Here is a 111,764-nt window from a genome sequence, read left to right on the forward strand (position 1 = left end):
GAGTGAAAACAGAGTGTGCAGGCCTTTTCTCATGGCATCACCCAGGTAAACATTCGATGAAAATCCAAAAAATTGAAGGGATTATCAATGTCTAAATTCATCACGTCGCTGTCAGCATTCATTGCCGGAACTTCTTTGGTGAACACGGATGTGCAAGCCCTGGAGCAGGGGCTGAAGAACCCTTTCGGCAGCAGACTCGATCCGGTCAGCTTGCGTCCGCTTAACATGCCCGGCGATAACCTATACGCAGCCCATCGATCCCACTCGTCACATTCCTCGCATTCATCTCACAGTTCAGGAAGCGGTTCCTACTCTGCTCCAAGCCGGACTTACACGGCTCCAAGTAAGACTTATTCCCCCCCTAGTCCTGCCTATTCAGCACCAAAAACACCTTACTCGAGCAACTTTGGAACGAGCGGTTCGAACAGTCTTGGTGGTTCCACCGGTAGCCGCAATCCTGTAGACGCAGGAAGGCCTTCGACAGTCAGCCCCATCAGCTCAGATTTCGATCCTAATAATAAAAAACTCATGGAGCTAATTCGGCGCGTACAGATGGGTTTGATTATCAAAGGTTATGAACCTGGCACCATAGACGGCGTGATGGGCGAGCAAACTCGTTTGGCACTGAAATTATTCCAGTCTCATAACAGCTTGCCTGCAGATGGCATGATGGGTACGCAAACACTGAACGCCTTAGGCGTGATTGTTCCCAAATGAATCATAAGGTCTATAGATATATTCGATTTTGGGCTCCCGTGATATCCGTGATCGGACTGGGCTTCATTGTCTTCCATGATTATGTTCGACCGCTTATTGCCGAATATAGTCACGGTGATGAGTACAAGCGACTCGCTTTAGAGTGCGACCTGGCAATGCATGAGGAAGCTGCGCTACGGGGATTGATCGGAAATGATCCACAGTCCGAACGTCTCAGGTTAAGTGCAGACGTTGGGATGATGGTCTGTCACGACTACGACATACTTCGTAAACAGCTATTAATTCAGGGTCTATCAGAAGACCAACTGGCGATGTTAGGCCTGGAGGTACTTGAAGTAGAACAAATCACGGTACAGCAGATGGTCGATGCTCATCGCATGGATAGATTTTAATATGAGGAAGTCGATTCTTACGTATTTTATTTTCCTCTCCTGGATTAGCCATCTGCAGGCGTCGCAACTTAACCATGAAGATCAACTTCTGAGGAAAGTGCTCACTGCCTATCGTGTTGAGCCCATGACTACCAGGCCGTTGTTCATGGGGCCGAAGGAAAAGTTAGGGCAGATGCTGTTTTTTGATCCCGTCATGGGGGGGCCAAACAACACGACTTGCGCGACTTGTCACGTCCGTAGCAAAGGCAGTGTTGACGGGTTGCCTATGGCTGTGGGTATCGGCTCAAGCGGAGTGGGAGAGCAAAGGCTTCAATCTCCAGAAGCTTTTGTCATACCCAGAAATGTGCTCCCGTTTTTTAATCGTGGAGAAAGCGATTTTACCGCTCTATTTTGGGATGGACGAGTACAGATGGGTGAAAATGGGAATTTTGAATCGCCTATGGGTAATAAACTGCCAAAGGGATTCGAAAATCTACTTGCCGTCGCAGCAAGCTTTCCCCAAGTTGAACCTGATGAGATGCTGGGCCGATCTGTACGCCGCGGAGGTGAGAACCAAGCCACCTACCATGCGGATCTAGTCGATATGACAGTCGACCCTGACAACTTTCAAGAGCGGACATTGAATGTTTATAGTAATTTGGTTAAACGTTTGTTAGGCACTTCGGCCGCCTCGACCCCTATGCAATCAGAATATAGAAAACTCTTCCAATCAGCTTATCCGGCTACAAGCGAGTTTGATATTACTCATATTGGCAATGCCTTGGCAGCTTACATTTCCTTGGCGTTTCAGCTTAAGCCAGCAGCTTGGGATAGCTATGTAAGAGGAGAAATCTCCGCTTTATCCCAGCAGCAAAAAAAAGGAGCGATGATTTTCTTCGGGAAAGGGCGCTGTGCGGTTTGTCATACAGGTGAGGAGTTCTCGGATTTTAAATATCACGGACTTGCCGTGCCGCAACTCGACGTTGGCAAACACGGAGGTTATTTAGATTATGGAAGGGCAAAAGCGACGGGGTTGGCCATAGATCGCTTTCAATTTCGCACTCCACCGCTACGTAATGTTACGCGCACTGGGCCATGGGGGCACAACGGTGTATTCACATCCTTGGAAGAAGTCATTAGTCATCACTTCAACCCCATTCCATTAATGTTTGCCGCGCAGAAAGGCCGACCTCGCGAAGCGGAACTCGCGGGGCGGCTGCTGAGGTACCGCTCCCCCATCCTTGCCGAGATCTACCCGATGGCGCCAAACGACGTGGGGGCAGTCGTCGCGTTTCTAGAGGCACTGCAATCAGATCCTATTTTGTCAACTGATGAAGCTCTGCCTAAATCAGTCCCCTCAGGGATGAATCAGTTCATTGTTGAATGAATCGCACTGCGCAGAACCGAAAACGTCATCGTCCAGGGGACTTTCAGGAAGCGTTTGAGGCCGGTTTTCTGCTGCGTTTGCAGCAGACGCTGCTCAACCTTCGTGAAGCTGCTGTATCCCGATCAACAAGTTTCGATGCTTGAGACTTTGCTTTTCCCGCCAAACCCTCTGATCAAGCGATCTTTGATCGCGCCGATCGGAGGGTTCACTCGCTTTTTGTCGAAGGCACTTCGTTCCATCCTTCCATTTCAAATTTGATTAGCGTCACTCCTCTTTTACCCATCAGTAATTGCCCTCAATCTCTGTCAAGTGCAACGCAGTTTCAGCATTAGAACCGAGCTTGTCGTAGAACTATGTCTAGAGATGTGGCGACTCCGGCGACAGCGGCGACAACCCATGCAGCACGGGGCCTGGAGCGTGGCGACAAAAGTGGCGACAGTCGCCACTTTTTGCACGCTTTGGCCGTGACGCTTGACCGTCTTTTCGAGTGGGTATAAAAATTGGTGCACGGACCGCTGTTGTTGACAGCACCAGCCCAGGTAGCCAGAACCTTTAAGGCTACGCCACTTGCGTGGTGGTTCTCCCGAAGTGCGATTAGCGTCCGGCGGCTCGCACGGTCACTCCCCAAGAGTGATGGATGCCCACTCGACTGATCTGCCCTCTGCGGCAGACGATGAACCTTCCTCGCTGCGCTGCAGCAACCTCACCTTTCGGCACACTTCGTTGCGCCAGACTGCGCCCGTCTCTTTCTGCTGGAAAGAGACGGGCGCTCGTACCACTGCTGCAAACCACGCCGTACAAGGCATTGCCGCAACTCTCCTCGTGACAATCGGCCTGACAAATCTGATTCGTCGCCATCCGCATCGATACAGGCACCGGTGCCGCAGCCTTTGGAAGGGCTGCACCTGACTGACAGTCAGGCATGCCCCAGGTGTCCATGTCGTTGCCTTCTCCTGCTCAGGATCTCCAGGTGCCGAACTCGTCAGTCGGCACAGCCTCCACCCGCCCGCATCTTCGGATGCGACTAAGGAGGCCAGATTCATGGGTTCATGCCCTCGCTCCCGGTCGTAAGGAGCCGTGTGTTCCGCGTCAGTGAACACCCTCACAGGCCGCAGGGGCCTTGATCCCTGATAACACTCAACAGCCGTGGCGGGACTACGTGAGGACAACCAGCAATTACCGAGGAGAGGGCCCATGCAGCAGTTAGATCCGAAGCTTGAACTACCACGACCGCCTCGACCGCTGATTGAGTCAAACCCCGTGGCCGAGCCTTATCCGGTCCAGGCACTGGGTGGAATTCTTGGGCCTGCGGTTGAGCGCATGGCCGAGGTCATCGGCGTGCCCCAGGCACTGGCCGCACAATCGGTCTTGGCTGCCTCGGCGCTAGCCACTCAAGGTCATGCGGGCTTGCAACTCGATGGACGAAATTACCCCCTGTCGCTGTTCCTGATTACAGTGGCCGCGTCAGGTGATCGCAAGACCGCGGCAGATCGTTTTGCATTGCTGCCAGCACGGCAATGGGAGCGTGAGCAGTGGCAGCGCTACCGTGAACAACTCGCCCGGTACCGTGTCGCGCAGCGGCAGGCGCAGCGTATCAACCCTGGCTATCCCGACCCCACAAACGGCGTACCGCTTGAAGCGGAGCCCTCTGCACCTAGGCTGATCACCACGGATCCGACTATCGAGGCCCTGATCAAGGGACTCTGCCATGACTTGCCGAGAATGGGCCTGTTCTGTGACGAGGGGGGACAATTCCTCGGTAGCAGCACCATGAGTCGAGATAACCGTTTGAAAGCGGTTACGACCTTGTCGTCACTCTGGGACGGCAGTCCGATAGATCGCGCGCGGTCCATGGTGGGTGAAAGCTTGCGAGCTTACGATCGACGCTTAAGCCTGCACCTGATGCTGCAACCGTATCTAGCCATGCAGTTACTCAGTGACCCGTTGCTGCTGGGGCAAGGCATTCTCGGTCGCTGCCTCATGACCTGGCCCACCAGCCTGGCCGGACAACGCAGTTACCAGGCTGTCGACTTGTCCAAAGACCCCGCCCTAAAGCGATATCACCACCGTCTTTCGGCCCTGTTTCATCAGCCTTGGTCGCTTTCCGCTGACGGTGCCTTGCGGCTGTCACCGCTGAGCCTCAGTCCACTGGCTCGTCGTCGCTGGATTGATCTGCATGATGCCATCGAGGCCCAGTTGGGTGAGTTTGGCGAGTTGGCCAGCGTACGGCCTAGCGGATCGAAGGCCGCCGACAACCTGCTGCGCGTCGCCGGCAATCTGGCAGTCGTGGAGGAGAGCAGCGTCGTGGAGGTCGATCATATCCAACGGGCCTCGGCCTTAGTCGGCTATTACCTCTCCGAGATCCAGCGCCTGACCGAACAGGAACCGGTGTGCCGGGTAAAAGAGGAGGCAGACCGGCTGCTGCGCTGGCTGCAGGTCAAAGATTGGAAGCGCTTCAGTATTCGGGAGCTGAATCGCAATGGTCCCCGATTTGCCCGTAAGAGCAGTCGTCATGCCGCCAAGCTGTTGGTCGAGTTGATTGATCATCAGTGGCTGAGCACCGACGGTTGTACCTTCGAGGTGCGCCATGTTCAATCTTGATGAAGCGCTGCGCAACCACCTGGCTCAGCGCCAAAAGGAGCCGAAAGCGCGGTTTGTCGCCGCGACTGTCGCCACTTTGTCGCCACGCTCAAAGCCAGGCAGGACAAGGGTTGTCGCCGGTGTCGCCGGTGTCGCCACCACCCATAAAGCTATCACCTCGCCGACAGCCATCATCCAATGGTTGAAAGAGGAGGGCGCGCATCTCTACGTCTCCGATAACAGGCTGTGTTTTCGTCCGACGGATTGGGCCCAGCTCGCCATCGTGAGTGCGTACTGGCAAGCCCTTTTGCATGATCTCGCTGCAGTCGATCAGGAACAGAAAAATGGCTCGGGTCGGTAAGCGAGCGGGACGTAATTTTGGCTTCGGTCGCCAGCTCAGCTATGCCGGACCGCAAGCACTGAGAGATCTGTTTGGCGACGGCCATTTTGCTACCGTCAAAGCCCATAGCGATCGCTGGCAGGCATTCGTGCGTTGGTGTCGATCCGAGGAAGGGCCAAGGCTCAATGACGCGCGACAGATCGACCGCGAGATCCTTATGCGGTACGCCTTCCATTTGCGCGAGCAGGTTGATCAGGGCAACGTCGGCATCGCCACCGCACAGAACCGCCTGTCCAGCGTGAACCGAACGATGGCCGCGCTGCGCGGTGATCAGTACGTCAAAATCCCCAGTCCGAGCAAGGCGCTTGGCTTGCAGCGCTCAGGTGTGCGTAGTGAGGCCCCGCAAGGCCAAGACCGTGTCCAGGTCGAGTTGATCACACAGGCGTTGTCAGAGCGAGGCCAGCAATCGAGGGTGAGTGCCATTGTGCTCCTTGCTCGGGAGACCGGCATGCGCCTGCGTGAAGCGATCTTGGCGGACTTGCCCCGGCTGCAACGTGAGGCTCGGCAACTGGGCAAGATCAATATCCAGGACGGCACCAAAGGCGGTCGATCAGGCGCATCTGCACCGCGTTGGATTGCGGTCACGGATCAAGTTCGTGGCGCCCTCGACAGGGCCAGCGAGGCTTCACCCAAGGGCAGTCGGAATCTGTTAACACCTGATGAAAGCTACAAAGATTTCTTACAGACAATCGTGCGACCGGCACGGGACATCCTGCATGAGCATGGATTGAAAGGCTTTCATGAACTGCGGGCGGCTTACGCCTGTGAGCGCTATGAGCAACTGACCGGCTTCTCCGCGCCCATCAATGGCGGTCGTGGTCATCGAGACGATCGAGCACTCGATCAGCGTGCACGCCAGCAGATCAGCCACGAGTTGGGGCATAACCGCATCGACGTGGTGAGTGCCTACATCGGAGGTCGTTGATGAAGTCCGAGTTCGATATGGCGTTGTTTCTGAGTCCCGTGCTCAAAGGTGCGCATGCCACGCGGCAGCGGCATATCAGGCAGGCAGAAAGGATGCACAAGGCGATTCGTGAGCGCTGGAGTTGTGCGACCCCCTGGTCCTGGAAGGAAAAGCACACCAGATGGTTTTTAGAGCACTATCTGCGTTGCTCAGCACCAGCGACCGTCTATTACTATGAGTTAACAGCAGGGCTGATCCGCCGCAGAAAGGCGCAACTCGTGGTTGTCTGATAGACGCTTTTAAGCGTGAGCCCCTGAGTATGGGAATGCGGAGCCTTCCCATACTCAGGGGCTTGGCCGAAGAAGCGCAGGCATGCGGCAGATTTAGCGACAGTCGCCACTTCAGTCGCCCTGCTGCACGACACGGATTGTCGCCGGCTCAGCGTATCGGCACGACGTTACGGTCCCTGGTTTGATTGATGGCGGATGCCGACAGGCTGCCGGTGGCTGCCTTCTGGATATGTTCACTCCACCAGGCCATCATCGGACGCCGGCGTTCGATGTAATCCGCCCGGTTGTAGGCGCTTCGAACTTCGTCTTTATCGACATGCGCCAGCGCGACTTCGATCAGCTCCGGATCCCATCCATGTTCGTTCAGAATTGTGCTGGCCATGGAGCGCATTCCGTGGCTGACCAAGCGGTCCTGAAAACCCATTCGTTTCAACGCCATGTTGGCTGTTTGGCTATTCGCGTGGGTGCGCGGGTTTCTATCTGACGGGAACACATATTCCCTGTGGGCGCTATGGGGCTTAAGCGTCTCCAATAACGAGAGTGCATGTTCGGTCAGCGGGATTGTGTGCGGACGACGCTTTTTCATTCGCTCCGGAGGGATGGTCCAGAGGCGTTTGTCGAAGTCGATATCTGCCCATCGGGTGGTCGCCGCTTCGGAGGGGCGGGTCATGGTGTGCAGCTGCCATTCGATCAGGCAGCGGGTCGTCCGCTTGATGCTGGCGTTCGCGATTTCCATCATGAGCTCGGGAAGCTCATCAGCTGGTAGCGCGGCCATGTTCTCTTTTTTGGGTTTCTTGAAGACCGCTCGAATGCCGCTGAGAGGATTGGCAAAGATCATTCCGGAATTGACCCCGTAGGTCATGATCTCGTTAAGGCGCTGGCTTACCCGCTTCACGGTCTCGAGGCTACCTTTGGCCTCAATCGGCCGAAGGAGCTTGATGACCATCGGGGCATTCACTTCTGATAGCGGCGTTGATTTCATGCTCGGAAATACATGCAGCGTGAGTGAGCGCCAGATGTCTTCGGCATACGCCGGGGTGACGGAATCCTTCTTCAATTCGAACCACGCGGTGGCTACGTTCTCGAACGTATGTTCCGTTTCCGCTCGTTTGGCTTCCTGCAGTTCATTACGCTGAGCTTTGGGGTCGATGCCCTGTGCAAGCAGCTCTCTAGCCTCAACGGTTTTCTTCCTGGCTTGCGCAAGAGAAACCTCGGGATAAGAGCCGAGTGCCATGTTGATTCGATTCTTGGTGACGGGATGCCGGTAGTTGAAATTCCACTGCATCGAGCGATTGACTCTGACACGGAGCTGAAGCCCGTCGCCATCGGTGAGGACGTAATCCTTGTCTCTCGGTTTGATCGCCTTGAGCTGGCGGTCGGAGAGGCGGGTGGTTTGAGCGCACATGAGAAGTACTCCATGACACTTTTTGGTATTCCCAAGATTAGCCCTGGGTAGCCGGGAATACCATTGGGAATACCAAATCGCCTGGAACTCTAAAAACCTCGAAAGCCCCCAATAGCCATGAAACCCCCGTATTCACTGGATTTCAGGCACAAAAAAAGACGTCCGTGGACGTCTTTAGATGATGAAGTGGTGGAGCCGGGGGGATTTGAACCCCCGTCTAAGGCTTGCGCCACAAGGCTTTCAGCCTCTAGGCTGCCATTTTGCTGTCATTCCAGTTGTCGCACTTCTATTAGGTATGAATCCGACGTCAATTTAACTGGTTGTATGTACAGTTATTTGTTATATTTTCTTACAGGAACGAGCCATGCCGTAGGTGTCAAGTATAATTTGACATCCGCTCTTGACTTCGGCAGACTCGCGCCTCATTTTGATGTCTAGCTGGTTCACAAGGAGGGCAAAACGATGAGTAGAGATGCGCGTGCGGTTGCCCAGCGAATCCTTAACGAGTGCCGTGAGGCTGGGGATCCTGCTGTAACGCCTATGCAGCTTTTGAAGCTTGTATATATTGCGCACGGATACATGCTTGCAAGGCATGGCGTGCCCTTGATAAACGAGCCTGTTGAAGCTTGGCAGTATGGTCCGGTAGTCCGCAGCGTTTACCAGGCCGTGAGGGATTTTCGCTCCGCTCCGGTTACCAACGTTCCTGCACCACCGGTCATGTTCGATCAGAACGAACTGGCTGTAATGAAGGACGTTGCTCGGATTTATGGCCGAGCAGATGGCGTTACACTTTCAGCAGCCACGCATCAGCCCGGGACTCCTTGGAGCGTGACTTGGAATAACCAAGGCAAAAATGCTGTGATTTCAAACGACATGATTGAAGGTTTCTATCGTTGGTTGTTGTCTCAGCCAACTCATTCCATGCTTTGAGCCAAGTTGGAGGTGGCGAGTATTCGCCTGAAGGATAATTGAGCGAATTCTTGCCACCGTCTTCACAGTCTAATTCCCCTCTCTCTGACGCTACGGCTCTCGAAGAAGCAAACGCTTTTGCAAATAATGAAGAGCAATTAAGTAGCGAGTTTCTCCCGCCCCTATCATCTGCTGAATCTCCGCTTCTTGACCCGAAGTTAGTCGGGGAGATGCAGGCCTTCGCTAACAACGATGATCAAGCCCAGAAACGAAAACATGCCGACGAAATCCATGGCATGAGACTTTCCCATAGCAATCTACTTTTGCTACTTGCTATTTTATGGATATTTGTAATTTTTGTTGTGGTGCTTTTGCAAGGGTTTGGGCAATGGTTTACTCCTATCCCAAAGGAGTACTCCTATCTGCCGTTCAAGCTCACTGATACGTTGCTGATCACCTTCATAACCTCTACAACCGGCACTGTGCTCGGTTTGTATGGTATTGCGGCGTACTGGCTATATGGCAAGAAAGCTGAACAAAAAACATCTCCTAAAGATAAGAAGAAATAGCCTAGTCTGAAATGGGCTGACGAAATTGGGCAGAAAGGTTATTGGCAGGTCTACCGCTCCATAATCCTTCAGCTCTGCTGCCCGCACCCTCATCTGCTGATGGCATCCACCTTCCATATACTCGGGCTATCATGGTCCAGTCAGTGTGCCCCATCTGTTTGGCAACCCACATAGGGTGCTCACCCGCAGACAGCATCATCGATGCATACGTATGCCGAGTCTGGTACGGCCGACGGTAGCGAACGCCAGCCTTCTTCATCGCTGGTACCCACATGGTCTTCCGGATCGGGCCATCACCCGCCCAGCGCTCCAGCGTACGCGGGTTCTGAAACACTTCGGCATCAGCGAGGAATGTATGGGCTTTCTGCGCCTTCAATGCCTCCATCGCCGGACGAAGAAGTTTCACGCTGCGTCTACCTGCAGCGGTCTTCGTTGTCTCTACTTTCCCTTTGCCGGCCTGAGTCATTGCCCGGCTGACCAACACTTCCTCACGCAGCCAATCGATATCTCCCCAGTCCAGCGCCACAAGTTCACTGGTTCGCAGTCCTGTCCACAGAGCGAACTGCATCATGTTGCGCGCCTGGCCGGAGAGGGTACCCAACACTGCGTGTTGCTCTTCAGGGCTGAAGGGATCGACGTCATCCTCTTTCGTAGGTGCGGCCTTGCGGGAGTAGGTCCAACCAGCCAATGGGTTCAAGTCAATCAACTCTTCCTCGGTCGCGTCGTTGAGTGCGGATCGCAGGCAGCTCTGGATGTTGCTGAGCGTCTTGTTACCCACTTCAAGTGTATCCAGCCAGTCACGCACCGCTTTACGCTTCAAGTCCACCAGCATGGTGTCACCGAGGGCGGGGATAAGGCGCAGGGTAACCAGCTTCCGATAACCATCGAAAGTGCTGCTCGCAACGTGCTTCTGCTTCCCCTCGAGCCACCTGGTGAGGAATCCGTTCACGGTTTCCCGGGAAGCCTCAGGCGCGAATTTCGCGCCCCGCGCAGATCTCGGGAACGTCACTGAGTAGTCGAAAGTACCAATCGAAATTGCGTGCTCGATCGCCGCCTTGTGCTGCTCGGCCTTCTTCAGGTTAGTGGCGGTGGGCTTGAGCGTGATGCGCTCGCGGCACCGGACGCCCCGATACATGAACGTGATTTCGATACTCGTATCGGAGACCGCCCGAACTCCCCTCCCGCCTCTACCCATGACTCATATCCTTCTACGTCTAGAAGCGTCCGGCCATCCGGCGCTTTGATCCATATCTCACCGAGCCGCCAGATTCCGTCACGGATCTTTGAGCGGATCGCGTCCTCTGTGTAGCCAGACTCGCTGGCAAATTTCCTGACGGTCACATAGCGCATTGCTTCACCGCTCTACTTGTCGCGACACGTTTTCGTTATTCGCGTTTTGTGTCGCGTCACGACGGTGCGTCACGCGAGCGGGAAACGCCTCACCCTCCCATTTTCCAGCCATACCCCGGATGTGATGGCGGTCGACGTGGGGGCGCTGCTCTTTGCTGGCGAACAGGCTGGTGCAGGCGTTGAACTGGTCGAGCTCACTATTGGCATCGACTAACACCTGGTGTTCTGTTGAGTTGACCTTTATCCAGCCATCCTTGGTTTTTCCAAAGTTGCTGGTGCGGCTCAGGATGAACCGGCGCCCGCTGTTCTTGGCGCCAGTGGACGACTCGTTCAGGTAGTAGGCGATTCCGCCTTGGCGTACCCGTAAGATTGTTTTAGCCACGGGTAACTCCTTTGGCTGGAGGCAGTGCCGGCTTCGACTCAATGAAGGAGCTGGCGCTGTTCTCGCCGCCGATGTGACGGAAGTAATCGATCTCCACCTTGGCACTCTCGATCAGTACTCGGCTGATGTCGGAGACGGAAGAGGCGCGCTGGACCTCCTTGGCCAAGTCTTCATCAGTGGCTTCACGTACCGCTTCAAGCTGTGCAAAAAGATGATCCCGTAGGTCGCTCAATTTATTCTTCATGATTTCTTCTCCCGTATTGCTCTCTTAAGGTCCTGCTGGGCCAGGATCACGTTCTGCAACTCAGCGGGGTATTTGCGTACCTGGTTGCGCCTGCAATGCTCATCCTTGGTCACCAGCTTGAGGTTGGCCAAGTCAGTGTTACGTCTGTTTCCATCTAGAGGAGATACGTAGCAGCCATCAGGTATAGGGCCGTTTGCCTGCTCCCAAACCCATCGATGCTCTGCTACCCACTCACCACTGGGGAGCTTCAGCTGTATGCTTCTACCTGTATCCCGGCGAGCACCAACTTCGACCCAGTTGTGGTTATCGGGGCCTGTCTTCAGAGATTCGCGCCAGGTCTTCGCCGTAAACGATTTGTCGCGTCGCAGCCCGAGCCAATGGCATTTGGTCTTTATCTGTATTTTTGTTTTCCCAAGCAGCAGGATCAGCTCTGGCATAGGCGTCGACGGATAATGCTTAACCAGAAGGGCGGTTGCTCGCTCATCCCAAACGAGGTTTCTGCGAGGCTTGCGCATGAGCTACTCCGTCTCAGGGATCGAATCAGCCGCGACATGAAGGCTCAGATTGAATCGGCACTCCTGAGCTAGGCGCATCAGTTCGCCGATCTTGGTCTGGTCGTCCTGCAGCATCTGGCCCAGGCGGACCAGGCGCGAGCCGAGGCTGGCCAACTCGCCTGCTCGGCTACGACCGTGCACAACTCTTGCTCCGCTGCTCATAGCTGGAACCTCTCGTTCTGTGGGGGCAGGCCGGCGGGCAATTGCTCGTTTTGGCACATGGAAGTTGCCAGAGAAGCCCGTGCCGTCTGGCTTTCGTCGATGGCGGTGCTGGCGGGCATCTGCAGGAGCGAACTATCCGGCAGGCAACTGATACCTGTGTTATTCAAGATCCAGCAGGTGACGCCCCGCTGACTGTCATGCTGGACGCTGATGACTTGTTCAATCTCGCTGGCGCTTGCCTGGCCGGCGATCAACAGTAAGGCGAAAAGAGTTATGGCCTTCATGCCTGCACCTCGTTGGCAAACTCGTCGACCATCGGCCAGTTGAGCGCTGCAGCATCCGTCACCAGGTCCAGATCGGCGCCGCCAACTGGTTCGCCCATACCAATGCACACCATCGGCACGTTCGCCGAGCCGGTACTTAGGGCGCCGTCACGCAGCCAGCGATACCGATTTGCGTCGGCGACCATCTGGATATGCTCGTCAATGCAGAACTCGGGTACCTCAATGGCTGGCGTTACCAGGTCTCGATCGCTGGCGCCGGCGATCACCGCAAGGCCACGCCCAATGGAAACGTGAGCGCCGAGCTGGGCGAACTGCAGGATCTGCTCCAGCGTCTTCCCTTCAGGTGCGCGTAGCACCAGGGAAATACGTTTAGGCGACTGCATGAGCTTCTCCTTTCTCCTTGGTAGCTCCGGCCTGGATGCGCTGGTAGATCTCTTCGCGATGTACCTCGACGGAGTCTGGTGCAGTGATGCCAAGGCGAATTTGCTGGCCACTGATGCTGAGCACGGTGACGCTGATGTCATCGTTGATGCGGATGGTTTCGCCTGGGCGACGGGTGAGAATCAACATGGTCCTACTCCTTGGGGTGAGCTTTATTCAGGCCGAGCGAATCCCGGCCGCGTTGTTGGCTTTCGCAAAAATCAGTTGGGGTTAAGCGGTGAGGGCGACCTCGATGCGGCGAACGGCCACGCGCGTTTCAATGCGGCGCTCACCTGGGCGGCGGATGCGGTTCATGTGGTCGTCGGTGATGGCTGCGTGGCCGGCGAGGATCGCGCAGAACACAATCACCATATGGCGCGCAATGCCACGGCAGAACAGCTCTGTAGGGATTGCCGAGCGACTGGTGATGCCGAGCTTGTAGAAGACGCGCTCAATGGATTTTTTGACGGTGCCGGGAGCGCAGCCAACGGCGCGAGCGATTTCCTTGTTGGCCAAGCCAGCGCAAACAGCAAGGGCGGCACGCAGCTCTTGTTCGGCAAGTACGCCTGTTGTGCCTTGGAGCTTGCCGAAATTGACAACCGTGCTCATTTCTTTTATCCGTCACATTCGTTGCTGATGGAGAAAAATATAAGCAGATTTATATAAGTGTTCAAGCAGTATTTTTATTATTTTTACCAGGTTGCTGATTTTTCCTAACCTGTACGCGAAAAAAAACCCGGTGATCCGGGTTTTGGGCGTTTGTGCTTGAGCTAGTAAAAGGATGCGCCCCAGAAGACGCGACCCATGATGCGGATGTTGGCGTCATCCATCTCGCGCACCGAATACGTCTCGTCGGGATGCTCATAGGTATTGTAGCTTTTCATGCGGACTCCGCCGCCTGGCAGTCGGTAGAGCGCCTTTACCCTGATCTGCCCTCCGTGATCTATCACATACATTCGACCGTCAACGACTTGAGTCTCACGCAAGTGAGCAACAACGGTGCCGCCGTCCTGTAGAACGGGGGTCATTGAGTTGCCAGAGATCGCTACCGCCACAACGTGTTCGGGTAGCACTCCTTGTTTCGATAGTATTTCGGTGTTGAGGTCGAGATGAACCTTTACGCTAATCTCGACGACGGTCTTCGATGGGTCGCGAGGGTCGTCCAGCTCAATCAGATAGGGTATTTCCTCCGTCAGAAGAGAGTTGGAAGGCGCGTATCGGCTCGCACTCCTGAGCTCTTCAATCCTGTCTCGCAATGCAGAGTTGAGCGCGGCGTCATCCTCGTGTTCGCCGCGGAGGATCTCCTCAAGCTCACTACTGAAGTAGGTCGCAACATCTTCTGGCGAAAGCATTTCGCCTTCCCCGGATGCTAGCCAGGTGCTGTTCACGCCGCATGCTCTGGCTATCTGAACCAGATAGGAAGACCGCAGTGTCTTCCCAGATTCAAGTTGGCTGATGGCTGTCTGCGCGATACCAACGGATTCGGCAAGCTGAGACTGAGTAAGTCCAGCTTTCTTCCGGGCAAGCTTGATTCGTTCGGATAGATTCATCCTCTGATCCTATAAAGATACTTATGGGGTTGCAAAGAAGTTTGCTTCTGTGCAGTCTATAAAAAGACTTATCAGAGGCCTGTCTCATGGCTCAAAAAATTAGCGAACTAATAAATCATTTCGGCAGCCAGTCGAAGACCGGAGATGCCCTCGGCGTGTCTCAAGCAACAGTTTCTTATTGGCTGTCCGGGTCGCAAAAGGTTAGTCCTGAAAAGGCGCTGCTTGCTGAGTCCGTCACTGGTGGCGCCATTAAAGCATCTTCGATCTGCGACCTTATTGCCCAGGTCGAAGCTCGCCACAAGGTAGGTGAATCATCGCCTGAATTCCCGACTGTTGCACCTGAGCCAAATGGCTCTGTATGCGTATCCAGTATCCCGCAGGTCTCCCCGTGAACCCCCTATCACCAGGATTTTTGCTGAGCGGCTGACTTTTCGACCGCCCACAAAAAAGCCCAGCCTGAGCTGAGCTTCTTAGTCGCTACCTGTTACTAGCAGGTGGCTTTGGCATCACTTTGTCTATCGAAGGGCAAAAACAATGCAAAACGAAAATACCACCGGACTTAACCGGACGCAACAACCATTGCTCACTACAGCATCCGCATTTAGCGACTTCGACTGCCTTGATAAGTCCGCAAAGCTCATGGACGTCCGCCCTGGAATGCTTGTAAGCGAAGCCTTGAGCTCTTCGAGCAACATGCTGAACGCCGTTACCAGCATCCTTGATCAGTTCATTGTAAGTGGATTGAACGGCACCGAAATCTACGGCATCCGGTTCATGGTCGAGGCGGCTTGTGCACTGGTGGATGCATCTGCTCAAAGCGTTGAGTTTGGCAATGGCGCGACACAAAAAGCCAGACCCGAAATCGTGGCGCGGGATTTGGCGGTGCAGCCATGAATAAGCTGCCTGCCGTATTGGTAGTCCATGGCGAGTTACTGGATGACGCCGTTGTCACTGCCGAGCAAATGGCGCGGATGAACGACGCCCGCGCCACCTTCAACGAATTGCGCTCGATCCTTTTGGCTCGGATCGTCCCAACGCTCGACGGCGGCTGGAGCAACCCTCTTGCCACTGAGATCGAAAGCCGTCTGGAATCGATCACTTTCGCAACTGGCAACTTTTTCTGGAAGTCCCGTCACGCTGGCGCAGCGTATGACGCCGTTCATGTCGGGGGTTGCCAATGACTATCCCGAAATCCAAGCGTCCGCTACCCAAAAGTAAGCGAATCGGCCTTCGGTCGAAGCCAGAAGGCAAGTACGCCTGGGATCGCCTGCCATTTGTTGGCAAGGATAACGGCCCAGAGTCGTTCTGGGATGTGCCAATGACGGGCGGCTACTTCGGAGGCATCGAGGTTGGCCGGTCAGTTGCTTGCATGTATCTCAAATACGTCAGGGATCACCGTGACAACCAAATCCACAACGCATCAGGGGTTCTCCGTTCGATACTCGCGGCGATGGATGCGAAGCAGCCCGTGACTAAAGAGGAGGTCGAATCGTTACAGGGCCAGCGAACCGGGTTCATGAGTGAGATCTGCATCTGGGTCAGGGCTGCTGCTGAGCGCCTTGGTTCGAGTTTCGACGCCATTCCTGAGCGCTCGCTCGTCCAGCAGGCAAACGAATCCCTTGCCAGGACCGACGCGGCACTGATGGGCGCAATCAAGTCGAGGGACGTGCAATGACCATCGCCAAATTCCAAGGCGGCGATGCCGTCACCATGTCCTCCCGCGAGATTGCGGAACTGACCGAAAAGCGTCACGACCACGTCAAGCGCGACATTGAAAACATGCTCGCCGAGCTTAAAAAAGATATCCCCAGTTTTGGGGGCATCTATTTGGACAGCATGAATCGGGAGCAGGTTGAGTACCACCTGGACAAAGAGCTGACCGAGACCCTGATCACCGGCTACAGCATCCCGTTGCGGCACAAAGTGATTCGCCGACTTCACGATCTGGAAGAGCAAGCCGCCCGCCCGATGACCCAAGCTGAAATCACCGCCGCCAACGCGAACCACTTGGTGGCGGTCGAGCGTCAGCAGCGGGAGCAGCAGGTGGCGCTGGAGCGGATCGAACGTCGCGTCGAGGACTTGAGCCAGACCACTGTGTGGGATCACTGCCCCCAGAATTGCCAGTCACTGACCCGAGTGAAGGAAACCATGCTGGCGCGCCACGGCCTGTCCGGCGCCGTCGTCGACTACGTGCTGAAGGTCTGGCCAAACCAGCCTAACCCTGCCGGCATGGTCCGGAACGGCCATGAGGAAGCGCTGGGCTCCCAGTACCTGGTCTGGTCAAAGAGCCACGTCACTGCTGCCTTCAACCGCTTCGTATCCGAATCCACGATGGTCACTACAACCCAGGCGACCCACCCATATTTTGAGGGCCGGTTCCGCCTGGTCCAGAAGGCGCAGTCATGAGTAAGGTAATTGATTTTCCAAAGACACACATCATCGAAACCATCGACCAAGCTTTCTTCGAGAAGTTCGCTGACGCTGCGCTTCTCCTGAAGTGCTTCGAGTGCGTCAAGGGTGCGACAGAGTTCGTGGAGGAGGGGGGCGTAATTGAAGCCCGGGGTGACGTGTACGTAGGTCTGATCGAGGCGTACTGGGCGTTGAAGGTCCTGTTCGAGCGCAAGACGGGCGGCGACGCAAAGAAAGTTTCCGATGAGCACTGGGAGGTTGCGGGTCAATGCTTGCTGGCCGGTCAAGAACCACCTGATATGCCTATACCGATTGCCGAGGCGTTTGTCCGGCCTACACCGCCTGATCAGTACAACCAGCTCAGTGATTTGGCATTGGCCTGCGCGGCGTATAACGCCGGCGACAAGGTCAGGCTCGGCACCAATGCCACCCTGGCCGCAGATAACGCAAGGATCACAGCGACAGTGTCCGTGGAGGCGATCAATGCGACTACCGCGCTGGGCATCTTGGTGCGCCGTCTTTCCGGCGGAACGCTGACTGATATGGCTCAGATCGTGAGCAGGATCAGCGGAACCGGCTCGGAGACGCTGCAATGACGACTCCGTTGGAATCAACTACCGGGATTCCGGTAGTTTCGCCGGCCACCGCCGAAGTGATCGCCGGCCCCTGGCCCAACTATTCCGGCTGCCGTCATCTGCCCGAGCGCGAGCGCTGGGAGATCTATGGCCTGGCCAAGGCCGGTCGTCTGGCGCTGCAAGAGCAGGGAATCGTCTTGGATGAGCCCCACGACCAGTTCATTGCCCGGGTAACGCGGGAGTTGGATCTATGAGCATCCAATCCATGGTCTGGGCGCTGGAGCAACAAGAGATCAAAGACTCCACCTGCCGTCATGTCTTGCTGTGCCTGGCCAACTACGCCGGCAGTGATGGGCGCGGGGCTTTTCCTTCGGCGCTGACCCTTGCCACTGACACCGGCCTATCTGAGCGCACTGTGCGTTACAAGCTGGACGCCCTTGAGGCTGCCGGACTGATAAAACGAGGCAATCAGTCTATAGCGGCCGCTTACATCGACCGTCACGACCGCCGTCCGGTGGTGTACGACCTGATCGAAAAACGGGGTGCAGCAGATGCACCCCGCTGCGAACGGGGTGCAAATGGAGACGCTACGGGGTGCAGCTCAGCACAGAGCGGGGTGCAAATGAAGACAGAACGGGGTGCAGCAGCTGCACCCAATACGTCATCTATCCGTCATCTATCCGTTAATAAACCAATAGGCGATAAATCGCCTGACCAGAAAGTTCGCAAATCAAAGTTTGATCCGCTGACTGCCAAGCCTGCCAATGCATCCGATCAAGCCTGGGCTGACTTCTGTGAAATGCGGAAGGCCAAGCGTGCACCGTTGACACTGCGGGCTTGTGAATTGATCTCCAAGAAGCTGGCCAACCATCCGGAACCCGACGCAGTGCTGGATAAGTCCACCACCAGCAGTTGGTCGGACATCTACCCGGAATCGGTCCTACCTGGCGCTGGCGCCAAGAACGGTAAGCCATCGGCTTTCAACAACCTGCCCAACCACACCCCGGATATGTACCAAGGAGGCGACAATGGCCCCGCGTTCTAATTTCCGTCGCCAGCCTGATTCGCGAACTTTCACCGGCGAGTGCCCTGCCCACGGCGAGGTTGATCGTTCCGAGGTTGAGCAGTTCGATGGATCGATGGCTGTCCGCCCATGCAAGCAGTGCCAGTTCCACGGCCTGCGTGTATCGCCACAGGGGAGCGAAGAGCATTCGCAGGCGCTGGCCAACCTGCAAGCCGAAAGCGTCAACAGCGCGCTTGTAGGCTCTGGTATCACGCCCCGGTTTGCCGATAGCACCTTCGCGACCTACCGCGCCACCACACCGGATATGACTCAGGCGCTGGAAACTTGCCAGGGCTATGCCGATAACTTTGGCGAGCACTTCCAGGCCGGCCGAAACCTGCTGCTGTGCGGGAACGTCGGTAACGGCAAGACGCACCTAGCCAGCGGCATCGTCCAGCACGTCATTCGCCAGTATCGGGCCGTGGCAGTGATCACCACCGCCGCCGAGATTATCCGCGTGTTTAAGCGCTCGATGGATCGCAATGCCGGCTATTCCGAGAGCGACGTGATCAACGAACTGGCAAGTTTCGACCTGTTGGTGATCGATGAAATCGGCGCCCAGGCAGGTACTCACTACGAATTGTCGGCCCTGCATGAGGTCCTGGATCGCCGTTACAACCTGATCCGCCCGACGGTGGTTGTGTCCAATCTCAACGCGAAGAGCTTGGGCCCGTATATCGGCGAACGCGCCCTTGACCGGCTACGCGAGAACGGTGCGCTTCTAGCCGGCTTCACTTGGGCTTCGGCGCGGGGGCGGGCATGAACGAGTATCGCGAGCTGTACAGCGACGAGGCGGAACACGCCCTGCTCGGCGCATTGATGCTGGATGGTGAGCTGTTCGACTCGATCACAACCAGCGTTGCCACGGCCGACTTTCACGACCCGGAAAACGCGGCACTGTTCCAGGTGATGCTCGAGTTGCACGCCACCGGCTCACCAATTGACCCGGTGACTCTTCACGACTTCAAGCCATATCTGCCCAGCGGCGGAACTACCATCGCCTACGCCGGTGAGCTGGCCAAGAACACCCCCAGCACTGCGAACTGGAAGGCCTATGCGAGTACGGTGCGGGATCGTGCCGTTTTGCGGCGCTTGGTGGGGGCCGCGGACGCTGTGCGCGACTTGGCCAGCGAGAACCGGCCGGTGGCGGAAATCGTTGCCAGCGCCCAGCAGGCTATGGCCGACCTGCGGGATCTCGACACTGGCGAGCCGGACTACAAGCGAATGGATGAAGTGATTGCCCGAAACGTTGACCTCATCGACGCCAAGTTTAACGGTGTGGTGCAGTCAGGGTTATCCACAGGGCTTGTGGATCTGGACAAGCTGATCCGCGGATTGCGAAAAAAGACTGTGACCATCGTGGCCGGCCTGCCAGGCAGCGGCAAGACCACACTCGGCCTGCAGATAGCCCAACACATCGCCTGTTCCGGCGCCGGTGTTGGGATGGTGTTCTCCCTGGAGATGCCCGAGGAGGAACTTGGTAACCGTGCCCTGGCATCCCTTGGCAGCATTGACCTACGGGTGCTCGACGATGGGCAACTGCAGGACGATGACTGGCCGCGCCTGACAGCCGCGGTGCAAAAGATTTTGGATAAGCCGCTGTACGTCAGCGACAAGTCGGGATTAACGGTCCCACGCATCCGCAGTATTTGTCGACAGGTCAAGCGCAAGCACGGCCTCGACGTGGTGGTGATCGACTACATCGGCCTGATTGGCTCTGATGGAAAGGCGTTCAACCGAACCGCTGAGCTGGGCAAGATATCGACGGGCATCGTCAACATCGCTAAGGAGCTAGAGGTGCCAGTGATCCTGCTGGCCCAGCTCAATCGGGACTCAACCAAACGCCCAGGCAAGAAGCCGATCGCTTCCGACCTACGCGATTCAGGCCAGATCGAGGCGGACGCCCATTGCATCATCCTGGTCCACCGCGACATGGACAGCGAGGAAGGCCAGAACGGCGCCACCGAATTGATTATGCCCAAGTGCCGTCATGCGCCGGTGGGGTCGTGTGTTGTTCAGCAGCAGGGCAAGTTCGCCAGGTTCGTCAATTTCGCTGGCCGTGAGCCAAGCCAGGAGGAGGTTGAAGCCAGTCGCCCCTTCGCCAGCCAGTACAAGGGGAGGAAGGGCCAATGATCGCCGCCAAAACGTTAGACCGGATGGTGCCGAATGCCAACACAGTGCAGACAGGCGTTAGATTTGAATTTTCACATAATCGCCTACAGGCCACGGACTGCATGGGCTGCAAGTCAATTCAACAATTCATGACTGTGGAGGTTTGTAAAAGCCTCGGGAGTGCCGCAAATGAGTAACGTCACGGCGGCATTGCCGCGCAAAAGCTTGACCCCAGTTGAGTGCAAGTTCCTGAAGCAGGGCAATCGCCTGCTGCTAGAGAAGAACAACGGCCGGATCGGTTCTGCGGCCTTCATGGACATCATCGCCGACTGGCACGCCTCAAGGTCTGCCCTGGGGTTCGAGGCGTTCGCCCGTCTCTGGATCTCTGAGGGTAACGCCAAGAACAAGATTGCCGACAAGCTGCTGCGTGAACTGTTCGGCATGGACGAACCAACCCCGAGGAAAGTGGCATGAAGAAGCGAACGTATATCGACAAGCCACTGGGTGATACCGAGTACCTGCTGGAGCAGTGGGGCTCGTGGCGGATGGCGGGAATGGGGGTGCCCAGGTATGTCTCCCAACTGGCTGCGGTGATGAATCAGTTCAATCCTGAGCCCAGCACGCAGTCATACGTGATCACTGACGATGTTGCACTGATCGTGGATGCAGCGCTCGCACGACTGATCAAGCGGGAGCAACAGATGGGGGATTTTGTTTGGTTCTACTTCGGCGCGAAGTGGCCCGCTAACCGCATTGCCCGTGAGAGCGGCATTTCGGAGCGCAAAGCCTGGGAGTTGATCAAGGCCGGAGTGGCCTGGATTGATGGTGCGATTGATAGATCTGCTGATGCTGCGTAAAAAAGCCTTTCCGTACAGATAAACACCTGTTTTGATGGCAGGGTGTTCAGCTGTTTCAGCGCGACACCACAGCAAAAGCCCAGCCAGCGAGTTGGGCTTTTTGCTGTGAGGCATCCTTTATTTCTAATCTTCGCTTACTATCTAAACCCGCTGCTTTTTGCGAGCTGCTTAGATATTTATGCCGAGGACTGAGATGGAATTTTCGAATCAGCAAAAGCTTATTATTACCCTGCTAACTGACCTTCACTCGCACCTGAAAGTACAGAGCGACGTTGATCCTGATTTTATTCAGCGGATGGTCACCGGGGGGCAGGGATGGGCTTTGAAATGGAAGTATTCAGGATTATTTGACGACACGGGCGAAGACCCAGAGAGCGTAAAGTACGTCGCTGACGTGCTAGAAATGTGGTCTCTCTTGGAGAGCTCATTTGAGGAACTGGATGCGGAGGAGCGTAAAACTCTATCCGAAGCTGCTGATCCTTTTGGTAAGGATGTGAAGTTCCCCGGCTTTGATGGTAACAACGAGCATGAGTACCTTTCCATCGCTCGGATTCTTGTAGGGGATCTTGATCGCTGGTCCGAGTTCGCCGGTCGAATTGTTAATTCTCATATGCGTACCACCGATGGTTACCGTCGCATGCTCGCAGTGTTTGATGAAATTCGATCGAGCAAGATGAACGATCACGACTATGGATTGTTCTCTGTTGAGGAGCTCGCTGAGGTTCTTAATGGACGGCGTCATCCGTCACATAATTGATTTAGTTAATTGATTTTCAAAGCCTCGCCATCGTGCGGGGCTTTTTCGTTTTAAGGGGCGAGCTGTTACCCTCGACATGGCCAATTAGCACTGCATGCAGAGGAATACGAATGCTCCGGAACAAAGGTTGGGCTGTAGAACTGATCAATATCATCGCCGAGGAACCTACTGGCGCCGGCATGAATCGCGCCGAGATTCGTCTGATGTTTTGCGCTAGCGATTCCGGCTCAGGACTCGGTAGTGAGTATGCGTGGGATACGGTCGACTACCATCTCCACCTTCTTGAAACGGCCGGGTTCGTCAAGCTCACTAAGGACGAAGAGCGTGCTTACGATTACTTTGAGATGACGTGGGCAGGCCATGATTATCTGGAGGCTAACGCCCCTTGGGAAATCCCTGCCGATTTTGTTGCTGGATGAGCAACGGTTAATCACAAGCCCAGCCATTCCGCTGGGCTTTTTCGTTTTCGGCTCCGCCACACTCATCGCTCTGAGTTGGGAGTGCTGCTGGAGCCGGACCTAATCGCCCCCCAGATCGGGGAGGACAGCGGATGCCTAACATGCCCGATAAGCCAGACACATGGGTTCTTGTACTCGCCTGGCTGAGTCAGCACGCCCCGGCCTTTTACGCCGCAGGCTTTGCGATATCGATCTCCGCGCTGCGGATCATCTACGGCGGCGGGACACGCAAGGCTGCGTTCTTCGAAAGCCTACTGTGTGGCTGCATCACGCTGTCGATGCTGTCCGGCCTTGAGCTGATCGGCATCCCGCAGTCAGCAGCCAGCCTGATCGGCGGCATGGTCGGGTTGCTGGGTGTGGATAAGGTCCGCGCCTTTGCCGACCGAGTCACCGGCTTCAAGCTTCCTGGGCGGAATACAGACTGATGGCCAGTTCCTCGCCCTGGCACCACCTCTACAAGACGAAGCGCTGGTATCGGTTGCGATGGCATCAGCTACAGGCTGAGCCGACCTGCCGCTTGTGTCGTGCGCTGGGTACGGTCGAGGCTGCCAACACTGTCGACCACGTCAAGCCGCACAAGGGTGATGAGGCTCTGTTCTTCGATGCCTCGAACCTGCAGAGCTTGTGCAAGCCATGCCATGACGGAGCCAAGCAGAGGCAGGAGCGGACCGGCATCCTGCCTGGTCATGACGTCTCGGGCATCCCGGTCGACCCGAATCATCATTGGAACCGCGATTGACCGAAACTATCGACGCGCCCCGTGTGGCACGTCAGTGCCCCTAGGGGGAGGTCAAATGATAGGGATTCTCGTCAAGTAGGACCGCCCTCGACTGACATCTGCATCCGTAACCCGGAAAACGCCGCCACAACACATGGCGGCAGTATTGAGAAAACCTATGACAGCCAAGCGCAACCGCTCCGATAGCGCGACATCGGCGGTTGCGGCTATGCGCGCTGCCGGTGTCGGCCCCATCAAAGCTCCGAAGTTTGTAAACCTGCGACCCGGCGACAAGCCATTTTGGGATTCCATTGTGCGCGCGCGTACGCGTGATAGCTGGACTGACTCTGATTTGGTACTGGCCGGTAACTTGGCGCGCTGCCTTTCTGACATTGAACGCCTGCAAAAGGAGATCGATGTGGAGGGCGACGTGCTGAAAAACGACCGTGGCACTCAAGTTATCAACCCAAAACACAGCTTGTTGGAGACGCTGAGTCGCCGTGCGGTGGCTTTGAGCCGAACCTTGCAAGTGCATGCCCAGGCCACGCAGGGTGATTCCCGCGACCAGGGCAAGAAAGCGACCAAGCAGCGCGAAGCTGAAAAGGTTCTTGAGAGTCAGGACGATGACGATCTGATCCCAAGAGCGATGCACTGATGGCTGGCAAGAGCCGCACTCGCGGCCAGCGAGCCATTGCATTCATCGAAAAGTACTGCCGGGTTCCAGAGGGTAAGCACGTTGGTAAGCCCTTACGACTGGATGGCTTTCAGAAGGACTTCATCCTCGCCATCTATGACAACCCGGTTGGGACCAGCACTGCTTACCTGAGTATTGCCCGGAAGAACGGCAAGACTGGTCTGATCGCAGGCATCTTGCTGGTTCACCTGGTTGGGCCGGAAGCCGTGCTCAACTCGCAGATCGTTTCGGGCGCAATGAGCCGCGAGCAGGCCGGGATTGTATTTAATCTGGCCGTGAAGATGATCAACCTGAACCCTGATCTTCAAGCGTTGGTTCACGTCAACCCGAGCGGCAAGAAACTCATCGGTACTCCGTTAAACGTGGAGTACCGCGCACTAGCTGCCGAGGGCAAAACGACCCACGGCCTGTCACCTATCCTCGCGATCCTCGACGAGGTGGGTCAGATACGTGGCCCGCAAAGCGATTTTGTAGACGCGATCACCACTGCCCAAGGCGCGCACGACGCGCCTCTGTTGATCGCGATCAGTACGCAGGCAGCACAAGATAGCGACATGTTCAGTCTTTGGTTGGATGACGCTGAGCGTTCTAAAGACCCGCACATCGTCAGCCATGTTTACAGCGCGCCGAAAGATTGCAGCCTGATTGACCCTGTCGCATGGCGGGCTGCAAACCCGGCGCTCGGCACGTTCCGTTCGCTTCCCGACCTGGAGAAGCAAGCCGAAAAAGCCAACCGCATGCCTGCGTCGGAGAACACGTTCCGAAATCTGTGCCTCAACCAGCGCGTATCTACGGTGTCCGTCTTCGTTTCGAAGGGGGTATGGGAATCGTGCGGCGATGAACCGGACAGCCCAGACGGACTTGATCTGTACGGCGGGCTTGATCTTTCGTTTCGCATTGACCTTACAGCCTTCGTCGTCATCGGTAAGCGGGACGGTAACTGGGGTGCATGGGCGTTCTTCTGGACGCCGGAAGTTGGGTTGATGGAGCGGGCCAAGCGTGATCGCGAGCCGTATGACGTGTGGGTAAGGGAAGGCCTGCTGATCACCACGCCGGGGGCGACTGTTGACTACGCATTTGTGGCTGTGGATATCGCCCGGATTTTGAACGAGCTGGGCGGAGACATTCAGTCGATCGCGTTCGACAGGTACCGGATTGATCTGTTCAGGCGTGATGCGGAAGCCCAGGGCGTGAACTTACCCCTCGTCGAGTACGGGCAAGGATTCAAAGACATGGCCCCCGCCATCGATGCACTGGAATCGGAATTGTTGAACGGACGATTACGCCACGGCATGTCCCCGCTGCTAACCATGTGCGCGGCCAACGCAGTGATCCAAAAGGACCCGGCCGGCGGGCGCAAGTTTGCCAAGGACAAAGCTACCGGTCGTATCGACGGCATCGTCGCGCTTGCGATGGCCTTCGGTGCAACGCTCGGCATTGCACCTGAAAACAACAAGGGCGATATCGACGACTACCTCCAAAACGGATACTCCGGACTTCTATAGGCTCAATATGGCGTCTCGCTGGTACAACCCAATGAGCTGGAGTTTCTTTGGCTTCAACGATCCCAAGACGGGTGAATATGTTGAGGTTCAAACAGACATCGGCGGACAAACGCGCTCGGGCGCAGTCATCACTCCCAAGAAGGCAATGGCAATTCCGATCGTCTGGTCTTGCATCAAGATCCTGAGCGAGACGGTATCCGGGTTGCCCTTGAAGCTCTATGAGGATCAGCCCACCGGCCGGGTTGTTGTGAAGGACAACAAGCGTGCGCTGCGCATCTTGGCGAAGCCAAACCCATACATGACGATGCTGAACTTTATCAAAGCCGCTGTGGTGAACATGGCCTTGCGCGGCAATGGCTACGCGCTGATCGAGCGCGCAGACAACGGTGAGTTCATTGGGCTAGTGCCGGTGGGTGCGGATGCAGTTGAGATCGACACTGACAATGATGGGGGCCTGTTCTACTGGGTGACACTGAAAGGCAAGCGCTTCCCTGTCTCCCCGGAGAACATGTTGCACTTCAAGTTGTTCAGCGCAGACGGTATCGCCGGGCTTTCCCCTGTGGAGTTTCACAAGGAAGCGATGGGTCTCGCCAAGGCAGCGCAGGATTGGTCGGCGCGCTTCATGCGCAAGGGAGGCTTCACGGGTGGCTACGTCATCTACGAAAACTTCCTCACATCCGAACAGCGCGACCAGGTACTGAACAAGTTTCCGAAGATCCGCGACGGGGACGTAGAGGATATCGGCAAGATGGGCCTGCTTGAAGGCGGCCCGACCATCGTTCCCGCCGGCATGACCCAGAAGGACAGTCAGTTCATCGAGTCCCAGCAGTTCCAGGAAGAGGCGCTAGCAGGTATCTGGGGCGTCCCGTTGTACCTGGCCAACCGTGCTGGGAAGACCTCAATAATGGGCTCGAACCTGGAGCAGCAAACCAGCGGCTTCATCACGTTCGGCCTGAGCCCTTACATCAAAGCAATCGAGGACGAGATCAACGACAAGCTGTTCGCAGGAACGGCGCTGTTCGTCGAGTTCGTTGTCGAGGGACTGCTGCGCGCTGATAGCGCGGGGCGGGCTACTTACTACAAGGGCGCCCTGGGCGGTTCCGGCGGCTCTGGCTGGATGACCATCAACGAGGTCCGCCGCAAAGAAAACCTTCCTCCGCTGGCTGGCGAAGAGTACGACCGGGTCACCCGGTGGGAGATGCAGACCAATGTCAAAGCTTGAAGTCCCATTTGAACTGAAAGCGGTGGATGACGCCGGTAACTTCGAAGGCTATGCAGCTGTGTTCAACAATGTCGACCTCGGCGACGACGTCATCCTGCCCGGCGCCTTCACCCGGGTTAAGACTACTCGTGGCGGGAAGTTGAAACTCGCTCTCTATCACGACCTGACGCGGCTTGTCGGTGCCGCTGATTACACCCAGGACGACCACGGTCTGTTTCTAAAAGGCCGTGTGAATTTGGCGGTTAGCTACGCCCGAGATGCTTACGAGCTGATGAAAGCCGAGATTCTCGACAGCATGTCGATCGGCTTCAACACCATCAAGGCGGACTTCGAGGAGCGTGCCGGCCGCCGAGTCCGGATCATCAAGGAGGCTGAACTCTGGGAGGCGTCATTCGTGCCGTTCGGCATGAACCCAGAGGCTCAAGTCCTCACAGTTAAATCTGACATTCGACTTTTCGAGAACGCTCTGCGCGAACGCATGGGGCTTTCCCAGAAGGAGGCGGCAGCAGTCGCCTCGCTCGGCTATCCAGCGCTACGCCGTGACGGCGGAAGCGAGGCCACGGCGATCGTGGAAGAGCTGAAAACACTCTCCAGCACTTTTGACCAATTCTTTAAGGTGTCGCCATGACCGATCCAATCCAAGAAGTAAAGAGCACGCTCGAAGCCCAACTGAAAGAGGGCTTCGGTGGTTTGCAGAAAAAATACGACGCGGTTGCCGACGAGCTCCAGAAGGGCAACACCGTCACCGAGGCGATGAAGGCTCAGATCGAAAACCAGAAGGGCGAGATCGAGCGCGTCATCGAGCAGGTCCAGAAGCTGGAAGAGAAAGGCGTCAAGCTGCGCAACCCCAACCCCGAGAAGAAGAGCTTCATCGACTTCGTCAAAGGCAACGATAAGTATCAAGCTCTGACCCAGAAAAACCAGCCATCTGCCGAAATTGAAATCACCAAATCCGACATGGCCAGCATGTCCGAGACGAAGGTCACCAGTGCTGGACTGGTTGCCCCTCAGTACGACCCGGTGATTCAAGGTGCGCCGCGGCAGAACCTACTGATCCGAGATCTCATTCCGACCACGCCGGTCACCGGGCAGGCATTCACCTACTTCCGTGAACTGCTGCATACCCTGGGTGCAGGCATGGTTGCCGAGGGCGCAGCCAAGCCAACCAGCAACGTGACCTTCGAGCAGGTCACCGACACCATCAAGAAGATCGCCGTCTGGATGCCGGTGACCGATGAAGCGCTCGACGATGTGCCTCAGCTCTACAGCTACATTCAGGAACTGCTGCGCTTTGACCTCGAACTGAAGCGCGAAGGCCAGTTGCTGAAAGGTGACGGCACCGGCAACAACCTGAACGGCATCATGACTCAGGCGACTGTGTTTGACCCGGCACTGAGCAAGGCAACAGACACCGCCATCGACACCGTGCGCCGCGCAATCTACCAAGCGCGCAAGCAGTCCAAGCTGCCTGCCGACGCTGTGGTGATGTCCGACCTGGACTGGATGAACATCGAGCTGCAGAAGGACGGCGAGAACCGCTACCTGTTCGCCAACCTGCAAGGTCTGGTTACTCCCGTTCTGTGGGGGCGCCCAATCGTTGCCTCCGACAGCATGGATGAAGGTGACGGCTCCACCACTGGCGGTGAATTCCTCACCGGTTCGTTCCAGCAGGGAGCACGGATCTATGACCGCATGGGCTTCACCATCAAGGTCGGCATGATCAATGACGACTTCATCAAGAACCAGCGCGCCATCCTGGTGGAAGAACGTCTCGGTCTGGCAGTTCGCAAGAAGTATGCCTTCGTCAAAGGCCGCTTCAACTTCACCGCTTAACGCATATTCCGCTCACGGGGCTTTCGGGCCCCAACCATTACCAGGTGAACAAGATGGAAATCAAAGTGCTGTGGGGCTTCGAAGGCGACCCCGAAAAGCTCAACACTCCGAATGGCCGCGTCTTGGCTGGTGCAACTCTCGATATCGACGATGAGCTGGCCCATACGCTGATCGGCAAGGGTTTGGCCGAGAAGGCCAAACCGACCAACAACAAAGCCGCCAAGCCCAACGAGAACAAGTAAATGATTGACCTGGCCCGCGTGAAACTTCATCTCAAGCTGGACGGTGACGAGGAAGACTCGCTGGTGACTGGCTACTTTGAAGCCGCCAAGGCACACGTTGCCATGCACTGCGATCGCGAGCTGGTAGAAGCCGTGCCGGCAGGCCCAGAGCAAATGGGCTTTACCCCGGACGTCGAGCAGGCGGTATTGCTGCTCGTCGGCCACTGGTACGCCAACCGAGAGGCTGTGGTGACCGGAACAATCTCAACAGCCGTGCCCTTGGCCGTTGACCGACTTCTCTGGCCCAGGAAGCGATTCTGATGAGAGCAGGCCCAATGCGTCACCGCTGCACGATGCAGAAGCAAGAGCGGGTCAAAAACGGAACTGGCGGCTTTGACGTCACCTGGCCAGAAATCGGCAAGCTGTGGGCAGAGATCACATTGCCAACAGGTCGGATTTCTCCCGTCGCTGAGCAGCTCACAGCAGTCGTGACCGCCGAGATACGTATCCGCCCGCGGGCTGATGCGGTAGCTGGCAATCGGCTGGTGCACACGGCGAAAGGCATATCCACCACCTACCTGATCGAAGCAGCATTGCTCAACAACGAGCGCAACATGCTTCGGTTGTTGTGTTCAAACGTACCCAACCCGTAGAGGTGAGCGATGAAAGTAGTTGCCCTGGGCAACCTGTCCGGAGCCATTGGCGACCGAGTGAAAGGTGAAGAATTTGTTGTCGATGCCAAGGTCGGTGTCGACCTCGTTAACCGCGGCCTGGTGCAGGCTGTAAATGATCCAGCCCCTGCTGTTGAAAAGGCCATCAAGGCCAAGGAGTAGGCCATGGCCGCTCGCCGTTCGCGCATGTCTGGTGACTTCAAGTTGCGGCGAACCCTGCGCAACATTCACGCAACGATGGATAACGAGCTTGTTCCGGCAATGCAGGAGTCCGCGGATCAGATCTTGGCCACCATGCGGCAACTGGTACCGCGGGACACGGGGGCCGCCGCTTCCGCATTGAAAGCGTTCGTGTCGAAAAGCGGCTTGGATGCTCAGATCGGCATTCGCGGGAAGAAGGACATGCGCCGTTTCTTCTACCTAAGGTTCCTCGAGTACGGGACCAAGGGCTACAGCGGAACGCTGTATCACCGGGCCGACGCAAGCGCGGTGTCCGGACAGCACACCACCAATCGAGATCGCTCGAAGCTCAAGGGTAAGGATCGCCTCGGGCGTCGAGACACCAAGAACAAAAGCGACGGCACGACCTTCTACGGCAAGTATCCGGATATTCCGGCTCGGCCAGCTCATCCGTGGCTGCGTCCGGCGATGGATGTAAACCGCGAATTCGTCCTGGCCAACATCCGCGCCGCCGTCGCCAGGACTTTGAGCAAGGCCAGTAAAGGAGGCGCTGATGGCTGATCCATCTGTTGCACTGCAGGAGGCGCTGTTCGCCCGTCTGGAGGCCGAGGTGTCCTGTCCAGTTTACGACGGTGCGCCGCTCGATACGCCAATGCCTTACATCTCGTTCGACCGGGAGATCTCTGCGAACACCCGTCCGATCTCTGGTCGCAAGCGCGAACAGCGCCTGATCTATCTGTCGGTTTGGTCTGACGCTCACGGCCAGGCCGAGGTGAAGCGTATCAACGGCGAGATTGTCGCAGCGCTGGACGAGCGCCGGCTGCCACTGGCTGTCGGCCGCGCTGTCTCGGTCAGAGTCGAGCAGGCGGACGCCCAGCGTGATGCTGATGGCGTCACCTATCAGGGATCGATCACGGTCCGCGTTATCACCACTCACTGAATCCAACACCCGGCCGCCCCGCGGCTTTATCCAATGCGCCTTTGGAGGAACCCCCATGGCCGAAGACAACCTCAGTACAGCCGCCGGCTGCCGATTCTCGATCGGCAGCAAGAACGGCGCAGACACCGAAGCAGCCTACAAGGCCGACACCTACGTTGAAGTGGGTGAGATCGAAGACCTCGGCGAGTTCGGCGACACCTTCAGCTCTGTGACCTTCACGTCCCTGGCGGACGGCCGGGTCCGCAAATACAAAGGCACCGCCGATGCTGGCGACCTCACCCTGGCTATCGGTCTCGACAACGGCGACCTGGGCCAGGCAAAGCTGAAGGTCGCGCACAAGGACCGCAGCAAGGGTGATTACAACATCAAGGTCACCCTGAACGACGGCGATCCGACAGCAACCCCGGTGTTGCTCCCGACCACGTTCTACATGCGCGGCAAGGTGATGAACAACACCGTAGCCGCGGGATCTGCTGACAACGTGATCCGCCGCAACGTTACCGTTGGCATCAACTCCGACATCATCGAAGTCCTCCCGACTCCTGCGGCGCCTTAACCTGCGGGGCTCCGGCCCCGATCCATAAAGGATCTGAACCATGAGCAAGACTCTTCACGGTACCGTCGAGATTAAGCTCGATGGCGAGATGTACACGCTACTTCCTACGCTTGGCGCGGTTCGGGCGATTGAGGCTTACTTCGGCGGCCTGCGCGGCGCCTCCCAGGCCATCAATGCTCTGAGCATCGATGGTTGCGCGGTGATCATCGCAGGCGGTGCAGGCTTGACCGGTAAGGCGGCCGAGGCAATCCCCGAGCAAGTTTGGCAGGCCGGCGTGCTGGAAGTGTCCGTGCAGCTCAATGCTTACCTGGTGGCGCTGTACAACCCAAAGGGCCCGAACGCGGGAAAGGCTCAGCCGGCGAAGGCGTAAGCGCTGTCGAGGATGGCAGTTACGTTGACCGGCTCTATGCGGTGGCCACCGGCTGGCTTGGATGGCCGCCCGATCTGGCCTGGCGTACACCGCTCCCTGAGTTGTTCCTGGCCATGGACGCCCGGATCGAGTGGGTCCAGATGACCAGCCCCTTCGGCAGCGGCAAGGCTGGTGGTGGGAAGAACAAGCCCAAGCCTTCGACTGTGGCGGCAAAGCTGCGCCAGGCGCTAACGGGGCACAAAGGCTGATGATTGGGGGGGGCGCGAACTAATTTGATAGGCTATCGGTTTGAACGGAGGCAAAACCGATGCAGATCCTTATAGTCCTGCTTCTTCTTGTCATTGCCATTGCGCTTGCTCCAGGTTTTTTCCTGGGGATTGCTGCGCTGGTAATGTCGGTGGGGGACGTTGTCCTGTTTTCCATGATCTCGGTATTGACGATTCTTGCACTTGTTTATGTTTGGGATAAAAGGTCGTCCAGCGTAGTCCGGCAACTGGCCAGGGAAGAGCGGCGAATTAGAAAGATCACCGACGCCGCCAACAGGGCAAACTCCAAGAAGGAGTAAATGTTCAATCATTAAAAACCCGCTTCGGCGGGTTTTTTATTGCCTGGAGAAAACCATGGCAGATACAGATGTTCAGGGGATGCTGGTCAGGATCGAAGCGACCACGGCACAGTTGCGCCAAGAAATGGCGCGTGCAGATTCCAGCGTTGCCCAAGCGTCGGGGAAAATCGACAAAAGCCTTGGTCGAATTGATGAGGCTTTTGATCGCGCTGGAGAGCAGGCGAGACATGCGTCTGACTTGATCAAAAATGCTCTTGCAACTGCCGTTGGTGCTGTTTCTGTTGGAAAAATCATTGAGGCCGCCGACTCGTATGGACAGATGTCGGACCGAATCGGCATGGCAACCGGGAGCGTCGGTGAGTACAACCTGGTGCAAGAGCGCCTGCTGGAAACCGCTAAGCGCACCTATCGTCCGCTGAGTGAGGCTCAGGAACTTTACATCCGTACAGCGGACAGCTTGAAGTCCATGGGTTACAACACCAAGCAGGCGCTGGATGTGATGGACAGCTTCAGCTTCCTTTTGGTGACCAACTCCGCATCGGCAGATAAAGCCAGCTCAGCCATCGATGCGTACTCGAAAGCGTTACAGACCGGCAAGGTTGAGGCCGATGGGTGGCAAGCAATCCTAGGGGCCATGCCGAGTATTGTTGAAACGCTTCGCGCCTCTACCGGCCGAAGCGCCGAAGAAATCCGAAGCCTTGGCGCCCAGGGCAAGTTGAGTCTTGACTTGCTGACTGACGGCCTACAGAAGTCGGCCGTAGCCAATGGCATCTTGGCTGACAGCATGAGCGTGGCGGTGCGCGATGCGATACAGAATCTGTCGAACGCATTCACCGTTTACATAGGCAGACTCAACGAAACTGCAGACTTTACGGGGGCTTTCGCCAGCGGAATCAGCGGTCTTTCAGATAACTTCGGATCTCTCGCAGAGATTGCAGGTGTAGCTGCCGTTGCCGCCCTCGGGGTTTATGCTCGTGGACTTATCGCTTCAACCGCTGCATCTGTACTTGCTACAAAGGCAGCAGTTGAAGACTCTCTGGCGCGTCGCGCTCAGGCGGCCTCAGTGCTGCTTGCCGCTCAGGCCGATCAGAAAAAAGCACAGACGGCTGTTTTTCTTGCTGAGAAGGAAGCGATTGCCGCGAAGGGGACCGCTGTACAGACGCAGATGTCGCTTCAGCTGGCAGAAGCGAGGATGGTTGAAACTCGCGCAACCAATGCCGTAGCAGTTGCTCAGACAGCTGTAATTGGTCCCGCGAGGACTGTTCTGGGGATACTGGGAGGCCCCGCAGGCATCGCTATGCTGGCTGTCGGCGCCGCAACTGCGTTCCTCACGTTGCGCGACAACACCAGTGTTCTTGAGGAAAAACTGGGTGATTTGAGCGACCCACTGGACAAGTTGATTGAGCGATTCAACAAACTCAATCGTGCCACTCAATCTGTCACATTGAGGGAGCTGAAGGCATCAATCGAGGATGCTGAAAAGGATCTGTCTACTGCCGCTGGCTCTATTGCTTTCGAGTTCCAGAGCGGACTGACAAACGCTGGCTTAGCTGGAGCATCCGGCTTTATGGGGGGCATTGCCCCGTTGCCAGCTGAGTTCCAGGCTGCAATGGATGTGATTTCCAAAGCGTCGGCGGATCAGACCTCCGGCATCGTCGTTGATTGGAAGGCGGTGGCTGATCAGGTGCGAACCGTTCCTGGCGTTACTGCTGAGCTGGCTGATGCTCTTGAGGAAAGTGGGGGGGTGGCTGCCAATAAGGCTGAAATTCTTCTCAGGCTAAAAGATACCCTGACTGAGCTCACCGGAGAGACTGACGCCAATACGCGCGCTGAGCGCGAGAATGCTGCAGCACGCGCTGGCGCAATTCAGGACGGCCAGAAGTATCTGGACCAGTTGTTAAAGCAACTGGCCGCGTCTCAGGACAAGACGAACCTCGATGCGGCAAACCGGTACATCAAGGAGAACACCCTACTCACCGAGGGGCAGATCGTCGCGATCAAGTCGGCGGCTGCGGCCAAGGATGCTCAGAAGGCTGCCGACGATGCCGCGGCAAAAGCCTCAAGGAAAAATTCCACTGAAGGACAGTCAACCGCCAAGCAACAGCTCAAGTCGTTCGAGTCGACCGAGGAGGGCTACAAACGCCAGATAGAGTTGATCAACACTACGGGCGATAAGCAGAAAGACGCCACTGAGGTGATGAAGCTGTCCTTCGAGCTGCAGGAAGGGAAGCTCGGCAAGCTGAGTGAGGCGCAAAAGAAAAAGCTCATGGGCATGGCCGCCGAGCTTGATGCGTTGAATAAGCTGAAGAAGGCCAACGAGGATGACCTGAAGCTGACCGCTTTCAGGAATGCTCAGGGTGTTGGCACTCAAACCATTAAGGATGGGTTTGACCAGGAGTTGAAAGGCGTCGGCATGGGCGACAAGTCCCGGGACCGTATGCGTGCTGATCTGGCGCTTCAGCAGAAGTATGCCGCCGATGTCGCAAGCCTCGACGAGCAGTACCAGGCGAAGAACATCAGCAAGGAGCTGTACGGCAGCCAGACCACGGTGCTCAAGGAGGCCTTGGCCGAACGGATCATTGCCCAAGAGCTGTACTACCAGGCCATTGATGAGCAGCAATCCAACTGGATGAACGGCGTCAACGAGGCATGGGCCAACTATGCGGATGCAGCGCGGAACTATTCGGCGCAGGCAGCGGACCTCACCAGCACTGCCCTTGGAAGCTCGACCAGCGAACTGGGTACGTTTTTTTCGGACGTGGCCACAGGCGCTGAAGATGCGGGAGATGCGCTGGGCAACATGATTGGCAACTTTGCTAAGTCGATGGTTAACGCGCTGGCCGACATGGCAGCGCAGTGGTTGATTTATCAAGGCGTGCAGATGCTGGTTGGCAAGGCCACTCAGGTCAGTGCAGCCGGAGTCATGGGGGCAAATGCTCAGGCAACTTCATTACAGGCTGGCCTGGCTGCATTTGCATCGACAGCTGCGATTCCGATCATTGGCCCGGCAGCGGCGCCGGCGGCCATGGCTACGGCACTCACCATCACCGGGCCTCTTGCTGCAGCTGTGGGCATGACCGCGATGGCTGGGGCTGGGTTCATGACCGGCGGGTATACCGGGCATGGTCGCCGAGATGAGATTGCTGGTCCTGTGCACCGTGGTGAGTATGTGTTCGACGCTGAAGCTACTGCGCGCATCGGTGTTGGCACGCTCGAAGCCATGAGCAACGGCAAGGCAGCGATCATTGGCGGCCCTGCCAGTTCCTCCGGCCCTGCTGCCGCACCCGGGGCGGCCGCTGCGCAGGCAGCGTCGCCGCTCAGTGTTCAGATACTCAATTACGGCAACGGCAAAGTGAGCACCCGCATGGATGGCGATCAACTCAAGGTGATCATTGCGGCGGTCGATGATCACCTTTCGGCAGGGTTCAGGTCGGGGCAGGGCAAGGTTGCCAAAACTTATGAGTCGACCTACGCGAATAAGAGGGCAGGCCGATGACTGCGCTTGAAACGCTGTATGCGTCGGGCGGAAAGAGTGACGTGGCCATTATCCCTACGCTGGAGCTTTCATGCCCAGCGTGGGCGGAATCGATCTACATCTGTCAGGGATTTGACGACATCACCGCAAAGACCGAGGCGGGGCTGACACGGAAGTTTGTTGCCGCCGGGATCGATGTGGCATTGCCGAAGCGTGACAACAGCGGCAACCAGGCACTGACATTCGCGATCGACAACGTCACCGGTATCGCTCAGCAGTTGATCGACCAGGCGTTGGACGCTCGGGCAAAGATCGGGATGGTGTTTCGCGTCTATGTTTCGAATGACCTCAATGCCCTGGCCGAGGCGCCGTATCGAATGACTGTGCTGGGCGGAACCATGGAAGGTTCCACTGTTCATCTTCAGGCCGGTTATTTCGACCTGATCAACCTGGCCTGGCCGCGCCGCAAGTACACCTTGGACTTCGCTCCCTGCCTTCGGTACATCTAATCAACCCCCCGCATCAATGATGCAGGGATGTCGTAAGGAGAGCTTATGATCAATGTCGTCGTTGAAAACAATAGCGGTATTGCCTTGTCATTTCAGGCCGTCGAAAGGATGAAGGGAGACAGTTATCGCCTTGAGATAATGGTCCTCCCCGCGGATGAACTCCAGCGACATACCAGGGATCAGCTTTTGCTCGAAGATCCATCCCCCAGCAAATTCGAACGTAACGAAGCCGACAGTCGGCTTCCCTAAGAGCTCGACGCTGACAGTCTGACCAATTGGGGTTTTTGCAATCAGGGCAGTAATTGCCTGTGCAATTTCAACTTCCTCTTTCATTTGTGTCGCTCCTTTTTTCGACACGCTACTACGCAAACCCTGTCCAGCGTTACTGGCTATTCGCCCAGTTCCGAGGCCAACCATGCTTGAAAAATATCTAAACGCTTCCTACGAGGACGGCGGGCGAAGCCATGCGCGCCTGGATTGTTGGGGCTTGGCGCGGCTCGTTCGGCATGAGGTCTACGGCTTGCCGCTACTCCCCAGCTGGGGCCACGTCCGCAACACCATGCCGAAGGAATTCACCCGGGCGGTGAATGAGGGGGCGGGCGCCATGGAGCGTTGCGAACCGGAGGTGGGGGCGATCGCTTGTGTGTGGCGTGGGCTCATTTGCTTCCACGTCGCAGTGATTGTCGAGGTGAACGGCCGGCTTTACGGAATGGAGATGAAGCCAACCGGCGCCACGATCAAGCCCCTGCGCAGATTCCAAGACCAATACATAAAAGTGAGTTACCACCGTGATCGAACTCTACCCGAGCAAGCTGGAGGGCGAGCCTCTCGAGCATCACAAGACTGATCGCGTGATGACCATCGAAGCCTGGTTGGTTGCCAATGTGCCGAGCTACCAGGTGCTCGAATCACCGCCAATCAGCATCGAGGTCAATGGGCTGTTCATTGATCCTGCGAGCTGGCCCAAGGTGGAGTTCAGCCCAGTAGACACTGTCCGGATCTATCCAGAACCCAAAGGCACTGGTATCGGTGAGATGGCTGTATGGGCCTTGGTGGCGGCCGTGGTGGTAGCTGGCGTGATAATGGCCACCCAGAAACCACTGGCGACGCTGAACACTGCGAGCAACCCCACCGGGAAAGGGCTGGGCCTGGCGAAAACCACCGCCAACCAGGTGAAGCTAGGCGACGTGATCCGAGAGTGCTCGGGCAAGAACGAAATCTTCCCCGACTATCTGACGCCGACTCGGCGGTACTTTGGCAGTGACCCCAAGGTTCAATGGATTGAGATGCTGTTGTGCATCGGCGTGGGTGAGTTCGATATACCGCCTGGCCAGGTGCGTATCGGGGGCACACCGATCGCTTCGCTGGGCAGCACGGCAAGCTACACCATCTATGGCCCTGGCGAATCAGTAGCGGCTGAACCTGCACGGCTGTGGTGGCATAACTCGGACGAAGTCGGTTCGACCTCGACCGGCAGCGCCGGCCTGACCCTGACCACCACCACGGACATCGACCAGCAGTTGACCGCCGAAACAGTGCAGTTCAGCGAGTTCTCAGTCTCAGTGCCGCCGTCGGCCGGGTGGTTCCCGTACGGATGGGACGCCGGCCTGATCACCCGCATCGAAGTTATGTACCCATACCTCTTCATTGCACCGGCGGACGGCTCGGCGACAGTGATCACCGGTGACCATGTACCGATGCTCAACCCATTCCTGGGCATGAAGATCGAAATCACGGGCGCCAATGCGGGTGAGTACGTGGTGGCCACCTATGACCCGTACGTGCCGGGTGTGCCGGCGGTCGCTGGGAGCGCTTCCTGGGTGACAGGTAACGCTGCTCCGGCTCGTTATGACTTCGATGTCACGCCGCTGACTTTCATCGTGAGCCGTGGGGCCAGCACCTTTACCGTGGATCTCGACGCAGCCGCGACGGATCTAGCAGGGCTGGTGGTGGCCGTGAATGCTGAGCTGATTGGGTCAGGCTTGGTCGCCAGCGCCTCGGGCGGATTCTTGCGGATCGCTGAATCAGCCTCGCCGTACAGCGGTACTGCGCTCTCTCTGGGCGGCTCGACGCCGACAGTGTTCGGTTCATCGCCAGTATTCGTCACGGGTGTGCAGACGGTTGCTGCAGCGGATGCGGTACCGGCCAAGATCACGCTTGCATACGATGGCGGTGCGCCGGTTATCGGCCTGCAACCCGGCACCCTTTGGTCCTGTATCGGTTATCGCGATATGCGGTACCGGATCAGCTCTGTCTCGGACGACGCGGTTGATGATGACGAAGCCACAGAGGACGTTGACGAAAGCCACGGTCCTTCGGCAATCACCGTCATCCGACTGACCGATACCGGCGCCGAGGATGAGGATTGGCTGGGCTTCGACGACCTTGAGACCAATACCGCCTCGATCGCGCTCGACGGCTCGACCACCGAGGGCGACTGGGCTGGGCCGTTCTACGCCTGCCCGGAGGGGGAGACCATCCGGCGGTTTGAGGTCGACTTTTTCTTCCCGCAAGGCTTGGTTCGTTACACGGAAAAGAACGGCAACAAGCGCTCCCACTGGGCTCGCGCCGAGGTTCAGTATCGCGATGCAGCTACGGCCGGCGCCTGGACCAGTGTTCCCTACCGTTTTGAAGCGATGAGCTCGGATCAGCAGGGATATACCCGGGCCATCACGGCTCCGACGTACATCCGTCCCGAAGTCCGGCTTCGACGTATCGGCGAGGAGTCGCCAGAAAACTTCAAGTTCAACCGAGTCCAGTGGTATGGCCTGCGCGGCCGTATCGACAAGGCCCCGACCAAGTACGAAGGCTGCACAGTCATGGCTTTGTATGTGCGTGGTGGCGACAAACTGTCTGCGCAATCACAGAGCCAGGTCTCCGTGGTAGCAACCCGCAAGCTTCCGGTGCTGGTTGATGGTGCCTGGAGCGTGCCGACGCCGACGCGTGACATCGTGCCGTGGGTCAACTACGTGCTGAAGTCTGTCGGCGGTACCGATGACGACATGGATGTCGAAGAGTTGGCGCGCTACGGCGCTATCTGGAGTGGTCGAGGCGATCACTTCGACTATCCAGTCGAAGAGAGCAGCACGGTCAAGGAGTGCCTCAATGATGCGCTGCTTGCTGGCTTCGCTGAGTTCACACTCGAGCGCGGCAGGGTAACTCCGGTGCGGGATGAGCCGAGGACCGTTTTTGAGCAGATGTATACCCCTCAAAATATGACCGGCTCCCTGAAGCGGAATTTTACAACACCCGCTCCGGACGATTACGACGGCGTCGAGGTGAAGTACATCGATGAGGTGACTCACGCTGAAGAGATCGTCGACTGCAGCCTGCCTGGCGATGCCAAGCAAACAGTGCAAACAGTCACTTTGAAGGGTGTTACTAACCGCGATAGAGCGTGGCGGATTGGTCGCCGCAAGCGCCGAGCACAGGTCTACCAGAATAAAAGCTACAGCTGGGGAACCGAATACTCAGCGCTTAACAGCCGCTACCTTAGTTACTGCGCCGCTGCCGATGACATCCCAGGTTATGGGCAGAGCTCAGTTCTGATGGGGCTGACATTTGGCAACGGGTTGGTCCTGCTGGAAAGTTCTGAACCCTTGGTTTGGAAGGCTGGCGTATCCCATGTGGTCGGCCTGCGGCGTCCGGATGGATCCGTTAGTGGGCCGTGGCCGGCTACTCGGGTGGATGACTTCCGCCTGACGATCCCATCGCTGGACTTTAGTCCTGAGCTGTCCTGGGAGATTGAGCCGCCTCACCTGTTGTTTGGTGAGTCCACACGCTGGTGCTATCCCGTGTTGGTCACATCAATCGATCCTGGTGATTACTCGGCGGAGATGGAGGCTGTGAATTACGACGTGCGCGTCTATACAGACGACAACAACTTCGCCCCCAACTAAGGACCGCGGAACATGCTTTCATTCCCGGATGATCTTCCGCTACCTGTGGGGGAGGGGTACGGCTTCAAGCCTGTTAGCCCAATAGTTCGAACGCCGATGGCCAGCGGCAGAGCAATGCAGCGCCGACGGTTTCTCAGCGTTCCAACGATTCTGCCAGTCAGCTGGCTGTTGACGTCAGAAGAAGCAAAGCTCTTCGAGGGATGGTGCAAGTGGGGAATTGGCTGGGCGGACTGGTTCCTCTGCCCGATCAAATCCCCGCTCGGACTGAAGCCTACACGCGCAAGATTTACCGATATCTATGAGGGGCCAGAGTTCGTTGCAGATGACTTGTGGCGCTACACGGCCACACTTGAGCTGTTTGAACTCCCAATCCTCAATGAAGCCGATCTAACTGACCTACTGGCAGGCATGGACATCGCTGTCATGAGTGCCGAACTACGCAGCCTTCTTGAGCGCTGGTACACCAAGTCCTGGCCAGGGGCGACATAGCCGCTCGATTCACAGATCACTTTTCAATTCTATAGCCCGCCACTGAGTGGGCTTTTTTTCGCCTGGAGTAAACATGAGCGGACCATCGGATCTCGCGCGACTGACGGTGACGATCGATACAGCGAACGAGCTGTTTTTGTCGGAAGTGCCGGAGATGATCGACGTCGGTGACGGCGTGATGCGCCCTACAAATGCCAAGGTGCTGGCGGATCTCTCGACGCAGATGAGCGGTGCGCTGATCTACACGACCACGGCATTGGGCCTGGCAGGAACGGCTTCTGGAGGGTATTTCAGCGTCATTTCCAGTCTCGGTGATGAGTACATCATCCTGTACAGAAACAGCGCTGGTGCGGCGGTGGAAGTTGATCGCTACCCCAATGCGGCTGCTATCAGAAACATGCAGAACCTGGTCCGGAGAACCGACGAGGCTGTGGACTACCTCAACATCACAGATGAAGAGGGCGGCATCCGGTTGGCTGCCAGTGCGGATCGGCTGCGTACTGAGTTTTTTGAGCTGCGTACAGGTACCGGCTTTGGACTCATCGATGACGAGGGTGGACTTCCAATCTATGCCGATGCCGAGAAAGCCTACTTGGGGCCGATGGAAGTCCGCTTCATGGATTATCCCGCGGTAGTGTGGGGTAACGAGGAAGGCGAGATCATCGGCGGCCTGCCGGGTGAGAGCTCAGTGATTACCAACCCACTTAACTCTGAACTGCTGTTCGCACCGATTGTGGCGGTTGCGGAAGATGGAAGCTCCAACATCTACCCGCAAGCCATACTGAGCAATCGAGAAGCCGCCCATTTGATTTCTGCTGGTCTTTTTAGCTTGACGCAACCGAAGGCCAGTTACGGGAGTGTGCTTGAGGTGTCAGATGAGTATGGGCCTGATGCTGTTCTGACTCTTCGCCTGAATGGGTCAACCGACGCCCGCGCCACCGCGCAACTCACTATCAAGACGGCACCTACACAGCCAACCCCAAAGCCTCTCAAAGTTCTCCTGTTTGCTGACAGCATCGGGAACAACCAGGGTGCGATGTATCTCAAGCAGTTCCTGGAGGTATCCGGCTATGCACCGACTTTCATCGGTACAGTCAACGGCTCGGTGGACGCCACGCGCTTCAATGCTGACGGCCCTCTTGGCGAGGCTCGCTCAGGTTGGGAGTACGGTGACTACATGTTCAGCAACTCCAATCGGGCCTTGATCGTAGAGCCTGGTGCTGAAGCCACCTATCTGGCCATGAGCAAGGAGAGCAAGCTGAACAGAAATCCTTTTCTGCGGGTTGCCGCTGTCGGTGATGACCCGGCGATCATTCAGAACGGGTATGTCTTCGATGTTGCGTTCTACCAGACACGCTTTGGGCTTGAGGTTCCCGACGTGGTTATCAACGCCATGGGCACCAACGATGCTACCTATCAGCCCTCCAGCACTATCTACAACACCTGCCTAGTCAACGACACGATCTTCAACCGCCAGATCGCATCAGCTTGGCCCAGTGCCAAGGTGATCCGCACGATCCCCGCCACCGGTATTGATCCTGTGCGCAGTCCACTCTGGACGACTAAGTACACACAGATCATTCGGGCTATGAAGGCCGCTGCCGCAGGTCATCCAAATGTCTGGGTCGCTCCCCTGTGGGCAATGATCAACCCGGATTTGGGTTTCCACCGAAACACGGCGCAGCCTGGGTCTGACGGGTTTGTAAAGGGCAATTGGACCGACCCCGTTCACCCGATCGGCTCAGGCCGGCAGGAATACTACAAAGCCATGGCTCCATTCGTGGCAGTCGCCGCACTCAACCTTTAAGGAATAACTATGGGAATTTTACTCGTTGCTGCCGGGGCTGTGGCTCCATGGAATTCGAAAGTGGCTCTGCCTGTAATGCGTGGCCTGGAGGCATACTTCACGTTCGATACCGATGCCGCGCGTTTCGGGTTCAACCGGGCGCCGGGAAAAGCCGATGCCCTGGTAACAGGTGCACCTCTGGCGTTCGCCACTCACGGGCGATTTAACGGTCAGACCAACTTCTTGACCACCAAGATCTCGGAAACCCCCAACCAGACCATCATCGTTGTAGGGAAGTCCGTCGCAACAGTACCTGTGGGAAGCACCCAGATTGATCAGCCTTACTACGTGGGCAACGCCTACGGTTCGTCCGTGAACCCACCCTATGTTGGCAAAACATCGACGGGCGTCAATCTCTATCATCCGGACAACGCTCGCCTGTCGGCTTCCGGGGCGCGCGATAACGGTTCGGGTGACCCGTCTTCTGCCGCGGCAAGCCTGGGAGCCACGCCAGCTACCTCCTGGGCCATCCGCGCCGCGCGGGTGACGGATACCGGCCCCAACGTAGCTATGGACCTGACGTCAAACACCAGCGCAGTGGGCACCAACACCAACGCGCGCATCCTGAACGACAAGACATACCGTATCGGGGCTGTTGCGCTCAATGCGAGTGCACTCGTAGACATCTCGAGTGTTGCGATCTACTCGGTAGCTCTAACGGACGCAGAAATACAGCTCATTGCAGGTGTAATGCGCAAGCGGATGTTGCGATTGGGAATCGTCGTATAGCATATCGCTACCACGCTGCTACTCTGGCTGTTCAGCCCTATGAACAGTCAGGTTTAAAATGGCCAGAACGACTATACCTCCAGCTGTAAAGTATGATCTTAGGAAAGAGGTAGGATTCGGTTGCCCAGTTAGGAACTGCGGTAATCCCTATCTTGAATATCATCACTTTGATCCGCCCGTTAGCGTTAGGCCTCACAACGAACCAAGAGGGATGATTGCGTTATGCCCCCATCATCATTCAATGGCAGATGGTGGCGCATTTACCGTCGAGCAGTTACACGAAATGAAATCCAACAAAGTATCTGCCGAGAGGGTTAAAGGTAACTTGGAGTGGTTGAGGAACGAGTTGTTGGTTTTTTCTGGGGGGAATATCTACCACCAGACGCATAAGGTTCTGAATGTCGACGGGATTGATGTGGTTTCTTTCAATCGCGATGAGCAAGGAAATCTCGCGCTTTGTGTGAATATGTTGAGCCTTTCCACCGAGGAAAGGATGGTCATTCGTGACAATTCTTGGGAGGAGATTGGATCGCCGAAGGACTTGCGAAGCCCGCCGCAAGGAAAGGAACTTGAGGTCTCGTATCATAACGGGGACCGGATATACATTAGGTTTAGTGTAGTAAATAGCGAGCAAGAAGCTTTTGATAAGTATGGAGTGCAAGGTCTTTTAAAGAAGGGTCGCGTTAAATATCCTGTAACGGTTCTGGAGTTGGAAGTTGATATTGCTGGGACTGATTTGAAAATCCTTTCTAAGTCCGGGGAGATTCCTGGCGGAAGTATCTCGGGTGGATTTACAAGCCATTCATACTGCGCACTCCGCATAAATAACTCCGGTTATAGATGGGGGCGCTGATAAGTACTTTTTACGAGCCCGCCGAGTGCGGGCTTTTTTTCGCCTGGAGAAAAGCAATGGCAAGACTTTCAGAGAGCAGGGCGGGGAGCCGTAATGCGCTCGCCTTCCTCGATATGCTGGCTTGGGCAGAGGGCACCGGCACTTCCCCGGCCACGGCCATGGATGGCTACGACGTGATCGTCACTGGCATCGATAGAAAGCCAGAGGTGTTCAAGGACTTCAGCGATCACCCCTTCGCCAATGGCCGCAAGTCCAAGGTCATCAACAGCAAGGGGCTGACCTCGAACGCCTCCGGCCGCTACCAGCAGATGCTCAAGGACTGGCCGCATTACCGGGCGCTGCTCAAGCTGCCGGACTTCAGCCCGATCAGCCAGGACCTGTTAGCCCTGCAGCACGTCCGCGAATGCCGGGCACTGCCGGACGTGCACGCCGGCCGGATCGAAACCGCAATCAAGAAGTGCCGGAAGATCTGGGCCAGCCTGCCCGGGGCCGGCTATGGCCAGCGCGAGCACCGGCTCGAGGACTTGATTAAGCAGTTCCGCCTGGCGGGCGGGACGCTGTCCTAGGGAGGTGGCAATGGAGTCATTCACCGCCCCTCTGGACATTCGTTATGACGCGCAAGCCAGCAAGGCCCTGGGTTCCGATCACTGGCGGGTAATCACGCCGTTCCGCTACTACCTGGGCAGCAAGTACAGCGAGCAGTGGGTCACTGTGCCGGCGGGCTATCTCACGGACGGGGCCAGCGTGCCGCAGTTGCTATGGAACCTGATTCCACCGTGGGGCAGCTACGGCCAGGCTGCCGTTGTGCACGACCTGCTGTGCGAGTACCTGGCGATCGTGGTCGCCGGCGAGCTGGTGAGCATCTCGCGTGAGCGCTGCGATGAGATCTTCTGCGAGTCCATGGGCGTGCTTGGAGTGCCAGAGTGGAAGCGCTGGGCGATCTATCAGGGGGTGAGCATGTACCGAAAGCTGGCTCGCATCGAAAAGCCTTCCACCACAGCGTTGAAGCGAAAGCTCGAAGCGACCTGGCAGCCACTGCCGAGGTAACTGTGAATTGATCGCGTAGTCGGCGTGCAGAACGTATGCAGAGGGGGGGGCTCTTCGGGGGAGGGGGGTGGTGATAGAAACTAAAAACCCGGCATCGAGGCCGGGTTTGGAATTGTATTCATGCGTCACAGTGCAGCTTTTGTTGATCCCATCTTTTCGCGAGCAATTCAAATTCTTGGAACAGCGTGTCGATCTGATTTTGTCGCCGAAGCTCCATGATAAAGGCCTTCATGGCTCTCCAATCGCGCATCACCTGGCTATACACCGCTCGCTTGTAGATGCTCTCATCTAGAGCGCCTTCCCGTATGCCTAGGGCGATAAACTCGTAATTGTTGATTATCGACAAGATGTGGCTGCGGGTTTCGTCCTGGGCCTTGTCACGGGTTGCCAATGAGGTGAAATCACCGCCATTGTTATGAATCGCCCCCACAGATTTTTTGGATTCGATCAGGTTTTGATCGGTTCTCTGGGTCAACAATAGGTCAATGGTGGCCCTTTGTTGGGATAGCTTTTCATTGTGGCTAATAGATCGGCGAGACAAACGTCCGTTGATGATAATTGTGACAACGGCGGCTCCCGCTCCTAACAGGATAACCGCCGTCTGCACCCAAAACCCTATGGTTTCACCGAGGTATAAGAGTGGCTGCTCTACGGCAACTGGATCCATTCAGTAATCTTCCCATCCATCCCTTGCGAAGTTTTTCATTGCGTTTTCCTCTCAGGTTGGTGCAATCCATGGCGCAATAGTGTCTTGAAAATCTTGCACCAGTGAGACGCTCGATTCGTGTGTCACGACACGATTAGCGCCAAACTGACAACGTGCTACGACACATGGTAGATGAAAGATTGGGGAATTGATCTGAGATATCAACCATTGAGCGTGTAAGAGAATGCTTACACGACGAGCGGTAAAGACGTGATCTTTGGGGCTGCACAGCACTGGTTTCGATTGTCAATTTATTCTAGCCCATAAAATGCAAAGCCCCGAAGGTTCGCAGCTTCGGGGCTTCTATTTTCGCCTCCATCCCTTAATGTCTGGCGAACGTGGCGCGAGACTACCAGTGGGAGAGGGATTTTTCACGACGGATTTTAAAGGTGATTGTGTTCGGAAGGCAGGACACCGAGAGAGGGTGTTGCTCGTACCAATGACCGTGTAAAGCAGGTTAAAATCGGGTATCCCTGAGTAAGGAAGTGCCTGGTTTCATTGGCCCTGAGTACTTTGCCTTACCCGTTTAGAATCGCGGTGTTAGCTCATACCAAAAACGTTACAGGTTTCGCTTGGGTGGTCTTTCCGTTCCGCTGTCTTCTAAGGTCAGCGGCGTTCGGCTTCTTCAGCTCCGCGGTCACGGGAATGTATGCCGGCCACTGAGCATCCAGAAAAGCCTCATACCTCTTCAGGCTATACATTATCGAGCCATCAACTTTTGACCATACGCTTCGCGGTATCACTTCCCTTGAGCGCTTTGCTTGCAGCGATCGCGCAGTTGTACCTATGAGTTCGGCCATCATTGATTCTGAGACCTTGTCCCAGTTTTCCGTGATGTCGATGAGTCCGCAGACAGTCGGATCTGCTGGCTGGTCGTCGGGGAATGTATCGCGTTCCACTTTGTCTAGCAGTGCTTGCTTGGGGACCTTAGGTCGACCATCTCCACCTAGAACAAACGGTATAGCATTGGTTCTAAGCCAGCGGACCTGTATAGCCGGTCGATAATGACCTGTAAGGTCGGCCACTTCTTCCTTCGTCAAGAACATCGCATTCTCCTGGCAAGCGCTCTGCCTAGTTGCGGTTGACCTCGGTCACTCATGTCCTTGGATAGTCGGTTAGGAGGCTGCTTAGTCGATCACTCCGGCGCCATCAGCACCGCCAGCGTCAGCTTGATGAACTCCTCGTTGCGGTCGATCGTGTCTAGGGCGCCGCGGACGTTATCGGCGACGTCTGCCGAGCCGCGAGCCTCTACCCAATTCGAAAGCTCCAAGATGGCGGCCTCTAGGGCGAGCTGGTTCTCATTGATCTTGAGCAGCAGGGAAGGCAGCAGGTCAGAATTTGGCATCGCGAATCCTCCGTGGAGTTTTCAGCGTAGCACTGGAAATTCGGGGGATCTCGGGTAGGAAGGTTCAGAAAAAAAAGCTCCGAAGGTTCGCGGCTCCGGGGCTTCTATTTTTCGCCTGCATCCCTTAATGCCTGGCGAACGTGGCGGCGAGAATACCAGCGTTGAATCGGTGACTCACTACTGCGATAAGTGGATTGTGTTCGGTCAGAAATCCTAACTATTGATCCTAACTAATCAGCGGAAGCAAAAGCGTCACAGCGGCTGACGATGCGATTTGAGCGGTTGTTTGGTACCCGGATACCAAATCGTTGACCTTGCCCAGGACATCGAAAAATCCTTTGACGAATTCTTTCCCCGAACCCGATTCCGCTTTGATTGACTCGCCATGTCTAAGTATTGATCCGATGGCGTTATCCACCGCGGCTTCTAGCGCCTCCCCTCCGTCGACAAGAAAACCCAGGAGTGCTGCACGTATCGCTTCAAGATGTTTGATGAAAAGCTTCTTGAGCTCCGGTGTAATCTCTGAGCCTAGGCATTCCTCTAGAAGCGTGTCTAGCTTCCTAATGAAGTCGTTGATCTGGGGGGAGCTTTCCGACGAGCTCGCAGGGTGGAATTGCGACATCGCATAAATACCAAATCCCAAGCCGAGCATGGTTGCTTCATCAAGATAAGACTTGTAAGCATCCCATTGTGCGAGAAGGTTTTGGTTCGCCAGTAAGGCATCAACTCGATCTAAAGGTACGAGAAACCTGGTCTTGTCCCCAGGAACGAATTTTTCGACAACGGTTCTGCAAAGGCTGACATCGTCCATCAGGGATCTGAGAGCATAAATCAAGCCGGGCAAGTCAGTAGGAGGGATCTTAAAAACCTTGGCCCAGACGTCAAGCGAGGCCTCGTGAGCAGGTAGGTTTCGAGCTGAGTCCAGCTGCTCATAGAGTCGCTCGAATGGGTTCTGTGCATCTTCCATGTTCTTCCCCGAAAAATTCTCTTGTGCAGAAGGAATAGGCTGTCATTAAGCTGGCATAACCGAGCCAAAACCACCCATTCAGGCACAAAAAAGGCACTTGCGATAAACGCTAAGTGCCTAATTTATAACGCTAATTTGGTGGAGCCGGGGGGATTTGAACCCCCGTCCGCCAGTACTCCGCTGTCGGTACTACATGCGTAGCCGTGTCTATTAAGTTAACCCTCAGCGACCCGACGGGCAGGGTGCTTTGGGCGAGTTGTGTAAGTTTTAGCCGCTTCGTCCACAACGTACTGCACGGCGATTCTGTTCTATATGACAATCACTTTGGGTTTACAGACATCCCCTGATGATTGCTGGACCCGAAGGTACCAGGAGGGAAGGGCTAAGGCTGCTTACGCAGCGAGAGCGTATTCCCCGTAGGTTTCGTCATTGGCAACTATAGGAAGTTGCAACAGTGGATTTACGAGTTCTGTTACCAACTCGGCATGCACCTAAAGTTTCGCAACCGGCGTCGAATCCTAAACGGCCCCGAGCCCACTACTCTGTGGATCAATTTGAGCAGCAAGCCTGCGCAGTGTACGCCAACGCGGGCGATAAGGCCAACCCGAAGGTTGGCCTTGTACGCGCATCAGCCCTTGTCAGGGGTTCGGGTCTGGATTTTGGTCAGGGTGCCGGTGGTGATCTCGATGCAATCCTTGGTGTTGCCGGCAGCCTTGGCTTCCTGTGCTTTCTTCAGCGCGGCCTTGGCGTTGTCCATGGCGTTTTCTGAGGTGGCGGGGGCGGTGTTGATGGCATCCTGGAGTTTCTGGATATTGCCATCGCACAGGTCTTCATCCGCAGCAAACACCGGCGAGGCCAACAGTGCAGCGGTGATGAACAATCCAGCAATTGCAGAGTGCTTCATGGGTATCTCCTTGTGCATGAGGGCTCGGTGCTGCCGGTCGATGGGGCTGCTGGCCGAGTGGGTAAGCTCTTGTGCAGGGCTTAGCTAGATGACTATAGACGCACGCAGGAATTCGGTTTTTTTTTGTGTTTTTGCTGAACCTGCAGGCGCGGGCGACCGCTTGCGGCTTGCTCGCGATGAGCTCGGGGCCGGTGTGTTGAATCAGTAAGCACCGGTTTTTTGTTGAGTTCATCGCGAGCGGGCTCGCTCCCACATACAGCTCATGCCTACATACAACCACCCCAGGTGCGCCCTATGCCGGGCGGGCCTGGGTCACTCGGTCTACCAGGTAGACCAGGCCGTGGTAGTCGATCCCGCCGTGTTGGCTGAGGCCGATTTCACAGGTGCGGCTGGTGGAGATGCCTTCGCTGCAATGCTGCACGGCGTCCTTGAGGGTGCGCAGTGAGTGGGCGTTCAGTTCGGGGGTGGTGAAGCCCTTGTCGCCGGCAAACCCGCAGCAGTGGATGCCTTCGGGAATTACCACGTTGTTGCTGCAGCGCCGGACCAGGTCGATCAGTGCCTGGCTTTCGCCCAGGTGCTGGGTGCTGCAGGTCACGTGCACGGCAATCGGGGCGTCCTGGGGGGTGAAGTCGAGGCGCTCCAGCAGGTGGCTGCGGATGAAGCGCACCGGGTCGTAGAGGTCCAGGCGCGTGTCGCCCAGGTCCTGCATCAGGCGCAGGGTGCAGGGGCTGGTGTCGCAGTAGATCGGATCGAGCCCGCCGCGGCTGGCGTGGAGCAGGGCGCCGAGCAGTTCCTGGCGTTTGTGTTCGGCTTGTTCGGCGTAGCCTTTGGAGGCGAACGGCTGGCCGCAGCAGAGGTTGTCCAGGTTGTCTGGAAACACCACTTGATAGCCGGCTTTTTCCAGCAGGCCGCGGGTTTTGTCGTACAGCGAGGTTTGTTCCTTGTCGCTGGCCGCCGGGCCCATGGCGCGTGAGACGCAGGCCGCCAGGTAGACCACCCGCGGGCGTGCATCGCTGACCGTCGGGCTGAAGCGGATCGCCCGCTCCGGCTGGGGCATGGCGTTGCTCCACTGCGGAATCTGCCCTTTCGACAGCTGGCTCAGGCGAGCGGAGAGTTTGCTCAGGCGCGGGGCGCCCAGCAGCATCCGCGCGCCGTTGGCCACGTGCAGGGTGAAACGCGCGCCTTGCAGGGCGGTGGCGAAATGTCCTTCCAGCCAGTTGGCGGTTTTCACATGGGTGGCGCTGCGGCTGCGCAGTTTTTTCACCAGCTCGCCGGTGTTGATGCCCACCGGGCAGCGTTGTGCGCACAGGCCGGTCGCCGCGCAGGTGTCGAGGCCTTGGTATTGGTAGGCTTCTTCCAGTTCGCGGGTGTCGATGCCGGCGCGTTTTTTCGCCTGGATGTCGCGCCAGATCACGATGCGTTGGCGCGGGCTCAGGGTCAGGCCTTTGGAGGGGCAGACCGGCTCGCAGAAGCCGCACTCGATGCATTTGTCGACGATCTCGTCGGCGGCCGGCAGGGGCTTGAGGTGCTTGAGGTGGATCTGCGGGTCGTCGCTGAGGATCACGTCCGGGTTGAGGATGGCGTTGGGGTCGAGCAGGCGCTTGAGCTGCCACATCAACTGGTAGGCATCGCTGCCCCACTCCAGCTCGACGAAGGGTGCCATGTTGCGTCCGGTGCCATGCTCGGCCTTGAGCGAGCCGCCGAATTCCACGGCGACCAGTTGCGCCACGTCGTCCATGAACGCCTGGTAGCGGGCGACTTCTTCCGGGCTGTTGAAGCCCTGGGTGAAGACGAAGTGCAGGTTGCCCTCCAGGGCGTGGCCGAACAGGATCGCTTCGTCGTAGTGGTGTTTGTCGAACAGTTCGATCAGGCGGTTGACGCCGATTGCCAGTTGCTCCACCGGGAAGGTCACGTCTTCGATGATCACCGTGGTCCCGGTTTTGCGCACCGCGCCGACGGCGGGGAAGGTGTCCTTGCGGATCGCCCAGAGCTTGGCGTTTTCCGCCGGGTCCTGGGTGAAGTCGACCTGCTTTTCCACTGGGAAGGGCGCCAGTGAGGCCATGATCTGCGCCAGTTGCTCCTCCAGCAGCGCCGAGGTGGCGGCGCGGGACTCGATCAGCAAGGCGCAGGCCTGGTTCGACAGTTGTTGGACGAACGCCGACATCCCAGGTTTGTCCTGCACCGAGCGCAGGCTGCGGCGGTCCAGCAGTTCCACCGCCGAGACGGGCTGGCTTTTGAGCACGGTGACGGCAGTGCAGCAGGTTTCCACGTCGGGGAAGACGATCAGCGCCGAGGCTTTGTGCGGATGGTCGATCACGGTGTCGTAGGTCACCGCGCTGATGAAGCCCAGGGTGCCTTCGGAGCCCACCAGCAGGTGGCTCAAGATATCCACAGGCTCGTCGTAGTCCACCAGGGCATTGAGTGACAGGCCGGTGGTGTTTTTCAGACGGTATTTATGGCGAATTTTCGCCGCCAGGCTGGCATTGGCCCGGGTCTCGCGGCCCAGGGTTGCCAGGCGTTCCAGCAATTCTGCGTGACTGACACGAAAAGCCGCGACGCTGGCGGGGTCCTCGCTGTCCAGGCGACTGCCGTCGGCCAGCACCAGGCGAATCCCGGCCAGGGTGTGGTAGGTGTTCTGGGCGGTGCCGCAGCACATGCCGCTGGCGTTGTTGGCGACGATGCCGCCAATCTTGCAGGCGTTGATCGAGGCCGGGTCCGGGCCGATCTTGCGTCCGAAAGGGGCGAGCCAGGCGTTGGCCTGAGCGCCGATGACCCCCGGTTGCAGGCGGATCTGGGTGCCCTGGCCACGAATCTCGCGGCCGTTCCAGTTGTCCCCCAGTACGATCAGTACCGAGTTGCTGATGGCCTGGCCGGACAGGCTGGTGCCGGCCGCGCGGAAGGTCACGGGGACGCGGTCGCGCTGGGCCAGTTGCAGCAGGCGGACCACTTCGTCTTCGGACTCGACGCGGATCACCAGTTGCGGGATCAGCCGGTAGAAGCTGGCGTCGGTGCCAAAGGCCAGCGTCGACAGCGGGTCGTCGAAGCGTCGCTCGTGGGGAATCAGTTGCTGCACATCGCGCAGGAAAGCCGTCGGTAGGGTCATTGGTCCTCCAGGATCAGTACCACCAGGTCTTTCGGACCGTGGGCGCCGTACGCCAGGACTTGCTCGATATCGGCGGTCTTCGATGGGCCGGACACCAGCAGCGCGTTGGTCGGCATGCCTTGGGCCCAGTTGAACTCGCGTTGTACCTGATAGAAGTTGTCGCGGATTTCGCTGGCCTTGAGCAGGGCGAAATGCACCGGCGGCACCAGGCTCATCAAGCGCGGTTCTTCGCGGGTCGGCCAGAGGATCAGGCTACCGGTGGCGGCGATGGCGCCGAGGGTCGTGGTCAGGCTGGCCGGGGTGTCGTTGAACAACTCGGCTTTCCATTGCTCTACCGGCCGGTCGTAGGCTTTGAGCGTCGGCAACCCGGGATGTTGCGCCCAGTGCTGGGTGACGCGTTGCCCGTGGGCGGTGGTCGGGGCGATCAACAGGCTGGGCAATTGGCGCTCAGCCAGCAGTTGCGCGAGCAATGCCGGCCAGCCGTCCGCCGAGGTCAGGTGGATTTCGGTGTGCACCGCTTCCATCAGCTTGCGCAGTTGTGGGATGCGTTGCTCGGCGGTGTAGGTGTAGGGCTCGGTCACCAGCGCTTCATCGAAGTGGTCGGGCACGGGTGTGGTGCCCGTCAGGCTATGGCGCAGCTTGGCGAGAATGTTCTGTTTGGCACTCATCAGCGATCCCCCTGTTTGCCCAGATGCTCGCGGGCCATGTCGTGCAGTGAGCGGGCGGCCGGTTTTGGCGCGCTGTGGTTTTGCGTCCAGGGGCCAAGGTTGTTCGGCGTGAGGGCGCGCAGGCGGGTGGCGAAGAAGCCGAACAGCCGATACAGGGTCGGCGAGCTGTTGAGTCTGGCCCAGGCGTTCCAGATGAAACGCTCTTTACGCGAGTACTTGCTGCCCTGGCCGCGCATGACTTGATGCGGGCTGTCGGGCGCCTTGACGTTTTCTTCGCGCAGGCGGCGCAGCAGGGCCGGGATCGGGATTTTCACCGGGCACACTTCACCGCAGGCACCACACAGGGAGGACGCGCTCGGGTGGTCGGGGACTTTCGCCAGGCCGACCATGTGCGGGGTGATGATTTTGCCGATCGGCCCAGGGTAGACCTCGCCATAGGCGTGGCCACCGATGCGGGTGTAGACCGGGCAGTGGTTCATGCAGGCGCCGCAGCGGATGCAGTTGAGGGTCTGGCGCAGTTCGCTGTCGGCGAAGGCCTGGCTGCGGCCGTTGTCCAGCAGCACCAGGTGCACTTCTTGCGGGCCATCGAGCTCGTGGGCCTGGCGCGGGCCGGAGATCATGTTGACGTAGGTGGTGATCGGCTGGCCAAGGGCCGAGCGGGTCAGCAGCGACAGCAGCGGGACCACGTCGCGCAGGTTCTCGACGACTTTCTCGATCCCGGTGACGGCGATATGCACCGGTGGGACGGTGGTCGACATGCGGCCGTTGCCTTCGTTTTCCACCAGCAGCAGGGTACCGGTTTCCGCCACGGCGAAGTTGACGCCGGAGACGCCGATGTCGGCTTCGAAGAATTTCTGGCGCAAGACTTTGCGCCCGATCTGAATGAGTTGGTCAACGTCCTTGGTGTACTCCACGCCAAGTTTGTCGTGGAACAAGGACGCGACCTGACCGGCATTCTTGTGGATCGCCGGCATAATAATGTGTGAAGGCTTCTCGTGGTCGAGCTGGACGATGAACTCGCCCATGTCCGATTCCAGGCATTCAATGCCCTGTTCAGCGAGGACATGGTTCATCTCCATCTCTTCGCTGACCATCGATTTGCCCTTGATCACTTGCCGCGCCTCGTGAGCGTGGATGATCTTGAGGACGATGCCATTGGCCTCGTCCACCGTTTCCGCCCAGTGCACGGTCACACCGTTGCGGGTCAGGTTCTGTTCAAGTTGCTCGAGCAGGTCGGGCAACTTGGATAACGCACGGGCGCGGACCGCATTGCCCAGCGCGCGCAAATGTTCTCTTTCGTGGGCATCGCTGAAGGACGCTGCCCGTTTTGTCATCAGTGAATCCATCGCAGTGCGAAAGTTGTTTCGCAGTTGCTTGTCGTCCAGAGCCTGGTGGGCCCGGGCGCGAAAATCTTCTTCGACGCTGACCGTCGGAATAATCGTGGAAGTGCTCATCGGGTACCTCCGGTTCGCTGCCAGAGGAAGCTGGCCAGGTGTTGGCCGCGCAATGCTGCCTGCTGTTTCTCCAGCGAGCCGTTGATGTTCATCAAGCAACCGCAGTCGGCACTGAGTACCTGGTGCGCGCCGGATTCCTTCAACGAGCGGGTCTTGTCCGCCACCATCGCGCCGGAAATGTCTGGCATACGGACGCTGAACGTCCCGCCAAAGCCACAACATTCGCTTTCGTGATCGTGATTGACCCGTTCCACGTTGCTCAGTTGCGCCAACAACTCGCGCCCGTGCAGGTGGGTGTTCATCTCGCGGCGTGCCGAACACGACGTGTGCAGGGCCACCTTGACCGGTGCGCCGCTGTCCTTGAGTTGCACTTTGCAGACAAACAGCAGGAACTCGGCCATTTCATAGGTCCGGGCGGCGAGCGCCTGGACTTGCTTCAATGTCTCCGGCTCGTCCTTGAACAAGTCGGCGTAGTGTTCGCGCAGCATGCCGGCGCAGGAACCCGACGGCACCACCACCGGATAGTCCCCGGCAAACAACGCCAGTTGCGAGCGTGCCACGGTCCGTGCCTGCTCGGTGTAACCCGAGGTGTAGGCCGGTTGTCCACAGCAGCTTTGGCCTTGCGGGTACTCCACGCGAATGCCTTCGCGCTCCAGCAGGTGAATCGCGTCCATCCCGGCCTCGGGATAAAACAGGTCGACCACGCAGGTGCCGAACAGGTAGACCCGTGGCGGTTTTACGCTGGGGTACTGGCGCGGTTCTGGCAGTGGCGGGGCAACACGTGTCGCGTTCGGTACGGCGTTGTAGAAAAGCTCGCTCATCAGGCGTGTCTCTCGGCCGGTTATCCGTCCGCTGCGGTTGCTGACTGTAAAGCGACAAGCTTTCAGCAACCTTGCAGACCGGGTTGTGAGTTGCAGACGCCGCAGGCGGGCTACGGCGTCGGTTCTTTCGCTGTTTCTTAGTGCACCAGCATGCCAGTGAGCCAATAGGCCTGGGCCAGTGTGATCAGGCCGACAATGGTTGCAAAGAATAGGCTGTGCTTGAGGGTGAAGCGGAACAGGTCCGATTCCTTGCCCACCAGGCCGGTCGCAGCGCAGGCCACGGCGATCGATTGTGGCGAGATCATTTTGCCGGTTACGCCGCCGCTGGTGTTGGCGGCCACCAGCAGGGTGTCGCTGACACCGATCTGGTGCGCGGTGGTCGCTTGCAGCGAACTGAACAGGGCATTGGAGGAGGTGTCCGAACCGGTCAGGAACACGCCCAGCCAGCCGAGGAACGGTGAGAAGAACGGGAACGCTGCGCCGGTGCCGGCCAGGACCAAGGCCATGGTCGACGACATGCCCGAGTAGTTGGTGACGAAGGCGAAGGCCAGCACCATGCCGATCGAAAGGATCGGCCAGCGCAGTTCGTAGAAGGTCTCTTTCAAAGTGGTCAGACCAGTTTTGAAATTGATCTTCAATACCCACATGGAGATCAGTGCGGAGAAGAAAATCGCCGTGCCGGTGGCCGAAATCGGGTCCAGCTTGAACACCGCAGGAATGGCCGTCGGGTTGGTGACGATCGGGGCAACCTTGATCACCATCTGGTCCAGGTGCGGGATGGCGAAGTTGAACACCCAGCTGTACATCGAGCCGCCGGCGGCAAACATCGCCTTGAAGGGCTTGAGGGTCCAGATGGTCACCAGTACGGTGAGGATCAGGAACGGCGACCAGGCCTTGATGATTTCACCCAGGCTGTAGGGCGAGACCACGCTGGTGCGTTTCTGCCCGAAACCACCGACGCTGGCGGTGACCACGGCGTCCGAAGTGACACCGGCGATCTGCGCGCCGGCGGCACGTTTAGGCTGCCAGACCTTGAGGAACAGGGTCAGGGAAATCAGGCTGGCCAGGGCCGAGGTGATGTCCGGCAGTTCCGGGCCGATGAAGTTGGAGGTGAAGTACTGGGTGATGGCGAAGCTGAGGCCGGCCACCAGGGCAGCGGGCCAGGTTTCCCGCACGCCGCGCATGCCGTCCATCATGAACACCAGCCAGAACGGCACGAACAGCGACAGCAGCGGCAGTTGGCGGCCGGTCATGGCGCCGATCTTGAAGGCGTCGATGCCCGTGACCTGACCGGCGACGATGATCGGGATGCCCAGCGCGCCAAACGCCACGGGGGCGGTGTTGGCAATCAGGCACAGGCCGGCGGCGTACAGCGGGTTGAAACCGAGGCCCACCAGCAGGGCGGCGGTAATGGCCACCGGTGCACCGAAGCCTGCCGCGCCTTCGAGGAAGGCGCCGAAGCAGAAGCCGATCAGCAGCACTTGCAGGCGCTGGTCATCGGTAATCGACAGCACCGAGCTGCGGATCACTTCGAACTGGCCACTCTTGACCGTCAGTTTGTAGAGGAACACGGCGGCCACGATGATCCAGGCAATCGGCCACAGTCCGTAGGCAAAGCCATAACCGGCGGCGGCGAACGTCATGTCGACCGGCATCTGGAAGGCAAAGATTGCCACCAGGATCGACAACGCCAGGGTGATGCTGCCGGCGACATGTCCTTTGAGGCGGAACACGGCCAGGGCCAGGAAGAAAAATATGATGGGGATAACGGCCGCGAGCGCGGACAAGCCGAGACTGCCGAGCGGGCTGTAGAGCTGTTGCCAGGTTTGCATATGGGGTGGCCCCTAATTGTTGTTGGTCAGGCACTGATAAGCGTTCTTGGATAATTGGTAAGACCAATTTACAATCGCTGTGGGCTAGGTTAAAAGCCTTGTGGGTGGTGTGTCAATTTGCCGCCCTAAAACTTTTGTCGAATGAGCGGTGCAGGGGCCATCTGATCCGCTTGATCAAATGTGCTCTGGTAGGTGCTGGCGCGGCGTCAATAGGCCAGAATAGAGAGCCCGGCGAGCCGTCGGGATGGTGGAGAATGAGTTATGGGGTTTGATCAGGTTCGTCAGCGCCGTTTGTCTGACGATATTGTCGAGCAGCTCGAGGGGATGATTCTCGAGGGCACGCTGAAGTCCGGTGAGCGGCTGCCGGCAGAGCGCGCCTTGGCCGAGCAGTTTGGGGTGTCGCGGCCTTCGCTGCGCGAGGCGATCCAGAAATTGACGGCCAAGGGCTTGCTGGTCAGTCGCCAGGGCGGCGGTAATTATGTGGTCGAATCCCTGGGCTCGACCTTCAGCGATCCCCTGCTGCACCTGTTGGAGAGCAACCCCGAAGCCCAGCGTGACTTGCTGGAATTTCGCCATACCCTGGAAGCTTCATGCGCCTACTACGCGGCGTTGCGGGCGACCGAGGTCGATCGTCAGCGATTGACGGCGGCGTTCGATGAGCTGCAGGACTGCTACACCCGCCACGATGAAGTGAGCCGGGCGGAGGAGGGGGCGGCGGATGCCAGGTTTCACCTGGCGATTGCCGAGGCCAGCCACAATGCGGTGTTGCTGCACACCATTCGTGGGCTGTTCGATCTGCTCAAGCGCAACGTGGTGACCAACATCGGCGGCATGTACCAGCAACGCACGGAAACCCGCGACATGCTGATCACTCAGCACCGGGAGCTGTATCTGGCGATAATCGAGGGGCACGCCGAGCAGGCGCGGGAGGTTTCCAGCCGCCATATCCTGTATGTGCAGGAAGTGCTGGAAGAGGTACGTCAGCAGGTGCAGCGCGAGGCTCGGGCGGAGCGGCGCAAGGGGATGTAGTCATGATCGTTCCCACGCAGGGCGTGGGAACGATCATGTCAAGGCGAAGAGTTAGTCTTCCTTGCCCTTGTTGCGCACCGCACGTTGCAGTTCGCGGCCGGCATCACGTTCGCGCTCGGTATCGCGCTTGTCGTATTCCTTCTTGCCCTTGCCCAGAGCGATCTCGCACTTGACCATGTGCTTGCTCCAGTACCAGGACAGGCATACGCACGCATAGCCTTTTTGCTGCACGGCAGCCGCCAGCTTTTCCAGCTCGCGTCGGTTGAGCAGCAATTTGCGAGTGCGCACCGGGTCGGCAATGACGTGGGTGCTGGCGGTCATCAGGGGCGTGATGTGGCTGCCGAGCAGCCAGGCTTCGCCATCCTTGAGCAGCACATAACTGTCTACCAGTTGCAGCTTGCTCGCCCGCAGACTTTTTACTTCCCAGCCGGCCAGGACCAGACCAGCCTCGAACCGATGTTCGATGAAGTAATCGTGTCGCGCCTTTTTGTTCTGCGCGATGGTCCCTGTTGGGTGTTTCTTCTGTTTAGCCATAGGGGCGGCATTATAGGCAGTTGCGCGCGAGTCGGCTACGGGGATCCTGCGTGCTTGAGCGCATTGAGTGAATCCCGGACAATGCGCCCTCTTTTTTAGCGGTTGGGCGTAGAGTCGATGTCGTCAGACAAGGTTTCAGTCCACGGTAGTTGGGCGAGCCGTTGGGTATTCATACTCGCTGCAACCGGCTCGGCCGTGGGCCTGGGGAGCATCTGGAAATTCCCCTACATGGTCGGCGTCTATGGCGGCGGTGCGTTTGTCCTGGTGTTCCTGGCGTGTATCGCGTTGATCGGCCTGCCGGTGATGCTGGCGGAAACCCTGATCGGCCGCCGGGCCCGGCAAAGTCCGGCGAATGCCTTGAAGGTGCTGGCGCTGGAGGCGGGGCATTCGGCGAAATGGTCCTGGGGGGCATTTGCCGGGATGATCACGGCGTTGCTGATCCTGTCTTTCTACAGTGTGGTCGGTGGCTGGTCCCTGGATTACATCATCAGTATGGGCCGTGGGGATTTCCAGGGTGTGGCGGCCGATCAGGTCGGTGCCTACTTTGAGGGGGTGATTGCCAACCCGTGGCGCCTGACACTCTGGCATAGCCTGTTCATGTTGCTGTCGGCGGCCGTCATCGCCAAGGGCGTGGTGGCGGGGCTGGAGCGCAGCCTGCGAGTCATGATGCCGCTGCTGTTCGTGATGCTCCTGGTGTTGCTGGGCTACAGCATGACCACCGGGCATTTCATGGAAGGCGTGCATTTCATGTTCGACTTCGATTCGGCGAAAGTCCTTGGCGGCCTGTTGCCCGCCATGGGGCATGCGTTCTTTTCCCTGAGCGTGGGCGTTGGCTCGATCATGATCTACGGTGCTTATCTGCCCAAGGATTCGTCGATCTCCGGCACCGTGGTCGGGGTTGCCCTGCTGGACACCTTTGTTTCGCTGCTGGCCGGCCTGGCGTTGTTTCCGATTGTGTTTGCCGGCGGTTTGAATCCGAGTGAGGGCCCGGGGCTGATGTTTGTCAGCCTGCCGTTTGCCTTTGGTAATGTGGCGTTCGGCCAGGTGATGGGGGTGGTGTTTTTTGTCCTGGTGGCCATTGCTGCCTGGAGTTCGGCGATCTCGCTGCTCGAACCCATGGTCGCGTACTTGGTTGAGCGGACGAAAATCCGCCGTGGCTGGGTGACGTTCTGGCTGGCCTTCAGTTGCTGGTTTGTTGGCCTGGGGACGGTGTTTTCCTTCAATATCTGGAAGCAGGCCAAGTTTTTTGTGAACGACGGCGCCGGGTTCCACCTCTACCAATGGGGTGCGCACAGCGGCCTGGATTTCTTTGGTGTGATCGATTTCTTCACCTCGCGGATCATGTTGCCGCTCGGTGGATTGTGTTTTGTGGTGTTTGCGGGTTGGGTCATGAATCGGGGAGCGGTGCGCGACGAATTGTCGATCCGCAACCCGGCGCTGTTTGCCCTGACCTTGTTTTTGATGCGCTATGTGGCGCCCATCGGCATTCTTGTAGTGTTTGCCGCCCAGCTGTGGAAGTGACGCTGACATGACGACCCATATTCAACGTTCGGCCCTGTTGCCGTATCCGGCGCAAGCGCTTTATGACTTGGTCAATGACGTGGCGCGTTATCCGGAGTTCCTACCCTGGTGTTCCGAGTCCAAGGTGATGGAAAGCTCCGCCGAGCATATGCGCGCCAGCGTCGGGGTGGCCAAGGGTGGGCTGAGCCAGCACTTTGTCACGCGTAATACGCTGGTGCCGGGGCATTCGATCGAGATGAACCTTGAGGAAGGGCCTTTCACCCAGTTGCATGGCGTCTGGGTGTTCAAGCCCTTGGGCGAGAAGGCCTGCAAGATCAGCCTGGACCTGACGTTCGACTACGCCGGGCCGATTGTGCGGGCGACGCTGGGGCCGCTGTTCAATCAGGCCGCCAATACCTTGGTCGACGCGTTCTGTCAGCGGGCCAAGCAACTGCATGGCTGAGTCGGTGATGGACGTCGAGGTGGTGTATGCCGCCGTTGATCGCCAGGTCTTGCTGGCGATTCAGGTGCCTTCGGGGTGCAGCGTGCGTGCGGCGCTGGGGTTGTCGGGGATAGCTGGGGAGTTTCCGGAGCTGGATCTGGCGAGCTGCGCTGTGGGTATTTTTGGCAAGGTGGTGGTCGATCCTGAGCACTGCCTGGTTCGGGCCGGGGATCGTATTGAGATTTATCGGCCGTTGTTGGCTGATCCCAAGGAGGTTCGTCGGTTGCGGGCGGCCAAGGCGGCGCGGGCTAAGGCGTCTTGATGTTGTAGGTATGCGTTGCTGCGGTCACGGTGACCCAGCCCCTCCTGTAGCAACTGCCGAGGCTGCGTTCGAGGACGCAGTCCTCGCCGGGGAGATCAGGATCAACAGCGGCAAGCGGGCTAATGCTCGGCCTGTTGTGTGGTGGTGATGGCGGATTTTAGGCAATAAAAAAGCCCGGCATGCCGGGCTTTTTCTTGTGTCGCATAATGTTACTGCGTGGTGTCCAGCGGCTCTGGTGTTGGCACTGGGACGGTTTCTACGCCGTCGACGTCCTTCTGGATCTGGTCCAGTAGTGAGCCCGGCTTGACCGGTTTTTCGGGTTTTGGTTGTTCGACGTTTTCCACCGGGGTGGTCACGCTGGTGCCGCTGTCCTTGCCCATCAGGGCTTCGTCACGGCTCACGCCAGGCATGAAGTCGCCCGACAAGCTGACGAGTTGGTCGTCAGGATTGAAGATGACGCTGATGCGTTCCTGTTGGCGTTCACCGCCACCAGGCTGCAGGCTGTACAGGTAATCCCAGCGATTGGCATGGAACGTGTCGGTCAGCAGAGGGTTGCCCATGATAAACCGTACTTGCCGACGGGTCATTCCCGGGCGTAACTGGTCTATCATGTCCTGCGTGACGACATTGCCCTGCTGGATGTCGATTTTGTAAACCCCGGGGAATGAACAACCGGCGAGTGCGAGCAGTCCCACGAAGGTGAAACTGGTTAGCAAGAGCTTGGTGTTTTGCATCGGTGGGCGACTTCCACTATCTTGGCTGGGACAACGTAAACGCCGATCATACCCGCATTAAGAGAAGCTGCGAAGCAGCATCGCGAGAAAGCTGACCATGGTTGAAAATAGCGAACTACGCAAAGCCGGCCTTAAAGTGACCCTGCCACGGGTCAAAATTCTGCAAATGCTCGATTCCGCCGAGCAGCGTCACATGAGTGCCGAGGATGTCTACAAGGCACTGATGGAAGCTGGCGAGGATGTCGGTCTGGCCACGGTTTACCGTGTACTGACTCAATTCGAAGCGGCTGGTCTTGTGGTCCGTCACAACTTCGACGGCGGCCACGCGGTCTTCGAATTGGCTGACGGCGGTCACCACGACCATATGGTCAATGTGGATTCCGGTGAAGTGATCGAATTCTTCGACGAAGAAATCGAAAAGCTTCAGAAGGCGATCGTCGAGAAGCACGGTTTCGAGTTGGTGGATCACAACTTGGTGCTGTACGTACGTACTAAAAAGTAAGCATGTCGCGCGGACTCAGGTCCGCGAAACGAACGAAGGCGACCCAAGGGTCGCCTTCGTGCTATCTGGCCGATTCAACTCTTGGCCGTGACCACCATTTTTTTCGCGTGAGCCAGGGATTCCTTGGTCAGGTCGATGCCCCCCAGCATTCGTGCCACTTCTTCTATTCGCTCGTTCTTGCTCAGCTTGGATACCGCGGTGCGTGTGGCCTGGTCGCCGCGGACCTTGTGTACAAACAGGTGTTGATGCCCCTGGGAGGCCACCTGCGGCAAGTGCGTGACCGTCAGCACCTGACCGCGCTCGCCAAGGCGGCGCAGCAGTTGGCCGACAATTTCCGCAGTAGGGCCGCCAATGCCCACGTCCACTTCGTCGAACACCAGGGTCGGTATACGTGAGGTTTGCGCGGTGATCACCTGGATCGCCAGGCTGATACGCGACAGCTCGCCACCCGAGGCGACTTTTGCCAGTGCCTTGAGCGGTTGTCCGGGGTTGGCGCTGACCAGCAGCTCCACCTGTTCCAGGCCGTTAGGCAGCAGCTCGGCGCTGGTGTTGGCGCGCAATTCGATGCTGAAACGGCCGCCTGGCATGCCCAGGCGCTGGATTTCCTGCTCGACCGCGTGGGCCAGGTTGGAGGAGGCCTGGTGGCGCAAGTCACTCAGCTCCCGGGCTTTTTCTTGATAGTGGCGGGCAAATGCCCCCAATTCTTCGCTGAGGCGCTCGATGGATTCATCGTTGGCATTCAGGGTTTCGAGCTCGTCCAGCAGCCGTTGCTGGAGGTCGGCGACCTCAGTGGGCTGGATCCGGTGTTTGCGTGCCAGGGTATAGATGGTGTCCAGGCGCTCTTCGAGTTGTTGCAGGCGTGCCGGGTCGGCGTCGAAGTTGTCGAGGAAACGGTTCAGTTCGCCGACCGCTTCTTCGACCTGGATCTGGGCGCTGGTGAGCAGGTTGGTGGCTTCGCCCAGGGCGTTGACCGTGTTGTTGACGCTGGACAGGCGATTGAGGCTGGCGGTCAGGGCGTTCAGCACATTGCCGGAATCACTTTCGCTGCATTGCTCGACCACCTGTCGGCAAATACCCAGCAGGGTTTCCGCGTTGGTCAGGTTTTTATGCTCTTGCTCAAGCTGCTCCAGTTCGTTGTCGCCGAGCCCGAGGTTTTCCAGCTCTTCGAGCTGATAGCTGAGCAACTGGTGGCGAGCACGTTGTTCGTCGCCGGAGTTGGACAGGCGCTCAAGCTCCTGGCGGGTCTGGCGCCAGCGTTGGGCGGCCAGTTGGACCTGGCGGGCCAGGTCGGTGGCGCCGGCGTATTCGTCCAGCAGGCGGCGGTGGGTGTCGGTTTTGAGCAGTGACTGGTGTTCGTGCTGGCTGTGGATGTCGATCAGCAGTTCGCCGAGGGCCTTGAGGTCACCAAGGGGGCAGGGCGTGCCATTGATATAGCCGCGCGAGCGACCCTCGGCGGTGATGACCCGGCGCAGGATGCACGGGCCATCGTTGTCCAGGTCACGCTCGGCCAGCCAGGTGCGGGCTTCGGGGATGTCGACCAGGTCGAAGGTGGCGAGGATGTCGGCCTTTTCCGCGCCCGGGCGTACCACGCCGCTGTCGGCGCGATCGCCCAGGGTCAGGCCCAGGGCGTCGAGCATGATCGACTTGCCGGCGCCGGTTTCCCCTGTGATCACGCTCATCCCGCGATCAAGCTCGAGATCGAGATGTTCAACGATGGCGTAGTTGTGTACGGACAGGTGCACCAGCATAAAGGCCGCTCCCAGGCTTAAGGTCTGGTTATTTATACAGTAGTTTATTTGCCCCTGACAATGCCCTCGTTTAGCTCGATTTGCTTGGTGTCGCTGTTTTTTTAAAACCAGGCACCAGACCAATTCAGTGGTTTTTGTAGGGGTAATGCGCTTCTGTACGGAGCAGGCCCTTGAACCTGCAAATTGCGACCCCATATACCGGAGCAGAAGCGCGAGTCGAGTTCGCGCACGATTTTGAAAGGAGAAATCTATGGCTGACGAACAGACGCTGGATACGCAAAATCTAGACGCCAATCAGGCTCCCCAAGCATCGGGTGAAGACCTGGTGGCTCGTGTACAAGTGCTCGAAGAGCAACTGGCTGGCGCTCAGGATCAGGCTTTGCGTGTTGCGGCTGATCTGCAGAACGTCCGCCGTCGCGCCGAGCAGGATGTAGAGAAGGCTCACAAGTTCGCACTGGAAAAATTCGCTGGCGACCTGCTGCCGATCATCGACAGCCTGGAGCGCGGCCTGGAGTTGTCCAACCCGGACGACGAAAGCATCCGCCCGATGCGTGAAGGGATCGAGCTGACCCTGAAAATGTTCCAGGACACCCTGAAGCGTTATCAGTTGGAAGCGATCGATCCGGAAGGTGAGCCGTTCAACGCTGAGCACCATCAGGCGATGGCCATGCAGGAAAGCGCCGACATGGAACCCAACAGCGTATTGAAGGTGTTTCAGAAGGGCTACGTGCTTAACGGTCGCCTGCTGCGCCCGGCCATGGTTGTGGTCAGCAAGGCCCCGGCGCCGGTTTCGCCCTCGATTGACGAGCAGGCTTGAAATCCGCCGCAAGGCCCCCATTTATAAGTCAAGCGTTTAAGTGCTACCGCAGTTAGCCACCACTGCTGCGGCAACCAAATCCAAAGTTTCGGGAGAGTTAACATGGGCAAAATTATCGGTATCGACCTGGGGACTACCAACTCCTGCGTCTCCATCCTTGAAAACGGCAACGTAAAAGTTATCGAGAACGCCGAAGGCGCGCGTACCACGCCGTCGATCGTGGCCTACGCCAACGATGGCGAAATCCTGGTTGGCCAGTCGGCCAAGCGTCAGGCAGTGACCAATCCGCATAACACCCTGTACGCGGTGAAGCGTTTGATCGGTCGTCGCTTCGAAGAAGAAGTGGTTCAGAAAGACATCCAGATGGTCCCTTACAAGATCGTCAAGGCAGACAATGCCGACGCCTGGGTTGAAGTGAACGGCCAGAAAATGTCGCCGCCACAGATCTCGGCTGAAATCCTCAAGAAAATGAAGAAAACTGCCGAAGACTACCTCGGCGAAGCAGTGACTGAAGCGGTCATCACCGTTCCTGCTTACTTCAACGACAGTCAGCGTCAGGCGACCAAAGACGCCGGCCGTATTGCTGGTCTGGACGTAAAACGCATCATCAACGAACCCACCGCAGCTGCGCTGGCGTACGGTATGGACAAGGCCAAGGGCGATCACACGGTGATCGTTTATGACCTGGGTGGCGGTACTTTCGACGTTTCGGTGATCGAAATTGCCGAAGTCGATGGCGAGCACCAGTTCGAAGTACTGGCCACCAACGGTGATACGTTCCTGGGCGGTGAAGACTTTGACATTCGTCTGATCGACTACCTCGTTGACGAATTCAAGAAAGAAAGCGGCATGAACCTCAAGGGTGACCCGCTGGCCATGCAGCGCCTGAAAGAAGCCGCTGAGAAAGCCAAGATCGAGCTGTCTTCGAGCCTGCAGACCGACGTCAACCTGCCGTACATCACTGCAGACGCGACTGGTCCTAAGCACTTGAACGTGAAAATCTCCCGCGCCAAGCTGGAAGCGCTGGTAGAAGACCTGGTTCAACGCACCATCGAGCCTTGCCGCATTGCGCTGAAAGACTCGGGTATCGACGTTGGCGCGATCAACGACGTGATCCTGGTCGGCGGTCAGACCCGTATGCCTCTGGTGCAGAAGGCTGTTACCGATTTCTTCGGTAAAGAAGCCCGTAAAGACGTGAACCCGGACGAAGCGGTTGCCATGGGTGCTGCTATCCAGGGCGCGGTACTGGCCGGTGACGTGAAAGACGTTCTGCTGCTCGACGTCAGCCCGCTGACCCTGGGTATCGAAACCATGGGTGGCGTGATGACCGCGCTGATTGAGAAAAACACCACGATTCCTACCAAGAAATCGCAAGTGTTCTCGACTGCTGACGACAATCAGGGCGCCGTGACCATTCACGTGCTGCAAGGCGAGCGTAAGCAAGCTGCCCAGAACAAGTCCCTGGGCAAGTTCGACCTGGCCGAGATTCCGCCAGCACCACGTGGCGTGCCACAAATTGAAGTGACCTTCGACATCGACGCCAACGGCATCCTGCACGTAGGCGCCAAGGACAAGGCCACCGGCAAGACTCAGTCGATCGTGATCAAGGCCAACTCCGGTCTGTCCGAGGAAGAAATTCAGCAGATGATTCGTGATGCTGAAACCAACGCTGACGAAGACCGCAAGTTCGAAGAGCTGGCGTCCGCCCGTAACCAGGGTGACGCGCTGGTGCATTCGACTCGCAAGATGGTCGCAGACGCTGGCGACAAAGTGACTGCCGAAGAGAAGGCTGCCATCGAAGCTGCAGTGGTTGCCCTGGAAGCCGCCGTCAAAGGCGACGACAAGGCTGCCATCGAAGCCAAGGTTGAAGAGTTGTCGAAAGTCTCCGCGCCAGTGGCGCAGAAGATGTACGCCGAACAGGCTCAGCCTGCTGAAGGCGCAGCACCGCAAGGTGAATCGGCGCAAAAGGCTGACGACGTTGTCGATGCTGAGTTTGAAGAAGTCAAAGACCACAAGTAAGTTGTTGGTCGGCCGGTTGACTGCCTTTGTGCGGTGACTGGTAGGATGTCGCCGCGCGGGAGCTTGCTCCCGCGTTGGCGTGTCTGGAGTACACGAATTTTTACCCCATGCGACAACGTTCGCCTGTGGGTGGTATGGCCGGGAATGCTCCTGCTTTTCGAGCCGCAAGTACCGTATCGAATCAAAGACCAGGATCGTTGAATTGACGTGAGTTGGGTCCGGGCCTGTATTGGGGCTCAACGAGTTTGGCAAGGCTCAGGAGGGGTTTGCCGGACGTCCTTAAGAGTGCAAAGACTTATGGCAAAGCGTGACTATTACGAAGTGTTGGGTGTCGAGCGTGGCACGAGCGAAGCGGACCTGAAGAAGGCCTATCGTCGCTTGGCGATGAAGCACCACCCGGACCGTAATCCTGACGACAAAGCGTCGGAAGAAATGTTCAAAGAGGCCAACGAGGCCTACGAAGTGCTGTCCGATTCCAGCAAGCGCGCGGCGTACGACCAGTATGGTCATGCGGGTGTCGACCCAAGCATGGGCGGCGGCGGAGCTGGTTTTGGCGGGCAGAACTTCTCTGACATCTTTGGTGATGTGTTCAGTGATTTCTTTGGTGGTGGTCGTGGCGGTTCCCGTGGCGGCGCGCAGCGCGGCAGCGACCTGCGCTACACCCTGGAGCTGAATCTGGAAGAAGCGGTGCGCGGCACGACCGTGAATATCCGGGTTCCGACCCTGGTCAACTGCCAGCCGTGCGATGGCTCGGGCGCCAAGAAGGGCTCCTCGCCCGTGACCTGCCCAACCTGCGGCGGTATCGGCCAGGTGCGCATGCAGCAAGGTTTCTTCTCGGTGCAGCAAACCTGCCCGCGCTGCCACGGCCAGGGCAAGATCATTTCCGACCCGTGCAACTCCTGCAACGGCGAAGGGCGTGTCGAAGAGTACAAGACCCTGTCGGTGAAAGTGCCGGCGGGTGTGGACACCGGCGACCGCATCCGCCTGTCGGGTGAGGGTGAGGCAGGGACCCAGGGTGGGCCGACTGGTGACCTGTACGTGGTGATCAATGTGCGTGAGCACTCGATTTTCCAGCGCGACGGCAAGCACCTGTTCTGCGAAGTGCCGATCAGCTTTGTCGATGCTGCCCTGGGTGGCGAGCTGGAGATTCCGACCCTCGATGGTCGGGTCAAGCTGAAGATCCCTGAGGGTACGCAGACCGGTAAGCAGTTCCGGGTGCGTGGCAAAGGCGTGGCGCCTGTGCGTGGCGGTGGTGCCGGTGACCTGATGTGCCGTGTGGCGGTCGAGACGCCGGTCAACCTGAGTCGTCGTCAGCGTGAATTGCTGGAAGAGTTCCGCAGCTCCTTGGCGGATGACAACAGCCACTCGCCGAAAACCACTGGCTGGTTCGAAGGTGTGAAGCGTTTCTTCGGCGACCTGTAAGGAATCTGGTATGCGACGTATAGCTGTGATGGGCGCTGCTGGGCGCATGGGCAAGATTCTGGTGGAGGCGGTGCAGCAACGCGCACCGCTCACCGGCCTGACGGCGGCCATCGTGCGCCCTGGCAGCACGTTGATTGGCGTGGATGCCGGTGAGCTGGCGTCGCTGGGTCGAATCGGGGTGCCCCTGGTGGGCAACCTGGATGCCGTGGCTGAAGAGTTCGATGTGTTGATCGACTTCACGCTGCCGGAAGTCATGCTCAAGAACCTGGCGTTCTGCCGCAAGGCAGGCAAGGCCATGGTCATCGGAACAACCGGCCTGGACGCCGCGCAGAAGCAGGTGTTGGCCGAGGCGGGCAAGGACATTCCGATCGTCTTTGCAGCCAACTTCAGCGTTGGGGTCAACCTGTCGCTCAAGCTGCTGGACATGGCGGCGCGGGTGTTGGGTGACGATGCCGATATCGAGATCATCGAGGCCCATCACCGGCACAAGATCGATGCGCCATCCGGTACGGCCCTGCGTATGGGTGAGGTGATTGCCGATGCGCTGGGGCGCGACTTGCAGAAGGTCGCGGTGTACGGGCGTGAAGGCCATACCGGGGCCCGTGAGCGCGACACCATCGGCTTTGCCACTGTTCGCGGTGGTGATGTGGTGGGTGATCACACGGTGCTGTTCGCCTGCGAGGGCGAGCGCCTGGAAGTGACCCACAAGGCTTCCAGTCGCATGACCTTTGCCAAGGGGGCGGTGCGTGCTGCGCTATGGCTCGATGGTCGCGAGCCAGGTCTGTATGACATGCAAGACGTGCTCGATCTGCGGTAAGATGCGCCCGAAATCGGGTTCGAACCCTGCGTTCGAGCCCGTTTTTCCCCGCCAAGCGACGCCCTGTCGCATTCTCTAGTCTTTCAGGCTCATTGGCGGTAGACCAAAAAAGCCTTTTTCTGTAAGCTACAGCTTTAGTGTGTCCACTAAAAGCGCGCAGAATAATTCAGTGAAGAAGCGGGGTGACGTGTCCATACGTCACTCCGCTTTTTTACAACCTGCGATCGCCCCTTCAGGCTTTATTTACGGGAGGTCTTCTTGACTAAGCCAGCCATACTCGCCCTTGCTGATGGCAGCATTTTTCGCGGCGAAGCCATTGGAGCCGACGGTCAAACCGTTGGTGAGGTGGTGTTTAACACCGCCATGACCGGCTATCAGGAAATCCTTACCGATCCTTCCTACGCCCAACAGATCGTTACCCTGACTTACCCGCACATCGGCAACACTGGCACCACGCCAGAAGATGCTGAGTCCGACCGCGTTTGGTCTGCCGGGCTGGTCATTCGTGACCTGCCGCTGGTTGCGAGCAACTGGCGTAACACCATGTCCCTGTCCGATTACCTGAAAGCCAACAATGTAGTGGCTATCGCTGGTATCGACACTCGCCGCCTGACACGCATCCTGCGTGAGAAAGGCGCGCAGAACGGTTGCATCATGGCTGGTGACAACATCTCTGAAGAAGCTGCTCTGGCAGCGGCTCGCGGTTTCCCGGGCCTGAAGGGTATGGACCTGGCGAAAGTCGTCAGCACCAAAGAGCAATATGAATGGCGCTCGACTGTCTGGGACTTGAAAACCGACAGCCATGCGACCATCGAGGCCAGCGAACTGCCCCATCACGTGGTGGCCTACGACTACGGCGTCAAGCTGAACATCCTGCGCATGCTGGTCGAGCGCGGCTGCCGTGTGACGGTGGTGCCGGCGCAAACCCCGGCGGCCGACGTCCTGGCTCTCAAGCCAGACGGCGTGTTCCTGTCCAACGGCCCGGGTGACCCGGAGCCTTGCGACTACGCGATCCAGGCAATCAAGGAAGTCCTTGAAACCGAGATCCCGGTGTTCGGTATCTGCCTCGGTCACCAACTGCTGGCCCTGGCCTCCGGCGCCAAGACCCTGAAAATGGGCCACGGCCACCACGGTGCCAACCACCCGGTTCAGGACCTGGACAGCGGTGTGGTGATGATCACCAGTCAGAACCACGGTTTTGCCGTGGACGAAGCGACCCTGCCGGCCAACGTGCGTGCGATCCACAAATCGCTGTTCGACGGCACCCTGCAAGGTATCGAGCGTACCGACAAGAGCGCCTTCAGCTTCCAGGGTCACCCTGAAGCCAGCCCTGGCCCGAACGACGTAGCGCCACTGTTCGATCGCTTCATCAACGAGATGGCCAAGCGTCGCTGATCGCTGGCCTGGATGCAGCAAAGCCTGAGGGTGGTCACCGCTGCGGTGACCCCCTCAAGGCTTCACAGATTGAACAAGACGGCTTGCCGACTGACCTGCGGATTTGAGTGACAAACCCATGCCAAAACGTACAGACATTAAAAGCATCCTGATTCTCGGCGCTGGCCCGATCGTTATCGGCCAGGCCTGCGAATTCGACTACTCCGGCGCCCAGGCCTGCAAGGCCCTGCGCGAAGAGGGTTACCGCGTCATCCTGGTGAACTCCAACCCAGCCACCATCATGACCGACCCGGCCATGGCCGACGCCACCTACATCGAACCGATCAAGTGGCAGACCGTTGCCAAGATCATCGAGAAAGAGCGTCCCGACGCGCTGCTGCCGACCATGGGCGGCCAGACCGCGCTGAACTGCGCCCTGGACCTGGAGCGCGAAGGCGTTCTGGAAAAATTCGGTGTGGAAATGATCGGCGCCAACGCCGACACCATCGACAAGGCTGAAGACCGTTCGCGTTTCGACAAGGCGATGAAATCCATCGGCCTGGACTGCCCGCGTTCCGGTATCGCCCACAGCATGGAAGAGGCCAATGCGGTCCTCGAGAAGCTGGGCTTCCCGTGCATTATCCGTCCGTCCTTCACCATGGGCGGCACCGGTGGTGGTATCGCTTACAACCGTGAAGAGTTCGAAGAGATCTGCGCCCGTGGCCTGGACCTGTCGCCGACCAAGGAACTGCTGATCGACGAATCCCTGATCGGCTGGAAAGAGTACGAAATGGAGGTTGTCCGCGATAAGAAGGACAACTGCATCATCGTCTGCTCGATCGAAAACTTCGACCCGATGGGCGTGCACACCGGTGACTCGATCACTGTTGCGCCAGCACAGACCCTGACGGACAAGGAATACCAGATCCTGCGTAACGCCTCCCTGGCGGTACTTCGCGAGATCGGCGTGGAAACCGGTGGTTCCAACGTGCAGTTCGGCATCTGCCCGGACACAGGCCGCATGGTTGTCATCGAGATGAACCCGCGTGTGTCCCGTTCCTCGGCACTGGCTTCCAAGGCTACCGGCTTCCCGATCGCCAAGGTCGCGGCCAAGCTGGCGGTGGGCTACACCCTCGATGAGCTGTCGAACGACATCACCGGCGGCAAGACCCCGGCGTCCTTCGAACCGTCCATCGATTACGTCGTGACCAAGCTGCCACGCTTCGCCTTCGAGAAATTCGCCAAGGCTGACGCGCGCCTGACCACGCAGATGAAGTCGGTTGGTGAAGTCATGGCCATCGGCCGGACCTTCCAGGAATCCCTACAGAAAGCCCTGCGCGGCCTGGAAGTCGGCGTCTGCGGCCTGGATGAGAAAGTTGACCTGAGCAACCCGGAAAGCATGAGCGTACTCAAGCGCGAGCTGACCGTGCCGGGTGCCGAGCGTATCTGGTACGTGGCGGACGCAATGCGCGCCGGCATGAGTGTTGACGACATCTTCAGCATGACCATGATCGATCGTTGGTTCCTGGTGCAGATGGAAGATCTGATCAAGGACGAAGAGAAGGTCAAGACCCTGGGTCTGACCAGCATCGACCGCGACCTGATGTTCCGTCTCAAGCGCAAAGGCTTCTCCGATATGCGCCTGGCCAAGCTGCTGGGTGTGACCGAGAAGGCCCTGCGCCGTCACCGCCACAAGCTCGAGGTGTACCCGGTCTACAAGCGCGTCGACACCTGCGCGGCCGAGTTCGCCACCGACACCGCCTACCTGTACTCGACCTACGAGGAGGAGTGCGAGGCTGCGCCATCGGGTCGCGACAAGATCATGATTCTGGGCGGCGGTCCAAACCGTATCGGCCAGGGCATCGAGTTCGACTACTGCTGCGTTCACGCGGCACTGGCGCTGCGCGACGACGGGTACGAGACCATCATGGTCAACTGCAACCCGGAAACCGTTTCCACTGACTACGACACTTCCGATCGCCTGTACTTCGAGCCAGTGACCCTGGAAGATGTGCTGGAAATCGTCCGCGTCGAGAAGCCAAAAGGTGTGATCGTCCAGTACGGCGGCCAGACCCCGCTGAAACTGGCGCGCGCCCTTGAAGAGGCCGGCGTACCGATCATCGGCACCAGCCCTGACGCCATCGACCGCGCCGAAGACCGTGAGCGCTTCCAGCAGATGGTCGAGCGCCTGAATCTGCGTCAGCCGCCTAACGCCACCGTGCGCAGCGAAGACGAAGCCATTCGCGCCGCCGGCAAGATCGGTTACCCGCTGGTGGTGCGTCCGTCCTATGTGCTGGGCGGCCGTGCGATGGAAATCGTCTACGAAGAAGAAGAGCTCAAGCGCTACCTGCGTGACGCGGTGAAAGTGTCCAACGACAGCCCGGTACTGCTCGACCACTTCCTCAACTGCGCCATCGAAATGGACGTGGATGCGGTCTGCGACGGCACCGACGTGGTGATCGGCGCGATCATGCAGCACATCGAGCAGGCCGGCGTTCACTCCGGTGACTCTGCGTGCTCGCTGCCGCCGTACTCGCTGCCGGCACACATCCAGGACGAGATGCGCGAACAGGTCAAAAAAATGGCCCTGGAACTGGGCGTGGTTGGCTTGATGAACGTACAGTTGGCGCTGCAGGGCGACGACATCTACGTGATCGAAGTCAATCCGCGTGCTTCGCGTACCGTGCCGTTCGTGTCCAAGTGCATCGGTGTTTCCCTGGCCATGATCGCGGCTCGCGTGATGGCCGGTAAGACCCTGAAGGAAATCGGCTTCACCAAGGAAATCATTCCTAACTTCTACAGCGTGAAAGAGGCGGTGTTCCCATTCGCCAAATTCCCTGGCGTTGACCCAATCCTTGGCCCAGAGATGAAGTCCACGGGTGAAGTGATGGGTGTGGGTGACACCTTCGGTGAAGCGTTCGCCAAGGCCCAGATGGGCGCCAGCGAAGTACTGCCGACCGGCGGTACCGCGTTCATCAGCGTGCGTGACGACGACAAGCCGCTGGTTGCAGGCGTGGCGCGTGATCTGATCAACTTGGGCTTCGAAGTGGTTGCCACTGCCGGGACTGCCAAGCTGATCGAGGCCGCAGGCCTGAAAGTACGTCGTGTGAACAAGGTGACCGAAGGTCGTCCGCACGTGGTCGACATGATCAAAAATGACGAAGTCACGCTGATCATCAACACCACTGAAGGTCGTCAGTCGATCGCTGACTCCTATTCCATTCGTCGTAATGCCTTGCAGCACAAGATCTACTGCACCACCACCATTGCTGCTGGCGAAGCCATCTGCGAAGCGTTGAAGTTCGGTCCCGAGAAGACCGTGCGCCGCTTGCAGGATCTACACGCAGGATTGAAGGCATGATCAAATACCCAATGACCGTCCAGGGCGCGCGCGCCCTGGAAGAAGAGCACGCTCACCTGACCAAGGTCGTACGTCCAAAGCTTAGCCAGGACATCGGTACGGCCCGTGAGTTGGGTGACTTGAAGGAAAATGCTGAGTACCACGCTGCCCGCGAGCAGCAGGGTATGGTCGAGGCGCGGATTCGTGACATTGAAGGCCGGATTCAGAACCAGGTCATCATCGATGTCACGAGCATCCCGCACACCGGCAAAGTGATTTTCGGCACTACCGTGGAAATCGCCAACGTCGAGACGGATGAGCGCGTTACTTACCACATCGTGGGTGAGGACGAGGCTGACTTCAAACTCGGCAAGATTTCCGTCGGTTCGCCCTTGGCCCGCGCCTTGATTGCCAAGGAAGAGGGTGATGTGGTGGCGGTCAAGACGCCTGGTGGCGTGATCGAGTATGAGATTGTCGAAGTCCGCCATATCTGAAGGCTGGCGCCCGCTGCGTGCGGGCGCAATGCTTTGGCAGCTGACCCAGATGTTGTGGGTTGGCGGCCTGTGGCTGCTGCATATAGGTCTGCAGCCGGTGTTGGGCAAGATTGGCCTGGCGCCGCTGCTGATCGATGAAGTCGCCAGTGCATTTGAAGTGCTGGTGGTGGGTTTTTCCGCCGCATGCGTGATTTTTCAGGCTTTGGTGCTGGTACAGGCCAAGGGCCTTGCCAGTCTATGGCGGGATTTTCGCGGGCAGGTGCTGTTGATGGCGCTGTATGCGTGTGCGATGTTTGTCGCAGTGCGTGTTGGCTGGCCGGATGCGCAGCGCTGGCAGGTGTTCAGTTATCTGGTGCTAGGATTTTCCGGGCTGGTTCTGGTGGTGCAGCCGGTGCCGGGGTGGAGTGGCAGGGTGCGCGAAGCACACCCTTGACCCTTTTCATCACTTGAAGCGATGAACGTTCGACAGCTGCTTGTTGACGCTGAAGTTCTTGCGGTAAACCAGTGCCATCTTGCCGATGACCTGTACCAGATCCGCTTTGCCGACCTTGCACAGTTCTGCAATGTGCGCCAGGCGCGACTCGCGATCGAGGATGTTTAGCTTGATTTTGATCAGCTCGTGATCCGCCAAAGCGCGTTCCAGTTCGGCTAACACACCTTCAGTCAAACCGTTGTCAGCCACAGTCAAAACTGGTTTCAGATGGTGGCCAATGGATTTGTACTGTTTCTTCTGCTCTTGAGTGAGCGGCATAATCTGACCCTTTCGTCTGGATTCTGTAAAATGGCGGCCATTTTACCCGAGGGTTCGTGGATCCGCCCAATTAATCACGACCCTTATTATCGAGGTGCCCAATGGCGCGTTCCAAGACAAGCCTTGGTTGGCTGAAAAGACATGTCAATGATCCCTATGTGAAGCAGGCGCAGAAGGATGGCTACCGCTCCCGTGCGAGTTACAAGCTTCTGGAGGTCCAGGAGAAATACAAGCTGATCCGTCCCGGCATGACTGTTGTCGACCTGGGGGCAGCGCCCGGTGGCTGGTCGCAGGTCACTAGTCGGCTGATTGGTGGTCAGGGGCGTCTGATCGCCTCGGATATCCTGGAAATGGACAGCATTCCGGACGTGACTTTTATCCAGGGTGACTTCACCCAGGACGCAGTGCTCGCTCAGATTCTTGAAGCTGTGGGTAATTCGCCGGTGGACCTTGTGATTTCCGATATGGCCCCCAATATGAGTGGTACGCCTGAAGTTGACATGCCAAAAGCCATGTTTCTTTGCGAGCTGGCGCTTGATTTGGCGGCTCGGATACTCAAGCCCGGTGGCAATTTCGTGATCAAGGTTTTTCAGGGTGAAGGGTTTGATGCTTACGTGAAGGACGCTCGTCGGAAATTCGACAAGGTCCAGATGATCAAGCCGGACTCTTCCCGTGGCAGTTCCCGCGAGCAATACATGCTGGCTTGGGGCTACCGTGGCCGGAGTGAGTAAGGCGCGATTTTTTGCGGGGTGATAGGTTTTTAATATTTCGTCTCACAAGCATTAGCGAATATTGTGTAGAAAGTGTTTCACAAAGGGTTACAGACGGCGCCTGCCAGAGCTGTAGGTAATGTAGTAAGTTAGGCCGGTGAATATCATGCGAAGCGCGCGCCAGTTGCGGAGCTTGCTTCAGAGGGTAGTTAATTGAACGATATGGCAAAGAATCTTATCCTGTGGTTGATCATCGCGGCTGTCCTGGTGACGGTGATGAACAACTTCTCCAGCCCTAACGAGCCGCAGACCCTCAACTATTCCGACTTCATCCAGCAGGTCAAGGATGGCAAGGTCGAGCGCGTAGCTGTGGATGGCTATGTCATCACTGGCAAGCGCACTGATGGCGACAGCTTCAAGACCATTCGTCCGGCTATTCAGGACAACGGTCTGATCGGCGACCTCGTGGACAACCATGTGGCAGTTGAAGGCAAGCAGCCTGAACAGCAAAGCATCTGGACCCAGCTGCTGGTTGCCAGCTTCCCGATCCTGGTGATCATCGCCGTGTTCATGTTCTTCATGCGTCAGATGCAGGGCGGTGCAGGCGGCAAGGGCGGGCCGATGAGCTTCGGCAAGAGCAAGGCACGCCTGCTCTCCGAAGATCAGGTGAAAACCACCCTGGCCGACGTCGCAGGGTGCGATGAAGCCAAGGAAGAAGTTGGCGAACTGGTTGAGTTCCTGCGTGATCCGGGCAAGTTCCAGCGCCTGGGTGGCCGTATTCCCCGTGGCGTACTGATGGTTGGCCCGCCAGGTACCGGTAAGACCCTGCTGGCCAAGGCCATTGCCGGCGAAGCCAAGGTGCCGTTCTTCACTATCTCCGGTTCCGACTTCGTCGAAATGTTCGTCGGTGTGGGCGCCAGCCGTGTTCGCGATATGTTCGAGCAGGCGAAAAAACACGCACCTTGCATCATCTTCATCGATGAAATCGACGCTGTCGGTCGCCATCGTGGTGCCGGCATGGGTGGTGGTCACGACGAGCGTGAGCAGACCCTCAACCAGTTGCTGGTGGAGATGGACGGCTTCGAGATGAATGACGGCATCATCGTCATTGCCGCGACCAACCGTCCGGACGTACTCGACCCGGCGTTGCTGCGTCCGGGCCGTTTTGACCGCCAGGTAGTGGTCGGCCTGCCAGACATCCGTGGTCGCGAGCAGATCCTCAAGGTTCACATGCGTAAAGTGCCGATGGGTGACGACGTTGCTCCGGCGGTGATCGCTCGTGGTACCCCGGGCTTCTCCGGTGCCGACCTGGCCAACCTGGTGAATGAGGCATCGCTGTTCGCTGCCCGTACCGGCAAGCGCATCGTCGAGATGAAGGAATTCGAACTGGCCAAGGACAAGATCATGATGGGCGCCGAGCGCAAATCCATGGTCATGTCCGAGAAAGAAAAGCAGAACACCGCTTATCACGAAGCGGGTCACGCGATCGTCGGTCGTGTCGTGCCTGAGCACGATCCGGTCTACAAGGTCTCGATCATTCCTCGTGGTCGTGCGCTGGGTGTGACCATGTTCCTGCCGGAAGAAGATCGCTACAGCCTGTCCAAACGTGCGCTGATCAGCCAGATCTGTTCGCTGTATGGCGGCCGTATCGCCGAAGAGATGACTCTGGGCTTCGACGGCGTCACCACCGGTGCCTCGAACGATATTATGCGTGCCAGCCAGATTGCCCGGAATATGGTGACCAAGTGGGGCCTGTCGGAAAAGCTTGGTCCCCTGATGTACGCCGAAGAAGAGGGTGAAGTATTCCTCGGTCGTGGCGGCGGCGGTCAACACGCCAGTTTCTCGGGCGAGACGGCGAAGCTGATCGACTCCGAAGTGCGCAGCATCATTGACCAGTGCTACGGCACCGCGAAGCAGATCCTGACGGACAACCGCGACAAGCTCGACGCGATGGCTGATGCGCTGATGAAGTACGAAACCATCGATGCTGATCAGATCGACGACATCATGGCCGGTCGCACGCCGCGTGAGCCGCGTGACTGGTCCGGTGGTACCGGCACTTCCGGTACGCCTCCTGTGGTTCAGGATGAGCGTCCGCAAACCCCTATCGGCGGCCCGGCTGCTGACGTCTAAGGTTTGAAATGACTCTTGCACAGTCCTCGACCCGGTTGCCTTGCGGCAACCGGGTTCTTGATTTGGCCCATACGCATGTCATGGGCATTCTGAATGTCACTCCTGATTCTTTCTCCGACGGCGGTCGTTTCAGTCAGCTTGATGCTGCGCTGAGGCATGCTGAGGCAATGGTGTCCGCGGGCGCTACCTTGATTGATGTCGGTGGTGAGTCGACCCGGCCGGGTGCGCGGGCGGTCTCACCGCTGGAGGAGCTCGAGCGGGTAGCGCCGATTGTCGAGCGAATACACTGTGAACTAGATGTGATTATTTCGGTCGATACCTCCACGCCTGCGGTCATGCGTGAAACGGCGCGCCTGGGTGCGGGACTGATCAATGATGTTCGCTCGCTGCGGCGAGACGGTGCGCTGGATGCTGCTGCGGCTACCGGTCTGCCGGTGTGCCTGATGCATATGCTGGGTGAGCCGGGGGATATGCAGGACAATCCTCACTATGCTGATGTAACGCGGGAAGTCGCAGACTTTCTCGCCGAGCGCATGGCGCAGTGTGCTGCGGTCGGTATCCCTGCCGAGCGGATCATTCTGGATCCCGGATTTGGATTCGCGAAAAACCTGCAGCACAATTTGAGCCTGTTCAAGCATATGGAGGCCCTGCGTGCGTTGGGGTGCCCACTGCTGGTTGGGGTGTCGCGCAAAAGCATGATTGGGCAAGCGCTTAATCGCCCGGTGGGCGAACGACTGCATGGCGGCCTCGCGTTGGCGGCGCTGGCGATGGTCAAGGGCGCGCGAATCCTGCGCGTGCATGACGTCGCTGAAACTGTGGACGTAGTGCGAATGATCGCAGCGGTAGAATCAGCCGAATAAGAATGTTGGAGTACTTATGACTAAAAAATATTTTGGCACCGACGGTATTCGTGGTCGGGTCGGTACCTACCCGATTACTCCTGATTTCATGCTTAAGCTCGGCTGGGCTGCGGGTATGGCGTTCCGGAAAATGGGTGCCTGCAAAGTCCTGGTCGGCAAGGACACGCGTATCTCCGGATACATGTTCGAATCGGCTCTCGAGGCCGGGCTGACGTCCGCCGGGGCTGATGTAATGCTGCTGGGGCCGATGCCTACGCCCGCCATCGCCTACCTGACGCGTACCTTTCATGCCGAAGCCGGCATTGTGATCAGCGCCTCGCACAATCCCCATGACGATAACGGCATCAAGTTTTTCTCCGGGCAGGGTACCAAGCTGCCGGACGAAATCGAGCTGATGATCGAAGAGCTGCTCGATACCCCGATGACTGTGGTCGAGTCGAGCAAGATCGGCAAAGTGTCGCGTATCAATGATGCGTCCGGTCGCTACATTGAGTTCTGCAAAAGCAGTGTGCCCACCGGCACTAGCTTTTCCGGGCTGAAAGTTGTCATCGATTGCGCCCACGGCGCGGTGTACAAGGTTGCGCCGAGTGTCTTTCGCGAGCTCGGCGCCGAAGTGGTGGTGCTCTCTGCACAGCCCAATGGCCTGAACATCAATGACAACTGCGGCTCGACCCATATGGGACAGCTGCAGGCTGCGGTCCTGGCTGAGCATGCTGACCTGGGTATTGCCTTCGATGGCGATGGCGATCGGGTGCTGATGGTTGATCACACGGGGGCGATCGTCGACGGTGATGAGCTGTTGTTCATCATTGCCCGTGATCTGCACGAGCGTGACATCCTGCAGGGCGGGGTAGTGGGCACACTGATGAGTAACCTGGGGTTGGAACTGGCCCTGGAAGAGCTGAAAATCCCGTTTGTACGGGCCAATGTCGGTGACCGCTACGTGATTGCCGACCTGTTGGAGCGCGGCTGGAAGGTCGGGGGTGAAAACTCCGGGCATATCGTTTGCTTCAATCACACCACCACCGGTGATGCAATCATTGCTGCGTTGCAGGTGCTGATGGCCTTGAAGGATCGCGACGAAGGGCTCGCCCAGGCGCGCCAGGCGCTGCGTAAGTGCCCTCAGGTCTTGATCAATGTGCGTTTTGCAGGAGGGGTAAATCCTGTGGGGCACGCGGCTGTCAAGGAGGCCAGCGCTCGCGTAACCAAGGCAATGGTTGGGCGTGGCCGGGTCTTGCTGCGCAAGTCTGGTACCGAGCCGCTGGTGCGTGTCATGGTCGAAGGCGAGGATGAAACCCTGGTTCGTGGATACGCTGAAGAGCTGGCAAAACTGGTTGCTGAAGTTTCTGCCTGAATTCGGCTTGCCAGCAATGATGTGGTTGGGTAACATCTGCGCCCACTTTGACCGACGAGGTACAGCATGCGTCGCCCTATGGTAGCTGGTAACTGGAAGATGCACGGTACCCGCGCCAGCGTCGCTGAGCTGATCGAAGGCCTTGGTCATCTGGCCTTGCCAAGCGGTGTTGACGTCGCGGTATTCCCACCTTGCTTGTTTATCAGCCGAGTGGTTGATGGCTTGGAAGGAAAGTCGATTTTGGTCGGTGCGCAGAATTCTGCGGTGGAATCCATGCAAGGTGCGCTGACTGGTGAGGTTTCGCCGAGTCAGCTAGTGGATGCAGGGTGTTCCCTGGTGCTTGTAGGGCACTCCGAGCGCCGCCAGATAATGGGCGAGCAGGACGTGGTGCTGATTCGCAAGTTCGCAGCGGCACAGGCATGTGGCTTGACTCCGGTGTTGTGTGTAGGGGAAACCCTCGAGCAGCGTGAAGCCGGAAAAACTCTTGAGGTTGTCGGGCGTCAGCTGGACAGCATCATCGAGGAGCTGGGTGTTGGTGTCTTTGCCAAGGCAGTCATTGCTTACGAGCCGGTCTGGGCTATTGGCACCGGGCTGACTGCTTCGCCGCAACAGGCGCAGGATGTGCATGCAGCCATTCGCGCGCAGTTGGCGGCAAAAAATTCTGAAGTCGCACAAGGTGTGCGGCTTCTATACGGCGGCAGCGTGAAGGCGGCCAATGCGGTCGAACTGTTCGGCATGCCGGATATCGATGGGGGGCTCATTGGTGGGGCTTCCCTGAATGCAGATGAGTTCGGTGCGATTATTCGCGCCGCGGGAAACTGAAAAAATGCTGGAAACAGTCGTAGTCGTTTTTCATCTGCTGGGTGCGTTGGGCGTAGTTGCTCTGGTATTGCTGCAGCAGGGTAAAGGTGCGGACGCTGGCGCGTCTTTCGGAGCAGGTGCTTCAAATACTGTGTTCGGAAGCCAAGGTTCCTCTACCTTTCTTAGTAAGTTTACTGCTATACTTGCCGCAGGTTTCTTCATAACCAGCTTAGGGTTGGGTTACTTTGCTAAAGAGAAAGCTCAACAGCTGACTCAAGTAGGTTTGCCAAACCCGGCGGTTCTCGAAGTGCCAGTGCAAAAGCCGGCTTCTGATGATGTACCGGTGCTTGAAGAGCAAAAGTCGGCAACCAATGCGACTGACGTACCTCCAGCTCAAGAGCAAAAGTAAGAAGGGTTTCAAACGTAGTATTGCCGAGGTGGTGGAATTGGTAGACACGCAACCTTGAGGTGGTTGTGCCCATAGGGTGTAGGGGTTCGAGTCCCCTTCTCGGTACCAATTATCAGGAGAGCCCGCTGTTGCGGGCTTTCTTGTAGGTGGAAGGTTACATTGACCCTGTCAGGGATCGGTCGTATACTTCCGCCCCAGCTTTGTCGCGGGGTGGAGCAGTCTGGTAGCTCGTCGGGCTCATAACCCGAAGGTCGTCGGTTCAAATCCGGCCCCCGCAACCAGTTTCAGGAGCCCCTTTTAAGGGGCTTTTTGTTAGCTGGACACTTTCAGCGCCGCTATTCGACGGCGTTTCAGGGATGGGCGTTTCGCCCATTTTTTTATTTTGCAAAGCATGCACATACATGCACGAGGGGGTTCAGGTGTCGAGCAAGCTAGAACAGTTGCAGGCCTTGCTGGCCCCGGTGGTCGTGGCCCTAGGCTATGAATGCTGGGGTATTGAGTTTTCGGCTCAAGGTCGCCACTCAATGTTGCGCGTTTATATCGATAAAGAGGGCGGCGTGCTGGTGGACGATTGCGCCATCGTCAGCCGTCAGATCAGCGGTGTGCTGGATGTTGAAGATCCGATCGCCGTTGAGTACACCCTTGAAGTTTCCTCGCCTGGCATGGAACGCCCGCTGTTCACTATTGAGCAGTTTGCAAAATTTGCCGGTGAACAAGTGAAGATCAAGCTGCGCTCGCCTTTTGAAGGTCGACGCAACTTTCAGGGCCTTCTGCGCGGCGTAGAAGAGCAGGACGTCGTGGTGCAGGTTGAAGACCATGAGTTCCTGTTGCCGATCGATATGATCGACAAGGCCAACATTATTCCCAGTTTTGACTGAGACGTGCCAGAAACTGCGGATCCCGCGGATCCAATGGCTTGCGAAAGGCGAGGCGTACGATGAGCAAAGAAGTACTGCTGGTTGTTGAGTCGGTATCCAATGAAAAGGGCGTACCGGCTAACGTAATTTTTGAAGCGCTGGAGCTGGCTCTGGCCACTGCTACCAAGAAGCGGTTCGAGGACGAAGTCGATCTGCGTGTGGAAATCAATCGCCACACCGGTGCTTACGAGACTTTCCGTCGCTGGACGGTCGTCGAAGAAGCAGACCTGGACGACCCGGCCATCGAAACCTGGCCGAGCAAGGTTGCGCAAACGCATCCGGGCGCCCAGGTTGGCGATGTCGTCGAAGAGAAGATCGAGTCGATCGAGTTCGGCCGTATCGCGGCACAGACTGCCAAGCAAGTCATTGTGCAGAAAGTTCGCGAAGCAGAACGCGCACAAGTGGTTGATGCCTATCGCGAGCGTCTGGGGGAAATCATCTCCGGCACCGTGAAAAAAGTCACCCGCGACAACGTGATCGTCGACCTGGGCAACAACGCCGAGGCGTTGCTGGCCCGTGAAGACATCATTTCTCGCGAAACCTTCCGGGTGGGCGTGCGTCTGCGTGCGCTGCTCAAGGAAATCCGCACTGAAAACCGCGGCCCACAGCTGATCCTGTCGCGTACCGCGCCGGAAATGCTGATCGAGTTGTTCCGCATTGAAGTGCCGGAAATCGCTGAAGGTCTGATCGAAGTAATGGCGGCCTCCCGTGACCCGGGCTCGCGTGCCAAGATCGCGGTCCGCTCGAAAGACAAACGCATCGACCCGCAGGGCGCTTGCATTGGTATGCGCGGTTCGCGCGTCCAGGCAGTGTCCGGTGAGTTGGGCGGTGAGCGTGTGGATATCGTTCTGTGGGACGACAACCCGGCGCAGTTCGTGATCAACGCCATGTCCCCGGCTGAGGTTGCGGCAATTATCGTTGACGAAGATGCCCATGCCATGGACATCGCCGTTGGCGCAGACAATCTGGCTCAGGCCATCGGTCGCGGTGGTCAGAACGTGCGTCTGGCTAGCCAGTTGACTGGCTGGACCCTGAACGTGATGACCGAATCGGACATCCAGGCTAAGCAGCAAGCAGAAACCGGCGACATCCTGCGCAACTTCATCGACGAGCTGGAAGTCGACGAAGACCTGGCACAGGTGCTGGTAGATGAAGGCTTCACCAGCCTGGAAGAGATTGCCTACGTACCGTTGGAAGAAATGCTCAACATCGACGGCTTTGACGAAGACACCGTCAACGAGCTTCGCGCTCGGGCCAAGGATCGTTTGTTGACTAAAGCCATCGCTACTGAGGAAAAGCTGGCAGACGCCCATCCGGCCGAAGACCTGCTCTCGCTTGAGGGTATGGACAAGGATTTGGCGATGGAACTGGCGGTGCGCGGCGTAATTACCCGCGAAGACCTGGCCGAGCAGTCTATTGACGACCTGCTCGACATCGACGGCATTGACGATGATCGTGCCGGCAAGTTGATCATGGCCGCCCGAGCCCATTGGTTCGAGTAATAGGCGCGGCCTGAGGAGAGAAGTGCATGACGCAAGTCACGGTGAAACAACTGGCCGATGAGGTCAAAACACCGGTAGAGCGCCTGCTGCAGCAGATGCGTGAGGCAGGTCTGCCGCACACCGCCGCCGAGGAACATGTGACCGATAGTGAGAAGCAATCTTTGCTGACACACTTGAAAAGCAGCCACAAGGCGAAAGTGGAAGAACCGCGCAAGATCACGTTGCAGCGTAAAACCACCAGCACCCTGCGTGTTGCTGGCAGCAAAAGCATCAGCGTTGAAGTACGCAAGAAGAAAGTCTTCGTACAGCGCAGCCCGGAAGAAATCGAAGCCGAGCGCAAACGCGAACTGGAAGAACGTCGCGCAGTAGAAAATGCTGCACGTCAGAAGGCTGAAGAAGAAGCCAAGCGTCGCGCCGAAGAAGAAGCGCGTCGCCAGCCTGCTGCTGCGCAAACCGCTACTTCCGGCGCTGTTGCAGCGCCTGCTGCGGCTGCCGAGCCAGTGCGTGAGAGCGCACCGGTGGCTGCCGCTCCAGCACCGTCTGCTGACGTTCGCAACAAGCAGAACGAACAGCGCCGTCCGGACAAACCACGTGCAGACGATAACAATCGTCGTGGCAGTGGCGATGGTGAGCGCAAAAACGCTCCGCATCGTGCTTCGGTCAAGGAAAAAGCGCCTGCTCCACGTGTTGCGCCACGTACTACCGACGAAGAAAGCGACAGCTTCCGTCGTGGTGGTCGCGGCAAGACCAAGCTGAAAAAACGCAACGCCCACGGTTTCCAGAGCCCAACCGGCCCTGTCGTGCGTGAAGTGAAGATCGGCGAGACCATCACTGTGGGCGATCTCGCCCAGCAGATGTCGGTCAAGGCTGCTGAAATCATCAAGTTCATGTTCAAACTGGGTACTCCAGCGACCATCAACCAAGTGCTTGATCAGGAAACTGCTCAACTGGTAGCCGAAGAACTGGGCCACAAAGTGACCCTGGTCAGCGACACCGCCCTGGAAGACTCCCTGGCCGAGTCCCTGAAGTTTGAAGGTGAGACCTTCTCCCGTGCGCCAGTCGTGACCGTAATGGGCCACGTTGACCACGGTAAGACCTCGCTGCTCGACTACATCCGTCGTGCCAAGGTAGCTGCAGGCGAAGCCGGCGGTATCACCCAGCACATCGGTGCTTACCACGTTGAAACCGAACGCGGCATGGTCACCTTCCTTGACACCCCTGGTCACGCCGCGTTTACCGCCATGCGTGCCCGTGGTGCCAAGGCGACCGACATCGTGATCCTGGTAGTTGCAGCGGACGACGGCGTGATGCCGCAGACCATTGAAGCTGTCCAGCACGCCAAGGCCGCTGGTGTTCCTCTGGTCGTTGCAGTGAACAAAATCGACAAGCCGGGCGCCGATCTCGACCGCATCCGTAGCGAACTGTCGGTTCACGGCGTGACGTCGGAAGAGTGGGGCGGTGATACGCCATTCGTTTCGGTTTCGGCGAAAGTCGGTACCGGTGTAGACGAACTGCTCGAAGCCGTCCTGCTGCAAGCCGAAGTTCTCGAACTGAAAGCAACCCCATCGGCCCCAGGTCGTGGTGTTGTGGTTGAATCGCGTCTGGACAAAGGTCGTGGCCCGGTGGCAACCGTTCTGGTTCAAGACGGTACCCTGCGCCAAGGCGACATGGTTCTGGTTGGTTCGAACTATGGCCGTGTACGTGCCATGCTCGACGAGAACGGCAAGCCAATCAAGGAAGCCGGTCCTTCCATCCCTGTCGAGATCCTCGGCCTGGACGGTACCCCGGACGCTGGCGACGAGATGAGCGTGGTTGCCGACGAGAAGAAAGCCCGTGAAGTGGCTCTGTTCCGTCAAGGCAAGTTCCGTGAAGTCAAACTGGCTCGTGCTCACGCAGGCAAGCTGGAAAACATCTTCGAGAACATGGGCCAGGAAGAGAAGAAGACGCTTAACATCGTCCTCAAATCTGACGTTCGTGGTTCGTTGGAAGCGTTGAACGGTGCCTTGAACGGCCTGGGTAACGACGAAGTGCAAGTGCGTGTAGTCGGTGGTGGTGTCGGTGGTATCACCGAGTCCGACGCCAACCTGGCACTGGCCTCCAACGCTGTCCTGTTCGGCTTCAACGTGCGTGCCGATGCTGGCGCGCGCAAGATCGTCGAGCAGGAAGGTCTGGATATGCGTTACTACAACGTGATCTACGACATCATCGAAGACGTCAAGAAAGCCCTGACCGGTATGCTCGGCAGCGATGTTCGCGAGAACATCCTGGGTATCGCCGAAGTGCGTGACGTGTTCCGTTCGCCGAAGTTTGGCGCGATCGCCGGTTGCATGGTTATCGAAGGTGTTGTGCACCGTAACCGTCCGATCCGTGTACTGCGTGAAGACATCGTTATCTTCGAAGGCGAGCTGGAATCCCTGCGCCGCTTCAAGGATGACGCTTCCGAAGTACGTGCCGGCATGGAATGCGGTATCGGCGTGAAGAGCTACAACGACGTCAAGGTCGGTGACAAGATCGAAGTCTTCGAGAAGGTGCAGGTTGCTCGCAGCCTCTAATTCGCGCACTTCAGGAGCCGTGACGGGTCGTTGCATGCAAATGCGCAGCTCGTTACCAGGACTCTAAACGCAACGCCCGGTCTGGCTTTTGTCAGGCCGGGCGTTTGCCGCTTTCAGACCTCACGGGTTTCACCGTGGGGCAGTAACAGGTAACAAGACATGGCAAAAGAATATAGCCGTACCCAACGCATCGGCGATCAGATGCAGCGCGAGCTTGCACAACTGATCCGTCGTGAAGTCAAAGACCCGCGCGTCGGCCTGGTCACCATTACCGCAGTGGAAGTCAGCCGTGACGTCGGTCACGCCAAGATCTTCATCACCGTGATGGGGCAGGACAGCGCCGAAGAAATTGCACAAAGCATCAAGGTGCTCAACTCCGCCGCCGGTTTCCTGCGCATGCAGCTGGCTCGTGAGATGAAGCTGCGCAGCGTTCCCCAGCTGCACTTCCACTATGACGAAAGTGTCGTACGTGGTGCCCATCTGTCGGCATTGATCGAGCGCGCCGTGGCTGAAGACAATCAGCACCCGGTCGCGGCAGAAACCGAAGACACCAAGGAGTAATCGGTGGCTCAGGTCAAACGTATCCGTCGTAATGTCAGCGGCATCATCCTGCTCGACAAGCCGTTGGGGTTCACCTCCAACGCGGCCTTGCAGAAGGTGCGCTGGTTGCTCAATGCCGAAAAGGCTGGCCACACCGGCAGTCTCGACCCGTTGGCCACTGGCGTGTTGCCGCTGTGCTTCGGCGAGGCGACCAAGTTCTCGCAATACCTGCTTGATTCCGACAAGGGTTATGAAACCCTGGCGCAATTGGGCAAGACCACCACCACGGCGGATGCCGAGGGTGAAGTTTTGCAGGAACGCCCGGTGACCGTTGGTCGCACCGATATCGAAGCGGTATTGCCCGGTTTTCGCGGGAAAATCAGTCAGATACCGCCGATGTACTCGGCCCTCAAACGCGATGGCCAGCCGTTGTACAAGCTGGCACGAGCAGGCGAAGTGGTGGAGCGCGAACCGCGATCTGTTACTATTGCGCGCTTGGAATTGCTGGCCTTTGAAGGTGACACTGCCCGCTTTGCCGTAGATTGCAGCAAAGGCACCTATATCCGTACCCTGGTGGAGGATATTGGTGAACAGCTCGGCTGTGGCGCTTACGTGGCAGAACTGCGACGTACCCAGGCCGGTCCATTCAGCCTGGCCCAGACGGTCACGCTGGAAGAGTTGGAAGCGGTACATGCCGAAGGCGGCAACGAAGCGGTCGACCGTTTCCTGATGCCATCGGACAGTGGCTTGCTGGATTGGCCGCTGTTGCAGTTCTCGGAGCACAGCTCGTTCTACTGGCTCAACGGCCAGCCAGTACGCGCCCCGGATGCACCGAAGTTCGGTATGGTACGGGTACAGGATCACAATGGTCGCTTCATCGGTATCGGTGAAGTGAGCGAAGACGGGCGCATCGCGCCACGTCGACTGATTCGGTCAGAATGACCGAACGAGGGTGGCTGTTAACAGGCACGGTCACTACTCATTTTTAGATACAGGGATTTGTCCCTGGCCTGTTGAAACTGTTTTTCTGAAACAGTTTCCTGATAAAAGGATTGCCTCATGGCTCTCGACGTTCAAGAAAAAGCTCAAATCGTAGCTGACTACCAGCAAGCTGTTGGTGACACTGGTTCGCCAGAAGTGCAAGTTGCACTGCTGACCCACAACATCAACAAGCTGCAAGGTCACTTCAAGGCCAACGGTAAAGATCACCACTCCCGTCGTGGTCTGATCCGCATGGTAAACCAGCGTCGTAAGCTGCTGGACTACCTGAAAGGCAAGGATCTGGGTCGTTATCAGACTCTGATCGGTCGCCTGGGTCTGCGTCGCTAATAAGCGATTGCGCTAGAGGTTGGTTGTCTGTCGTGCGCCAGTGGGTTCCCCGCTGGCGCATGGCAGGCTCCCAGCCTCAAGTTTTATCTGGATACCTGCTTTACCTGAGTAGCACCTGGACAATTGAGTCGGGCCGATTCCCGACGTTGCCCAAGAATTTCGCAAGAAACCAGTTCCCCCAAGAGCCACAAAGAAGGTAGGACACCGTGAACCCGGTAATCAAAAAATTCCAGTTCGGTCAGTCGACCGTTACCCTCGAGACCGGCCGTATCGCCCGTCAGGCCTCCGGCGCAGTATTGGTCACCGTTGACGACGACGTCAGCGTATTGGTGACCGTGGTTGGCGCCAAGCAAGCCGATCCAGGCAAAGGCTTCTTCCCTCTGTCTGTTCACTACCAGGAAAAGACTTACGCTGCCGGTAAGATCCCTGGCGGTTTCTTCAAGCGTGAAGGCCGTCCTTCCGAGAAAGAAACCCTGACTTCCCGACTGATCGACCGTCCGATCCGTCCGCTGTTCCCAGAAGGCTTCATGAACGAAGTGCAGGTTGTCTGCACCGTCGTTTCCACCAGCAAGAAAACCGATCCGGACATCGCTGCGATGATCGGTACCTCGGCGGCCCTGGCCATCTCCGGCATTCCTTTCGATGGCCCGATCGGCGCTGCCCGCGTTGCGTTCCACGAAAGCACCGGCTACCTGCTGAACCCGACTTACGAACAACAGAAAGCGTCGAGCCTGGACATGGTCGTTGCCGGTACTTCGGAAGCGGTACTGATGGTTGAATCGGAAGCCAAAGAGCTGACCGAAGACCAGATGCTGGGCGCGGTACTGTTTGCCCACGACGAGTTCCAGGTGGTGATCAACGCCGTCAAGGAACTGGCCGCCGAAGCCGCCAAACCGACCTGGACCTGGGCTCCACAGCCTGAAGCCACCGCACTGCTGGGCGCTATCCGTGCCGAGTTCGGTGAAGCCATCTCCCAGGCCTACACCATCACCATCAAGGCCGACCGTTACGCTCGCCTGGGTGAACTGAAAGACCAGGTCGTCGCCAAGCTGTCCGGTGAAGAAGGCCAACCGACTTCCGCTGAAGTCAAAGCCGCCTTCGGCGAAATCGAATACCGCACCGTTCGCGAAAACATCGTCAACGGCAAGCCGCGTATCGACGGCCGCGACACCAAGACCGTACGTCCGCTGAACATCGAAGTCGGCGTTCTGCCAAAGACTCACGGTTCGGCACTGTTCACCCGTGGCGAAACCCAGGCCCTGGTCGTTGCAACGCTGGGCACCGCCCGTGACGCACAACTGCTGGACACCCTGGAAGGCGAGAAAAAAGACCCGTTCATGCTGCACTACAACTTCCCTCCGTTCTCGGTAGGTGAGTGTGGTCGCATGGGTGGCGCTGGTCGTCGCGAAATCGGTCACGGTCGCCTGGCCCGTCGTTCGATCGCCGCCATGCTGCCTGCTGCCGACGTGTTCCCGTACACCATCCGTGTTGTGTCGGAAATCACCGAATCCAACGGTTCGAGCTCCATGGCTTCCGTTTGCGGCGCTTCCCTGGCCCTGATGGACGCTGGTGTGCCAATGAAGGCACCGGTTGCCGGTATCGCCATGGGTCTGGTTAAAGAAGGCGAGAAGTTCGCCGTTCTGACCGACATCCTGGGTGACGAAGACCACCTGGGCGACATGGACTTCAAAGTAGCCGGTACCGCCAAAGGTGTTACTGCGCTGCAGATGGACATCAAGATCAAGGGCATCACCGAAGAAATCATGGAAATCGCTCTGGGCCAAGCCCTGGAAGCGCGCCTGAACATCCTCGGTCAGATGAACCAGATCATTGGTCAGTCCCGCACCGAACTGTCGGAAAATGCTCCGACCATGATCGCGATGAAAATCGACACCGACAAAATCCGTGATGTCATCGGTAAAGGCGGCGCGACCATTCGTGCGATCTGTGAAGAAACCAAGGCTTCGATCGACATCGAAGACGACGGTTCGATCAAGATCTTCGGCGAAACCAAGGAAGCGGCTGAAGCTGCTCGTCAGCGCGTCCTGGGCATCACCGCAGAAGCCGAGATCGGCAAGATCTACGTGGGCAAGGTTGAGCGCATCGTCGACTTCGGCGCATTCGTCAACATCCTGCCAGGCAAGGACGGTCTGGTTCACATCTCGATGCTGAGCGACGCTCGCGTAGAGAAAGTGACCGACATCCTCAAAGAAGGCCAGGAAGTGGAAGTACTGGTGCTGGACGTGGACAACCGCGGCCGTATCAAGCTGTCCATCAAAGACGTCGCAGCAGCCAAGGCTTCGGGCGTTTAATCACTCCCTGCGCCTGACCGCTTCAACGCTCTGAGAAATGCCCCGCAGTGAACGCTGCGGGGTATTTTTTTGCCTGCAAGAAATTGACACCGCTGGGGAAGTTGCCTGACCCCAAAGTCAGTGCTAGGTTTAGCCCACCGCCCGTGTAGCTCAGTCGGTAGAGCAGCGCACTCGTAACGCGAAGGTCGCAGGTTCGATTCCTGTCTCGGGCACCAGGCAGTACCTGTTTTCCAATGATCCCGAATGGTTCTGAAGGCCAGATACACCAGGCAACACGCGGTTTATTTGCGTCAGAGAGATCCTTGATGATCCAGACCCATCTTCCATTCCTCAGATCAAAGAGAACGCCATGACCGTTAACGCATTGACCCAAGAAGCCAGGCACGAGCAAGCGCTGCAGTCCTACCTGCTGGATTCGCCCCAGTTGGCTGAAGAGATCAAGGACTTGCCCGCTGACGATCAGAAAGACCAGATCCAGTGGGCTTTCGAAGACGAGGCAGAATCCCAGGGCTTGCAGCCGTGGGAACTGACGCTCAAGTACACCTCAACCCCTGAAGAGTTCGAGGCCGCGCGCCTGGTGCTGCACAAGGAAGCGGCTGAGGTGCTGGGTGTCGAGTGGCAGGAGTACTGCGAGATGAACAATCTGGTGGTTTAACCCCGCACCTGCGTAGGAGCACGGAATGCCGTGCTCCTACGGCTTCAGAGGCTCAGACGCATCGACAGGTCGATCGCCTTCACATCCTTGGTCATTGCACCGATCGAAATATAGTCAACGCCGGTCTCGGCGATTGGCAGCAGCGTGCTTTCGTTGATCCCACCGCTGGCCTCCAGTTTCGCTTGGCCGCCGTTCAGGCGTACCGCTTCGCGCATATCATCCAGGCTCAGCTCGTCGAGCATGATGATGTCGGCACCGGCCGCCAGCGCCTCCTTGAGCTCTGCCAGGCTTTCCACTTCCACCTCCACCGGTTTGCCCGGGGCGATCTTGTGTGCGGCGGCAATGGCCTGGGCGATGCCGCCACTGGCAGCAATATGGTTTTCCTTGATCAGGAAGGCGTCGTACAGGCCGATACGGTGGTTATGGCAGCCACCACAGGTCACCGCATACTTTTGCGCCAGGCGCAGCCCAGGCAGCGTCTTGCGGGTGTCCAGCAGCTTGACCTGGGTCTGGGCAACGAAGTCGGCCAGGTACTGGGCGCGGGTGGCAACCCCCGACAGCAGTTGCAGGAAGTTCAGTGCACTGCGCTCACCGGTCAGCAACGAGCGGGCCGGGCCTTCGAGGTGGAACAACGGTTGATTGGGGTTCACCCGCTCACCGTCACGTACCTGCCAGTGCACCGCGACGCGCGGATCCAGTTGCCGAAACACGGCATCGACCCAGGCGGTGCCGCTGATGACGGCCGCGTCACGGGTAATGATGGTGGCTTTGGCCAGGCGCTCGGCCGGAATCAGTTGTGCAGTGATGTCGCCGCTACCGATGTCTTCCAGCAGCGCACGGCGCACATTGGCTTCGATTTCGGCGGTCAGATCGGCGAGGCGTAGATTCGGCATAACGGGCTCCACAAACAAAGTGTCACGATTATAGGGCCATGCCGGGAGTGAACCCAAGATCACAAATGCCTGGCCGAGGCATTACGCCACAGGCAGCGACTCAATCGCGGCAAGTGATCGCACCTGTGGGGTGATCGCGGCATACTGACGCCTGTCAAAGCCGTAGCTGAAGGAACCTGTATGCAGCTGGACCCCGCGAGTGGTTGGTTTGACGGTGTGCGTCATTGCCCCTCACCCAACTTCAATGCGCGCCCCTCGGGCGAAATTTCCCTGCTGGTGATCCACAACATCAGCCTGCCGCCGGCGCAGTTCGCCACGGGCAAGGTGCAGGCGTTTTTCCAGAACCGCCTGGATGTCACCGAACATCCCTATTTTGAAGGGATCGCCCACCTGCGCGTGTCGGCGCATTTCCTGATCGAACGTGACGGCAGCGTCACCCAGTTTGTCTCTTGTCTTGAGCGGGCCTGGCATGCCGGTGTTTCGCTGTTCGAGGGGCGTGAAGGTTGTAATGATTTTTCCCTGGGCATCGAGCTGGAGGGCACCGATGATCTGCCGTTCACCGACGCCCAGTACCAGGCGCTGACAGCCTTGACTCTGCAGTTGCAGGGCGCGTTTGCGGCGATCACCACTGAGCGTATCCAGGGCCACAGCGACATCGCGCCTGGACGCAAGACTGACCCGGGGCCGGCGTTCGACTGGACGCGTTACCGCGCCGCCCTGGCACAAGGGGAAGGACAATGAGTTTTGTGGTGTTACTGCTGGCCGTATGGATCGAGAAGTTCTCGGCACTGCGCCACCGGGTGCAACGCGACAGCGGTTGGCTGCGCGAATTGACCAAGCTTGAAAGCCATCCGCGGTTGAGCCGCCAACCCTGGCTGGTGCTGGTCCTGCTGGTGCTGTTGCCGGTGGCCTTGCTCGGCTTGTTGCTGCTGGTCCTGGATCCGGTGGCCTACGGTCTGCTGGCCTTGCCCGTGCATTTGCTGGTGGTGATCTACAGCCTGGGCCGGGGCGACGTGCTCGGTGAACTGGGGCCGTTTCGTGATGCCTGGCGCCGCGAAGACCTGCAAGCGGCCGCCCATGTCGCCCAGCGTGACCTGGGTATTGGCGCTGACAGCGGCGAACAATTACTGCAACAGGTGCAAGCCCGTTTACTGTGGCAGGCCTATCAGAGCTTTTTTGCGGTGATTTTCTGGTACTTCCTGCTGGGTCCGGTCGCGGCCTTGAGTTATCGCTTGCTGGCCTTGGCGGCCGAGCACAGCCAGCAGCCGGCGGTGGCCGAGCGTGCGGCGCAGTTGCGCCATGCTTTCGACTGGTTGCCGGTACGCCTGCTGGCGGCGAGTTTTGCCCTGGTGGGCAACTTTGTCGCGGTCAGCCGGGTGATGCTCCATGAATTGTTGAACTGGAACATCAGCGCCGCGCAACTGATCGAAAAAACCGGCAAGGTTGCGGGTGAAATCCCGGCCCCCGTGGCGGGCCCCGAGGGCATCAACAGCCTGGATCAATTGTGGGAATTGCTGCTGCGTGCGGCCGTGGTCTGGTACGCCGGCTTTGCCCTCTGGACCGTTCTGATCTAATTCGACCCCGCAGGCTGTGTCCGACCGCGAAGCGGTCGCCAACCCAGTCTGCGGCTCGTTAACCTTAAGTTACAAAAACTCCTGCCGATTTAAGCTATACAGAAGCAGCGCGCCGTAGTGGCTATCTGCTTTCTCTGCGTGCCTGCCTATAAAAATAAGAAATGAAAGGGGGACTTCTTGTGAAGAGTTTGCTCTATCCCGCCGTGGCCCTGATGAATCGCCTGAGCTTCGGTATGAAGTTCAGCCTGATCAGTGTGCTGTTCCTGCTGCCAATGCTGGTGACCAACTTCTATCTGGTGCGCGATTCTTATCGCGAGTTCCAGGGTACCCGCATTGAATTGCAGAGTCTCGACCTGCTGGGCAGTGGCCTGGCGCTGCGGCGCGACCTGGAGACCCTGAACAACCTGGTGCAAATCAACTCGACCCTGGGTCAATCCGGCAAGGCGGGCGACATCGAGGCCACCATCAGCGCCCTGGAGCAAAAGGTGCTGACCCGATTGCAGGACCTGAGCGCCATGAGCGACGACCCGCAGCAGGTCAGTCTGTTCGACGCCAAGCGCGATGAAATGCTTGCCGCGCTCAAGGCCCAGCAGACGGAAAAGTCCCTGCAGAGCAAAAGCGCGATGATCGCCAAGTTGCTGGGCAACGCGCAGATCTTTGGCCAGATCATCAGCAGCCAGGCGGGCCTGAGCCGGGACAATCAAAGTGATATCCGCCAACTGAGCGAACTGCTGACCACCGTTACCCCGCGCATCACCCAGATCCTTGGCGACGGCCGGGCCATGGGGGCATTTTCCCTGGGGCAGGGGTTCCTCAATTCGGCATCCTCCACCCGCTTCGATGAACTGTTGGCCCAGATGGAAAAGCTCCAGGCCGAGTACGCCCTCAAGCTGCAGGATGCCCTGGGCGCCAGCCAGGCCGCGCGTCAGGTGCTGGAGCCGGCAGCCACTGCCAGCCAGGCCACGCTCAAGCAGGCCAGCGAGCTGTTCGAAGAGCAAGTGGTGATGGCCGATACTCTCGATGCGCCCTGGCAGGGCTTCTACGATCAGGTCAGCGCCCTGATGCAACAGACCTATCAACTCAACGACGCGACCCTGAGCTTTCTCGGTGTCCAGTTGCAGCAACGCCTGGAGCAGAACCGCACGCACATGATCCTGCAGGCCGTGGCCCTGTCGGCGGTGTTCGTGCTGATTTTCTACCTCTACGGCGGCTTCTACGTTTCCACGCGCACCACCCTCAAGCGCCTCGGTGCGGTGATGGACAAAGTCGCCGCAGGCGACATGACGGTCACCTTCACCGCCCACAGTCGTGACGAGCTGGGGGAGTTGGGCAAGGTGTTCAACGGCACCGTGGCGAAGATTCACGACCTGATCGAACTGGTGGGGCAAACGGTCAACGAAGTCGAGCGCCAGGCCGGCCAGGTGGAGACGGTGTCGGCCCGCAGCAATCAGGCCGTGGCCGGGCAGCGCTCGCAGATCGAGCAGGTGGCCACCGCGATGAACCAGATGTCGGCCACCGCCCAGGAAGTCGCGCGCAGTGCCGCGACGGCGGTGAACAGCGCCCAAAGCGTCAACGACGAAACCATCAGCGGCCGTGGTCTGGTGGAGTCCCAGCAGGGCAGCATTGCGCAACTGGCTCATGAAATCGACACGTCGGTGCTGGTGATCAACCAGTTGGCCAGCGACAGCCAGTCCATCAGCCGGGTGCTGGAAGTGATCAAGAGCATCGCCGAGCAGACCAACCTGCTGGCCCTCAACGCCGCCATCGAGGCCGCCCGTGCCGGTGAGCAGGGGCGCGGGTTCGCGGTGGTGGCCGATGAAGTGCGCACCCTGGCCAAGCGTACCCAGCAATCGACCGAAGAAATCGAGCAGATGATCGCCAGGCTACACAGTGGCGTGGGCGCAGCGGTCAAGGCCATGGGGATCAGTCACCAGATGGCCAGCGGCACCGTCGGGCAGTCGGACAAGGTGCAGAAGGCCTTGGCCAACATCCTCGGGGCGGTGGGCATGATTGTTGATCAGAACCAGCAGATTGCCGCGGCGGTCGAGCAGCAGACGGCGGTGGCCCACGATATCGACCGCAACATCGTCGAAATCAACCGCGCCGGCGAGCGCACTGCCGAAGGGGCGCACCAGACCGAAGATGCCAGCCGTGCATTGTCGGCCCAGGTGGTGCAGTTGAAGCACTTGATCAGTGCCTTTCGGGTGTAAGGCTCAGAACAAAGACCGACTTGGTGTCGGCCTGATTCCGAATGCTCCGTAGTACAAGTGCCTGTTGCCTGTGGCTTCAGTCAGAAATCACTGCGCGCCTGGGATTTAAGTCTTCAATGAGTGGGCGTTCGCGCGTTTACTAGCACCCGCGAATGTGCCACTGCCTCGAGGAACACGCTCATGACAGCTGCCCCCCTAGGAATTACCGGGCAATGCGCCCACTGTCAGTTCACCCTGGTGCTCAAGCCCTGGCAACTGAATGCCATGGCCATCAACGAGACGTTTACCTGTCATCACTGCCAGAAACGCCTGCAGCTCAGTTGTCCGACCCAGCTCAAGCGCCTCAAGGCCCTGGACTCACTGGCCATGCTGCGCGCGAGCTTGCGGCTGATGATCGCCAGCGCCTGGCTGGTGGCATTGATGATGGAGTGGCTGGGGCTGTTGACAGGAATCGAGCAGTTGAATGTGTCGTTACTGGCACTGCTCATCTACTTCGTGGCGATGCGCTATGCGCGGCAGCGACAACACCTGAATCTGGTACTGCAGGCCGCCAAGGCGCACGCCTGAGCGGTTACCAATTGAACAGTTGGCAGGCATTGGCGGTGCTGGCCGCAGCCAGTTGTTCGGGGCTGATGGCCATGATCCCGGCCAGCGCCGTGCAAATCGCCGGCAGGTGAGCCGGGCTATTGCGTTGGCCGGGGTACATGGCGGGCGCCATGTCCGGCGAATCGGTTTCCAGTACCACTGAGTCCAGCGGCAGGCCGGCGATCACCTTGTGCATGCGCAGGGCTTGTGGCCAGGTGGCGGCCCCGCCCAGGCCGAGCTTGAAGCCGAGCTTCAGGTATTCGCGGGCTTCTTCCTGGCTGCCGGCAAAAGCGTGGATGATCCCGCCGCGAGGCAGCTTGAAGCGCTTCAAGGTGGCGATGACGGCGGCATGGCTGCGGCGCACGTGCAGCAGCGCCGGAAGGGCAAAATCCCTGGCCAGTTGCAGCTGTGCTTCAAACAGCATTTGTTGGCGCGGGCGGTCCAGGCTTGGCAGAAAAAAATCCAGGCCAAACTCGCCCACCGCACACAACTGCCGATGACCGGCCAGGCGGGTCAGCCAGTCCGCCAGTTCGGTGAGGTCGGCAGGGCGATGCTGATCGAGATAGACCGGGTGCAAGCCGAACGCGGCGTGCAGGTCCGGATCACTTTGCACCAGGTCCCAGACCCGCTGCCAGTTGGCCTGATACACCCCCAGCACCACCATGCGCTTGACCCCCAGCGCGCGGCTTTGCGCCAGCAGCGCCTGGCGGTCGGCGTCGAAGTCGGCAAAGTCCAGATGGGTGTGGCTGTCGATCAGCTCCACGGCTCAGTCCTGGTGAATGCGCTGCTTGAAGGTCCGTGCGATGGCCTGGACGCCGGGCTGGTAGTGGGCCTCTTCGATGGCCGCGAGGGCCAGTTGCAGGGCCTTTTCGGCAATCAACTGATGCTGCTGCGCCATGGCATTGACCGGCAGGGGCAGGAAATCCAGCAACTGGGTGTCACCAAAGGTGCCCAGGCGCAGTGGGCGGTTTTTCAGCGGGAAGTCATGCAGGGCATCAAACACACCTTGCAGCAGGACGTAGGAAGTGGTCACCAGTGCATCCGGCAAATGCCCGAGGCGTTGCAGCAACTCCTCCATCAACTGCCGACCGCCGTCGCGGCTGAACGACTCGCTGTGCTCGATCAGCACCTGGCCCTGGAAGTCGACCAGAGCTTGCTTGAACCCGGCGGCACGCTCCTGGCTGATGCTCAGTTCGGGCCGTGCGCCGATCAGCACGATCTGCCGGGGCGCCGGTGTCAACAGGCTGCGAGTGAGCTGCAGGCTGGCTTCGCGATCATCACTGATCACTGAACAGAAATGCTCTGGCTCCATGATTCGGTCGATGGCAATGATCGGTAATCCCTTGGCCTGCAACTGGCGATAGCTGTCGTCGCTGGCCGGCAGGCAACTGGCGACAAACAGCGCATCACAGCGGCGCGCGCGAAACAGCTGGAGCAACTGGCGCTCGCTGTCCGGCGCATCGTCGGAGCTGGCAATCAACAACTGGTAGCCACGGGCACGCGCCCCTTGCTCCAGGAGCTTGGCAATACGGGCATAACTGGGGTTTTCCAGGTCCGGCAGAATGAAACCCAGGGTCCGGGTATGCCGACTGCGCAACCCGGCCGCCTGCGGATTGGGGGTGAAGCCATGCTGTTCGACCACCGCGCGTACGCGCTCGACGGTGGCACTGCTGATGCGCTGCTGTTCGGCCTTGCCATTGATGACGTAGCTGGCGGTGGTCACGGACACACCGGCGAGCTGGGCGATATCACTGAGTTTCAACTCGGGAGTTCCTTGTTTTTTCGAGCATGCCCCGACATTTTCGCCAATCCTACCTGAATAAGGCAGCCGACCAATGTCGCACGCAACTGACCGGTTGGACTTCAAGCCTGAGAGATTATCGAGTAACGTGCCATTTAATCTAGATTAAACGTTTCAGCAGGCGTATTTTCTGCACTATTGGCAATTTTTGTCCGGACTGCCGCGTAACCGCCAAACAATGCCCTGAAAAAGTGCACGGATAAAAGCCTAAGCTGATTCATTCAAAACAATACCTGGTGCCCCAAGGCACCAAAAAGGAGAACGCATGCTCGAGCTCACCATAGAGCAGATATCCATGGCCCAAAGCGCTGCGGATAAAGGCGCTGCTTTGCACCTGCTGGCCGACAAACTGGTCGCCGATGGCCTGGTGGCCGAGGGTTACCTCAGCGGGTTGCAGGCGCGGGAAGCCCAGGGCTCGACCTTTCTTGGTCAAGGTATTGCCATCCCCCACGGCACCCCGGATACCCGCGAACTGGTGCACACCACCGGCGTGCGCCTGTTGCAGTTCCCCGATGGCGTGGACTGGGGCGACGGGCAAATCGTGTACCTGGCGATCGGTATCGCGGCCAAATCCGACGAGCATCTGCGCCTGCTGCAATTGCTCACCCGCGCCCTCGGTGAAACCGATCTGGGCCAGGCCCTGCGCCGTGCCAGCACGGCCGAAGCCTTGCTCAAACTGCTGCAGGGGGCGCCGCAGGAGCTGGCGCTGGATGCGCAAATGATCGGCCTGGGCGTGTCCGCCGACGATTTTGAAGAACTGGTCTGGCGCGGCGCACGCTTGTTGCGCCAGGCCGACTGTGTGAGCAACGGCTTCTCGGCGGTCTTGCAACAGGTCGAGGCGTTGCCGCTGGGCGACGGGCTGTGGTGGTTGCACAGCGAGCAGACGGTCAAGCGTCCGGGCCTGGCATTCGTCACCCCGGACAAGCCGATTCGTTACCTTGGCCAGCCGCTGAGCGGACTGTTCTGCCTGGCCAGCCTCGGGGAGGCCCACCAGGCCTTGCTGGAACGCCTGTGTGCCTTGCTGATTGAAGGGCGCGGCCACGAACTGGGCCGCGCCACCAGCCGGCGCGCGGTGCTGGAAGTGCTGGGCGGCGAGCTGCCGGCCGATTGGCCGAGCGCCCGGATCGCCCTGGCCAACGCCCACGGCCTGCATGCCCGCCCGGCGAAGATCCTGGCGCAACTGGCGAAAAGTTTTGACGGCGAGATTCGCGTGCGCATCGTCGACGGCCAGGACAGTGCCGTCTCCGTGAAAAGCCTGAGCAAGTTGCTCAGCCTGGGCGCCCGCCGTGGCCAGGTGCTGGAGCTGATCGCCGAGCCGAGCATTGCCAGCGACGCACTGCCGGCCTTGCTGGCGGCGATCGAAGAGGGCCTGGGTGAAGAAGTCGAACCCTTGCCTGCCATCAGCGCACAGCCGCCCGTCATCGCCGACATCGCCACGGTGCTGGTCGCGCCGGCTTCCGGCAGCCTGATCCAGGCGATTGCCGCAGCCCCGGGGATTGCTATCGGGCCTGCCCACATCCAGGTCCAGCAAATCATCGATTACCCCTTGCGCGGTGAGTCCACGGCGATTGAACGCGAGCGTCTGCACGCCGCGCTGGCCGAAGTGCGCCGCGACATCGAAGGCTTGATCCAGCGCAGCAAGGCCAAGGCCATTCGCGAGATTTTCATCACCCACCAGGAAATGCTCGACGACCCGGAACTGTCGGACGAAGTCGATACGCGCCTGAAACAGGGCGAAAGCGCCGAAGCGGCCTGGATGGCCGTGATCGAGGCCGCAGCCCGCCAGCAGGAGTCGTTGCAGGATGCCTTGCTTGCCGAGCGGGCCGCGGACTTGCGTGACATCGGCCGCCGGGTACTGGCGCAACTGTGTGGCATCCCGACCCCCAGCGAGCCGGAGCAACCTTACATCCTGGTGATGGATGAAGTCGGCCCCTCGGATGTGGCACGCCTGGACCCGGCCCGCGTAGCCGGCATCCTCACCGCCCGCGGTGGCGCCACCGCCCACAGCGCCATCGTCGCCCGTGCGCTGGGGATCCCGGCGCTGGTCGGCGCCGGCGCGGCCGTGTTGCTGTTGGCCCCCGGCACACCGCTGCTGCTCGATGGCCAGCGCGGGCGCTTGCATGTCGACGCCGATGCCGCGACCTTGCAACGCGCCAGCCAGGAACGCGACACCCGTGAGCAACGCCTCAAGGCTGCCGCCGAACAACGCCACCAACCGGCCCTGACCCGCGATGGGCATGCCGTTGAAGTGTTTGCCAACATTGGCGAAAGCGCCGGGGTGGCGAGCGCAGTGGAGCAGGGCGCCGAAGGCATCGGCTTGCTGCGCACCGAACTGATTTTCATGGCCCATCCCCAAGCCCCGGATGAAGCCACCCAGGAAGCCGAATACCGGCGGGTGCTCGATGGCCTGGGCGGACGCCCGCTGGTGGTGCGCACCCTCGATGTGGGCGGTGACAAGCCGTTGCCTTACTGGCCGATCGCCAAGGAAGAAAACCCTTTCCTCGGTGTGCGCGGCATTCGCCTGACCCTGCAGCGTCCGCAGATCATGGAAGGGCAACTGCGCGCCTTGTTGCGCGCCGCCGACAACCGCCCGCTGCGGATCATGTTCCCCATGGTCGGCAGCGTCGACGAGTGGCGGCAGGCGCGGGACATGACCGAGCGCCTGCGCCTGGAAATCCCGGTGGCCGACCTGCAACTGGGAATCATGATCGAGGTCCCGTCGGCTGCCTTGCTGGCGCCGGTCCTGGCCCGGGAAGTCGACTTCTTCAGCGTCGGCACCAACGACCTCACCCAATACACCCTGGCCATCGACCGCGGTCACCCGACCTTGTCGGCCCAGGCCGATGGCCTGCACCCGGCGGTCCTGCAATTGATCGACATCACCGTGCGCGCGGCCCATGCCCATGGCAAATGGGTGGGCGTGTGCGGCGAGCTGGCGGCGGACCCGCTGGCGGTGCCGGTGCTGGTGGGGCTGGGAGTGGACGAGTTGAGCGTTGGCGCACGCAGCATCGCCGAGGTCAAGGCGCGGGTGCGTGAACTGAGCCTGGCGCAGGTACAACAATTGGCCCAACAGGCATTGGCCGTGGGCAGCGCACAGGATGTGCGCCAATTAGTGGAGGCGCTGTAATGGCACGTATTTTAACCCTGACCCTCAATCCGGCCCTGGACCTCACGGTGCAGTTGCCGCTGTTGGCGCCCGGTCAGGTCAATCGCAGCACCGCCATGCACACCCATGCTGCCGGTAAAGGGGTGAACGTGGCGCAGGTGCTGGCCGACCTGGGGCATCAAGTGACCGTCAGCGGATTCCTTGGCGAGGACAACCTACAGGCGTTCGAGGCGTTGTTCGCCCATCGGGGGTTTGTCGATGCCTTTGTCCGCGTCCCGGGGGAAACCCGCAGCAACATCAAACTGGCCGAAGACGACGGGCGCATCACCGACCTCAATGGGCCTGGCCCGCAGATCAGTGCGGCGGCGCAGCAGGCCCTGCTCGATCGCCTGGAGCAAATCGCCCCCGGGCATGCTGCGGTGGTCGTCGCCGGCAGCCTGCCCCGAGGCGTCAGCGCCCAGTGGTTGCAGGCGTTGTTGCGACGCTTGAAGGACAAGGGCCTGAAGGTCGCCCTGGACACCAGTGGTGAAGCCCTGCGCGCAGGGCTGGCGGCGAGTCCCTGGTTGATCAAGCCCAACACCGAAGAACTGGCCGAGGTGCTCGATTGCGACGTGCTGTCGCTGACGGCCCAGGCCGAGGCGGCGAGTCGCTTGCATGCACAAGGCATCGAGCACGTGGTGATTTCCCACGGCGCCGACGGGGTCAACTGGTTCAGTGTCGGCTCGGCGATGCATGCCACGCCGCCCAGGGTCAGCGTGGCCAGCACGGTGGGGGCCGGCGATTCTTTGCTCGCGGGCATGCTGCACGGCCTGCTCAGTGCCGACACCCCGGAGCAGACGCTGCGTACCGCCACCGCGATTGCCGCGCAGGCGGTGACCCAGATCGGTTTTGGCATCCACGACACGGCGCAGTTGGCGCAGCTCGAACAGGCGGTGCGTGTTCGCCTCCTGACAGAACAATAAGAGGGTTGGTCATGAAGTTAGCCATTGTTACTGCCTGCCCCAATGGCATGGTCACCAGTGTGCTGTGCGCCCGGCTGCTGGACGCTGCAGCGCAGCGCCAGGGCTGGAGCACCAGTGTCGAAGTGCACGATGAGGCGCATCCGGAGCGTCAGCTGTCGGCGGCGGTCATCGATGATGCCGAATGGGTGTTGCTGGTCAGCACCGGTGCGGTGGACCTGACGCGGTTCGTCGGTAAACGCCTGTTCCAGAGCACGCCCTCCCAGGCCCTGCAGGATGTCGATGCGGTGCTGCGCCGGGGCGCCGAAGAGGCGCAGGTCTACAGCGCGCCGCTGGCCATTGCCGGGCCGGTCAGCGCCAGTCCGTCCGCGCCGCGCCTGGTGGCGGTCACTGCCTGCCCGACGGGTGTGGCCCACACCTTCATGGCGGCCGAGGCCCTGCAACAGGCGGCCAAACGCCTGGGCTACGAGCTGCAAGTGGAAACCCAGGGCTCGGTGGGCGCGCGCAATCCGTTGAGCGCCCAGGCGATCAGTGAGGCCGACGTGGTGCTCCTGGCGGCGGATATTGAAGTGCCGACCGAGCGTTTTGCCGGCAAGAAAATCTACCGCTGTGGTACCGGCATCGCCCTCAAGCAAGCCGAAGCGACCCTGAACAAAGCGCTGGCCGAAGGTAAGCTCGAAAGTGCCGCGGCTGCGGGTGGGCCGGTCAAGTCTGAGAAGAGCGGCGTCTACAAACACCTGTTGACCGGTGTGTCCTTCATGCTGCCGATGGTGGTGGCAGGCGGCCTGATGATCGCCTTGTCTTTCGTGTTCGGCATCGAGGCGTTCAAGGAGCAGGGCAGCCTGGCGGCGGCCTTGATGCAGATCGGCGGCGAAACCGCCTTCAAGTTGATGGTGCCGCTGTTGGCGGGTTACATCGCCTACTCGATTGCCGACCGCCCGGGCCTGGCGCCGGGGATGATTGGCGGCTTGCTGGCGAGCACCCTGGGTGCCGGTTTCATCGGCGGGATCATTGCCGGTTTCATCGCAGGCTATGCCGCGCAGGCAATCAATCGATATGCACGCTTGCCGCAAAGCCTGGAAGCGTTGAAACCGATCCTGATCATTCCGCTGCTGGCGAGCCTGTTCACCGGGCTGGTGATGATCTACGTGGTGGGCAAACCCGTGGCCGGGATGCTCACCGGCCTCACCCACTTCCTCGATAGCATGGGCACTACCAACGCGATCCTACTGGGGGTGCTGCTGGGCGGGATGATGTGCGTTGACCTCGGCGGGCCGATCAACAAGGCGGCTTATGCGTTCTCGGTGGGGCTGCTGGCCTCGCAGAGTTATGCACCGATGGCCGCCACCATGGCCGCCGGCATGGTGCCGCCGATCGGCCTGGGTATTGCCACCTTCATCGCCCGGCGCAAGTTCGCGCAACCCGAGCGCGAGGCGGGTAAAGCGGCGCTGGTGCTGGGGCTGTGCTTCATCTCCGAAGGGGCGATCCCGTTCGCCGCCAAGGACCCGCTGCGGGTGATCCCGGCCAGCATCGCCGGGGGCGCCTTGACCGGTGCGCTGTCGATGTACTTCGGCTGCAAACTGATGGCGCCCCACGGCGGGCTGTTCGTGATGCTGATCCCCAACGCGATCAATCATGCGCTGTTGTACTTGCTGGCGATTGTTGCTGGCAGCCTATTGACCGCGGTGGTCTATGCGCTGCTCAAGCGTCCGGAAACCACCGAACTGGCGCTGGAGCCGGCCAAAGCCTGATGCTCCAGATCCGTAGCAGCTGCCGAGCCCGCGAGGCTGCGTTCGAGGACGCAGTCCTCGCCGGGTCGGCGGGCGGGCTTGGCGTCTGCTTCGCAGCCGAACGCAGCCTCGCGGGCTCGGCAGCTGCTACGAGCTCGCGATAGACGTCAACAACGCACGCTGCCTGGATCAACGCAGTGTGCTTGAAGCCCTCGCGAGCAGGCTCGCGGCTACAACAGGAACTGGCGATGTCCTCAATAGACGTCGCGGCGATAACGCCCTTGCTCGATCAACCGCTGCACCACCTCGGCGCCCAGCTCCTCGTTGAGCACCTGGTCCACCCCCAACGCCATCCCTTGCAGGCTGCCGCAGATGTAGATCACGGCGCCGTCGGCCAGCCATTGCTTGAGCACGCTGGCGTGTTCGCGCAGGCGATCCTGGACGTAGATTTTCTCGGCCTGGTCCCGTGAGAAGGCCAGGTCCAGGCGTTCCAGATCACCCTCGATCAACGCGCTTTCCAGCTCGTCGCGGCACAGGTAGTCATGGGCGCGATTGCGCTCGCCAAAGAGCAGCCAGTTGCGGGTCTGGCCGTCGGCGATGCGTGCCTTGAGCAAGCTGCGCAGGCCGGCCAGGCCGGTGCCGTTGCCCAGCAGGATCATCGGTACCGGGGAGGCCGGCAGATGGAAGCCGCTGTTGCGCCGCACCCGCAGGCTGATCGCCGAGCCGACGGGCGCGTGTTCGGTCAGCCAGCCCGAGCCGATGCCCAGGCTGCCGTCGGCGTGACGTTCCTGGCGCACGATCAATTCCAGTACGCCGTCGGCGGCAATCGAGGCAATGGAATACTCACGCATCGCCAGGGGCACCAAGGCGTCCACCAGGGCCTGGGCATGCAAGCCCACCAGGTGGGCGCGATTGTCCGGCAACTGACGGCTGGCCAAGGCCTGTTCGAGGGGCTCCAGCAGGCCATCGAGTTGCACCGCCGTTTCGCCCGGGATACCCAGCCCTTCAAGGAAGTGTTCGACCGCCCACGGGCAGTTGCGGGGCAGCACTTCCACCAGGTCGCCGGCCAGCCAACTGCTGGTGTCGGGTGCGGTCAGGCCGAGCAAATACACTTCGCCACCGCTGCTGTCAGGGTTCAACAGCTCACGTTTGCTCAAGGTCCAATGGTTATAGCTGGGGGCTTGCCAGGTGGTGACCGGGGCCTGTCCGGTCAGTTGGCCTAGCTGTTGCTGCCAATGACTCAAGGCGTAGGGGTCGGCGCTATCGACCTCGACCGGGGCAAACAGGGTGGTGCCGCCGTGCTCGGCCAGCCAGCCATGCAAGCGCCGGGCGAAGCCACAGAAGTGCTGGTATTGCCGGTCGCCCAGGCCCAGCACCGCGTAGTGGAGGCTGGACAGGCTCGCTGCCCGCCCCAGTACCTTGCGCTCGAAACCGCGGGCACTGTCCGGCGCTTCACCGTCGCCAAAGGTACTGACCACGAACAGCGCATGGCGCGAGTCGCGCAAGTCCTGTTCGCTGACGGCGGCCAACGGCTGGACCTTGACCGGCAAGCCGGCCGCCTGCAGTTGGCTGGCGGTCTGCCAGGCCAGTTGCTCGGCAAAGCCGCTCTGGCTGGCAAACCCGATCAGCCAGGCCGGGGCATCGCCGGTGGCTGGCGCGAGGTCATTGCGCGCCTGCTGGACCTGGCGTTTCTTGCGCCGCCGATCGAGGTACAGCAGCCAGCCGGTGATGAAGAACAGCGGCATCAGCAGGGACGTGACCATCAGCACGATGCGCCCGGCGAGCCCGAAGTAACTGCCGACGTGCAGCGCGTAGATGCTGGTCAGCAATTGTGCCTTGAGGCTCTTGTCGCTGTAGCGGTCATGGTGCTTGATGACCCCGGTGGCCGGGTCGAGGCTGATCTGGTTCAGCGCGCGGTCATGGGGCGAGGTCTTGAGCAGGTAGAACACCGTGGCTTGTTGGCCGGCCACCGGTGGCAGGCGCACGTTGTAGGCGCTCAGGTCCGGGCCGGCCACGCTGTAGATGCTGCTCCAGACCGCGTTGTAGTCGACCACCAGCGCCGGGCCGGCCGGTGGCGGCGCACCGCGCTTGGGGCGTACACGTTCCTGTTGCGGCCCGTCGGAGAGCAGTTGGGTCACGCCCTTGTTGTACCACTCATAGGACCAGGTCAGCCCGGTCAGCGCGGCCAGCAGGTACGCCAGCAGGCACCAGGTGCCGGCCACCGAGTGCAGGTCCCAGTTGAAGGCACGGCCTTTTTTGCGCCAGTCCAGGGTCAGCCAGGCGCGCCAGCTGCGCCACTGGCGTGGCCAGCGCAGGTACAGGCCGGACAGGCAGAAGAACACCAGGATCAGGGTGCAGGCACCGGTGATTTGTCGGCCGACGTCGCCCATGGCCAGAAAGCGGTGCAGTTGCAGCATCAGGCCAAAAAAGTCCTGGCCCACCACATCGCCCATGAACTCGCCGGTGTAGGGATTGACGTAGCGCATCTGCCCGCGTCGTTCGCCCGGCGGTGGCGTGAAGGACAGGCGGGCGGCATAAGCGCTGTCGATGTCGACCCAAAGCATCGAGACCTTTTTGCCCTCGGTGGCTTCGGCCCTGGCCACCAGGTCCGCGGGCGGCAACACCCCGGCGGGAAGTTTTTCCACCTGCAGCACCTGGGGGTTGAGCGCGCGCAGGATCTCGTCCTGAAACGACACCGTCGCCCCGGTAAAGCCCATTACAGCCAGGACCAGCCCCGCGCTGATGCCGAAGAACCAGTGCAGCTGGAACAGGGTTTTCTTCAACACGTCGACCGCCTTGTTCGTTTAAAGATGTATTTTCACGGCGCGCATTATGCCGTGTGTGATCGGTAAGCCAGGTGCTTTACGCACAAAAGCCCCGCTCATCGGGATGAACGGGGCCTTGGGCTGCACGCTTTGTTTAGAAGTGGACGTTGGCGTTCAGCAGGGCGGTCCGACCCGCCGCCACATGGGCGTAGTGCGTCTGGAAGACCTGGTCGAAATAGCGCTTGTCAGTCAGGTTCTGAACATTGAGTTGCAGGTCGATGTTCTTGGTCAGGCGATAGCTGGCCATTGCGTCATAGCGCCAGTAGGACGGGATCTCCACCGAATTAGCGACGTTGCCGAACTGCGAATCAACAAAGGTGGCGCCAGCACCAACGGTCAACTTGTCAGGCACCAGATCATAAGTCGACCACAGGGTGAAGTTGTTCCGTGGAGTGCTCGGCATGTGGTTACCTTCATCGGCGGCGAGGGTGGTTTTGACCACTTCGCTTTCCATGTAGGTGTATCCGCCGAATACTTTCCAATTACGAGTCAGGTTGCCGCTGTAGCCCAACTCCACACCATTGACTCGTTGCTCACCGTCCAGCACTTGAGTGGTGGCGCCATCCGGATCGTCAATGCGCGCATTGGTTTTCTCAGTACGGAACAGTGCGGCAGTCAACGACAGGTCGTCACCAAAGAAGTCCCATTTGGTGCCGATTTCATAGTTGCGGTTCTTTTCCGGATCCAGGTCGCTGTTGGCTGCAGTGAGTTCCAGGCCGCCATTGCCGCTGGTTTCGCCAGCCGGGTTGCTGGACGTGGAGTAGGCGGCGTAGATGCTTCCATTTGGCAGCGGGTTGTAGACCACGCCGATCTGGTAGTTCAACAGGTCGCTGGTGTTCTCGCGAGAGAAGGCGCCGGCAGGTGTGCTACGGCCAGCGTTGGCGTAGCCACTGGATTCTGTCTGGTAGTTGTCGTAACGCAAGCCCAGGTTCAGGGACCATTGCTCGTTGAATTTCAACGTATCGAACACATAGGCCGCTGCGGTTTTGGTGTCCGTATCGGTAAAGGCGGCGCTGTCGGTGATCGTGCCGATCCAGGTATCCCCAGGCGTTGGCTTGTACAGGCTGGTGCAGTCGCCAGAGTTGAACAGGGCAGGGTTACATTTAGTGCCGCTGGCGCTCGAGGTCAGAGCGTAAGGGCGGTTGTGGGTGTCTTGATAGGAAAACTCAAGGCCGGTAACCAGGCTGTGCTCAATGCTGCCGGTATTGAATTTGGCGCTCAGGTCGGTTTGGTTGATCCAGCCACTGGACGTCGAGTTACGGCTCTTGGTGCCACGGTACACGCTGCCGTTGACCACGTTGCCCTTGCTGTCGTCAGGGTTGGTAACGATGTAGTCCAGGGTCGAGCGCGACATGCGGAAACTGTTCGACACGGTCAGGTCGTCATTCAGATCGTGCTCGATCTTGATGGTGCCGCTGTCGTTGCTGGTCTGGCGGTAGTCACGACCGGTGAGGCCGTAGAAGTTATCGCGATCGACATGCACAGGTTTATCGACGTTGTACTTGCTGCGGTTGGGGCTCGAGACCAACGGAATGCCGTAGTCGGGCATATCGTCGGTTTCGACGTGGTAGTAGCCGACGGTCAACCGTGTATCAGTGCCCAGGCCAAAGGCGAAGGATGGCGCTACACCCCAGCGGCTCACGTCCACCGCACCACGGCCGGCGACGTTCGCTTCATGCTTCATCAGGTTCAGGCGGAACGCCGAACTGTCCGTCATTTGCTGGTTCAGATCGAGGGTGGTGCGCTTGGTCTGGTCCGAACCCCACGTGAAACCACCATTGTAGGAATTGCCCAGTTTGGCGGTCTTGCTCACCAGGTTCAGGCTGCCACCGGTAGAGCCGGCACCAGTGAAGGCTGACCCCGGCCCCTTGCTGACCTCGATCGATTCAACGTTGAAAATTTCGCGGCTCTGGGAAGCCGGGTCGCGCATGCCGTCGACGAACACGTCGCTCTCGGCGTTGAAGCCACGAATGATCGGGCGGTCACCGGCGGGGTTACCGCCTTCGCCTGCGCCAAAAGTGATACCGGGCGTGGTGCGCAGTGCATCCACAAGGCTGGTGGCAGCGGTATCGCGAATCACTTGTTGTGGAATCACTGTGACGCTTTTTGGCGTCTCGCGCAGGGGCGCTGTGTATTTCTTGGAGGCCGAAGTGTCGGTCTTGTAAGAGGTGTCATCTTGTTCACCGGTCACGCTGGTAGCGTCCAGTGCAATCGCATTGCCGGAGGTTTTCGCGTCAGTCTTTTCTGCGGCGAAAACCATGTGGCCGGCGGAGCTGGCGGTGATCGCCACGCCAATTGCAGACGCGAGCAAACGTGGTGAGCTGACCGGTGATTGTTGTGGCTGGCGTGACATGGTGAATTCCCCTCCCCAAGGATTTGAGGTCGCGAAATATAGGGTAAACACGTATTTGTATCAATTGCGAAATATTGCCATTTGCACTGAATTTACATTCTTTACAATTTACCCTTACGGTTTTTACGTTCTCGTTCGTCACGCCGGTTTTACATAGTCAATAAGAATCAATACCATTGCGATCCTTTGACTTTCAGGTGTCGCCCCCATGCTGCTGCATATTCCCGGCTTGTTCTCCCGTGAAGAGGTGCAGCGCATCCGCGAGGCGCTGCAGCAGGCCGATTGGGCCGATGGCAAGATCACCGCCGGGTTCCAGTCGGCCAAGGCCAAGCACAACCTGCAATTGCCCGAAGGTCATCCACTGGCCCAGGAAATTGGTGCAGCCCTGCTCGAGCGGCTGTGGAAGCACCCGCGCTTTATGTCTGCCGCGCTGCCGCACAAGGTTTTCCCGCCCTTGCTCAACTGCTACACCGCCGGTGGCAGTTTCGACTTTCATATCGACAACGCCGTGCGCCAGCCCAAGGGCAGTGTCGAGCGCGTGCGCACCGACCTGTCGTCGACCCTGTTCTTCAGCGACCCGGACGAATACGACGGTGGCGAACTGGAAATCCAGGACACCTTCGGCACCCAGCGCGTGAAGTTACCGGCGGGCGACCTGGTGTTGTACCCGGGCACCAGCCTGCACAAAGTCAACGCGGTCACTCGCGGCACGCGCTACGCGTCGTTCTTCTGGACCCAGAGCCTGGTGCGCGAGGACAGCCAGCGTGCCTTGCTGTTCGAGATGGACGAGGCGATCCAGCAGTTGACCCTGGACATGCCCGATCACCCGTCCTTGATCCGCCTGACCGGCACCTACCACAACCTGCTGCGTCGCTGGGTCGAGGTCTGAGCCGTGGACTTTCGTTTGCGCCGTGAAGAAGTCCTGAGCGGCGAGCAACTGCGCGCCATGCTCGGCGAAAGCCCGGCCCGTGCGGCCCAGGCAATTGTGCTGGCGGCCAAGGCCGGGATCACCGACGGCCAGGCGCTGCTGGGGCAGATCCTGCTGGAAGGGCAGGGCATCGCCAAGGACCCGGCACTGGCCGTGCGCTGGTTCGAGATCGCCGCCCGGGGTGGACACCTGATGGCGCGCAACATGCTCGGCCGTTGCCATGAGCACGGTTGGGGTACCAGCGCCAACGCCACGGCCGCCGCCCGGCATTATCGCCAGGCCGCGGAGGCCGGGCTGGATTGGGGGTTGTACAACTACGCCAACCTGCTTGCCACCGGACGTGGGGTGGTGGCGGACCCGGTGCAGGCCTTGGCCTGTTATCGCCGCGCTGCCGAGATGGGCCACGCAAAATCGATGAACCTGCTGGGACGTTATCTGGAAGACGGGCGCTATTGCCCGGCGGACCCGGCGGGTGCGCTGGAGTGGTATCGGCGTTCAGCCGAGGGCGGGGATTTTCGCGGGCAGTTCAGTTATGCCGCGGTGCTGGCGGACCAGGGGCAGGTCGAGGAGGCGCTGGGTTGGCTGCACAAGGCACTGGCGGGGGGCAACCTGAAGTTCCTCGGCGTGGCGAGCCAGGCCCTGGCGGGTGCGGCTGATCCACGGATCAAGGCGTTGGCCAGCGATTTCCAGCGCAGAGCCGCCGAACTGACCCCGATCCTGTAGGCGCAAGGCTTGCCCGCAAGGGCATTCCTGAGAACGCCATCGCGGGCAAGCCATGCGCCTACGGATTACTGCCGGCCGTTAAACGTAGAACGACTTCAACGGTGGGAAGCCATTGAACTCGACGGCGCTGTAGCTGGTGGTGTAGGCGCCGGTAGACAGCCAGTACAGGCGGTCACCGATGGCCAGGTTCAGCGGCAGGCCGTACTTGTAGTTTTCGTACATGATGTCGGCGCTGTCGCAGGTTGGGCCGGCGATCACCACTTCTTCCATCTCGCCTTTCTTCTCGGTCCAGATCGGGAACTTGATGGCTTCGTCCATGGTTTCGATCAGGCCGGAGAACTTGCCCACGTCCGTGTACACCCAACGCTCAACAGCGGTACGGGACTTACGCGCCACCAGTACGACTTCGCTGACCAGGATGCCGGCGTTGGCGATCAACGAACGGCCTGGCTCGAGGATGATTTCCGGCAGGTCATCGCCGAAGTCTTCCTTGAGGAAGCGGATGATTTCTTCGGCGTAGGTTTCCAGGCTGTTGGTGCGGGTGATGTAGTTGGCCGGGAAGCCACCGCCCATGTTGATCAGCTTGAGCTCGATACCGTCTTCTTCCTTCAGGCGCTCGAAGATCACTTTGACCTTGGCGATCGCTGCGTCCCAGACGCTGATGTCGCGTTGCTGCGAACCGACGTGGAACGAAATACCGTACGGCACCAGGCCCAGGTCACGAGCCAGGATCAGCAGGTCCATGGCCATGTCGGTCTGGCAGCCGAATTTGCGCGACAGCGGCCAGTCAGCGGTGGTCGAGCCTTCGGTGAGGATACGCACATAGACTTTAGAACCCGGTGCGGCCTTGGCGATGTTGCGCAGGTCGGCTTCGGAGTCCGTGGAGAACAGGCGCACACCCTTCTCGTAGAAGTAGCGGATGTCCTTGGATTTCTTGATGGTGTTGCCGTAGCTGATGCGGTCGGCGCTGACGCCACGGTCCATCACCTTGTCCAGCTCGTAGATCGACGCGATGTCAAAGCTCGAACCTTTGGACTTGAGCAGGTCGATGATCTCGACGGCCGGGTTGGCCTTGACCGCGTAATAGACTTTGGCGAATTCGAAACCGGCGCGCAGGTCATCGTAGGCCTGGCTGATCATCGCGGTGTCGATCACCACGAACGGGGTTTCTTGTTTGTCGGCGAACGCCTTCATTTTGTCAAAAGTGGCGCGCGCGAAATAGTCTTCGACGTTGATCGACATGCTGGGAACTCCTACTGGCAAACTGAAATTAACAATGGGTGCAAATGAACGTCCTCCGTATCCCCACTTTGGTTCGCCTACTTCC

At 58.8% G+C, this 111,764-nt stretch carries 118 protein-coding genes, 3 tRNA genes and 1 other RNA gene (1 of these 122 only partly in view); 89 read left to right on the plus strand and 33 right to left on the minus strand.

All coding sequences use genetic code 11. The annotated features are described in order from the left end of the window. From hxsC to AACY45_RS15580, 8 genes are all read left to right on the plus strand, one after another. On the plus strand, positions 1-95 hold the end of the coding sequence (hxsC, locus tag AACY45_RS15545; protein ID WP_095145086.1) for a His-Xaa-Ser system radical SAM maturase HxsC. It extends 1,087 nt beyond the left edge of the window; only the last 95 of its 1,182 coding nucleotides appear in the window; the start codon falls outside the window, past its left edge; its stop codon occupies positions 93-95. Further along, positions 88-717 (plus strand): His-Xaa-Ser repeat protein HxsA, encoded by a 630-nt coding sequence (gene hxsA, locus AACY45_RS15550; RefSeq protein ID WP_095145085.1) that lies wholly within the window; start codon positions 88-90, stop codon positions 715-717. Before hxsC ends, hxsA begins: the two co-directional genes overlap by 8 nt. After that, entirely contained in the window at positions 714-1,109 is a 396-nt protein-coding gene (locus AACY45_RS15555) for a TIGR03982 family His-Xaa-Ser system protein (RefSeq protein WP_095145084.1), read from the plus strand. Before hxsA ends, AACY45_RS15555 begins: the two co-directional genes overlap by 4 nt. Continuing rightward, a complete protein-coding gene (locus AACY45_RS15560; RefSeq protein ID WP_237885442.1) occupies positions 1,084-2,475 on the plus strand; it encodes a His-Xaa-Ser system-associated MauG-like protein in 1,392 nt (463 codons plus the stop codon). The genes AACY45_RS15555 and AACY45_RS15560 overlap by 26 nt, the downstream gene beginning before the upstream one ends. Before the next feature lie 1,194 nt (positions 2,476-3,669). Further along, entirely contained in the window at positions 3,670-5,076 is a 1,407-nt protein-coding gene (locus tag AACY45_RS15565) for a YfjI family protein (RefSeq protein WP_339546281.1), read from the plus strand. Next, positions 5,063-5,416 carry a hypothetical protein gene (locus tag AACY45_RS15570; RefSeq protein ID WP_095145082.1) on the plus strand — a complete coding sequence of 118 codons (354 nt, stop codon included), beginning with the start codon at positions 5,063-5,065 and terminating at the stop codon, positions 5,414-5,416. The genes AACY45_RS15565 and AACY45_RS15570 overlap by 14 nt, the downstream gene beginning before the upstream one ends. Next, the gene (locus AACY45_RS15575; RefSeq protein ID WP_095145081.1) at positions 5,400-6,380 is read left to right on the plus strand and encodes an integrase domain-containing protein; all 981 of its coding nucleotides are present in this window, start codon (positions 5,400-5,402) and stop codon (positions 6,378-6,380) included. Before AACY45_RS15570 ends, AACY45_RS15575 begins: the two co-directional genes overlap by 17 nt. Continuing rightward, the gene (locus AACY45_RS15580; protein WP_073452175.1) at positions 6,380-6,649 is read left to right on the plus strand and encodes a hypothetical protein; all 270 of its coding nucleotides are present in this window, start codon (positions 6,380-6,382) and stop codon (positions 6,647-6,649) included. The genes AACY45_RS15575 and AACY45_RS15580 overlap by 1 nt, the downstream gene beginning before the upstream one ends. 148 nt (positions 6,650-6,797) lie before the next feature. On the opposite strand, the gene AACY45_RS15585 is transcribed toward AACY45_RS15580, so the two are convergent. After that, positions 6,798-8,054, minus strand: a complete 1,257-nt coding sequence (locus AACY45_RS15585) for an integrase domain-containing protein (RefSeq protein ID WP_073452177.1) — start codon at positions 8,052-8,054, stop codon at positions 6,798-6,800. Between the two features lie 462 nt (positions 8,055-8,516). On the opposite strand from AACY45_RS15585, the gene AACY45_RS15590 reads away from it, so the two are divergent. After that, positions 8,517-8,984 (plus strand): Panacea domain-containing protein, encoded by a 468-nt coding sequence (locus tag AACY45_RS15590; RefSeq protein ID WP_339546282.1) that lies wholly within the window; start codon positions 8,517-8,519, stop codon positions 8,982-8,984. A gap of 38 nt (positions 8,985-9,022) precedes the next feature. Beyond that, positions 9,023-9,532: a hypothetical protein gene (locus tag AACY45_RS15595; RefSeq protein ID WP_339546283.1), complete on the plus strand. Its 510-nt coding sequence runs from the start codon at positions 9,023-9,025 to the stop codon at positions 9,530-9,532. A gap of 1 nt (position 9,533) precedes the next feature. Here AACY45_RS15595 and AACY45_RS15600 read toward each other — a convergent pair whose 3' ends face one another. The 10 genes from AACY45_RS15600 to AACY45_RS15645 form a co-directional block, all read right to left on the minus strand. Further along, positions 9,534-10,727 (minus strand): Arm DNA-binding domain-containing protein, encoded by a 1,194-nt coding sequence (locus AACY45_RS15600; protein ID WP_339546284.1) that lies wholly within the window; start codon positions 10,725-10,727, stop codon positions 9,534-9,536. A 159-nt stretch (positions 10,728-10,886) separates the two neighbouring features. Beyond that, on the minus strand, positions 10,887-11,264 hold the full coding sequence (locus tag AACY45_RS15605) for a hypothetical protein (RefSeq protein ID WP_339546285.1): 378 nt from the start codon (positions 11,262-11,264) through the stop codon (positions 10,887-10,889). Continuing rightward, positions 11,257-11,508 (minus strand): hypothetical protein, encoded by a 252-nt coding sequence (locus tag AACY45_RS15610; RefSeq protein WP_339546286.1) that lies wholly within the window; start codon positions 11,506-11,508, stop codon positions 11,257-11,259. Before AACY45_RS15610 ends, AACY45_RS15605 begins: the two co-directional genes overlap by 8 nt. Further along, positions 11,505-12,023: an HNH endonuclease signature motif containing protein gene (locus AACY45_RS15615; protein ID WP_339546287.1), complete on the minus strand. Its 519-nt coding sequence runs from the start codon at positions 12,021-12,023 to the stop codon at positions 11,505-11,507. Before AACY45_RS15615 ends, AACY45_RS15610 begins: the two co-directional genes overlap by 4 nt. A 3-nt stretch (positions 12,024-12,026) precedes the next feature. Beyond that, a complete protein-coding gene (locus AACY45_RS15620) occupies positions 12,027-12,203 on the minus strand; it encodes a hypothetical protein (protein ID WP_339546288.1) in 177 nt (58 codons plus the stop codon). A 17-nt stretch (positions 12,204-12,220) separates the two neighbouring features. After that, entirely contained in the window at positions 12,221-12,499 is a 279-nt protein-coding gene (locus AACY45_RS15625) for a hypothetical protein (RefSeq protein ID WP_445261190.1), read from the minus strand. A 5-nt stretch (positions 12,500-12,504) separates the two neighbouring features. Beyond that, positions 12,505-12,891: a hypothetical protein gene (locus tag AACY45_RS15630; protein WP_339546290.1), complete on the minus strand. Its 387-nt coding sequence runs from the start codon at positions 12,889-12,891 to the stop codon at positions 12,505-12,507. Further along, positions 12,878-13,078: a carbon storage regulator CsrA gene (csrA, locus tag AACY45_RS15635; RefSeq protein ID WP_339546291.1), complete on the minus strand. Its 201-nt coding sequence runs from the start codon at positions 13,076-13,078 to the stop codon at positions 12,878-12,880. The genes AACY45_RS15630 and csrA overlap by 14 nt, the downstream gene beginning before the upstream one ends. 81 nt (positions 13,079-13,159) lie before the next feature. Further along, positions 13,160-13,537, minus strand: a complete 378-nt coding sequence (locus tag AACY45_RS15640) for a LuxR C-terminal-related transcriptional regulator (RefSeq protein ID WP_339546292.1) — start codon at positions 13,535-13,537, stop codon at positions 13,160-13,162. Between the two features lie 161 nt (positions 13,538-13,698). Beyond that, positions 13,699-14,478 (minus strand): XRE family transcriptional regulator, encoded by a 780-nt coding sequence (locus AACY45_RS15645; protein WP_339546293.1) that lies wholly within the window; start codon positions 14,476-14,478, stop codon positions 13,699-13,701. An 86-nt stretch (positions 14,479-14,564) separates the two neighbouring features. On the opposite strand from AACY45_RS15645, the gene AACY45_RS15650 reads away from it, so the two are divergent. The 33 genes from AACY45_RS15650 to AACY45_RS15810 all read left to right on the plus strand — a co-directional run bounded on the left by AACY45_RS15650 (position 14,565) and on the right by AACY45_RS15810 (position 36,168). Next, positions 14,565-14,870, plus strand: coding sequence for a transcriptional regulator (locus AACY45_RS15650; RefSeq protein WP_339546294.1), 306 nt, complete (start codon positions 14,565-14,567; stop codon positions 14,868-14,870). A gap of 142 nt (positions 14,871-15,012) precedes the next feature. Then, on the plus strand, positions 15,013-15,372 hold the full coding sequence (locus tag AACY45_RS15655; protein ID WP_339546295.1) for a hypothetical protein: 360 nt from the start codon (positions 15,013-15,015) through the stop codon (positions 15,370-15,372). Then, on the plus strand, positions 15,369-15,659 hold the full coding sequence (locus AACY45_RS15660; RefSeq protein WP_339546296.1) for a hypothetical protein: 291 nt from the start codon (positions 15,369-15,371) through the stop codon (positions 15,657-15,659). Before AACY45_RS15655 ends, AACY45_RS15660 begins: the two co-directional genes overlap by 4 nt. Next, a complete protein-coding gene (locus tag AACY45_RS15665) occupies positions 15,656-16,153 on the plus strand; it encodes a hypothetical protein (RefSeq protein ID WP_339546297.1) in 498 nt (165 codons plus the stop codon). The genes AACY45_RS15660 and AACY45_RS15665 overlap by 4 nt, the downstream gene beginning before the upstream one ends. Continuing rightward, entirely contained in the window at positions 16,150-16,884 is a 735-nt protein-coding gene (locus tag AACY45_RS15670; RefSeq protein WP_339546298.1) for a Rha family transcriptional regulator, read from the plus strand. Before AACY45_RS15665 ends, AACY45_RS15670 begins: the two co-directional genes overlap by 4 nt. Then, positions 16,881-17,483, plus strand: coding sequence for a hypothetical protein (locus tag AACY45_RS15675; RefSeq protein WP_339546299.1), 603 nt, complete (start codon positions 16,881-16,883; stop codon positions 17,481-17,483). Before AACY45_RS15670 ends, AACY45_RS15675 begins: the two co-directional genes overlap by 4 nt. Continuing rightward, positions 17,480-17,716 (plus strand): hypothetical protein, encoded by a 237-nt coding sequence (locus tag AACY45_RS15680; protein ID WP_339546300.1) that lies wholly within the window; start codon positions 17,480-17,482, stop codon positions 17,714-17,716. Before AACY45_RS15675 ends, AACY45_RS15680 begins: the two co-directional genes overlap by 4 nt. Next, positions 17,713-18,507, plus strand: a complete 795-nt coding sequence (locus AACY45_RS15685) for a helix-turn-helix domain-containing protein (protein WP_339546301.1) — start codon at positions 17,713-17,715, stop codon at positions 18,505-18,507. Before AACY45_RS15680 ends, AACY45_RS15685 begins: the two co-directional genes overlap by 4 nt. Beyond that, a complete protein-coding gene (locus AACY45_RS15690) occupies positions 18,491-19,288 on the plus strand; it encodes an ATP-binding protein (protein ID WP_339546302.1) in 798 nt (265 codons plus the stop codon). The genes AACY45_RS15685 and AACY45_RS15690 overlap by 17 nt, the downstream gene beginning before the upstream one ends. Then, complete coding sequence (locus AACY45_RS15695) at positions 19,285-20,658, plus strand: replicative DNA helicase (protein WP_339546303.1); 1,374 nt, start codon at positions 19,285-19,287, stop codon at positions 20,656-20,658. The genes AACY45_RS15690 and AACY45_RS15695 overlap by 4 nt, the downstream gene beginning before the upstream one ends. Positions 20,659-20,826: 168 nt before the next feature. After that, on the plus strand, positions 20,827-21,111 hold the full coding sequence (locus AACY45_RS15700; protein ID WP_339546304.1) for a hypothetical protein: 285 nt from the start codon (positions 20,827-20,829) through the stop codon (positions 21,109-21,111). Next, on the plus strand, positions 21,108-21,494 hold the full coding sequence (locus tag AACY45_RS15705) for an antiterminator Q family protein (RefSeq protein WP_339546305.1): 387 nt from the start codon (positions 21,108-21,110) through the stop codon (positions 21,492-21,494). The genes AACY45_RS15700 and AACY45_RS15705 overlap by 4 nt, the downstream gene beginning before the upstream one ends. Before the next feature lie 193 nt (positions 21,495-21,687). After that, positions 21,688-22,251 (plus strand): YfbU family protein, encoded by a 564-nt coding sequence (locus AACY45_RS15710; protein WP_339546306.1) that lies wholly within the window; start codon positions 21,688-21,690, stop codon positions 22,249-22,251. Between the two features lie 110 nt (positions 22,252-22,361). Continuing rightward, a complete protein-coding gene (locus tag AACY45_RS15715; protein WP_339546308.1) occupies positions 22,362-22,670 on the plus strand; it encodes a DUF2513 domain-containing protein in 309 nt (102 codons plus the stop codon). Between the two features lie 131 nt (positions 22,671-22,801). Beyond that, positions 22,802-23,134, plus strand: a complete 333-nt coding sequence (locus AACY45_RS15720; RefSeq protein WP_339546309.1) for a phage holin, lambda family — start codon at positions 22,802-22,804, stop codon at positions 23,132-23,134. Beyond that, positions 23,134-23,448 carry an HNH endonuclease gene (locus AACY45_RS15725; protein ID WP_339546310.1) on the plus strand — a complete coding sequence of 105 codons (315 nt, stop codon included), beginning with the start codon at positions 23,134-23,136 and terminating at the stop codon, positions 23,446-23,448. The genes AACY45_RS15720 and AACY45_RS15725 overlap by 1 nt, the downstream gene beginning before the upstream one ends. Before the next feature lie 157 nt (positions 23,449-23,605). Then, on the plus strand, positions 23,606-24,082 hold the full coding sequence (locus tag AACY45_RS15730) for a TerS protein (protein ID WP_339546311.1): 477 nt from the start codon (positions 23,606-23,608) through the stop codon (positions 24,080-24,082). Further along, positions 24,082-25,626 (plus strand): terminase large subunit, encoded by a 1,545-nt coding sequence (locus AACY45_RS15735; RefSeq protein WP_339546312.1) that lies wholly within the window; start codon positions 24,082-24,084, stop codon positions 25,624-25,626. Before AACY45_RS15730 ends, AACY45_RS15735 begins: the two co-directional genes overlap by 1 nt. Positions 25,627-25,633: 7 nt before the next feature. Beyond that, on the plus strand, positions 25,634-26,848 hold the full coding sequence (locus AACY45_RS15740; protein ID WP_339546313.1) for a phage portal protein: 1,215 nt from the start codon (positions 25,634-25,636) through the stop codon (positions 26,846-26,848). Beyond that, complete coding sequence (locus tag AACY45_RS15745; protein WP_339546314.1) at positions 26,835-27,476, plus strand: HK97 family phage prohead protease; 642 nt, start codon at positions 26,835-26,837, stop codon at positions 27,474-27,476. Before AACY45_RS15740 ends, AACY45_RS15745 begins: the two co-directional genes overlap by 14 nt. Then, the gene (locus AACY45_RS15750) at positions 27,473-28,681 is read left to right on the plus strand and encodes a phage major capsid protein (protein ID WP_339546316.1); all 1,209 of its coding nucleotides are present in this window, start codon (positions 27,473-27,475) and stop codon (positions 28,679-28,681) included. Before AACY45_RS15745 ends, AACY45_RS15750 begins: the two co-directional genes overlap by 4 nt. Before the next feature lie 53 nt (positions 28,682-28,734). Then, positions 28,735-28,923, plus strand: a complete 189-nt coding sequence (locus AACY45_RS15755) for a hypothetical protein (RefSeq protein ID WP_339546317.1) — start codon at positions 28,735-28,737, stop codon at positions 28,921-28,923. Next, positions 28,924-29,223 carry a head-tail connector protein gene (locus tag AACY45_RS15760; protein ID WP_339546318.1) on the plus strand — a complete coding sequence of 100 codons (300 nt, stop codon included), beginning with the start codon at positions 28,924-28,926 and terminating at the stop codon, positions 29,221-29,223. Next, positions 29,223-29,555, plus strand: coding sequence for a head-tail adaptor protein (locus AACY45_RS15765; RefSeq protein WP_445261189.1), 333 nt, complete (start codon positions 29,223-29,225; stop codon positions 29,553-29,555). The genes AACY45_RS15760 and AACY45_RS15765 overlap by 1 nt, the downstream gene beginning before the upstream one ends. 9 nt (positions 29,556-29,564) lie before the next feature. Continuing rightward, a complete protein-coding gene (locus tag AACY45_RS15770; RefSeq protein ID WP_339546320.1) occupies positions 29,565-29,735 on the plus strand; it encodes a hypothetical protein in 171 nt (56 codons plus the stop codon). A gap of 3 nt (positions 29,736-29,738) precedes the next feature. After that, complete coding sequence (locus tag AACY45_RS15775) at positions 29,739-30,314, plus strand: HK97-gp10 family putative phage morphogenesis protein (RefSeq protein WP_339546321.1); 576 nt, start codon at positions 29,739-29,741, stop codon at positions 30,312-30,314. After that, positions 30,307-30,693, plus strand: a complete 387-nt coding sequence (locus tag AACY45_RS15780) for a DUF3168 domain-containing protein (protein WP_339546322.1) — start codon at positions 30,307-30,309, stop codon at positions 30,691-30,693. The genes AACY45_RS15775 and AACY45_RS15780 overlap by 8 nt, the downstream gene beginning before the upstream one ends. A 55-nt stretch (positions 30,694-30,748) precedes the next feature. Further along, the gene (locus AACY45_RS15785) at positions 30,749-31,249 is read left to right on the plus strand and encodes a hypothetical protein (RefSeq protein ID WP_339546323.1); all 501 of its coding nucleotides are present in this window, start codon (positions 30,749-30,751) and stop codon (positions 31,247-31,249) included. Positions 31,250-31,289: 40 nt separating this feature from the next. Beyond that, positions 31,290-31,619, plus strand: coding sequence for a hypothetical protein (locus tag AACY45_RS15790; RefSeq protein WP_339546324.1), 330 nt, complete (start codon positions 31,290-31,292; stop codon positions 31,617-31,619). 41 nt (positions 31,620-31,660) lie between these two features. Continuing rightward, positions 31,661-31,867, plus strand: a complete 207-nt coding sequence (locus tag AACY45_RS15795) for a hypothetical protein (protein WP_339546325.1) — start codon at positions 31,661-31,663, stop codon at positions 31,865-31,867. A gap of 59 nt (positions 31,868-31,926) precedes the next feature. Beyond that, positions 31,927-32,184, plus strand: a complete 258-nt coding sequence (locus tag AACY45_RS15800; protein ID WP_339546326.1) for a hypothetical protein — start codon at positions 31,927-31,929, stop codon at positions 32,182-32,184. Between the two features lie 55 nt (positions 32,185-32,239). Next, complete coding sequence (locus tag AACY45_RS15805; protein WP_339546327.1) at positions 32,240-35,680, plus strand: tape measure protein; 3,441 nt, start codon at positions 32,240-32,242, stop codon at positions 35,678-35,680. Further along, complete coding sequence (locus AACY45_RS15810; RefSeq protein ID WP_339546328.1) at positions 35,677-36,168, plus strand: DUF1833 family protein; 492 nt, start codon at positions 35,677-35,679, stop codon at positions 36,166-36,168. Before AACY45_RS15805 ends, AACY45_RS15810 begins: the two co-directional genes overlap by 4 nt. A gap of 87 nt (positions 36,169-36,255) precedes the next feature. Here the strand turns inward: AACY45_RS15810 and AACY45_RS15815 are convergent, their stop codons facing one another. Beyond that, positions 36,256-36,501, minus strand: coding sequence for a hypothetical protein (locus AACY45_RS15815; protein WP_339546329.1), 246 nt, complete (start codon positions 36,499-36,501; stop codon positions 36,256-36,258). A gap of 455 nt (positions 36,502-36,956) precedes the next feature. Between AACY45_RS15815 and AACY45_RS15820 the strand changes: the two genes are divergently transcribed. From AACY45_RS15820 to AACY45_RS15850, 7 genes are all read left to right on the plus strand, one after another. Further along, positions 36,957-40,067 (plus strand): host specificity factor TipJ family phage tail protein, encoded by a 3,111-nt coding sequence (locus AACY45_RS15820; protein ID WP_339546330.1) that lies wholly within the window; start codon positions 36,957-36,959, stop codon positions 40,065-40,067. A 12-nt stretch (positions 40,068-40,079) separates the two neighbouring features. Next, complete coding sequence (locus AACY45_RS15825; protein WP_339546331.1) at positions 40,080-40,556, plus strand: hypothetical protein; 477 nt, start codon at positions 40,080-40,082, stop codon at positions 40,554-40,556. Positions 40,557-40,629: 73 nt separating this feature from the next. Then, positions 40,630-42,363, plus strand: a complete 1,734-nt coding sequence (locus AACY45_RS15830; protein ID WP_339546332.1) for a hypothetical protein — start codon at positions 40,630-40,632, stop codon at positions 42,361-42,363. A gap of 9 nt (positions 42,364-42,372) precedes the next feature. Beyond that, complete coding sequence (locus AACY45_RS15835) at positions 42,373-43,131, plus strand: hypothetical protein (RefSeq protein WP_339546333.1); 759 nt, start codon at positions 42,373-42,375, stop codon at positions 43,129-43,131. A gap of 58 nt (positions 43,132-43,189) precedes the next feature. Then, entirely contained in the window at positions 43,190-43,984 is a 795-nt protein-coding gene (locus AACY45_RS15840) for an HNH endonuclease (RefSeq protein ID WP_339546334.1), read from the plus strand. Between the two features lie 56 nt (positions 43,985-44,040). Next, positions 44,041-44,550 carry a glycoside hydrolase family 24 protein gene (locus tag AACY45_RS15845; protein WP_339546335.1) on the plus strand — a complete coding sequence of 170 codons (510 nt, stop codon included), beginning with the start codon at positions 44,041-44,043 and terminating at the stop codon, positions 44,548-44,550. Between the two features lie 10 nt (positions 44,551-44,560). Continuing rightward, positions 44,561-45,031, plus strand: a complete 471-nt coding sequence (locus tag AACY45_RS15850) for a DUF1353 domain-containing protein (protein ID WP_339546336.1) — start codon at positions 44,561-44,563, stop codon at positions 45,029-45,031. Between the two features lie 118 nt (positions 45,032-45,149). Here the strand turns inward: AACY45_RS15850 and AACY45_RS15855 are convergent, their stop codons facing one another. The 11 genes from AACY45_RS15855 to AACY45_RS15905 all read right to left on the minus strand — a co-directional run bounded on the left by AACY45_RS15855 (position 45,150) and on the right by AACY45_RS15905 (position 56,831). Further along, positions 45,150-45,698: a DUF4760 domain-containing protein gene (locus AACY45_RS15855; protein WP_339546338.1), complete on the minus strand. Its 549-nt coding sequence runs from the start codon at positions 45,696-45,698 to the stop codon at positions 45,150-45,152. A gap of 584 nt (positions 45,699-46,282) precedes the next feature. After that, entirely contained in the window at positions 46,283-46,783 is a 501-nt protein-coding gene (locus AACY45_RS15860) for a DUF4224 domain-containing protein (protein WP_339546340.1), read from the minus strand. A gap of 89 nt (positions 46,784-46,872) precedes the next feature. Then, positions 46,873-47,082, minus strand: a complete 210-nt coding sequence (locus AACY45_RS15865) for a hypothetical protein (protein ID WP_339546341.1) — start codon at positions 47,080-47,082, stop codon at positions 46,873-46,875. Positions 47,083-47,308: 226 nt separating this feature from the next. Then, the gene (locus AACY45_RS15870) at positions 47,309-48,049 is read right to left on the minus strand and encodes a hypothetical protein (protein ID WP_339546342.1); all 741 of its coding nucleotides are present in this window, start codon (positions 48,047-48,049) and stop codon (positions 47,309-47,311) included. Positions 48,050-48,185: 136 nt separating this feature from the next. After that, positions 48,186-48,579, minus strand: a transfer-messenger RNA (tmRNA) gene (gene ssrA / locus AACY45_RS15875). A gap of 98 nt (positions 48,580-48,677) precedes the next feature. Further along, positions 48,678-48,953, minus strand: coding sequence for a hypothetical protein (locus AACY45_RS15880; RefSeq protein ID WP_339546343.1), 276 nt, complete (start codon positions 48,951-48,953; stop codon positions 48,678-48,680). Positions 48,954-49,245: 292 nt separating this feature from the next. After that, a complete protein-coding gene (locus tag AACY45_RS15885; RefSeq protein ID WP_339546344.1) occupies positions 49,246-52,056 on the minus strand; it encodes an FAD-binding and (Fe-S)-binding domain-containing protein in 2,811 nt (936 codons plus the stop codon). Next, positions 52,053-52,724, minus strand: coding sequence for a LutC/YkgG family protein (locus AACY45_RS15890; protein ID WP_339546345.1), 672 nt, complete (start codon positions 52,722-52,724; stop codon positions 52,053-52,055). The genes AACY45_RS15885 and AACY45_RS15890 overlap by 4 nt, the downstream gene beginning before the upstream one ends. Next, positions 52,724-54,178 carry a LutB/LldF family L-lactate oxidation iron-sulfur protein gene (locus AACY45_RS15895; RefSeq protein WP_339546346.1) on the minus strand — a complete coding sequence of 485 codons (1,455 nt, stop codon included), beginning with the start codon at positions 54,176-54,178 and terminating at the stop codon, positions 52,724-52,726. Before AACY45_RS15895 ends, AACY45_RS15890 begins: the two co-directional genes overlap by 1 nt. Then, on the minus strand, positions 54,175-54,999 hold the full coding sequence (locus tag AACY45_RS15900) for a (Fe-S)-binding protein (RefSeq protein ID WP_339546347.1): 825 nt from the start codon (positions 54,997-54,999) through the stop codon (positions 54,175-54,177). The genes AACY45_RS15895 and AACY45_RS15900 overlap by 4 nt, the downstream gene beginning before the upstream one ends. A gap of 137 nt (positions 55,000-55,136) precedes the next feature. After that, a complete protein-coding gene (locus AACY45_RS15905; protein ID WP_339546348.1) occupies positions 55,137-56,831 on the minus strand; it encodes a lactate permease LctP family transporter in 1,695 nt (564 codons plus the stop codon). 261 nt (positions 56,832-57,092) lie between these two features. On the opposite strand from AACY45_RS15905, the gene AACY45_RS15910 reads away from it, so the two are divergent. Further along, a complete protein-coding gene (locus AACY45_RS15910) occupies positions 57,093-57,860 on the plus strand; it encodes a GntR family transcriptional regulator (protein ID WP_339546349.1) in 768 nt (255 codons plus the stop codon). Positions 57,861-57,911: 51 nt separating this feature from the next. Here AACY45_RS15910 and smpB read toward each other — a convergent pair whose 3' ends face one another. Further along, on the minus strand, positions 57,912-58,394 hold the full coding sequence (smpB, locus tag AACY45_RS15915) for an SsrA-binding protein SmpB (protein ID WP_095169483.1): 483 nt from the start codon (positions 58,392-58,394) through the stop codon (positions 57,912-57,914). 117 nt (positions 58,395-58,511) lie between these two features. On the opposite strand from smpB, the gene AACY45_RS15920 reads away from it, so the two are divergent. Genes AACY45_RS15920 through AACY45_RS15930 form a run of 3 tightly spaced genes read left to right on the plus strand, consistent with a single transcriptional unit; the run spans position 58,512 to position 60,658 of the window. Beyond that, a complete protein-coding gene (locus AACY45_RS15920; protein WP_339546350.1) occupies positions 58,512-59,915 on the plus strand; it encodes a sodium-dependent transporter in 1,404 nt (467 codons plus the stop codon). A gap of 7 nt (positions 59,916-59,922) precedes the next feature. Next, positions 59,923-60,357, plus strand: a complete 435-nt coding sequence (locus AACY45_RS15925) for a type II toxin-antitoxin system RatA family toxin (RefSeq protein ID WP_339546352.1) — start codon at positions 59,923-59,925, stop codon at positions 60,355-60,357. Beyond that, complete coding sequence (locus AACY45_RS15930; RefSeq protein WP_339546353.1) at positions 60,350-60,658, plus strand: RnfH family protein; 309 nt, start codon at positions 60,350-60,352, stop codon at positions 60,656-60,658. Before AACY45_RS15925 ends, AACY45_RS15930 begins: the two co-directional genes overlap by 8 nt. Before the next feature lie 209 nt (positions 60,659-60,867). Here AACY45_RS15930 and AACY45_RS15935 read toward each other — a convergent pair whose 3' ends face one another. Next, a complete protein-coding gene (locus AACY45_RS15935) occupies positions 60,868-61,392 on the minus strand; it encodes an outer membrane protein assembly factor BamE (RefSeq protein WP_339546354.1) in 525 nt (174 codons plus the stop codon). A 97-nt stretch (positions 61,393-61,489) separates the two neighbouring features. Here AACY45_RS15935 and fur point away from each other — a divergent pair, with 97 nt between their 5' ends. Beyond that, on the plus strand, positions 61,490-61,894 hold the full coding sequence (gene fur / locus AACY45_RS15940; protein WP_007920840.1) for a ferric iron uptake transcriptional regulator: 405 nt from the start codon (positions 61,490-61,492) through the stop codon (positions 61,892-61,894). Between the two features lie 74 nt (positions 61,895-61,968). Here the strand turns inward: fur and recN are convergent, their stop codons facing one another. After that, entirely contained in the window at positions 61,969-63,642 is a 1,674-nt protein-coding gene (gene recN / locus AACY45_RS15945; RefSeq protein ID WP_339546355.1) for a DNA repair protein RecN, read from the minus strand. A gap of 250 nt (positions 63,643-63,892) precedes the next feature. Between recN and grpE the strand changes: the two genes are divergently transcribed. From grpE to AACY45_RS15985, 8 genes are all read left to right on the plus strand, one after another. Next, positions 63,893-64,459: a nucleotide exchange factor GrpE gene (grpE, locus tag AACY45_RS15950; RefSeq protein ID WP_095169477.1), complete on the plus strand. Its 567-nt coding sequence runs from the start codon at positions 63,893-63,895 to the stop codon at positions 64,457-64,459. A gap of 102 nt (positions 64,460-64,561) precedes the next feature. After that, positions 64,562-66,478 (plus strand): molecular chaperone DnaK, encoded by a 1,917-nt coding sequence (dnaK, locus tag AACY45_RS15955; protein ID WP_339546356.1) that lies wholly within the window; start codon positions 64,562-64,564, stop codon positions 66,476-66,478. Positions 66,479-66,775: 297 nt separating this feature from the next. Further along, on the plus strand, positions 66,776-67,900 hold the full coding sequence (dnaJ, locus tag AACY45_RS15960; RefSeq protein WP_095169475.1) for a molecular chaperone DnaJ: 1,125 nt from the start codon (positions 66,776-66,778) through the stop codon (positions 67,898-67,900). A gap of 10 nt (positions 67,901-67,910) precedes the next feature. Then, positions 67,911-68,717, plus strand: a complete 807-nt coding sequence (dapB, locus tag AACY45_RS15965) for a 4-hydroxy-tetrahydrodipicolinate reductase (protein WP_339546357.1) — start codon at positions 67,911-67,913, stop codon at positions 68,715-68,717. Positions 68,718-68,975: 258 nt separating this feature from the next. Continuing rightward, complete coding sequence (carA, locus tag AACY45_RS15970; protein ID WP_095169473.1) at positions 68,976-70,112, plus strand: glutamine-hydrolyzing carbamoyl-phosphate synthase small subunit; 1,137 nt, start codon at positions 68,976-68,978, stop codon at positions 70,110-70,112. A gap of 118 nt (positions 70,113-70,230) precedes the next feature. After that, positions 70,231-73,452, plus strand: coding sequence for a carbamoyl-phosphate synthase large subunit (gene carB / locus AACY45_RS15975; protein WP_339546358.1), 3,222 nt, complete (start codon positions 70,231-70,233; stop codon positions 73,450-73,452). Further along, positions 73,449-73,925, plus strand: a complete 477-nt coding sequence (greA, locus tag AACY45_RS15980) for a transcription elongation factor GreA (RefSeq protein WP_166591409.1) — start codon at positions 73,449-73,451, stop codon at positions 73,923-73,925. Before carB ends, greA begins: the two co-directional genes overlap by 4 nt. 28 nt (positions 73,926-73,953) lie before the next feature. After that, positions 73,954-74,358 (plus strand): MFS transporter, encoded by a 405-nt coding sequence (locus AACY45_RS15985; RefSeq protein ID WP_339546359.1) that lies wholly within the window; start codon positions 73,954-73,956, stop codon positions 74,356-74,358. Positions 74,359-74,367: 9 nt separating this feature from the next. Here the strand turns inward: AACY45_RS15985 and AACY45_RS15990 are convergent, their stop codons facing one another. Further along, positions 74,368-74,676, minus strand: coding sequence for a YhbY family RNA-binding protein (locus AACY45_RS15990; protein WP_201228024.1), 309 nt, complete (start codon positions 74,674-74,676; stop codon positions 74,368-74,370). A 101-nt stretch (positions 74,677-74,777) separates the two neighbouring features. On the opposite strand from AACY45_RS15990, the gene rlmE reads away from it, so the two are divergent. From rlmE to AACY45_RS16075, 17 genes are all read left to right on the plus strand, one after another. Further along, complete coding sequence (rlmE, locus tag AACY45_RS15995) at positions 74,778-75,407, plus strand: 23S rRNA (uridine(2552)-2'-O)-methyltransferase RlmE (protein WP_339546361.1); 630 nt, start codon at positions 74,778-74,780, stop codon at positions 75,405-75,407. 201 nt (positions 75,408-75,608) lie between these two features. After that, entirely contained in the window at positions 75,609-77,519 is a 1,911-nt protein-coding gene (gene ftsH, locus AACY45_RS16000) for an ATP-dependent zinc metalloprotease FtsH (RefSeq protein WP_339546362.1), read from the plus strand. 8 nt (positions 77,520-77,527) lie between these two features. After that, positions 77,528-78,379, plus strand: coding sequence for a dihydropteroate synthase (folP, locus tag AACY45_RS16005; RefSeq protein ID WP_339546363.1), 852 nt, complete (start codon positions 77,528-77,530; stop codon positions 78,377-78,379). A 16-nt stretch (positions 78,380-78,395) separates the two neighbouring features. Then, positions 78,396-79,733 (plus strand): phosphoglucosamine mutase, encoded by a 1,338-nt coding sequence (gene glmM, locus AACY45_RS16010; RefSeq protein ID WP_339546364.1) that lies wholly within the window; start codon positions 78,396-78,398, stop codon positions 79,731-79,733. A gap of 66 nt (positions 79,734-79,799) precedes the next feature. After that, positions 79,800-80,555, plus strand: coding sequence for a triose-phosphate isomerase (gene tpiA / locus AACY45_RS16015; protein ID WP_339546365.1), 756 nt, complete (start codon positions 79,800-79,802; stop codon positions 80,553-80,555). A gap of 4 nt (positions 80,556-80,559) precedes the next feature. Continuing rightward, positions 80,560-80,943: a preprotein translocase subunit SecG gene (gene secG, locus AACY45_RS16020; RefSeq protein ID WP_095081642.1), complete on the plus strand. Its 384-nt coding sequence runs from the start codon at positions 80,560-80,562 to the stop codon at positions 80,941-80,943. Between the two features lie 22 nt (positions 80,944-80,965). Further along, a tRNA-Leu gene (locus AACY45_RS16025) sits at positions 80,966-81,051 on the plus strand. A 96-nt stretch (positions 81,052-81,147) separates the two neighbouring features. Beyond that, positions 81,148-81,224: transfer RNA gene (locus tag AACY45_RS16030), tRNA-Met, on the plus strand. 138 nt (positions 81,225-81,362) lie between these two features. Beyond that, the gene (rimP, locus tag AACY45_RS16035) at positions 81,363-81,821 is read left to right on the plus strand and encodes a ribosome maturation factor RimP (protein WP_159987310.1); all 459 of its coding nucleotides are present in this window, start codon (positions 81,363-81,365) and stop codon (positions 81,819-81,821) included. Between the two features lie 59 nt (positions 81,822-81,880). Continuing rightward, the gene (gene nusA, locus AACY45_RS16040) at positions 81,881-83,362 is read left to right on the plus strand and encodes a transcription termination factor NusA (RefSeq protein WP_071485563.1); all 1,482 of its coding nucleotides are present in this window, start codon (positions 81,881-81,883) and stop codon (positions 83,360-83,362) included. A 26-nt stretch (positions 83,363-83,388) separates the two neighbouring features. Next, positions 83,389-85,914: a translation initiation factor IF-2 gene (gene infB, locus AACY45_RS16045; RefSeq protein ID WP_339546369.1), complete on the plus strand. Its 2,526-nt coding sequence runs from the start codon at positions 83,389-83,391 to the stop codon at positions 85,912-85,914. A 159-nt stretch (positions 85,915-86,073) separates the two neighbouring features. Then, positions 86,074-86,475 carry a 30S ribosome-binding factor RbfA gene (rbfA, locus tag AACY45_RS16050; RefSeq protein WP_339546371.1) on the plus strand — a complete coding sequence of 134 codons (402 nt, stop codon included), beginning with the start codon at positions 86,074-86,076 and terminating at the stop codon, positions 86,473-86,475. A 3-nt stretch (positions 86,476-86,478) separates the two neighbouring features. Then, entirely contained in the window at positions 86,479-87,396 is a 918-nt protein-coding gene (gene truB / locus AACY45_RS16055; protein WP_339546372.1) for a tRNA pseudouridine(55) synthase TruB, read from the plus strand. A 117-nt stretch (positions 87,397-87,513) separates the two neighbouring features. Continuing rightward, complete coding sequence (rpsO, locus tag AACY45_RS16060; RefSeq protein WP_003177875.1) at positions 87,514-87,783, plus strand: 30S ribosomal protein S15; 270 nt, start codon at positions 87,514-87,516, stop codon at positions 87,781-87,783. Positions 87,784-87,989: 206 nt separating this feature from the next. Continuing rightward, the gene (gene pnp, locus AACY45_RS16065) at positions 87,990-90,095 is read left to right on the plus strand and encodes a polyribonucleotide nucleotidyltransferase (RefSeq protein WP_166591400.1); all 2,106 of its coding nucleotides are present in this window, start codon (positions 87,990-87,992) and stop codon (positions 90,093-90,095) included. Between the two features lie 139 nt (positions 90,096-90,234). Continuing rightward, positions 90,235-90,310 (plus strand) — tRNA-Thr (locus AACY45_RS16070). Between the two features lie 134 nt (positions 90,311-90,444). After that, a complete protein-coding gene (locus AACY45_RS16075) occupies positions 90,445-90,750 on the plus strand; it encodes a DUF6388 family protein (RefSeq protein ID WP_339546375.1) in 306 nt (101 codons plus the stop codon). A gap of 44 nt (positions 90,751-90,794) precedes the next feature. Here AACY45_RS16075 and nadC read toward each other — a convergent pair whose 3' ends face one another. Beyond that, entirely contained in the window at positions 90,795-91,643 is an 849-nt protein-coding gene (gene nadC / locus AACY45_RS16080; RefSeq protein WP_339546377.1) for a carboxylating nicotinate-nucleotide diphosphorylase, read from the minus strand. A gap of 180 nt (positions 91,644-91,823) precedes the next feature. Between nadC and ampD the strand changes: the two genes are divergently transcribed. The 4 genes from ampD to AACY45_RS16100 all read left to right on the plus strand — a co-directional run bounded on the left by ampD (position 91,824) and on the right by AACY45_RS16100 (position 95,994). Then, positions 91,824-92,384 (plus strand): 1,6-anhydro-N-acetylmuramyl-L-alanine amidase AmpD, encoded by a 561-nt coding sequence (gene ampD, locus AACY45_RS16085; protein ID WP_339546378.1) that lies wholly within the window; start codon positions 91,824-91,826, stop codon positions 92,382-92,384. Continuing rightward, positions 92,381-93,217, plus strand: a complete 837-nt coding sequence (gene ampE / locus AACY45_RS16090) for a regulatory signaling modulator protein AmpE (protein WP_339546379.1) — start codon at positions 92,381-92,383, stop codon at positions 93,215-93,217. The genes ampD and ampE overlap by 4 nt, the downstream gene beginning before the upstream one ends. A gap of 179 nt (positions 93,218-93,396) precedes the next feature. Further along, the gene (locus tag AACY45_RS16095) at positions 93,397-95,427 is read left to right on the plus strand and encodes a methyl-accepting chemotaxis protein (RefSeq protein WP_339546380.1); all 2,031 of its coding nucleotides are present in this window, start codon (positions 93,397-93,399) and stop codon (positions 95,425-95,427) included. Between the two features lie 180 nt (positions 95,428-95,607). Then, a complete protein-coding gene (locus AACY45_RS16100) occupies positions 95,608-95,994 on the plus strand; it encodes a hypothetical protein (RefSeq protein WP_339546381.1) in 387 nt (128 codons plus the stop codon). 4 nt (positions 95,995-95,998) lie between these two features. Here AACY45_RS16100 and AACY45_RS16105 read toward each other — a convergent pair whose 3' ends face one another. Both AACY45_RS16105 and cra read right to left on the minus strand, forming a co-directional pair. After that, positions 95,999-96,775, minus strand: a complete 777-nt coding sequence (locus AACY45_RS16105) for a TatD family hydrolase (protein ID WP_339546382.1) — start codon at positions 96,773-96,775, stop codon at positions 95,999-96,001. A 3-nt stretch (positions 96,776-96,778) separates the two neighbouring features. Then, a complete protein-coding gene (cra, locus tag AACY45_RS16110; protein ID WP_339546384.1) occupies positions 96,779-97,774 on the minus strand; it encodes a catabolite repressor/activator in 996 nt (331 codons plus the stop codon). Between the two features lie 304 nt (positions 97,775-98,078). On the opposite strand from cra, the gene ptsP reads away from it, so the two are divergent. The 3 genes from ptsP to AACY45_RS16125 are packed head-to-tail and all read left to right on the plus strand — an operon-like array spanning position 98,079 to position 103,629. Then, positions 98,079-100,940: a phosphoenolpyruvate--protein phosphotransferase gene (gene ptsP / locus AACY45_RS16115; protein ID WP_339546385.1), complete on the plus strand. Its 2,862-nt coding sequence runs from the start codon at positions 98,079-98,081 to the stop codon at positions 100,938-100,940. Further along, positions 100,940-101,881, plus strand: coding sequence for a 1-phosphofructokinase (gene pfkB, locus AACY45_RS16120; RefSeq protein ID WP_339546386.1), 942 nt, complete (start codon positions 100,940-100,942; stop codon positions 101,879-101,881). Before ptsP ends, pfkB begins: the two co-directional genes overlap by 1 nt. 11 nt (positions 101,882-101,892) lie before the next feature. Next, positions 101,893-103,629, plus strand: a complete 1,737-nt coding sequence (locus AACY45_RS16125) for a PTS fructose-like transporter subunit IIB (RefSeq protein WP_339546387.1) — start codon at positions 101,893-101,895, stop codon at positions 103,627-103,629. Positions 103,630-103,862: 233 nt separating this feature from the next. Here the strand turns inward: AACY45_RS16125 and AACY45_RS16130 are convergent, their stop codons facing one another. Next, positions 103,863-106,394 carry a sulfite reductase flavoprotein subunit alpha gene (locus tag AACY45_RS16130; RefSeq protein WP_339546388.1) on the minus strand — a complete coding sequence of 844 codons (2,532 nt, stop codon included), beginning with the start codon at positions 106,392-106,394 and terminating at the stop codon, positions 103,863-103,865. A gap of 133 nt (positions 106,395-106,527) precedes the next feature. After that, positions 106,528-108,786: a TonB-dependent receptor gene (locus AACY45_RS16135; RefSeq protein WP_339546389.1), complete on the minus strand. Its 2,259-nt coding sequence runs from the start codon at positions 108,784-108,786 to the stop codon at positions 106,528-106,530. 208 nt (positions 108,787-108,994) lie between these two features. Here AACY45_RS16135 and AACY45_RS16140 point away from each other — a divergent pair, with 208 nt between their 5' ends. Both AACY45_RS16140 and AACY45_RS16145 read left to right on the plus strand, forming a co-directional pair. Next, on the plus strand, positions 108,995-109,675 hold the full coding sequence (locus AACY45_RS16140; RefSeq protein ID WP_339546390.1) for a Fe2+-dependent dioxygenase: 681 nt from the start codon (positions 108,995-108,997) through the stop codon (positions 109,673-109,675). A gap of 3 nt (positions 109,676-109,678) precedes the next feature. Beyond that, complete coding sequence (locus AACY45_RS16145) at positions 109,679-110,437, plus strand: tetratricopeptide repeat protein (protein ID WP_339546391.1); 759 nt, start codon at positions 109,679-109,681, stop codon at positions 110,435-110,437. 78 nt (positions 110,438-110,515) lie between these two features. Here the strand turns inward: AACY45_RS16145 and AACY45_RS16150 are convergent, their stop codons facing one another. Further along, on the minus strand, positions 110,516-111,679 hold the full coding sequence (locus AACY45_RS16150; RefSeq protein WP_095169439.1) for a type III PLP-dependent enzyme: 1,164 nt from the start codon (positions 111,677-111,679) through the stop codon (positions 110,516-110,518). Positions 111,680-111,764: the final 85 nt, after the last annotated feature.

The sequence above is a fragment of the Pseudomonas sp. RA_35y_Pfl2_P32 genome (assembly GCF_963970735.1).
Lineage (GTDB): Bacteria > Pseudomonadota > Gammaproteobacteria > Pseudomonadales > Pseudomonadaceae > Aquipseudomonas.

Excerpts from the sequence above, each read along its gene's own strand:
- hxsA (WP_095145085.1), top strand. The coding sequence starts at position 88 with ATGTCTAAATTCATCACGTCGCTGTCAGCATTCATTGCCGGAACTTCT.
- AACY45_RS15555 (WP_095145084.1), top strand. The coding sequence starts at position 714 with ATGAATCATAAGGTCTATAGATATATTCGATTTTGGGCTCCCGTGATA.
- AACY45_RS15560 (WP_237885442.1), top strand. The coding sequence starts at position 1,084 with ATGCTCATCGCATGGATAGATTTTAATATGAGGAAGTCGATTCTTACG.
- AACY45_RS15565 (WP_339546281.1), top strand. The coding sequence starts at position 3,670 with ATGCAGCAGTTAGATCCGAAGCTTGAACTACCACGACCGCCTCGACCG.
- AACY45_RS15570 (WP_095145082.1), top strand. The coding sequence starts at position 5,063 with ATGTTCAATCTTGATGAAGCGCTGCGCAACCACCTGGCTCAGCGCCAA.
- AACY45_RS15575 (WP_095145081.1), top strand. The coding sequence starts at position 5,400 with ATGGCTCGGGTCGGTAAGCGAGCGGGACGTAATTTTGGCTTCGGTCGC.
- AACY45_RS15580 (WP_073452175.1), top strand. The coding sequence starts at position 6,380 with ATGAAGTCCGAGTTCGATATGGCGTTGTTTCTGAGTCCCGTGCTCAAA.
- AACY45_RS15585 (WP_073452177.1), bottom strand. The coding sequence starts at position 8,054 with ATGTGCGCTCAAACCACCCGCCTCTCCGACCGCCAGCTCAAGGCGATC.
- AACY45_RS15590 (WP_339546282.1), top strand. The coding sequence starts at position 8,517 with ATGAGTAGAGATGCGCGTGCGGTTGCCCAGCGAATCCTTAACGAGTGC.
- AACY45_RS15600 (WP_339546284.1), bottom strand. The coding sequence starts at position 10,727 with ATGGGTAGAGGCGGGAGGGGAGTTCGGGCGGTCTCCGATACGAGTATC.
- AACY45_RS15610 (WP_339546286.1), bottom strand. The coding sequence starts at position 11,508 with ATGAAGAATAAATTGAGCGACCTACGGGATCATCTTTTTGCACAGCTT.
- AACY45_RS15615 (WP_339546287.1), bottom strand. The coding sequence starts at position 12,023 with ATGCGCAAGCCTCGCAGAAACCTCGTTTGGGATGAGCGAGCAACCGCC.
- AACY45_RS15630 (WP_339546290.1), bottom strand. The coding sequence starts at position 12,891 with ATGCAGTCGCCTAAACGTATTTCCCTGGTGCTACGCGCACCTGAAGGG.
- csrA (WP_339546291.1), bottom strand. The coding sequence starts at position 13,078 with ATGTTGATTCTCACCCGTCGCCCAGGCGAAACCATCCGCATCAACGAT.
- AACY45_RS15640 (WP_339546292.1), bottom strand. The coding sequence starts at position 13,537 with ATGAGCACGGTTGTCAATTTCGGCAAGCTCCAAGGCACAACAGGCGTA.
- AACY45_RS15645 (WP_339546293.1), bottom strand. The coding sequence starts at position 14,478 with ATGAATCTATCCGAACGAATCAAGCTTGCCCGGAAGAAAGCTGGACTT.
- AACY45_RS15650 (WP_339546294.1), top strand. The coding sequence starts at position 14,565 with ATGGCTCAAAAAATTAGCGAACTAATAAATCATTTCGGCAGCCAGTCG.
- AACY45_RS15655 (WP_339546295.1), top strand. The coding sequence starts at position 15,013 with ATGCAAAACGAAAATACCACCGGACTTAACCGGACGCAACAACCATTG.
- AACY45_RS15660 (WP_339546296.1), top strand. The coding sequence starts at position 15,369 with ATGAATAAGCTGCCTGCCGTATTGGTAGTCCATGGCGAGTTACTGGAT.
- AACY45_RS15665 (WP_339546297.1), top strand. The coding sequence starts at position 15,656 with ATGACTATCCCGAAATCCAAGCGTCCGCTACCCAAAAGTAAGCGAATC.
- AACY45_RS15670 (WP_339546298.1), top strand. The coding sequence starts at position 16,150 with ATGACCATCGCCAAATTCCAAGGCGGCGATGCCGTCACCATGTCCTCC.
- AACY45_RS15675 (WP_339546299.1), top strand. The coding sequence starts at position 16,881 with ATGAGTAAGGTAATTGATTTTCCAAAGACACACATCATCGAAACCATC.
- AACY45_RS15680 (WP_339546300.1), top strand. The coding sequence starts at position 17,480 with ATGACGACTCCGTTGGAATCAACTACCGGGATTCCGGTAGTTTCGCCG.
- AACY45_RS15685 (WP_339546301.1), top strand. The coding sequence starts at position 17,713 with ATGAGCATCCAATCCATGGTCTGGGCGCTGGAGCAACAAGAGATCAAA.
- AACY45_RS15690 (WP_339546302.1), top strand. The coding sequence starts at position 18,491 with ATGGCCCCGCGTTCTAATTTCCGTCGCCAGCCTGATTCGCGAACTTTC.
- AACY45_RS15695 (WP_339546303.1), top strand. The coding sequence starts at position 19,285 with ATGAACGAGTATCGCGAGCTGTACAGCGACGAGGCGGAACACGCCCTG.
- AACY45_RS15700 (WP_339546304.1), top strand. The coding sequence starts at position 20,827 with ATGAGTAACGTCACGGCGGCATTGCCGCGCAAAAGCTTGACCCCAGTT.
- AACY45_RS15705 (WP_339546305.1), top strand. The coding sequence starts at position 21,108 with ATGAAGAAGCGAACGTATATCGACAAGCCACTGGGTGATACCGAGTAC.
- AACY45_RS15710 (WP_339546306.1), top strand. The coding sequence starts at position 21,688 with ATGGAATTTTCGAATCAGCAAAAGCTTATTATTACCCTGCTAACTGAC.
- AACY45_RS15715 (WP_339546308.1), top strand. The coding sequence starts at position 22,362 with ATGCTCCGGAACAAAGGTTGGGCTGTAGAACTGATCAATATCATCGCC.
- AACY45_RS15720 (WP_339546309.1), top strand. The coding sequence starts at position 22,802 with ATGCCTAACATGCCCGATAAGCCAGACACATGGGTTCTTGTACTCGCC.
- AACY45_RS15725 (WP_339546310.1), top strand. The coding sequence starts at position 23,134 with ATGGCCAGTTCCTCGCCCTGGCACCACCTCTACAAGACGAAGCGCTGG.
- AACY45_RS15730 (WP_339546311.1), top strand. The coding sequence starts at position 23,606 with ATGACAGCCAAGCGCAACCGCTCCGATAGCGCGACATCGGCGGTTGCG.
- AACY45_RS15735 (WP_339546312.1), top strand. The coding sequence starts at position 24,082 with ATGGCTGGCAAGAGCCGCACTCGCGGCCAGCGAGCCATTGCATTCATC.
- AACY45_RS15740 (WP_339546313.1), top strand. The coding sequence starts at position 25,634 with ATGGCGTCTCGCTGGTACAACCCAATGAGCTGGAGTTTCTTTGGCTTC.
- AACY45_RS15745 (WP_339546314.1), top strand. The coding sequence starts at position 26,835 with ATGTCAAAGCTTGAAGTCCCATTTGAACTGAAAGCGGTGGATGACGCC.
- AACY45_RS15750 (WP_339546316.1), top strand. The coding sequence starts at position 27,473 with ATGACCGATCCAATCCAAGAAGTAAAGAGCACGCTCGAAGCCCAACTG.
- AACY45_RS15755 (WP_339546317.1), top strand. The coding sequence starts at position 28,735 with ATGGAAATCAAAGTGCTGTGGGGCTTCGAAGGCGACCCCGAAAAGCTC.
- AACY45_RS15760 (WP_339546318.1), top strand. The coding sequence starts at position 28,924 with ATGATTGACCTGGCCCGCGTGAAACTTCATCTCAAGCTGGACGGTGAC.
- AACY45_RS15765 (WP_445261189.1), top strand. The coding sequence starts at position 29,223 with ATGAGAGCAGGCCCAATGCGTCACCGCTGCACGATGCAGAAGCAAGAG.
- AACY45_RS15770 (WP_339546320.1), top strand. The coding sequence starts at position 29,565 with ATGAAAGTAGTTGCCCTGGGCAACCTGTCCGGAGCCATTGGCGACCGA.
- AACY45_RS15775 (WP_339546321.1), top strand. The coding sequence starts at position 29,739 with ATGGCCGCTCGCCGTTCGCGCATGTCTGGTGACTTCAAGTTGCGGCGA.
- AACY45_RS15780 (WP_339546322.1), top strand. The coding sequence starts at position 30,307 with ATGGCTGATCCATCTGTTGCACTGCAGGAGGCGCTGTTCGCCCGTCTG.
- AACY45_RS15785 (WP_339546323.1), top strand. The coding sequence starts at position 30,749 with ATGGCCGAAGACAACCTCAGTACAGCCGCCGGCTGCCGATTCTCGATC.
- AACY45_RS15790 (WP_339546324.1), top strand. The coding sequence starts at position 31,290 with ATGAGCAAGACTCTTCACGGTACCGTCGAGATTAAGCTCGATGGCGAG.
- AACY45_RS15800 (WP_339546326.1), top strand. The coding sequence starts at position 31,927 with ATGCAGATCCTTATAGTCCTGCTTCTTCTTGTCATTGCCATTGCGCTT.
- AACY45_RS15805 (WP_339546327.1), top strand. The coding sequence starts at position 32,240 with ATGGCAGATACAGATGTTCAGGGGATGCTGGTCAGGATCGAAGCGACC.
- AACY45_RS15810 (WP_339546328.1), top strand. The coding sequence starts at position 35,677 with ATGACTGCGCTTGAAACGCTGTATGCGTCGGGCGGAAAGAGTGACGTG.
- AACY45_RS15815 (WP_339546329.1), bottom strand. The coding sequence starts at position 36,501 with ATGAAAGAGGAAGTTGAAATTGCACAGGCAATTACTGCCCTGATTGCA.
- AACY45_RS15825 (WP_339546331.1), top strand. The coding sequence starts at position 40,080 with ATGCTTTCATTCCCGGATGATCTTCCGCTACCTGTGGGGGAGGGGTAC.
- AACY45_RS15830 (WP_339546332.1), top strand. The coding sequence starts at position 40,630 with ATGAGCGGACCATCGGATCTCGCGCGACTGACGGTGACGATCGATACA.
- AACY45_RS15835 (WP_339546333.1), top strand. The coding sequence starts at position 42,373 with ATGGGAATTTTACTCGTTGCTGCCGGGGCTGTGGCTCCATGGAATTCG.
- AACY45_RS15840 (WP_339546334.1), top strand. The coding sequence starts at position 43,190 with ATGGCCAGAACGACTATACCTCCAGCTGTAAAGTATGATCTTAGGAAA.
- AACY45_RS15845 (WP_339546335.1), top strand. The coding sequence starts at position 44,041 with ATGGCAAGACTTTCAGAGAGCAGGGCGGGGAGCCGTAATGCGCTCGCC.
- AACY45_RS15850 (WP_339546336.1), top strand. The coding sequence starts at position 44,561 with ATGGAGTCATTCACCGCCCCTCTGGACATTCGTTATGACGCGCAAGCC.
- AACY45_RS15855 (WP_339546338.1), bottom strand. The coding sequence starts at position 45,698 with ATGGATCCAGTTGCCGTAGAGCAGCCACTCTTATACCTCGGTGAAACC.
- AACY45_RS15860 (WP_339546340.1), bottom strand. The coding sequence starts at position 46,783 with ATGTTCTTGACGAAGGAAGAAGTGGCCGACCTTACAGGTCATTATCGA.
- AACY45_RS15865 (WP_339546341.1), bottom strand. The coding sequence starts at position 47,082 with ATGCCAAATTCTGACCTGCTGCCTTCCCTGCTGCTCAAGATCAATGAG.
- AACY45_RS15870 (WP_339546342.1), bottom strand. The coding sequence starts at position 48,049 with ATGGAAGATGCACAGAACCCATTCGAGCGACTCTATGAGCAGCTGGAC.
- AACY45_RS15880 (WP_339546343.1), bottom strand. The coding sequence starts at position 48,953 with ATGAAGCACTCTGCAATTGCTGGATTGTTCATCACCGCTGCACTGTTG.
- AACY45_RS15885 (WP_339546344.1), bottom strand. The coding sequence starts at position 52,056 with ATGACCCTACCGACGGCTTTCCTGCGCGATGTGCAGCAACTGATTCCC.
- AACY45_RS15890 (WP_339546345.1), bottom strand. The coding sequence starts at position 52,724 with ATGAGTGCCAAACAGAACATTCTCGCCAAGCTGCGCCATAGCCTGACG.
- AACY45_RS15895 (WP_339546346.1), bottom strand. The coding sequence starts at position 54,178 with ATGAGCACTTCCACGATTATTCCGACGGTCAGCGTCGAAGAAGATTTT.
- AACY45_RS15900 (WP_339546347.1), bottom strand. The coding sequence starts at position 54,999 with ATGAGCGAGCTTTTCTACAACGCCGTACCGAACGCGACACGTGTTGCC.
- AACY45_RS15905 (WP_339546348.1), bottom strand. The coding sequence starts at position 56,831 with ATGCAAACCTGGCAACAGCTCTACAGCCCGCTCGGCAGTCTCGGCTTG.
- AACY45_RS15910 (WP_339546349.1), top strand. The coding sequence starts at position 57,093 with ATGGGGTTTGATCAGGTTCGTCAGCGCCGTTTGTCTGACGATATTGTC.
- smpB (WP_095169483.1), bottom strand. The coding sequence starts at position 58,394 with ATGGCTAAACAGAAGAAACACCCAACAGGGACCATCGCGCAGAACAAA.
- AACY45_RS15920 (WP_339546350.1), top strand. The coding sequence starts at position 58,512 with ATGTCGTCAGACAAGGTTTCAGTCCACGGTAGTTGGGCGAGCCGTTGG.
- AACY45_RS15925 (WP_339546352.1), top strand. The coding sequence starts at position 59,923 with ATGACGACCCATATTCAACGTTCGGCCCTGTTGCCGTATCCGGCGCAA.
- AACY45_RS15930 (WP_339546353.1), top strand. The coding sequence starts at position 60,350 with ATGGCTGAGTCGGTGATGGACGTCGAGGTGGTGTATGCCGCCGTTGAT.
- AACY45_RS15935 (WP_339546354.1), bottom strand. The coding sequence starts at position 61,392 with ATGCAAAACACCAAGCTCTTGCTAACCAGTTTCACCTTCGTGGGACTG.
- fur (WP_007920840.1), top strand. The coding sequence starts at position 61,490 with ATGGTTGAAAATAGCGAACTACGCAAAGCCGGCCTTAAAGTGACCCTG.
- recN (WP_339546355.1), bottom strand. The coding sequence starts at position 63,642 with ATGCTGGTGCACCTGTCCGTACACAACTACGCCATCGTTGAACATCTC.
- grpE (WP_095169477.1), top strand. The coding sequence starts at position 63,893 with ATGGCTGACGAACAGACGCTGGATACGCAAAATCTAGACGCCAATCAG.
- dnaK (WP_339546356.1), top strand. The coding sequence starts at position 64,562 with ATGGGCAAAATTATCGGTATCGACCTGGGGACTACCAACTCCTGCGTC.
- dnaJ (WP_095169475.1), top strand. The coding sequence starts at position 66,776 with ATGGCAAAGCGTGACTATTACGAAGTGTTGGGTGTCGAGCGTGGCACG.
- dapB (WP_339546357.1), top strand. The coding sequence starts at position 67,911 with ATGCGACGTATAGCTGTGATGGGCGCTGCTGGGCGCATGGGCAAGATT.
- carB (WP_339546358.1), top strand. The coding sequence starts at position 70,231 with ATGCCAAAACGTACAGACATTAAAAGCATCCTGATTCTCGGCGCTGGC.
- greA (WP_166591409.1), top strand. The coding sequence starts at position 73,449 with ATGATCAAATACCCAATGACCGTCCAGGGCGCGCGCGCCCTGGAAGAA.
- AACY45_RS15985 (WP_339546359.1), top strand. The coding sequence starts at position 73,954 with ATGCTTTGGCAGCTGACCCAGATGTTGTGGGTTGGCGGCCTGTGGCTG.
- AACY45_RS15990 (WP_201228024.1), bottom strand. The coding sequence starts at position 74,676 with ATGCCGCTCACTCAAGAGCAGAAGAAACAGTACAAATCCATTGGCCAC.
- rlmE (WP_339546361.1), top strand. The coding sequence starts at position 74,778 with ATGGCGCGTTCCAAGACAAGCCTTGGTTGGCTGAAAAGACATGTCAAT.
- ftsH (WP_339546362.1), top strand. The coding sequence starts at position 75,609 with ATGGCAAAGAATCTTATCCTGTGGTTGATCATCGCGGCTGTCCTGGTG.
- folP (WP_339546363.1), top strand. The coding sequence starts at position 77,528 with ATGACTCTTGCACAGTCCTCGACCCGGTTGCCTTGCGGCAACCGGGTT.
- glmM (WP_339546364.1), top strand. The coding sequence starts at position 78,396 with ATGACTAAAAAATATTTTGGCACCGACGGTATTCGTGGTCGGGTCGGT.
- tpiA (WP_339546365.1), top strand. The coding sequence starts at position 79,800 with ATGCGTCGCCCTATGGTAGCTGGTAACTGGAAGATGCACGGTACCCGC.
- secG (WP_095081642.1), top strand. The coding sequence starts at position 80,560 with ATGCTGGAAACAGTCGTAGTCGTTTTTCATCTGCTGGGTGCGTTGGGC.
- nusA (WP_071485563.1), top strand. The coding sequence starts at position 81,881 with ATGAGCAAAGAAGTACTGCTGGTTGTTGAGTCGGTATCCAATGAAAAG.
- infB (WP_339546369.1), top strand. The coding sequence starts at position 83,389 with ATGACGCAAGTCACGGTGAAACAACTGGCCGATGAGGTCAAAACACCG.
- rbfA (WP_339546371.1), top strand. The coding sequence starts at position 86,074 with ATGGCAAAAGAATATAGCCGTACCCAACGCATCGGCGATCAGATGCAG.
- rpsO (WP_003177875.1), top strand. The coding sequence starts at position 87,514 with ATGGCTCTCGACGTTCAAGAAAAAGCTCAAATCGTAGCTGACTACCAG.
- AACY45_RS16075 (WP_339546375.1), top strand. The coding sequence starts at position 90,445 with ATGACCGTTAACGCATTGACCCAAGAAGCCAGGCACGAGCAAGCGCTG.
- nadC (WP_339546377.1), bottom strand. The coding sequence starts at position 91,643 with ATGCCGAATCTACGCCTCGCCGATCTGACCGCCGAAATCGAAGCCAAT.
- ampD (WP_339546378.1), top strand. The coding sequence starts at position 91,824 with ATGCAGCTGGACCCCGCGAGTGGTTGGTTTGACGGTGTGCGTCATTGC.
- ampE (WP_339546379.1), top strand. The coding sequence starts at position 92,381 with ATGAGTTTTGTGGTGTTACTGCTGGCCGTATGGATCGAGAAGTTCTCG.
- AACY45_RS16100 (WP_339546381.1), top strand. The coding sequence starts at position 95,608 with ATGACAGCTGCCCCCCTAGGAATTACCGGGCAATGCGCCCACTGTCAG.
- ptsP (WP_339546385.1), top strand. The coding sequence starts at position 98,079 with ATGCTCGAGCTCACCATAGAGCAGATATCCATGGCCCAAAGCGCTGCG.
- pfkB (WP_339546386.1), top strand. The coding sequence starts at position 100,940 with ATGGCACGTATTTTAACCCTGACCCTCAATCCGGCCCTGGACCTCACG.
- AACY45_RS16125 (WP_339546387.1), top strand. The coding sequence starts at position 101,893 with ATGAAGTTAGCCATTGTTACTGCCTGCCCCAATGGCATGGTCACCAGT.
- AACY45_RS16135 (WP_339546389.1), bottom strand. The coding sequence starts at position 108,786 with ATGTCACGCCAGCCACAACAATCACCGGTCAGCTCACCACGTTTGCTC.
- AACY45_RS16140 (WP_339546390.1), top strand. The coding sequence starts at position 108,995 with ATGCTGCTGCATATTCCCGGCTTGTTCTCCCGTGAAGAGGTGCAGCGC.
- AACY45_RS16150 (WP_095169439.1), bottom strand. The coding sequence starts at position 111,679 with ATGTCGATCAACGTCGAAGACTATTTCGCGCGCGCCACTTTTGACAAA.